Here is a 113898-nt window from a genome sequence, read left to right on the forward strand (position 1 = left end):
CCCCACCCCGAACGAAGAGACGGAGACTCCGTGAACATCCACCGCGGCATCGTCAGCAGCACGGCCACCCTCACCCCGAACCTGGTGCGCATCACCCTCGGCGGCGACGGCGTCGCCGACTTCCTCAGCACCGGCATCGGCGACGAGTACGTGCGCGTGTTCTTCCCGCACGGCGAAGACCCCACCGACGTCTCGCTGCCCGTGCCTGCGGGCGACTGGTGGGAGACGCCGGAGGGAGCGCCGGAGGCTCCGATGCGCACGTACACGATCAGCGGCGTGCGCCCGGATGCCGGCGAGCTCGACATCGACTTCGTCATTCACGAGGCGGGGGTCGCCGGGCCGTGGGCGGCGCGCGCCGAACCCGGCCACGTGCTCGGGCTGAACGCGCCGACCGGTCTGTACGCGCCCCCGGCCGACATCACCTGGCAGGTGCTCGTGGCCGACCTCACCGGTCTACCCGCCGTCGCCCGCATCGCCGCTGCGGCGCCGGAGGGCGTGCGCACCCGGGTCGTGCTCGAGGTGCCCACCGCGCAGGATCAGGTCGCGTTCGAGGTCGGCAGCGACGTCGAGGTCACCTGGGTCGTCGGCGGCAACGGCCACGGGCCCAGCGCGCTCGGTCAGCTGGTGCGCGGCATCGTCGACGGCCGCCTCGCCCTCGACGAGGGATACGTCTGGGTGGCCGGCGAGACGGTCGCACTGCGCGATGTGCGCAAGTACCTGCGCAAGGAGCTCGGGCTGCCCGCGACGCGCTTCAAGGTCGTCGGCTACTGGACCCCGATCGCCGCGTGGGACGAGAAGTTCGCCGCGCTGCCCGAGTCGGTGCAGAAGGAGCTCGACGCGATCTGGGCCGAGATCGACGACGATGAGCCGGAGGACGTGCAGGTGCGGTTCGAGGAGAGGCTCGACCAGCTCGGGCTCTGACGTCCGCTCTCGATGAGCGGGACGTGCGACGTGGACGCGACGGCGGGAGTCGAACCCGCCACGCTGCCGGTTATGAGCCGGAGCCCGGGACCGCCCGGATCGCCGCGATGATGACCTCGACGCTACCCGGCGGATCCGCGGATGACCAGGCTCGTTGCCTGGGATAACGCTATGAGTCCGGCGATGACGGCGACGGGCGTCAGGCGATGCCAGGGACCGGAGCGTCGAGGGCGCGCAGCATCCGTTCCAGCGCCTCGCGCAGTTCTGCACGCTCCGGCTCGGGGAACGTGGTCGCGTACTCGACGCCCTCCGGGATCCACAGCAGCGCGTACATGGCATCGCGCCAGTCGCCGCCGCCGAACGGCCAGCGAGTGCGGTCGGCGCCCTCCGCCGTCGCCCCCTGAGACCAGACGCCGAAGCGCTCCTGCATCTCAGCGAGAGGGAGTTCCATGACGGCATCGGCCTCGACCCTCTGCGGAGACCACGACGATGCCACGAGGATGCGTTCCTCGATCTCCTCGCGGGTGATCAGCCTCCTGGCGAACAGCACGCGCGTGTGATCGACCGTCTCGATGCGGTCGACGCGGAAGGTGCGCCAGTCGTCTCGGTCGAGATCCCAGCACAGCAGGAACCACTTGCGGCCGGACGGCGCCAGCGCGTGCGGCTCGACCCGACGGATGCTCTCGGCGCCGGCCCCGTCGATGTACCGCAGCCGGAGCCGCTCTGTATCCCTGGTGGCGAGCGCGATCTCGCCGAGCACCTCTGGCGACACGACCGGCGCGTCTCCGATGCGCGGAGGCTGCACGGACTCGGCGAGCGCGTTCACCCTTCGGCGCAGCGCCGACGGCAGCACCTGCTCGAGCTTGGCCAGTGCGGTGAGAGTGACCTCGGCTCCTCCGACGAGCTGCTGCGTCGCGGCGACCCGCAGACCGATCGCCATCGTCACCGCCTCGTCATCCGTGAGCAGCAGCGGTGGCACGGCGCTCCCCGCCTCCAGCCGGTACCCGCCCGCAGCGCCGGGCGTCGACTCCACGCGGTAGCCGAGCTCCCTCAGCCTGTCGACGTCGCGCCGCACGGTGCGCTGGGTGACGCCGAGCCTGCTCGCAAGCTCGGTGCCCGGCCAGTGCCGGTGCGTCTGCAGCAGATTGAGCAGGGCGAGTGCGCGGGAGGTCGTATCGGACATGTCTCAAGATTCGCAGATATTGCGGACAGAATCTGTCCTGGTTGGTTTCTACCTTCGAGGTATGGCAACTGAACCCATCATCGAAACCGAGGGCCTGACCAAGGTCTTCACCGTCAAGAAGACGTCGGTCGACGCGGTCACCGACCTCTCCTTCACCGCGGCGCGCGGAGAACTCGTCGCGTTCCTCGGACCGAACGGAGCCGGGAAGTCGACGAGCCTGCGGATGCTCACGACGCTGATCCCGCCGACGTCCGGCACGGCACGGGTGGTCGGCCACGACATCCGTACGGATGCCGCCGGCGTCCGCGCCCGGATCGGCTACGTCGGCCAGCTCACGAGCGGGAGCTTCTCGCAGCGGGTGCGCGATGAGCTCCTCAGTCAGGGAGCGTTCTACGGGATGTCGAAGCGCGACAGCGCGCGCCGGGCCGACGAGCTCATCGACTCCCTCGATCTCGGCTCCTTCGCCGCCCGCACCGTGCAGCAGCTCAGCGGCGGGCAGAAGCGCCGCCTCGACATCGCCCTCGGACTCATGCACGCCCCGCCGCTGATCTTCCTCGACGAGCCGTCGACAGGCCTCGACCCGCAGAGCAGGGCCAACCTCTGGGAGCACATCCTCGACCTCCGCACCCAGCACGGCACGACGGTGTTCCTCACCACGCACTATCTCGAAGAGGCTGATCGCTACGCCGAGCGCGTCATGGTGATGGACAAGGGCCGCATCATCGCCGACGACGACGCCGCCGCGCTCAAGGCGACGCTGGCCGGGGATGTCCTCACCTTCGGCTTCGCCGATGACGCGGTCGCAGCGAGCGCTCGTGCCGTGATCTCCCGGCTCAGCCCCGCCGAGGTCACGGTCGACGCGGACTCCGTGTCTCTCGCCGTTCCGAACGGGGACCTCCTGCTCCCCGTGATCGTCCACGAGCTGGATGCCGCCGGCATCCAGGTGCGCAGGGCGACCGGCGTGCCGCCCACGCTCGACGACGTGTTCCTCGCCCTGACCGGCCGCACCCTGCGGGACGCAGGCGAGGGGGCCGCAGACGCGGCATCCGATTCCGAAGCCCCCAGCGAAACCACCCGGACGGGAATCCTCTCATGACCACCATCGAGACCCTCGTGCGCCCGAACCTCGCCAGGGACACGAAGAACGTCCTCGCTCGCGAGCTCAGGCCCGTCGTACGAGATCCGTTCACGCTGATCTTCAGCCTGCTCCAGCCGCTCGTGTTCCTCGGGCTGTTCGCGCCGCTGCTGATCGGCGGCTCCGGTCGACCTGCCGGCGAGACGCTGGCGTGGTTCGTGCCTGGCGTGCTCGTCATGATCGTCCTGTTCGGCACCGGCGCGACCGGCTCGAATCTGCAGTACGAGATGATGACCGGCTCGCACGAGCGCACTCTCGTCGCCCCTCTCGCCCGGTCGTCGCTGTTGATCGGCCGTGCGCTCAAGGAGGTCGCCCCGATCGTCGTGCAGTCGATCGTGATCGTCCTGATCGCCTGGCCCTTCGGATTCGCGATCGACCTGCCCGGCCTCCTCATCGGGCTGGCCCTGCTCGCGGTGTTCGGCGTGGGGCTCGGCTCGCTCTCCTACTCGCTGGCTCTGGCCACGAAGGATCGAGAGTGGCTGTTCTGGGGTGTGCAGCAGGCCCTGATCTTCCCGCTGCTGATCCTGTCGGGCATGCTCCTGCCGCTCGACGACGGACCCGCATGGATGCGCGCCGTGGCCTCGGTGAACCCCGTGAACTGGGTCGTGCAGGCCGAGCGCGCGCTGTTCGCCGGAGACCTCGGCGACATCACTGTGCTGTGGGGCTGGGTCGCGGCGGCCGCGGTCGCGGTGGTCGGACTCGCTGTCGGCATCCGGTCGATCCGCCGCAGCAGCTGATCGATCGGTCAGAGGCCTCCCTCTGATGAGGGAGGCCTCTGGTCCGCCGACCCGCCGGCGATCGCGCCGATCAGCCGCTGCAGGCGGAAAGCCCTTCGATGAGCACCGCATGCCGCCGGGCGCCGTCGTTCGGTCCGCGCAGGAGGCGCGAGATCCGTCCTCCGTCGCCCTGGCCCATCGGGCGGATGCCGATCGTCATGAGCAGCAGGACGATCCGGTCGCGTCTCCCGTGGAGCAGACCCCGGTCGCCGGCAGCGTGAGAACGACCTGTGCGGCCGAGGGGAGGTCTCCGTCGAGCCATGCGGTGACGGAGCGGACCTGCTCGTAACCGGTGGCGAGGAGGAACGTCGGCGCCCGCCCGTAGGACTTCATCCCGACGACGAAGAACCCCGGCTCGGGATGCGTGAGCTCTCGGAACCCGTGCGGTTCGACCGTCCCGCAGGAGTGGACGTTCGGATCGATCAGCGGGGCCAGCCGCTTCGGCGCCTCGACGATGTCATCCAGCTCGAGGCGGATCTCGCGGAGCATGTCCAGGTCGGGACGGAACCCGGTCGCGTTGACGACCAGATCCGCCTCCACCATCCCCGGCTCTCCGCGGCGCGTGCCGACGATTCGGATCCCGTCACCGGAGGGTTCGAGACCGGAGATCTCGAACGAGTCGACCACCGCGACGGCTCCGGACGCGACAAGTCGGTCGGTACGGGTGCCGAGCTTCGCACGATCGGGCAGCTCGTCATCCGGCGAGGACGACACCCTGATCGCGGAAGGGTTCCGGATCACCCACGTCGCCTGCGTCCCCGGCTCATCGCGAACCAGCTTGCCGAGGGCGATGAGGGTGTTCGCCGCCGAATGCCCGGCCCCGACGACCACCGTATGCCGACCGGCGAACCGCTCCCGATCCGCCCCGAGGACATCCGGCAGGGCATGCAGCACCCGGTCGGCGACCCTGTCGAACCCGAGCGGGATGAGGCCGGAGGAGGCGAGGGGGTTCGGGGTCGAGTAGGTGCCGGACGCATCGATCACCGCCCGCGCCGTCTGCTCCTCGACCTGACCGTCTGCACGCTGGATGCGCAGCAGGAACGGGGCCTGCGCGCGCCCGGCCGTCCGGGTGCGGTCCATGCCCTCCCTCGACACCGCGATCACACGGGAGGCGAACCGGATCCGCGATCCGATCTCGGGAAGCCCCGCGAGAGGTACCAGGTAGTCGTCGACGAGCTCCTGCCCGGTCGGCGCGCGCCCCTCCGTGGGCATCGCCCATCCCGATGCCTCCAGCAGTCGCCGCGACGCGGGATCGACCAGGTGGCGCCACGGGGAGAACAGGCGGGTGTGCCCCCAGCGCTGAACGGACGCGGCCACCCGCTCCCCTGCCTCGAGGATCATGAAGTCGATGCCGCGCTCGGCGAGGTTCGCCGCGGCCGCGAGGCCGATCGGGCCGGCGCCGATGACCACGACCGGCAACGTCGAGAGCCGGTCGGAAGCGACCGTCCGGGGAGTGAGATCGAGCAGCGTCACCATCAGGATCCTCCATATATCGATGAATGTCGATGCAAGTATGGGCGTATCTATCGATGACTGTCAATATCGATTAGTATCGATACATGGTCCAGCTGCTCGAGGTCACCGATGTCTCCGCCGGCACCACCTGCTGCGCTCCGCTCGTGAAGGAACCGCTCGGACAGCATGACGCGGAGCATCTCGCCGCCCGCCTGAAGGCCCTCGCAGATCCGGCCCGACTGCGGCTGCTGTCGATCGTCGCCTCCAGCACCGACCAGGAGGCGTGCGTCTGCGACCTCATCGACCCGGTCGGCCTGTCCCAGCCGACGGTCTCCCATCACCTCAAGGTGCTCACCACCGCCGGGTTCCTGACCCGCTCCCAGCGGGGCACCTGGGCGTACTACCGTCTCGTGCCGGATGCTCTGACCTCGGTGTCCGCGGTGCTCGTCGACGCGTGACTCCCGCCGCGACGCCCCTGTTCCGCCCGCCCGTCCGGGTGTAGCGTCCCCTCCATACGCGGCCGTTCGACGATGCCGGCAGCGCCGCCGCATCCCGTGACGCCCTGAGGGGACGACGATGATGGAGAACCCGGTACGCCCGCCTTCCACGGTGCTGAAGACCCACCGCTACCTGCGGCTCTCCCTGGTCTTCGTCGTCTTCGCGATCCTGGCGAGCGTGCTGATCCAGACGGTCGTGATCTCCTGGCGGCCGCTGGAGTTCGGCTGGAACATGCTGCCGTCGATCAGCCACTACTTCTACACGCCCGTCCGCACCGTGTTCGTCGGAGCGCTGATCGCGGCATCCCTCGCTCTCCTCGCGCTCTCCGGCCGCTCGCGCGCCGTCACCCTCCTCGACATCTCGGCGCTCTTCGCTCCGCTGATCGCCCTCGTGCCCACCGGCATCGCTCCGTCTCAGCGCACGCCAGAGCAGATCTGCCCCGAGAGCGGCGACTGCGTGCCGGAGGAGTACCTGGACGGCGCGCGGGCGGGCATCGCCGTCTACGCGGTGGTCGTGTTCACCACGATCATCGTCATGGCACTGGTCCGCAGACACGACCGACTCCGACGTGAGCAGAGCACCCGCCCGGCGCTCAGCCCCGAGGAGCGCGCCGAGGAGACACTGCTGCGGGAGGATGCCGCGCGGAGCCGGAGGTCGGCGGCGATCGTGTCGTGGGTCGCCGCCGCCACCGCGGTCGTCATGCTCGTCCTCGCGTTCGCCCCCGGTCTCAGCGATGGGTTCCCGTTCAACTTCTGGCCGTTCCCCTCCAGCATCCACTTCGCGGCGACCCTGCTGTTCTTCGGCGCGTTCGCAGCTGTTCCCCTCCTGCATGCCCGGGAGGACGAGAGCGACGAGCAGACGGCGCCCGCACCCTGGCAGAGGATCCTCTACCGCTGGGTCAGCCGCTGCATGGCCGGAGACCTCGTCGTCCTCATCGTGGCCTTCGCGATCCGCGATCACTTGAACGGCTTCCCTCTCGTCCTGATCGGGGAGGCGGTCGCGCTGTCTCTCTTCGCCGCGTTCTGGTGGGTGCAGACCCTGCAGAGGTGGGACGACGAGTACGCGCCCTACCTCGTCGACCCCGATGCGCCGCCGCCCGGTCCCGCCGAGGGTGTGCTCCCGCGGTGAGCCGTCACCTCGACACCGTGATCACCACTTTGCCGCGGCTCACCCCTGCGGCGACATCGGCGAGAGCCTCCGGCACCTGAGCGAACGGATAGGTCCGCGCGACGATGGGGCGGATCACCCGCCGCTCCACGAGATCGGTGATCTCTCGGAGCTGCTCACCATCGGCGTGCATGAAGAGGAACTCGTACGCCACCCCGAGCCTTTTCGCCTGACGACGGATCCTGCGGCTGAGAGCGGTGATCGCGAGGACGAGGAGCGGGTTGAGCCCCGCAGCTCGGGCGAAGGCCGGATCCGGCGGCCCCGAGATGCCGATCGCCCGCCCGCCCGGCTTCAGCACACGCAGCGACTTCTCGAGGTTCTCGCCTCCGAGGCTGTCCAGCACCAGGTCGTACCCCGAGAGGACCTCCGCGAAGTCCTCTCGGCGGTAGTCGATCACGACGTCGGCGCCGAGGTCACGGACGAAATCGGCATTGGCGCCGCTCGCCGTGGTGGCCACATGCGCGCCGAGGTGCCTGGCGAGCTGGATCGCGATGGACCCCACTCCGCCGGCGCCGGCGTGGATGAGGACCTTCTGCCCCGGAGCGAGCCGCCCCCTCTCCACCAGCGCCTGCCAGGCGGTGAGAGCGACGAGGGGCAACGACCCCGCTTCGGCCATCGAGATGTTCGCCGGTTTCGCAGCGAGATCGGCTTCGTCGACCGCGATGCGCTCGGCGAACGTCCCGATCCGCGCCGCGTCCGGTCGCGCGTACACCTCATCGCCGGGACGGAATCCCCGCACCAGCCGTCCGACGCGGATCACCGTACCCGCGACGTCGTTGCCGAGCACGAGGGGGAGCGCGTAGGGGAGGATCTGCGCGAACTCTCCACTGCGGATCTTCTCGTCGAGCTGGTTGACGCCCGCCGCTTCGACCCGCACCAGCACGTCGGTGTCGCCGACCTCCGGCTCGGCGACCTCCTGAAGCTCCAGTGGTCGCCTGTACTTCTTGACGACGAATGCGCGCATGTCCTTCTCCTGTCTTCTCGTGACCGTCTGCGCCGGGTCAGACCGTCGTGGTGCGAAGCTGCGGGTACACCGCTTCGAGCGGCGCGCTGAGACCCGCCTTCAGCTGCACGGAGGTGTCATCGGCGAGAACCTCGTACTCGTTGCGCTCGGTGGCATCGAGAACCGCGGCCACGAGGGCGGCGGGGTCCGTCTTCGGGTCGGAGACATGAGCGGCCATCGCCGTGTCGACGTACCCGACGTGCACCCCCACGACGTGGACACCGGCCGGAGCGAGTTCCAGTCGAAGAGAGTTGGTCGCCGACCACAGTGCGGCCTTGGTGGCGCTGTAGATGCCTCCGACCGCGTACCACGCGAGTGCCGAGTGGATGTCGATGATCGCAGCACCGGGCCGTCCGGAGAGGAGGGGCGCATACGCACGTGCGAGGAAGAGCGGGCCGAGGAAGTTCGTCTCGACGTTGCGGCGGATGTCCTCATCGGAATGGGAGAGGATGCCGGCGGTGGGCACGGATGCACCGGCGTTGTTGACGAGCACGGTCACGTCGGGTGCCGCCTCGACGACCGCACGGATCGATGCGGGATCGGTCACATCGAGGACCAGAGGAACCACGCGGGGATCCGTCCACTCCCGCGGGGTGCGGGCGGTGGCGTACACCTTGGCGGCCCCACGCGCGAGCGCCTGTTCGACGAAACGGGTGCCGATCCCGCCGTTCGCTCCGGTGATGAGGACGACGGCGCCGTTGAGTGTGGGCATGAGCAGATCTCTCTTCTGTGGGGACAATGGGTGATGATGGTGAGTGCGCGTGAGCGACTCCACTCATAACTGAGTGCACTCAGTTTCTATTCCGAGAGGATCACATGTCGGCCCAGCTCGCATCCGCAGGGCGTCGTGAGCGCAACAAGCAGCAGAAGCTGGAGCGGATCACGGCGGCCGCCGCTGCGCTCTTCGCCGAGTACGGCGTCGAGGATGTGACCACCCAGCAGATCGCCGAGAAGGCGGACGTCGGCACCGGCACCGTGTTCCTCTACGCGAAGACGAAAGGCGAGCTGCTGCTGCTCGTGCAGAACGCGCACTACGCCGAGGCGCTCGAGAAGGGCAGGCACGCCGCCGAGGCGATGACAGATGCCCTCGATGCGGTGATGGCGCTCCTCCGGCCGATCATCGAATGCAACCGCGTCCAGATCGACAACGGACGAACCTACCTCCGCGAAATGGTCTTCGGAAGCGTGGACGACGAACGCCACGCCGAGGCCCTCTCGATCGTGGGATCCACGGAAGACGCGGTCGCCCGCATCCTCAGCCGGGGCATGGTCGAAGCGGAGGCGCGGGCGACGACCCAGGCGCGAGTCGTGTCGGCGATCATGTTCCTCACGATGGCCGCCACGGTGAACGCGACACGCAGCATCGACGACCTCGCCGACGACATCAGACGACAGATCGCCGCCGTCATCGGCCGTTGACCGGTCGCGGAGGTCGATCCGCTACCGACGGATCGAGTCGTGGAACGGGTTCGGCTCGAGCGTGAAGTCGGTGCCCGCCTCGCCCCACGTGCCCAGACCCGCGGGCTGACGGCGTCGGCGCACCGCGGCGAGCGCTCGTGTGGCGGGCACTCCGACCGCCAGCGCGACCCGTCCGGAGAGAGTGCGGTCGTCGCGGCCCAGCACGCTCGCCCGGTGCCAGGCCTCGTGCAGCGCACCACCGCGCGCCGCAGGGACACGTCGCGCGGGAAGCGAGCCCTCTCGACGCCGCACGACGAGCTCCTCTACCCGCTCCCACCACGTGGACTCGATCTCGGGATGGAAGTAGTTGTCGCGCAGCCAGTCGGGATGCGGATGCCGGAACCGCCCTGCGACGACCTCGCTGCGCCCGCCGAGCAGCCCGCTGCCGACGAACACGGTGTTCAGCAGCGACTTGCTCACCCCGAAGCTGTCGAGCGCGATGACCGGGACGCCCTGAGCCACAGCCTCGATCGCGGCGGTGGAGCTCACCGTGACGAGCCCCGCAGCGGTCGAGAGCGCGGCGGCCATGGAGTCGTACGAGAACACGAGGTTGTCGGGGCGGCGCTCGCCGAGCAGCTCGGTGTACGCGTCTCGCTCCAGGTGCGTCTCCACCTCGCCCGGCCGCGACCGCAGCTTCACGACCACGCGTCGACCGGGATCGGCCTTCGCCGCCCGCACCAGCGTCGCGGCGATCTCGGCGCGCTCCTCCCGATCCGCCGGCACGAGCGCCTGCGCCGCGAAGACGATGTCGGTCGCCGCGGCCTTCGCGAGAGCGGGCGCCGAAGACGTCGGCTTCTCGTCGACCAGGACCCCGCGCTCCGCCCTGGCGCGCGCGACGGCGGGCGACAGCATCCGCGCCCGCGTCCTCGCGAAGGGAAGCGTCGCGAGCGCGGTCGGCACGTCGACGCCGATGCGGCCGCCCAGCTCGGCGAACGCCCGCTCCTCCCGATGCGAGTGCACCACCAGGAGGTCGACGTGGCGGCGATAGTCCAGGGCTCCGCGCTGCGCGGGGATCGCCATCCCCGGAAGACCCGCCACCGTCACGGGGCGGTGCCGCAGGCCGTCGATCATCCGCCCCATCAGCCGCACGAACGGCCCCCGGCCGGCGAGCAGCACCACGTCGGGGCGCTGCGCCTCGAGCCACGGCGCCGTCTCGCGGAACATCACCCGCGACACGGCGCTCGGATCGAGCCCTGCGCCCGCGAGCGCCGTGCGCTCCTGGGCGGCGCTCGCGGTCAGCGGGGTCTTCACCAGCAGCAGATGCGGTCGGATGCCGGGGACGGCGCCGAGCAACGACGCCGACCACTTCACGAACGAGTCGGCGTCCGCGATCGCGACGACCCGCAGCCCGGTGCTCATGCCGGAACGCGACGCAGCTTCGCCATGGGCGCGCGCTCGCTGTCGAAGACGCGCTTGACGCCGTCGCCGAGGGCCTTCTCGATCACGCGGATGTCGCGCACCAGGTGCTCGAGACCCGTGGGTTCGAGGGATGCCGCGTGGTCGGAGCCCCACATGGTGCGGTCCAGCGTGATGTGGCGTTCGACAGCGACGGCGCCGAGAGCGACGGCGGCGAGGGAGATCTGCAGGCCGCGCTCGTGGCCCGAGTATCCGACCGGCACGCCGGCGTAGCGGTCGCGGAGGGTCGAGATCACCCGCAGGTTCGCCTCCTCCGGCTCGAGGGGATACGTCGAGGTCGCGTGCATGAGCACGACACGGTCAGTGCCGAGCGTGTCCAGGGCGCGGTCGATCTGCTCGATCGTCGACATGCCGGTGGAGAGGATGACGGGCTTGCCGGTCTCGCGCAGCGCGACCAGCAGCTCGGTGTCGGTGAGGCTGGCCGAGGCGACCTTGTGGGCGACGACGCCCAGGTCTTCGAGGAACGCGACGCTGGGCACATCCCACGGCGAGGCGAACCAGTCGAGACCCAGCATCGTGGCGTGGTCGCCGATCTCGATGTACTCGTCGCGGCCGAACTCGACCCGGCGGCGGTAGTCGAGGTAGCTCATGGTGCCCCATGGCGTCTCGCGCGGCACGTCGCGCATGTGCTCGGGGGTGGAGATCTCGGGCGTGCGCTTCTGGAACTTCACGGCATCCGCCCCCGCGCGCGCCGCCACGTCGATGAGCTTCTTCGCGATCTCGACGTCGCCGTTGTGGTTCAGGCCGATCTCCGCGATGACGTAGGCGGGACGACCGCCTCCGATGACGTGCGATCCGATGCTGACAGTCATGATTCCTCCGGTCTGCGAATGCCTTCTCTCCTGGGTACGCGCCGATGGTGAACTGCGCCCAACACCCGGGTTACCGGCGCACGTCAGCTGGACAACACGCGTTCGACCAGTTCGCGAACAGCTCCCCGTCCGCCCTCGCGTGACAGCACCACCCGCGCCGCCTCGATGACGAGCGGGTGGGCGTTCGCGACCGCGACGGGCCACCCGACGATGCGCAGTGCGGGGAGGTCGTTCACGTCGTTGCCGAGGTAGGCGATGTCCGCGAGATCGAGGCCCTGCTCAGCGGCCCAGCCGCGCAGCGCCGTCTCCTTGTCGTCGATGCCGTGCAGCACCGGCACACGCAGCTTCTCGGCGCGTGCCCGCACGACGGGGTTCACCTCGGTGGAGAGGATCAGCATCGGCACCCCTGCGGCCCGCAGCAGAGCGACGCCCATGCCGTCCTCGCGGCTCACCCGCACGCGCTCCCCGCCGTCGGCGTCGATGATCGCGGTGTCGTCGGTGTGCACGCCGTCGAAGTCGGTGACCACGGCCTTCACCGGGATCGGATGCCGCTGCTCGTGCAGCGCCGCCAGAGAGCGCGCGATGCGGAGCTGCTGCTCGTCGTCGATCTCGATCGCGGTCCACTCCGGAACCTCCGCGATCGCGGTGCGGCCGAAGAAGCGGTGCCGGCTCTCACGGAAACCCGCGGCCGAGAACACGTAGAACGCCCCGGTCTCCAGGTGGTGCGGCTCCCGATCCTGCCGGCGGGGTCGGTGCGCGGCGTCGTGGTTGATCGCGACAGCCGCGCCGTCGGCATCCCTCCTCCAGAGGAAGCCGTAGGTCTCGTAGGCCGAGAACACGCTGTCTGCGCGCCCTCCGGCGACCTGCGCGACGGCGTCGGAGAGGGCGTCGGCGGGGATGAACGGCGACGTCGCCTGCAGGAACGCGACGACCCCCGTGTCGATGCCGTCCGCCGCGAGCACGTCGAGCGCGTGCAGGATCGCGCTCTCGGAGGTCGCCGTGTCGCCGGAGAGCTCGGCGGGGCGGCGGACGATGCGCGCACCGGCCGCGGCGCCGATCGCCGCGATCTCCTCGTCGTCGGTCGACACCACGACGAGGTCGATGCCGTCGGCCGCGAGCGCGGCGTGCACCGCCCTGGCCACGAGCGGGACGCCGCCCACGCGTTGCACGTTCTTGCGCGGCACCTGCTTCGATCCGCCCCGCGCGGGGATGATCGCCACCGTCGATGTCATCGTCCTCGTATCGCCTTCCATGCCCTGCCGGCCCTCCGCCTCGCGCCGAGAGCCGTCAACCGCCATTCCTCCATGCGCCCGACCCCGCCGGCCGGACGCAGCACCCGCTGCAGCGCCCCCTCGTCGGGGGCTCCCGGCAGCCGGAGATCCGTGAGCCGCTGCGCGGAGAAGTACCTGTCGCGTTCGACGGCGTCCATGCCCCGCAGCAGCTCCTCCGCGCGCAGGCGGAGGTGACCGGCGATCTCCGGCTGCATCGCGTACCCGACGGCGTCGATGAGCAGCTGCAGCCGCTCGGGGTCGGCGTAGCCCGATGCGGGCCGGGTGAGGGCGTCGACGATGGTCGCCGGGATGCGGTTGCTGTTCTCGAACGGCGTCAGCCTCGCCAGCACGGTGTCGGTGCCGGCCGCGCCGATCTCCCGGTCGAACAGGGCGCGCACGGTCGGCAGGGCGGTGGAGAACCCGGCCACGACGGCGAGGACGTCGAGGCGTTCCGCGAGCATCTCGGCCGCGAGCGCCCCCCGGTACTCGGCGAACGCGATGCCGAGGGATGCCGCGCGGGCCCGCAGCGCGTCGGTGTGCAGGGGTGGCGCCGACGGATGCGGCTTGAACACGATCCGCTCGGGCGACCAGGCCGCTGCACGATCGATCAGCTCGGCCTGCAGCGCGACCTCCTCCTCGGCCGTCATGAGGCCGAGGGCGGAGAGGTACTGCCCGAGCACGAGCACGGTCGGCGTCCCGTCGTCGAGTCCCGCGGCGTCGCCCGCCGCGGTCTCCTCGAAGACCGTGCGGAACCGCGCCGCCGGCACGGGGACGGACTCCGCGTGCGGCGCCCCGACGAGCGGCCGCACCCCCGGCACGACATCGGCGTGCACCACGCGCTCGATGCGCGCCGACACCGTGTGCCCCAGCGCGACCCGCATCGGCGAGTAGGTCATGAGCCCGTCGCCGATGATCGTGATCCGTGCGCCGGGGAAGAGCGTCATCAGCGTGCGCGCAGGCGCGACCTGTGGGCTCTGCACGAACAGCTCGAGCCCGCGCGGATCGAGGTTCCAGGCGCGCCGCAGCAGCCGCTCCAGCATCGGGAGGTCGCCTTCCCTCGGCTTCCACGCGCTGGGGTGAGCGGCCCCGAGCAGCACGTCCAGGTCCTCCACGCGGTCGAACCGCTCCCGCAGCGAGCGCAGCGCGGGGTCAGCGGCGATGCCGACCGTCGTCTCGGGCACCCGCGACGACGTGAACGGCACGAGGACCCGTTCGGCCCGGCCATCCGCGTCGAGGAGTCCGGCGTCGATCGCGGCGACCGCGGTGGCGAGCCCGTAGGCGCTGTGCAGCGCGAAGATCTGCGTCATGCGTCGCTCCCCACCCGACGAAGCAGGGGCGCCAGCACCCGCCGCCGCGGCCCGTCGAGCCGCCCGATCACTCCCGCCACGTCGTCCGCGGGAAGACGTTCCAGCAGACCGAGGATGCCGCTGCGCATCTCCGCACGCAGCGACCTCGTCATCCGCCGTGACCGCACGAGATGCCGCGAGCTCAGCGCCAGCACGGTCCACGTCGCCTTGGGCAGGAAGCGCTCGGCATCCCGATCCGACGCCACCACGTCGAGCACCTCCGTCATCGCGCGCACGAAGTCGAGCTGGCGGCGATCGCGGATCTGCGTGAGGGAGGTCGCGACCCCGCGGCGGTACAGCAGCGCCGGCGCGTCGACCACCGCGAACGACTCCGCCTCGAGGTGCAGGCGCCAGATCCACGGCCGGTCCTCGGCCGTGAAGAGTCCGGGAGAGAAGGCGGCGAGGCCGGCGTCGAGCACGCGCCGGTGGAACATGCCCGCCCACGCGAAGGGGTAGTCGACCATGGTCGGCTCGTTCTCCGGGAGGATCGCGTCGCGCGGCGAGAGCACCCGCTCGCGCCAGGGCTGCGGGGCGCGGTGCAGTGCCCGCTTGGCGCCGGTGACGGTGACGTGGTCGGTGCGGACGAAGTCGCAGTCCAGCTCCCTCAGCCGCACCGCGAGCACGGAGAGGCGGTGGGGCTGCATCCAGTCGTCTCCGTCGACGAAGCAGAAGGCCTCGCCCTCGACGTGCGCGAGGCCCTGGTTCCGCGCGCTCGCGAGACCCTGCGGCCGCGGGTTCGTGAGCACCGCGGAGTGCGGGAAGCGCTCGGCGTAGCGGCGCATGAGCTGCCCGGTGTCGTCGCGGGAGCCGTCGTCGATCATGACCAGCTTGAGCGCGGCGGGGTCGTCGAACTGGCGCGTGAGGGTCTCCAGCGTGGTCGCGATGTACGGGCCGGCGTCCTTGGCGGGGAGGATGACGGTGACGAGTGGAGCGCGCATGGTGCCACGGATGCTGGCACGCGAGCGTTGCCTCCCGGCGACGTCGAGGTGAACACGGGGTGTCCTGCCCGCCCGCTCCCAGGTCGATCCCCCACGATAGGGGGATGCCGCGACCACTCGGATCCTCGGGGAGACCCCTGCGCCGGAGATCGCGCGAGACGTTGGATCTCCGCTGGCTCACCGCGCGGGCGTGGACGAACCGGTGGTATCCGCAGGGCGTCGATCTCGGCATCCTGGACGGTCGACGAACCCTCGCGGTCAGCTGGTTCCGTCAGGACCGAGACAGGCACCACCTCGCCTCGCGCGTCTCCTTCATCGACCTCGAACGCTCGCGGCACCGCGACGTCGCCCTCGTGATCGAGGGTCCGGATGGAGAGCTGGAACCCGCGCGCATCCACGTCGGCGGTCTCGCATGGTTCGGCGACCGCCTCTTCGCCGCGGCCACCATGCAGGGGATCTGGGAGTTCGATCTCGCCCGTCTCCGCACCGTGCGCGGCGCCGATGCCCGACGCCTGACCGGCTCTCTGCGGCGGAGCGCGCTCGTCGCAGTGCGCACGAGGATCCACCCCGTGGCGCTGCGGTGCTCGTTCCTCGGTCGCGTGTTCGACGCCGACGGCGAGCCGCTGCCGAGGGTGCTCATCGGCGAGTACCGCACCGGCGAAGACGGCCGGATCGGCGAGTTCCTCATGCCCGCGCGGGAGGGAGACGGCTTCGCCGCCGTCGAGAACGGGCTCATGGCCCCCGGCATCCCGCAGCTCCAGGGCGCCGTGCGCTGGGGCGCCACCTACTTCGCGTCGCAGTCCGACCAGCTGCGCCCCGGTGCCCTGTGGACGGGACCGGCCGGAGCACTCCGCCGCGCCGCCCAGCCCCTGCCCGCGGGATGCCAGGACCTCGCGCTCGACCCGGACGCGCGGATGCTGTGGTCGCTGGGCGAGCATCCCTGGCGACGCGTGGTGCGCGGCATCCCCTTCGCCCGCCTGGGGATCGAGCACCCCCGCGGCGAACGTAGACTGGACGGGTGAAGCCCGCACCGATCATCGTCTACACCGTGCTGCGGCTGCTGGCGTTCCTCGTCCCGCTCGCGATCCTCTGGTTCTTCTTCCCGATCTTCCGGGAGTTCTGGTGGCTCGCCGCGATCTTCTCCGCCCTCATCGGGGTGAGCATCTCGCTGCTGTTCCTGCGCACGCCGCTCTCCGACGCCTCGACGCGCCTCCACGAGCGTCGTCAGGCCCGCACCACCGGCGCCGAGTCGGATGCGAACGCCGAGGACGACGCACTCGACTCCGAGTCCTGAGCCCGCTTCCCGTGGTTCGTGCGGCGTCCGCACATGAGAGCCTGGTCTCGTGACCTCACGCCGCGGACCTCTCGGAGACGGACGACGCCGACGGGGCCGCGAGCTGCCACCCACCCCGAGCGTGCTGATCGGCGACGCTGTTGTGGGCCTCTCCGCTGCCGCCGCCGTCGGATGCGGCCTGCTCCTGTGCACCCTCCCGCTCCTGGCACTCCTCGGCAGGCTCGTCTTCCCCGACTCGCCGACCGACTTCATCGAGGTGTTCGGCGGCCCGCTCCTCGCCGCGGTTCTGGGCGGCGCTCTGTCTCTCATCACGTGGGGCTACGCGTCCACCACACGACAGCTCGCCCTCGTCCGGATGTACGCGCGGACAGCAGACCCGCGTGAGCTACGCAACGCCGTCGAGGTGCGCGGACCGATCGGGCGCTCTCCGCGGATCGCCGCCGTCGCCACGACCACGTCCATCGGCGTGATCGCCCTCGGCACGGGCGGCATCCTCCTCGCCGCCGGCGCACTCCCCCTCATCGCCGCCGTCTCGCTGGTGGTCGGCGCGCTCTGCATCCCTGTCGTGCTCGTCCTGCTCGCCGCCGACCGCCGCTGGGCCCGCGTCGCGGCCGACCGGCTCCCGACCGCAGCGCTCGGCGAGCAGGGACCAGCCAGGGTGCTCGTGGCCGACGATGACGTTCAGAAGCGGGTCGACGCCCGGGAGCGTCGAGAGCGCTCCGCGCTGGATCGCGCTGCGACGCCCCTCCTCATGGTGCTGACACCGGCAGCCCTCGCCTGCGCCGTCCTCTCGCTCCGTCCGCCGACGGGAGTCTCCGCGCAGGCGCAGGTCGTCGGAGCCGCTGTGGGTCCGCTCAGCGTGCTCGCGCTTCTCGTCCTCGGAGCCCTTCGCATCGACCAGCTGCGTCGTGTCCTCCAGCGGGTTCGCGCCGGCAGGGCCGCGACGGCCGCCGATCGGGGGCGAGCATCCGCAGCGACGACGGCACTCGCCGCGGACCTCCGCACGGCCACCGCGGTGTGGGTGCTGCTCGGCGCCGGGGTGCTGGGCCTCACCGCTCCGGACCTCACTCCTGCCGTCGTGACGGCCATCATCTTGCTGCTCGGGCTCGCCGCGCTCTTCGCTCTCGCGATGCGCCTCGGGGCCGCTGCGCCGTCGCTCCGCGAGAAGTTCGGCTACCGTCTCCCCTTCGAGCATCCGAGCGACGGAGGAGGCAACCTCGTCTCCTGAGCGAGACGCGCGGTCTCGTGGCTGAGACGCGAGGTCTCCCCGCTGAGACGCGCGATCTCCCGGCTGAAACGCGAGGTCTCCCGGTTGAGACGCGCGGTCTCCCCGCTGAGGCGCGAGGCCTCCCGGCTGAAACTCGAGGTCTCCCCGCTGAGACGCGCGTCAGCCGACGAAGGCCCAGAACAGCGCCCCCGCGTAGAGGAGCGCCGCGAGCGACGTCAGCGCGAGGGCGATGACGAGTTCGCCGGGCTTGCGATAGGTCCAGACGATCACGAGCGCCGGGAGCGCGGCGAGCAGGGCCAGCAGCGCGATCCACGCGATCGGGAAGAGCAGCGCGAGGAAGATCGAGATGCCGAACGGCGCGAGCACGAACAGGGTGTACAGCACCTGGGTCGCCCGCGCGCCGATCAGCACCGTGAGGGTGCGCTTGCCCACGAGGCGATCCTGGTCGATGTCGCGGAGGTTGTTGGCGAGCAGCACGGCGCACGCGAACAGTCCGGCGGCCACCGCGCCCAGCCACGCCTGCTGCGGCAGCGCGAAGATCTGCACCCAGGTCGTGCCGAGGGTGGCGACGAGCCCGAAGAACACGAAGACGAACACCTCGCCGAGGCCGAAGTACCCGTAGGGGCGCTTTCCGCCGGTGTAGAACCACGCCGCGACGATGCAGACCGCTCCGACGGCGAGCATCCACCACTGCTGCGTGCGGATGACGATCGCGAGACCCACGACCGCCGCGAGAGCGAAGAAGACGAGGCCGATGATCAGCACGGTGCGCGGTGACACCCGGCCCGAGGCGGTCAGGCGTGCGGGTCCGACACGGTGCGCGTCGGTGCCGCGGATGCCGTCGCTGTAGTCGTTCGTGAAGTTCACGCCGATCTGCAGGAAGACCGCGACCGCGAGGCACGCCAGCGCGATGACCCAGTGGAACTCCGGTCCTGTGCTGCGCGCAGCTCCGGTGCCGATGACGACCGGCGCGATCGCGAGCGGCAGCGTGCGCAGACGGGCGGCGCCGATCCAGTCGGATGCCGTCACCGGGCCGAGCTCGACGACGGGCTTCTTCGCCGGATTCCCGCTCGTGCGGACGGGAGCGCGACGGGACTTCTTCTTGCGATTCGAGGATGCTGCCACGGAGGGAATCCTACTGGTCACTCCTTTTCCCGCCGTCGAGCGAGACGAGACACGACGCGAACCCGCACCCCGGCGAGGAGCCGGCGCCACCACGGGAGGAGACACCCCGGGGGGAGAACCCTCACGGGAGGACAACGCACGTTCGATAGGAGAACTCCCCACGGGAGGAGAACTCACGTTCGGGAGGAGAATCCGGGCGGAATCCTCCTCCCGAACGTGATATCTCCTCCCGAACGCGAGCACACGCGACCCCGCCCCCGCATACGCCCGCGCAGACGCGACGCGAACTCACGTTCGGGACGAGAACTCCCCACGTGATGCGAACTCACATTCGAGGGGAGAACTCCCCGCGGGAGGAGAACTCACGTTCGGGAGGAGAATCCGGGCGGAATCCTCCTCCCGAACGTGATATCTCCTCCCGAACGAGAGCGCACGCGACCCCGCCCGCGCCCACGCGACCCCGCCCACGCCCGCACCCGCACCCGCACAGACGCGACGCGACGCCGCGACCTCGCCCGCGCGATCGCACGGAGGAGGATCGGATGCTCAGCGACGGGTGAAGGTGACGTGCGTGACGCCGCTCTCCGCGACCTCGCTGCGGACGGCGTAGTCGTTCTCGATGCCGCGCAGGCCGTCCCAGATGCGCTCTCCACTGCCGATCACGAGGGGCGCGACGGCCACGTGCAGCCGGTCGATGAGCCCCGCCCGCAGGAACTGCCGCACCACGTCGGCGCCGCCGCCGATGCGGACGTCGCCGCCACCCGCGGCCTCGGTCGCGCGCGCCAGCGCCTCCTCCGGGGTCGCCTCGAGGAAGTGGAAGACCGTGCCGTTCGCGAACTCGATCGAGGCGCGCGGGGTGTGGGTGAGCACGAACACGGGCACGTGGAACGGCGGTTCGTCTCCCCACCATCCGCGCCAGTCGGGGTCGTCGCCGTGCTGGTGCAGGCCGAACATTCCCGCGCCCATGATCTCGGCGGCGACCTCTTCGAAGTACGCGGCGGCGTAGTCCTCGTCGAGTCCCGTCGTGCCCTCCCCCGAGGTGTCGCCGAGCACGCGGGCGCGGAAGGTGCGGGTGGCGGTGTAGGCGGCGACGAGCCGACCCCAGTCCTCGCCGAAGGGGTTCTCCGGCGTCTGGTCTGTGGTGGTCGCGAAACCGTCGAGGGAGATGTTCAGATCGGCGCGAACGGCCATGTCGGTGCTCCTTGCAGAGGGATCAGAGTGCGGGCTTGCTGTCTTTGCCGTCGAGCCACAGCGTGTCCGACGCATCGCCGTGGGCCCCGCCCTTGCCGACGTGCTTGTCGCTGATCTGCGGCCCCTTGGTGATGACGTGCACGAGGGCCATCGCGTGCCCCTGGCCGAGCTGATACTCCTCCTTCAGCCAGGCGACGATCGGGGTGGCCTTGGTCTCGGGGCCGAATCCCTTCTCCGTGGCCAGTTCGATGAACTGCCGGGGGGTGAGGCCGGTCTTGGTCTCGATGTTGTCGAGGTATGCCTGGAACGACATGTGCTCTCCTGTGTGTCAGTCCTCGTCGAGGAACGTCTGGATGATGGTGGCCGAGGCGTGGATGCCGATGATGCGCAGCACTCCTTCGCCGACGTTGGTGAAGCGGTGCGGGACGAACGCGGGCCCGGTGGCCGTGTCTCCCGCCACCGCCAGCAGCGTCTCGTCGCCGACGGTGATCTGCGCGGTGCCCTCGAGCACCACCCAGGTCTCAGGGTAGGGGTGCCAGTGCAGCCCCGGCCCCTGCCCTGGCTGATTCTCCACGTAGAAGTACGAGACGGCCGCGCCGTGCTCGCCGCCCTCGAAGCGACGGCTGCGACCTGTGCCGATGCGGATGTCCGCCGCGGCGACGATTCCTGCGGACGTCGGTGCGCTGTTCATGGGTCCAGTCTCGACACCCCCACCGACACGGCCTAGAGTTTCGATGTGGATCGAAACTCTGCTCCGATCGAAGGCGTCGAGCATCCGGACCACCGGGTGGAGTTCCACCTGAGCCCCGGCGACATCCAGGCCGTGCGCTTCGGGATCTCCCCCGGGCACGAGCTGGCCCACGCCGTGCGCGTGCTGCTGCGTCCGGCGCAGCATCCGCTGCAGTGGGGATGGCTCCGAGCGGTGCGCGAGCGCCTCCCCCGCCGGAGCTTCGAGCTGCTCGCCGTCGTCATCGGCGAGGACGGCTACCTCCCCGACTTCCTCACGACGACCGCGGCGTGGGATCTGACGCCCGATGCCGAGCGGGACGCGCTGCGGCGGACGCCCCTCGACGGCATGCGCGTGGACTTCGGCAAGATGGTCGACCGGTCGACGGGGGCGCGTCAGCGAGCGCTCAGAGACATGCAGGAGCGTCCAGCGCGTGCGCGGGAGATGATCGCCGACGCCTGGCCGGAGGTGTGGGATGCCGTGCTCGCGCCGGTGTGGCCCCAGCTGGAGCGGCTGCTGCGCGCCGACATCGCGGTGCGCTCACGGACCATCGCATCGTCGGGAATCGCCGCCATGGCCGAGGATCTGCACCCGCGGGTGAGCTGGGGAGAAGGGGCCGTGCGCGTGCAGCTGCGACGGCACAGCGAACACGTCGACTGCCGCGGAGGCGGACTCGTGCTCGTGCCATCGGTGATGTCGTCGTGGGGCTGCATGGTGCTCACCGAACCGCCGGCCCAGCCGACCCTCTACTACCCCGCGCGCGGCGTCACCGCGGGCTGGGCGCGCGACGCGGCCGAGATGGCCGACGCGCTCGGCGCCCTGCTGGGTCCTGCGCGCGCCGACATCCTGCTCCACGCGGGAGTCGCGCGCACCACCTCGCAGGTGGCGAGGGATGCCGGCATCGCGGTGTCGACGGCATCCCATCACCTCACCGTCCTCCGCGGCGCCGGGCTCATCGGCAGCGAGCGCGAGGGCAACCGGATGCTGCATCTGCGGACGCCCCTCGGGGAGGCGATGATCGGCGCGGCGATCTGATCCGCGGCGACCAGGTCAGTCCGCGGAGCCGACGGGGATGATCGGCCGGTGCTCGTAGTAGGTCTGCAGCACGACCGTGGTGCGCGTGCTCACGTTCGCGGCGAGGCGGATGTCGCGGACCAGTCCTTCCAGGGCCCGGGGGGAGGCCACCCGGACGAACAGCATGTAGCTCGCGTCTCCGGCGATGGAGTGGCAGGCCTCGATCGCGTCGAGGTGCTCCAGCAGCTCGGGGGCGTTGTCGGGCTGCGCGGGGTCGAGCGGGGTGATCTCGATGAAGGCCGAGAGCGGCGTGCCCGCCTGCTCCGGGTCGAGGATCGCGCGGTAGCCGGTGATGACGCCACGCGTCTCGAGGCGCTTCAGGCGCGACTGCACGGCCGACACCGAGAGGCCCACGGCATCCGACAACTGGGAGAGCGTGGCGCGGCCGTCTCGAGAGACCTCGGCGAGGATCGCGCGGTCGACAGAGTCATCCATGGATGTAAGATTATCGTCAGGATTCCGTATACGCCGGAATCTTTCCGCCACATTCTCCGATCGGAGGTCCCGATGTCCATCATTTCCGCCACCAGCTCCGCTGCACAGGCCATCGTCGGCGAACCCGAGGTCGTCGAGGATGCCGCGATCGCCGAGCAGAGCGCCGCCTGGGCGCAGCTCAAGGACGCCGCGATCGCCATCCGCGAGCTCCAGATCAAGGACGGCTCCATTCCGGATGCCGCGCACCACGGCGTCGCACGCGAACTCGTCGCCGCGATCACCGCCGGCATCCGTGCCCTGGCTCCCGCCTTCCCGCACGACGCCGACTACTTCGCCGCCTCGATCGTCGACTTCGACCGCTGGGCTTCCGAGGACTTCGGCGTGCCGGACTTCCTCGACTCGCTCGTGGCCTTCCAGCCGCAGCAGCACCGCGTCGACGGCATCCGCCACCTCGTGATCTTCCCGATGTACACGCAGAACGGGTCGAGCGACCGCCTCGTCGAGGCGCTCATCGTCGAGACGATCTGGCCGGAGTTCATCGCGGCGCTCGAAGCGGGCGACTACGGCAACAAGCTGTTCGTCTCGCTGCGTCTCGTCGACTTCACGCCCGGCTACGACACGAACTCGGCCGTGCTGTTCCCCGAGACCGTCGCGATGCGCGAGATCCCCTCCTTCACGTGGGGTGCGATCTTCCAGGACCGCGAGGCCGCCCGCTACCGCCGGGTCACCCGCGCCGCCTCCGAGATCACCAACCTCGACCTGCCGGAGCGCGCTGCGGCGATGCTCGACGACCAGGCGCTGACCGAGCGCGCGTTCGTGATGTGGGACATCATCCACGACCGCACGCACATGCGCGGCGACCTTCCGTTCGATCCGTTCATGATCAAGCAGCGGATGCCGTTCTTCCTCTACTCGCTGGAGGAGATGCGGTGCGACATGACCGCGTTCCGCGAGTCGGTGAAGATCGAGCGCGCCCTCGCGGCCCGTATCGCCGCCGGCGAGGAGCTGACCGAGGCCGAGCGGGAGATGCACGATCACGCCGGGCTCGTGCAGTACGCCGTGATCTTCGACCGGATCTTCCGCTTCGCGATCACCGGCAACCGCACGCGCAACTACGACGCGGTCGGCGGCCAGCTGCTGTTCGCGTGGCTGCACCAGCGCGGCGTGCTGCACTGGACGGACACCGCTCTCGCGTTCGACTGGGACAACGTCCCCGACGCCGTGGTCGCGCTGGGCGATGCGATCGACGACCTGTACTGGCACTCGATCGACCGCCCGAAGGTCGCGCACTGGCTGGCCGCGTACGAGCTCGTCCGGGGCACGCTCACGCCGCACCCGGCGTCGCAGTGGGCCCGTGGGCTCTCCGACGAGATCCTCGCCGGCGCCCCCAAGGGCTACACGGATGCCGTGATGGACGACGAGTTCCCGCTGTCGATGTTCTTCGAGACCCTCGACAAGAAGATGAAGCCGGTCATCGAGTCGACCGTCGGCATCCGCAGCACCGACGACTGATCACACGCGCCTTTCTCGGACGCCCTCCCGTTTCTCGGATGATTCGGGGAGGATCGTCCGAGAAGGGCGCGTTCGTCCGAGAATCGGATGCCGTCGAAAGGGGAACCCGTCATGAGCGTCAGCGGTCGCACCATCGTCCTCGCCGGAGCCACCAGCGACGCGGGGCTCGTCGTCGCGCGCGCACTCCTGACGGCGGGAGTTCGGGTCGTCGCCACCGGGCGCTCGGCGTCGCGGTTGGCGCCGCTCGCCGATGCCGGCGCCGAGGTCGAGATCGCCGATGCGACCTCCCTGGAGGAGATGACCTCGCTGGCCGCACGCCTCGACGTCGTCGACGGGGTGCTCCCGCTGGTCGGCGGATGGCGCGGCGGCGGCGGGCTCGCAGGACAGTCCGATGAGGACTTCGACGCCCTTCTCCCCGCCCTGCTCGCGGTGCGGGCCACGAGCCGCGCCTTCGATGCCGCGCTGCGCACCTCGGATGCCGGACGCTTCGCCGTCGTCTCGTCGACGGCCGTCGCCAGGCCGCTCGCCGGAGGGGCGAACTACGCGGCCGTGAAGGCGGCGAGTGAAGCGTGGGCGCGGGCGGTCGCGCAGGGCTTCGCGAAGGCGGCTCGCGACGCCGAAGAGCCGCTGCGTGCGGCATCCGTCGTGTTCCGCGCCAAGGCGCTCGACCCTGCCGCTCTCGCAACCGCCGTCCTCGCACTGTGGGATGCGGATGCCGCAGAGCTCAACGACCGCGTGATCGACCTCGCCTGACGGCGGCTGCGGACGCGGGCGCTCGGCGGGTGGAATCCGGCCGCTCAGAGATCGAGCCGCATCACGACGCGTCGGGTCGTCGGGTGGCTGACCTCGGTGAATCCGGCCGCGGCGAATGGGCCGACCGCGCCGACGTTCATCTCGCCCCACGAGACCGTGGAGCCTCCTGTGAGCAGGGGGTATCCCTCGATCGCCGTGGCGCCCTGCGCGCGGGCGTGGTCGACCGCCGCGACCACCATGGGGTACGTGAGACCCCGGCGGCGGAAGCCCGGTCGCACGATGAGGCACGCGATCGCCCAGACGCCGTCGTCGTTCTTGTCCTCGTCGCGGCCCTTCCACGGCACCGACGATCCACGGAGTCGCCCGTAGACGCTGCGCCGATCGACCGCGCACCAGCCGACCGCCTCGTCGCCGAGGTAGGCGACGAGGCCGATCGTCTCCGCCGCACGCGGATCCCCGCAGTGCGTCTCGCTCCTCAGCAGATCGCGCCGCTCCTCCACGGGCATGTTCCACCAGTCGCCGTCACCGAGGCGTTGCCGTTCGCACTGGCACCGCGCCGCCGACCCCGTGAGGATCGACTGCAGGTCATCCCACCCGGCCTGATTCGCCGGGACGATCCTGATCTCCCCCGGCTCCGCGGCGTGCTGCGGGCTCACCGATCGCGCCCCTCGTCGGCCGCCTCCCTGCCGTCCGCCCCTGCTCGTCCACCGCGAGCTGATACCGGATCGATCAGCGCGGGCCCGGACGAACGGGGAACCCCGCCCGATTCGGCACGCTCCGTCACGTCCGCAGCTGCCGACGAAGCGTCGTCGTCGGCATCCGCCGCACTGTCGCCCTCTCCGCCGGGGATCTCCTGCGCCGGCGCGTTGGCGTACAGCTCGGTCAGCTGCCGGTAGGACTTCGTGAGGAAGGCCAGACCGCCCACGACGACCATGATGAGCCCAGCGAAGAGGCAGATCAGGGCGATGCCGCGGGCCTCGCCCTGCCCGAGCAGCCAGCCCCACTGCGCGTCGCCGGCCGGGGTCTTCATGTACGGGATGATCAGGAACTCGGCGATCGGCGCGATGAGGAAGGCCGTGATCGGGGCGGCGGCCGCCTCCATCGCCGCCGCGACGCCGAACACCCGCCCCTGCCGCTCGAACGGCACGACCTTCTGGATCACGGTCTGCTCCGCGGCCTCGGCCGGCGGCACCATCGCCATGTAGACCCACATGCCCACGACGTACAGCGGCCACCACTCCCGCAGCATGAACACGGCCCCGAGCAGACCCATCGCGATGACGATGAGCAGGAGGGTGCGCATCGGTTTCGGGCCGAGTCCGAACTTCGCGACGAGACCTCCGCCGACCAGGAAGCCCGTCGAGGCGAACGCCAGCGCGAAGCCCCACGTCTGCGCGTCGAACAGGGTGAGTCCGTAGGGATCCATGAGCGCCATGTAGACGCCGCCGATGAGGTTGTTGAACGTCGAGAAGATGATCAGCGCGAACAGGCCGGGGGCGAGCCTGATCGCCTGCACGCTGCCGCGGAAGTCGAGCGCGCTCGACGCGTTCGGGTCGGGCTCCGGTGTGCCCTCGGGGATGCGGATGAACATCAGGTGCACGAAGGTCAGCGCCATCGCGGCGATCGCGATCACCAGGGTCCAGCCCATGCCGAGGAAGCCGATAGAGAGCCCGGAGAAGACGCTGGTGACGAGGAAGGCCAGGCCCTGCACGGTGCCGACGAGGCCGTTCGCGTTGGCGCGCTTGTCTTCGTCGACCAGCAGGGTGACGGTCGTCGACAGGGCGATGTTGCGGAGCTGCTCGATGACCCCGCCGAAGAGGATCACCAGCGAGAACGCCCAGAACCACGGACCGCCGAGGTCGAGCAGCGCCGATTCGCCCTGCCAGACGTAGAGGATGCCGGCGACCAGGAAGGCCGCGGCCGAGACGACGCTCGACAACAGCATCACGGTGTGCTTGCGGTGACGATCGACGATCGTGCCGAAGATCATCGCGAAGAAGGCGATGAAGAGCATGTAGGCGCCGCCGATGATGCCGGTGGCGAGCACGGACTGCGTCTCGATGTACACCCAGAACGTCAGCGCGAACCAGAGGAAGCTCGTCGTCACGTTGGCGATCAGCGTGTTGACGAGGACGTTCGCGAAGGCCGTCTTCGCCGCGGTTCTCTGCATGCTAAGAGGGTAGGCGGGGGTACGGACATCCGGTAGGCCTGTCGCGCTCCCCCACGCAAATAGACTGGGTCGGTGAGCATTCAGCATGACCCCGCGATCCGGGGATTCGCCAGCGACAACTACTCCGGCATCCACCCCGATGTCCTCGCCGCCATCGCCGCGGCCAACGGCGGCCACCAGGTGGCCTACGGCGAAGACGCCTACACGGCGCGCCTGCAGGAGGTCTTCCGGTCGCACTTCGGCGAGGGCGTGCAGGCGTTCCCGGTGTTCAACGGCACCGGAGCCAACGTCACCGGCCTGCAGTCGATGCTGCCGCGCTGGGGCGCCGTGATCGCGGCATCCACCGCCCACATCAACGTCGACGAGGGCGGTGCCCCCGAGAAGATCGGCGGCTTCAAGCTGCTCACCATCCCGACCGACGACGGCAAGCTCACCCCCGAGCTCGTCGACCGCGAGGCCTGGGGCTGGGGCGACGAGCATCGCGCGCAGCCGCTCGTGGTCTCGATCACCCAGTCCACCGAGCTCGGCACGCTCTACACGGCCGAGGAGATCAAGGCCCTCGCCGATCACGCGCACGAGCGCGGCATGAAGCTGCACGTCGACGGCGCGCGCATCTCGAACGCGGCCGCGGCGCTCGACCTGCCGCTGCGGGCCTTCACGCGCGACGTCGGCGTCGACGTGCTCAGCTTCGGCGGCACGAAGAACGGCGCGATGCTGGGCGAGGCGATCGTGGTGCTGAACCCCGAGGCGTCCGACGGTCTGAGCTACTCGCGCAAGTTCAACATGCAGCTCTCCTCGAAGATGCGCTTCGTCTCGGCTCAGCTCATCGCGCTGCTCGAGGGCGACCTGTGGCTGCGCAACGCACAGCACGCGAACGCCATGGCCCAGCGCCTCCGCGGGGCGATCGACGCCGGCATCGCCGACGGCTCGATCACCGGTGTCTCGTTCACGCAGCCGACCCAGTCGAACGGCGTCTTCGCGACGCTGCCCGACGGCGTCGCCGACGCACTGCGCGAGTCGTTCCGCTTCTACGACTGGGATGCCGCACGCAACGAGGTCCGCTGGATGTGCGGTTTCGACACGCACGAAGACGACGTCGACGCCTTCGTCGCGGAGCTCGCGCGCCTGACGCAGGCCTGACGCACCGCCACCCGCTCACTCGCCGCGGCGCATCCTGCCGCCGAGCGCACACGAATTCGCCGACTGCACGGCTTGTTCACGCATTCTTCCCGTGCACTCGGCGACTTCCCGTGCACTCGACGGAGCGCGCGCGAACGCGAGCTACCGGAGCAGGCCGAGGTTCGCCAGAGCCTGCCGGATGAGCGTGCCACGGCCGCCCTCCATCTCGGCGGCGACGGCGTCTGAGCCCGCCTCCTCGGGAGTGAACCAGGTCACCTCCAGCGCGTCCTGACGGGGCTCGCAGGTGCCGGTCACCGGCACCACGAACGCGAGCGACACCGCGTGCTGACGGTCGTCGTGATAGGCGCTCACGCCCGGGATCGGGAAGTACTCGGCCACCGTGAACGGCAGCGGCTGCGGCGGCAGCAGCGGGAAGGCCATCGGCCCGAGGTCGTTCTCGACGTGCCGGAACAGCGCGTCGCGGATCGTCTCGCCGAAGCGCACCCGGCCCGACACGATCGTGCGGGTCATCTCACCCAGAGGCGTGGATCGCAGCAGGATGCCGATCTCGGTCACCACCCCCGAGCCGTCGGTGCGCACGGGGATCGCCTCCACGTAGAGCATCGGCATGCGACGACGAGCCTCTTCGAGCTCGACGTCTGTCAGCCAGCCGGGATTCGCCCCCGACGCCGGCGCGGCGCCGTCGAAGGAGCCGAGCCCCGAGTCTTCGGGTTCCGGATCGGGATCAGGTGTGCGAACCGCCATGTGTCCTTTCTACCAGGCAGGATAGGAGCGTGACCGAGAAACCTGACGATCGACGACGCCGCGACCCGGTGGTCCGCCGGCGACCGGGAGGGGATGCCGCTGCTGGTGCTGCTCCACGGCTACGGCGCCGACGAGCACGACCTGTTCGGTCTGGTGCCGTATCTGCCCGAGGGCATCGCCGTGGCATCCGTCGCCGCTCCCCTGACCCCGCCGTGGCCGATGCCCGGCCGGTCCTGGTACCCGATCGACGGCCTCGACGGACGCGATGCCTCCCACGTCACAGCTGCGGCGGAGGCCTTCCTCCGCTGGCTCGACGCCGCGGCATCCGATGCTCCGAAGGTCGCGCTGCTCGGGTTCTCGCAGGGCGCGGCGGTCTCTCTGCAGGCCATGCGGCTCGCGCCGGAGCGCTTCGGCGCTGTCGTGGCGTTGAGCGGATACGCGACCCCCGGGGACGTCGCAGGCGACGAGGAGCTCGCCGAGCTGCGCCCGCCGGTGTTCTGGGGGCGCGGGACGCATGACGACGTCATCCCGGCGCATCTCGTCGCGCACACCGCCGAGTGGCTGCCCGGCCACTCCGACCTCTCCGGCCGCGTCTACACGGGACTCACCCACAGCATCTCCGAGGAGGAGCTCGGCGACGTGCGCCACTTCATCGCGAAGTGGCTCGAGGGCTGACCGCCGACTAGGAGCGCGGGCCCGGTCGATCCGCGTCAGGCTCGCCGTCGGCCACGGCACCAGCGCCGGCTCCACTCTCGGCGCCGGCCCCACTCCCCGCTCCGGCCCCGCTCTCGGAGTCATCCTCGGCATCCGTGTCGGAGGACTCACGCGCCGCCTGCGCCGCCGCCCACTCCTGCTTCCGGAGTTTCGATCCGGCGCTGATGAAGCACATCATGACGAGGGTTCCGATCCCGACGCCGATCCCCATGCCGAGCGCCAGGTTCTGGAAACCCGTGCCGAGAGAGACGCCGACGCCGATTCCGATCGCGAGTCCGGCCCCCATGCCGACGCGCTGCATCATCTCGCCGGGACTCATGCTCTCGTCTGCCATTCCTCCACGCTACGAGTCCGGAGGCCCTGCGGCATCCCCCGCGCGGTGGACATCCCGGCGCGACACGCCCGGGTTGCGCGCACCGCGGAGGCGGGGGTATCGTCGTGGAGTCCTGTCCGCCGTGTCTGGAAGTCCTTTGATCTGATCCGTCGCCTCCGCGCTCTTCTTTCCGCGCGCTGACCCGACGACGGCTGATCCACGGCCCATCTCCCTCCTTGCGAGGTCGTCTTCCGACGACTCCCCGAGGGCTCGGTGTCAGTGCACCCTCGCACTCGACAGGAGACACCATGTCAACCCCCACCCTTCATGCATCGGTCACCCTCGACCGCCTCACCTTCACCTGGCCAGACGGGCAGACGGCGCTCGACGCCGTGTCCGGCGCCTTCGGATCGGCCCGCACCGGACTGGTCGGACGCAACGGCGCCGGCAAGTCCACGCTGCTGCGCCTGATGGCCGGAGAACTGGCGCCCACCTCGGGTGTCGTCTCGGCCACCGGAGAGGTCGCCTACCTCCCGCAGCAGCTGACCCTCGACGTCGACCGGCGCGTCGCCGAACTGCTCGGCGTGGCCGAGGCGCTCGACGCCGTCCGCGCGATCGGCGCCGGCGACGTCGACCCGGCGCACTTCGACGCGGTCGGCGACGACTGGGACATCGAGGCCAGGGCGGAGGCATCCCTCGCCGAGGCCGGCCTCTCGCCCGACTTCCTCGACCGCCGCGTCGGAGAGCTGTCGGGCGGCGAGGCCGTGCTGGTCGCGATCGCCGGCATCCGCCTGCGGCGAGCGCCGATCACGCTCCTCGACGAGCCCACGAACAACCTCGACCGCGACGCCCGCGCGAAGCTGGCGGCGATGGTGAGGTCGTGGAAGGGCACGCTCATCGTGGTCAGCCACGACATCTCACTGCTGGAGCTGATGGACGACACCGCCGAGCTGTACGCGCAGACGCTGAGCGTGTTCGGCGGACCGTACTCCGCGTGGCGCGCCTGGCTGGACGCCGAGCAGGATGCTGCGAAGCAGGCGGAGGTGACGGCCAAGCAGGTGCTCCGCAAGGAGAAGCGCCAGCGGATCGAGGCCGAGTCCAAGCTCGCGACGCGCGCGAAGATGGCGAACAAGGCCGAGGTCGAGAAGCGCGTGCCGAAGATCGTCGCGCACGGCAGGAAGATGGCCGCGGAGGTCTCGGCGGGAAAGCTGCGCACCGAGGTCGGAGCGAAGGAGGATGCCGCGCGCGCCTCCCTCGACGAGGCGGGGCGCCGCGTGCGTTCGGACTCGTCGATGAAGATCGAGCTGCCCGACCCCGAGGTCTCGCGGGCGCGCCGGATCGCCGAGATCGGCGACGGCGAGCGCTCGTGGATCCTGCAGGGTCCGGAGCGCGTCGCGCTGATCGGGCGCAACGGAGCGGGCAAGACCACGCTGCTGGAGCGGCTGGTCGAGAGCGGGCGCCAGAACTCCGGAGATTCCCCGGGATACGAGCCGACCGGAGCGGTTCCGGCGGATTCCACCCCGGATCTCCGGAGTTCCGGCGGCCTGGACCTCGAGGCCACGGCCCACACCGACCGGATCGGCTACCTGCCGCAGCGCGTGGACGGACTCGACGAGACCCGTTCGGTCTTCGAGAACATCGCGGATGCCGCACCCCAGGTGCCCGAAAAGGAGCTGCGCAACCGGCTCGCCCGGTTCCTCATCCGCGGAGCCACGGCGGAGCGCCCTGTCGCCGCGCTGTCGGGAGGCGAGCGCTTCCGCGTGGCGCTGGCCGCGCTGTTGCTCACCGACCCCGCACCTCAGCTCGTGGTGCTGGACGAGCCGACGAACAACCTCGACCTCGACACGGTCGACCAGCTCGTCGAGGCGCTGCGCGCGTACCGCGGCGCCGTGCTCATCGTCAGCCACGACGACGCGTTCCTCGCCCGGCTCGATCTCGATCTCACGCTCGAGATCGATGCGGAAGGGATGCTGCGCGAGGTCGGCTGACCCGCGCGACGCGGCCGGTCCGGGGGCATCGCCTCCCTGGCCGGCCGCACCGTCGCATCAACCGGACCCTCAGCCGCACCATCCCGCTCACGCCGCACCAGACCGGCCTCGTCGTCAGACCGGTCACGCCGCCACATCAGCCGCACCATCCCGCTCACGCCGCCACATCATCCGGCCCCTCAGCCGCACCATCCCGCTCACGCCGCCACACCAGCCCCGCCTCGTCGTCAGACCAGCCCCGCCGCGTCGTCAGACCAGCCCCGCCGCGTCGTCAGACCAGACCGGCCTCGTAGGCCATGATCACGGCCTGCACGCGGTCGCGGAGATCGAGCTTCTGCAGGACCCTGCCGACGTGCGTCTTGACCGTCGACTCCGTGACGAACAGCCGCTCGCCGATCTCCGCGTTGTTGAGCCCCTTCGCGATGGCGAGGAACACCTCCCGCTCGCGCTCCGTGAGAGCGCCGACGCGCTGATCGATGTCGCCGGCCTGCCGCGGCAGCCGTGTCGCGAACAGGTCCAGCATCGCCCTCGTCACGCGGGGGGAGACGAGGGCGTCGCCGGCGGCGATCGAGCGGATCGCCGCCGTCAGCGTCGCCGGGGGCGTGTTCTTCAGCAGGAATCCACTGGCCCCCGCGCGCAGACTGCCGAACGCGTACTCGTCGAGGTCGAAGGTCGTGAGCACGAGGACCCTGGTCGACGGCGCGCTCCTGACGATGCGCCTGGTCGCCTCGATGCCGTCCATCTCCGGCATCCTGATGTCCATGAGGACCACATCGGGGGCGAGCTGCTCCGCCTGATGCACGGCGTCCGTCCCCGACACCGCCTCGCCGATGACGTCCAGATCGTCCTCGGCGTCGAGGACCATCCTCATGCCGCGTCTGATCAGCTCGTGATCGTCGACGATCAGCACCCGTATCCGTTCGCCGCTCATCGCTGCGCCTCCTGTTCCGGCATCTCCACGTGCACGCGCCACCCTCCGCCCTCGATCGGACCGGCATCCGCTGTTCCCCCGTAGAGGCGGACCCGCTCTCGGATGCCGACGAGCCCGCGCCCGGAGCCGACCGACTCCGCCGGGGGTCCCGCCCGCCCGTCGTCCATGACGTCGACGACGACCGCACCCTCCCTGAAGTCGAGGGTCACAGTCACCGTACGGGGCTCGGCGGCGTAGCGGAGGACGTTCGTGAGCGCCTCCTGGACGATCCGGAACACCGCGTTCTGGAGCGCAGGGGATGCCGGCGGCTCGCCGTGCGTGCGCGTCACGACGGGCAGTCCGGCGGTGCGGAAGGTCTCGATCAGCGCGGCGAGGTCGCCGACGCCCGGGTTGGGCTGCAGCGGCGACCGCTCCTCGCCCTCGGGGCCCTCGTCGCCCAGCGCGCCGAGCAGCTGTCGCATCTCGAGGAGGGACTGCCGCCCCACCGCGCCGATCTCCTGCACGGCGCTCCGCGCGCGGGTCGGGTCCTTCTCCGCCAGCGCGGCGGCGCCGTCGGCGAGCGAGACCATGACCGACACGCTGTGGGCCACGACGTCGTGGATCTCCCTCGTGATCCTCGCGCGCTCGGCCAGGGTCGCCAGCCGCGCCTGCTGATCCCGCTCCCGCGCCAGCTGGTTGGCACGGTCGAGGATCGCCCCGATGTAGCGGCGCCGGTCGCCCACCGTCACCCCGAGCAGCGCGGAGACGAGCAGCACGACGAGGAGGAGCAGCCCGGTCGGCGCCGAGGAGAGAGGGCTCTCCTGACGCCCCCGGAGCGCGGCATCGATCGCGGGGAAGAGGATGCAGCCGGCGAGCGCCGCGATGCCGAAGCCGATCCATCCGCTGCGGTTGGACCGGTAGACGAACACCGCGTACAGGGCGATGGCGATGCCGAACGGCTCGGCGGGTGCATCCACGACGAGGCACAGGGCCGCGACCGCTCCGAAGACCGCGAACGTGACCCACGGGCGGCGTCTCCGCACGAAGAGGGATGCCGTCGCCACGATGCCGCCGACGAGCGGCACGAGGATCGGGCCGAACGGCGACCACACACCAGAGGAGAGCGGGGTGACGGTCGCCCAGAGCGTGGCGAAGAGGAGGTAGACGCCGGCGAGCACGGCATCGACGAGGAGCGGGTGTCCGCTCCAGAACCGGCGGACGGCGCCGGGCGGCCGTGGCAGCTCGTCCTCGCGGACCGGCGCCTGCGGGGAGACGGGAGACTCGGCCATGGGACGACTCTACGCACCGCGCCCCTCACGCGGATGCCGCGAACGCCTCTGCGCGCGCCGCCCCGAGACGTGCTCCGTCGTGGGCGCCTTTCCCGTCCCGACTCGCAGAGGCCGAGAGGAGGCTCCGCTGCGTGTGCGCCGTCGAGACCCCGAGGATCATGAGCCACCCCATCCCGACCGTGGTCGCGACGAGCTCCAGCATGCTGCCGATGTCGGTGCGGTACTGCAGGAGGGAGAGGATCCCACCCGCCGCGGCGATGAGAGCGGTGGCGATCCCCGACCCCAGCGAGAGCGCGCGCAGCACCGGCCGGCCCTGCACGAACGACGCCTGGAGCATCGCCACCGCGGCCAGGGCGAAGGCGAGCACCGCGACGCTGGTGTGGATCAGGTCCTGCCAGGTGAACGTGGGCCCGACGGGCAGCGGGCATCCCGAGGTGCAGGGCACCTGAGAGGCCACGAGGAACAGCGACGAGGACAGTGCGACGGAGAGCGACGGCGTGCCGATGCTCAGGATCGGAACAGCCGCGCGGAGGCCGCGGGCCGCCCACGCGACGGAGAATCCTCCCGCGACGAGCAGCAGCAGCGCCATCTCGAACCACCCCGCCGTCGGCTCGCCGTCGGCCCCCAGACCGCTCACGTACAGCGTGCGGTCGGTGCTCAGTCGCGCGATCCAGATGATCGTCAGGGCGATGCCGACCAGGACGCTTCCCGTGAGTGCGGCGACGACTCTGAGGGGGACTCCTGGTGCGGTGGGGCTGTGAGGATTCGTGGGCATGAATCGACCGTAGATTTCGGGGTCGACCCGCCGCGTCGCCCCGGAGTGCCCCTTCGTGGACGGTGTCGTACCTGGGTACGACACCGTCCACGAAGCCGCGTCATCCGAACGAGATCACCCACCACGGCACCGACCCGACCTCGATGCGGCGCAGGGATCCGTCGGCGTCGAGCACGCGGAGGGTGTCGGGCTGCCAGGCGTCCGGATCAGCCGCGATGACCGCCGTCGTCCCCGACGGACCGGCGATCGCCCTCATCGCGTCGGCCCCCATCTCGACCGTGTCGACGAGCTCCCCCGTGGCGACGGACACGCTGCTCAGCAGCATCCGCTCGGCGTTGACCGACTCGCGGTGCTGCACGAGCACGTATCCCGAGGCGAACCCCGCGGGCGACGAGAGCGCACCGCCCGCTGATGCCTGCGCGCTCGCGGCCTCGAGCAGAGCCTCGATGTCGTCCTGGTCGATGTCGCTGAAGTCGCCCTCAAGGAACTGCCCGGTCGGGAGCATAACCCCGAGTCGGGTCTGCGCGCCTGTGAGCGGGATGATCTCGGCGTCGACGAGTTCCGTGCGGCGGATGAGTGCACCGTCCGGCGACGTGATCACCAGGGCGTCCCGACTCACGGCCTCGGCCACCGTCTCGATCTCCACGGTCGTGCCGTCCGTCGCCGTCGCCGTGTCGACGAGCCTGGTGAGGGCGGCGGTGTCCAGGAAGGCCGAGGCGCTGAGCGTGCCCTGCCAGCGCCTCGCGACGGATGCCTCCGCCGGGGATGCCGCGAGGGCGCCGACGGGGATCTGCACGACCGCGCCGGTTCCGGTGAGCGCCACGACCGCGTTCGTCTCGACGTCGTAGCCGTACGCGGATGCCGAGAACACCGCATCCGCCCCGATGCCGTCGATGCCGTGCCCCTCGGCGCGGATCGCACCGGTCGCGGCATCCAGGATCACGAGTCCCTCATCGGTGGCGACGTAGACGAGCGACGAGTCGCCGGCGAGCGCCGCGGCCTCGCTGCCGAGTTCCTCGTTCAGGCGCTGGTCCCAGAGCGTCACGCCGTCGGACAGCCGGATCGCCGCCGCGCGGGTCTGGAACATCGGCTCGCCGATACCGGGACGCGAGTCGTCGGCGTAGACGACGAGCGCCACGTCCTGCTCGTCGATGCTGATCGCCGCGGCGCCGGGGAGGATCTCCACCTCGCGCGACGACGGGCTGAACAGCGCCGTCGCGATGAAGATCAGCCCGCCGATGAGCACGGGCGCGAGGAGGAAGCCGAGGAAGCGGAGCCGGAGGCGGCGGCGCACCCGCTTCGGATCGTGGGACCTCGGCGGCGGCACCGCCGAGGAACCCAGCGGGACGACCGTGCTGCCGTTGAGCACATACCCTCGCGACTCGTTCGTGTTCATGCCGTCAGGATGCCCGTCGCCCTCGGTCTCCCGATCACGGGTTTCGACGCGCCGTCGTGTCGGCTCTATAGGCTGGCGGTCATGAGCGCGCCCCTGAAGCTCTCCCCCTCGGCCCCCGCTGCGGAGTCCGCAGAGGGACGGCGCCCGCGCGCGCTCGTGATCGCCGAGGCGTGGCGGGAGCTCGGTCCGGGTGTGGCTGCGCTGAGCAACGGCTCGGGGCGTCCGCTCGCCCGCACGTTGAAGCTGATCCTCGATCCGCTGGTGATCCGCCCGGTGCAGAATCCCGGACTCGCCGGGGGGACTCTGACGTCGGATGCCGCGGCCGAGCTGCACGACCGCATCCGGGCCGCCGGCGGCGATCTGACCGCTGCGGCAGCCTGGTTCCTGGAGCTGAAGGCCGCTCGGCGACGACTGCGGATCACCGACGGCAACCCGCAGGAGAAGTACTTCCAGCGCTGCTTCGAGCTGGCCCGCACCTCGGGGCCGCCGTCGGCCGATGCGGATGCCGTCGCCGCAGAGGTCGTGACGGAGATCGCCGAGGCCTCGGGCGACTCGCTGCTCGCTCAGGTGCGGGAGCTGCTCAGAGACGAGACGGCTGCGACGCGTCTCGGCGAGGAGCTCGGCGACGCATGGGCACGCCGCCCCGGCCCCGGACCCGCAGCGGCGTCGGCGTCGGAATCGGCGGAGACGGTGGCCGCCGCCCTCGACGCCTGCCCGACCGGGGACGGGTCGGCGCCCCTCTCCCTTCTCGTGGACGGCTCCGCGGGCTCCACGGCGGGCGCTCGGCTCGCCGACGACGGAGCCGCGCAGCAGCTCGGGCTGACCCGGCATCCGCTCCCTCCCGCACCCCGGCTCGGTGAGACGGCGTCCAAGCGCGACCTGCCGCTGCCCTTCGACCGCTCGATCTTCGAGCGCCTCTTCGCCGCGCTCTCGGGCGGCGCGCGCGTGGATCTCGGCATCGACGCGGAGGAGCTGATCGTCGCGGAGATCGTCCGCTCGACGAGCGCCTGGCAGCTCGGGGAGGAGGACAGCAGGGTCGCCATGCTTCTCGGCGCCGAGGCGAGCACCGCCCTCGACGCGGGACGCGGCGCGCAGCCGACCGCGGCCCACCGTCTGCTCGCGGCGCGCTGGCACCGCGAGGCCTACGTGCGCCGGGCACTGCGGCTCCCCGAGGGGACGAGCGGAGTGCCGGCATCCGTCGTCGACGACATCCGCACCGTGCGGCGCGGATACCTGCGGCGGCTGTGGGTGCGTCTGCACGGCAGGGAGCTGCGCGAGCAGCCCCTCGATCCGCGGGACGTGTGGGATCTCCTCGACGGCGTGCTGCGCTCGGTCGTGATGGATCAGCGCCAGCGGTTGAAGACGATGATGGTCCGCGGCGCGGACGAGCGGGAAGCGACGGAGGCGGCATGACCCTGCGGATAAGGGTGCAGGGCGATCTCGCGCACCTCTCCTCGGCCGACGGAGCGTTCGATCGGGTGCCCTGTCTCACCGCGGTGGTCGAGGTCAGGGGCGGGCTGCTGCACGGGGACCCGACCGGGCCTGCCTCCCTTCCGGATGCCGACATCGACGACGTCGACGCGGCGAGCGCCTGGCTCGCAGACGTGTACGGGCCGGAGACAGCGGATGCCGTCATCCGCGGCGTCCACGGTGCGACCCGCGTCGAACCGGGCGATCAGACGGTCATCGACGCCGTGCTCCGTCTCGTTCGCCTCTCCTGGACGAAGGCGTGGTGGCCGGCCGGATCTCGGGTGCCCGCCGTCGACCCGGTGCTGCTCGCCGCCGAGATCGCGCTCGTCTCGCACGCCGTGGAGCACCTCCTCGACGACGACCTGGCGACCGAGAGGGCCCTCGCCGACGCCGCCGGCATCGCATCCGCCCTGACCGCGCTCCCTCCGGCGCTCACCGCGGAGGGGGAACGGCTCCTCTCCGCGCTGACGGCGCTGTCCGAGGACTACGGCGTGGCCCTCGATCCGGCAGAGACCGCTGCGGCGGACGCCACGCAGGTCCGTCAGGAGTGGGCGCTCGCCGCGGGTGGAGCGCGGGATGCGTCCGACGGCATCGAGGTCGCCTCCCGTTCGGCCTCCGTGCGGTGGGGCGACGTGCCCGCGCAGACGGTCGACGCGGAGGCCGAGGCGCGGTGGACGCTGCGGCAGAGCGCCGGTGTCGTGACGCTGCGGGTGGAGGTGCCCGCCGTCGACGCCCCGTCCTCCGGCCGCACGCTCGCCGCGCGCTTCGGACCGGCGGAGCTCGGCGTCGACGTCGCCCTCCGCCGCGACGGGGCGCTCTTCCGCGGCCAGGCGGAGGTTCCGGCATCCGCTCTCTTCCTCCCCGCAGGCGAACGGCTGCTCTGGGTGCGGGACCCCGTACTGAGTCCCGCTGACGCCGATGCTCCTGACTCGGCGGCGGACCGCGAACGGGTGCTCTCCTTCGCGGCCACGCGGATGCTCTCCCCCGACGCCTCCCTCGCCGAACGGGCCGCGGGGTCGAGCCGATGACCTCCCCCGAGGAGCGCCCGCCGAGCGCCGTGCTCGGCCGCATCCCGGCGACTCCTCGGTGGAAGCCGGGACGCGACAGGAACAACGAGGCGGCGATGATGCTGCACGAGGGGCGCGTGGACGAGGCCGCGGTCGCGCTGCGCGAGGTGGTGGCCCTCACCCGCGTGGCCGATGTCGACGGTGAGGGCCTGGACATGCGCGCCAGGGCGCTGCTGAACCTCGCGGCGGCGCACGAGTTCCGCGGCGATCTGGCCGAGGCGCTGCGCACGGCCGACGAGGGCCTGGCCGCGGCATCCGATGCGCTCGGCCTGATCGGAGACGAACGCGCGACGCGCACCGTGCTGATCAACGGCATGCTGTCGAGGGCGCAGACCCTCACGCAGCTGGACCGTCTCGACGACGCCCTCTCCGGCATCGCGGAGGCCGAGGCCCAGCTGGACGCGGACGACCTCGATCAGCGCGAGCTCCTCGCGTTCTCCGTGCACAACGCGCGCACTGTGGTGCTGATCACCGCCGGCCGTCTGCAGGAGGCGCAGGACGAGGCCCAGCGCGCCCTGTCCGTCGCTCTGGGCGTCGGCCCCGAGCTCTCCGGACACGCGTACGCGAACCTCGGCGTGATCGCTCAGCGCACCGGCGACGACACCGCCGCACGGGAGTATCTGCAGCTCGCGCATCAGGCCCAGGAACTCTCCGGCGACGCGACGAGCCGCCAGCACGCCGTCGAGAACCTCGCTCGCGTGGCGATGCAGGAGGGACGACTCCGTGAGGCGGAGGAGGGCTTCCGTCAGGCCACCGAGCTCGCCGGACGGATCGGCCTCACGACACGGCTGGCCGCCAGCAGGACGGGACTCGCCGCTGTGCTGCTGCAGTCGGGGCGGACGGGGGCGGCCGCCAAGGCGCTGCGCGTGCTGCTCGATGAGCTCGACCGGGATGCCGCCGTGCACGAGCGGCTGGAGGCCTACTCGTTCCTCGGCGACGCGGAGTCGGCACGCAATCGGTATCCGGCGGCCGACGACGCCTACCGCGCCGCACGGGAGCTCGCGCGATCACCCCACGATCGCGGCAGGATCGACCTGCGACGCGCCGAGATGCACGCCGAGTGGGCGGCGATGTCGATCACCCCGCGCTCTCGTCTCGCCCGGCTGGAGAAGGCGCGCGACCTCGCGATCCCCGTCCTTCTGCTCACGGAGGCGCTGCGCGACGGGTTCGCACCCGGTGGCACCAGGGAGCGCTGGAGCCTGCAGGTCGCCGCGCCCGCACGCGAGCTGGCGTTCCGCCTGGCCCGCACGCTCGGCGACTCCGCGCTGCTGTTCGAGCTCGTCGAGAACGCGGCTGCGTCCGTGACGCTGCAGGCGGATGCCGCGGTCGAGATCACCGCGCCCGTCCCCTTCGAGCGACCGCGGGCCTCCGCCGTCGAGTGGGAGCGCGACGAGCGGGAGCGCGACGAGCTCCCTGCGGCCGCTGCGGGCCTGCTCGGCGGAGAGGGCACGGCATCCTTCCGCTTCGCGCCGCCGCCGCGGGTCATCGCCGTACCCGGCGCCGCGCCGGTGCTCGACACGTGGATCCGGAAGGCGGAGGCCGAGTACGGCGTCCCGCTGCGCTCGGAGGCTGTGGTGCCGGCGTGGTGAGCAACTGGAGACAGCTCCCCGACCTCGGCGCCCCACTGCCCCTCGCCCGCACCGAGGGCGCCGCCGTGCTCCTCGATCTGCCAGACGGCGAGCGGCCGACGGCCCGTCTGCGCTTCGTCGACGGCGACGATCTGTTCGTGAGCTGGGTGTGGGAGCACCAGCGCAGCTCGCCCCGGATGACCCTCATCGCCCGGGATCTCGTCGCGCCGGTGCTCGACCGCCTCGCGCGGGCCCTGCCCTCCCCCCTGCCGGGAGAGAGCGGGGTCGATGCGCTGACCAGAGCACTCACCCACGGCGACCTCCTGGACCCGGAGCGCGAGCAGGAGCTCGCCGGGATGCTCACCGCCGCGCTGATCCCGCAGTGGCTGGGCGCCGAGCTCGACGCCCTCGAAGAGGCCGGACTGCGCCCTCACCTGCGGATCCAGCTGTCTCCCTCCACCGCGCAGCTGCCGTGGGAGCTGCTGAGCACCTCCGGTCGTGAACGCGGCGTCGACATGGCCGATGCGTCCGTCCTGCTGCCCGCCACGCTGCGCAACGATCCGTCCAGATCGGTGTCGCCCTGGTCGCCCTCCTCCCCCGTCGCGGCGGTGCTGGATCCGGTGGTCCCCGGCTTCTCCGACACGAGCGAGCTGGGGAGCGTGCTCGGCCCCGTCTCGCCCGACTCCCCGCTGGCGCTGGCCATCGACGCGCTCGGACGGCGACGGATGCCGCAGGGAGACGCGTTCCGCCGCGCGGACATCGACCGAATCGCGTTGGCGAATGCCCTCGACGGGGCAGGACGGCTTCTCTACGTCGGGCACGTCACCGCGTCGACGCACGCGCTCGACGCCCGCCTCCACCTGTCCGACGGCGCAGACGCCCCCGGTGACACCCCGCCGATCGGGGCGCATCGGCCCTACTCCGCCGCCGAGATCGCCCTGGGCGGCGCAGGGCTCCCGCCGTTGACCGCGCCGAACCGCGTGGCACTCATCGCGTGCGACTCCGGCACCGACCTGCGCTTCGCCGAGCCGACCGGTCTCGTGGCCGCGTTCCTGCACCGCGGCGCGGAGTACGTGACCGCGACCCGGTGGACCCTGCCCACCGAGGCGGGTCTGCGCCGTCTCGTCCCCGCTCTCGGCGACCGTGCGGAGGGGATGCTGACCGACGCGGTCATCGCCGTGAACGCCGCGCACGAGTCGCACGACCCGGTCGGCTCCCTGGCTGCCTGGCAGCGGGAGCAGCGCATGCGGTGGACCTCCACCGGAGACCCGCGTCACTCCCCGATCATGTGGGGCGCCTTCGCGACCGCCTGGGCCCCGGCGCCGGTACAGGCGCCGTCGCGAGTCTGACGGATCGGCGCAGAGGGCGTCCCGCCGACATCAGCACGAGCATCCGTCATGAACGACGACGCAAGGGCAGTATGGGACCCATGAACCCTCTCGTGCGCCCCCGGGACGACCGCATGCTCGCCGGCGTCTGCGCCGCCCTCGCCATGCGCTTCGGGGTGAAGGCGTCCACCGTCCGCGTGCTCAGTGTGCTGCTGGTGCTGTTCGCAGGTCTGTCGCTGTGGGCGTACGTGCTGCTCTGGATCGTCATCCCGAACGAGTGACCGGAGCCCATGTCCGTCCCCTCGGCGATGATGGAGGGATGAGCGACGCTTCGACAGGCTCAGAGCATCGCGTGCTCGACCGGTTCACCCCCGCGACGCAGGACTGGTTCCGTGGGGCATTCACCGCGCCCACTCCGGCGCAGGCGGGTGCGTGGGACGCGATCTCGGCGGGCAAGCACGCCCTGGTCGTCGCACCGACGGGCTCGGGCAAGACGCTCTCGGCGTTCCTCTGGGCGATCGACAGCGTGTTCCGCGAGCGCATGGCGGCGGGCGGAGCGGAGCCGAAGAAGGATGCCGCCCGCACCCGCATCCTCTACATCTCGCCGCTGAAGGCGCTGGGCGTCGATGTGGAGCGCAACCTGCGCTCCCCCCTCATCGGCATCGGACAGTCGGCCCGGCGCCTCGGAACGACCTCGCCGTCGGTCACGGTCGGGGTTCGGTCGGGCGACACGACGTCGAGCGACCGGCGCAAGCTCGTCTCCGATCCTCCGGACATCCTCATCACCACCCCGGAGTCGCTGTATCTGATGCTGACCAGTCGCGCCGGGGAGACCCTGCGCGACGTGCACACCGTGATCATCGACGAGGTGCACGCGGTGGCGGCGACCAAGCGCGGCGCGCATCTCGCGGTGAGCCTCGAGCGGCTCGACGCCCTGCGCACGGCCCACGGCGCCGAGCGCCCGGCGCAGCGCATCGGCCTGTCGGCCACGGTGCGGCCGATCGACGAGGTGGCGCGCTTCCTCGGCGGAGCAGCGCCGGTGGAGATCGTCGCGCCTCCCGCGTCCAAGACCTTCGAACTCGCCGTCGTCGTTCCGATGGACGACATGACGAACCCGCCGCCACCCCCGGGGGTCGCCGCCCCCGTCGACGGAGAGCCCGCCGAGTACACGGAGGTCACCGGCTCGATCTGGCCCCATGTCGAGGAGGCGATCGTCGATCGCATCCTCGAGAACAACTCCACGATCGTGTTCGCGAACTCGCGGAGGCTCGCCGAACGGCTCACTGGTCGCCTCAACGAGATCTACTCGGAGCGCAACGGCATCCCGCTCCCAGAGGCGACGATCCCCGCCGCGATGATGGCGCAGGCGGGGGCGACAGCGGGCGCCGACCCCGTGCTCGCGAAGGCCCACCACGGCTCGGTGTCGAAGGAGCAGCGGGCGCAGGTCGAGGAGGAGCTGAAGTCCGGCATCCTCCGCTGCGTCGTGGCGACCAGCAGCCTCGAGCTCGGCATCGACATGGGCGCGGTCGACCTCGTGATCCAGGTCGAGGCGCCGCCCTCCGCCGCCTCCGGCCTTCAGCGCGTCGGACGCGCGGGGCACCAGGTCGGCGAGATCAGCCGCGCCGCCCTCTTCCCCAAGCACCGAGGCGACGTCCTGCACACCGCCATCGTCACCGAGCGGATGCTGGCGGGGCAGATCGAGGCCATCCAGGTGCCGCGCAATCCGCTCGACATCCTGGCCCAGCAGACGGTCGCCGCCAGCGCGCTCGGCGAGATCAGCGTCGAGGAGTGGTTCGAGACGGTCCGCCGCTCGGCCCCCTTCCAATCGCTCCCCCGCTCGGCGTACGAGGCGACGCTCGACCTGCTGGCGGGGCGCTTCCCGTCCGACGAGTTCGCCGAGCTGCGGCCGCGTCTGGTGTGGGACAGGGATGCCGGCACGCTGACCGGCCGTCCCGGTGCGCAGCGCATCGCCGTGACGAGCGGCGGCACGATCCCCGATCGCGGTCTGTTCGGGGTGTTCGTGGCCGGCGAGACCACGGGCGCGAGGGTCGGCGAGCTCGACGAGGAGATGGTCTACGAGTCGCGCGTCGGCGACGTGTTCACGCTCGGCACCACCAGCTGGCGCATCGCCGAGATCACGCACGACCGCGTCAACGTGATCCCCGCGTACGGCCAGCCGGGCAAGGTCCCGTTCTGGCACGGCGACGGCATCGGCCGTCCGTTCGAGCTGGGCGAGGCGCTCGGCAAGTTCTCTCGAGAGGTGTCGGCGGCGACGCCCGAGAAGGCGGCGCAACGCCTGATCGAGGCGGGTCTCGACGAGCAGGCGAGGGCGAACCTCATGGCTCACCTCACCGAGCAGCGAGAGGCCACCGGCACTCTTCCCACCGACAGGACTCTCACCGTCGAGCGCGGACGCGACGAGGTCGGCGACTGGCGCGTCATCCTGCATTCCCCGTACGGCATGAAGGTGCACGCCCCGTGGGCGCTCGCGATCAACGCGCGGGTCCGCGAGCGACTCGGCGTCGAGGGATCGGCGGTAGCGAGCGACGACGGCATCATCGTGCGCATCCCCGATGCCGAGGCCGAGCCTCCGGGGGCCGACCTCTTCGTGTTCGACCCCGACGAGCTGGAGCATCTGGTCACGGAGGAGGTCGGCGGCTCTGCCCTGTTCGCCTCTCGGTTCCGCGAGTGCGCGGCGCGCGCGCTGCTCATGCCGCGCATGAACCCGAACAAGCGGACGCCGCTGTGGCAGCAGCGTCAGCGCTCGGCGCAGCTGCTCGAGGTGGCGAGGCGGCATCCGACCTTCCCGGTGATCCTGGAGACCCTGCGCGAGGTGCTGCAGGACGTCTACGACCTTCCGTCGCTGCGAAAGCTCGCGACCGCGATCGCCGACCGACGCGTCCGGCTCGTCGAGACGCAACCCGCGCAGCCGTCGCCCTACGCGCGCGATCTGCTGTTCGGGTACGTCGGCGCCTTCATGTACGAGGGCGACTCGCCGCTGGCCGAGCGCAGGGCCGCCGCGCTCTCGGTCGACCCCGCCCTGCTCGGCGAGCTGCTGGGGACGGTCGAGCTGCGTGAACTGCTCGATCCCGCGGTGATCGCGCAGTTCGAACGAGAGGCCCAGCGCCTCGACCCCGAGCGCCGAGCTCGAGGGCTCGAGGGCGTCGCCGACCTGCTCAGGATGCTGGGACCGCTGGATGCCGCGGAGGTCGCAGAGCGGCTCGAGGAACCCACGGATGCCGCCTCTCACCTCGACGCCCTCGTCGCCGCTCGCCGGGCGATCCCCGTGACCGTCGCCGGGATGTCGCGGGTGGCGGCGATCGAAGATGCGGGTCGACTGCGCGACGCCCTCGGGGTCGCGCTCCCGACCGGCATCCCCGTGGCCTTCCTCGAACCGGTGGCCGATCCTCTCGGCGACCTCGTCGCCCGGCACGCCCGCATGCACGGTCCGTTCACGACGGATACCGTCGCCTCTCGCTTCGGACTCGGCGCGGCCGTCGCACGCCACACCCTGCAGCGGCTGGAGACCGCCGGGCGCATCACCAGCGGCTACTTCCTGCCGGAGGCCGCAGGCAGCGCCTCCGATCTGGAGTGGTGCGACACCGAGGTGCTGCGGCGTCTGCGGATGCGCTCGCTCGCCGCCATCCGCGGCAGCGTCGAGCCCGTGTCCCCCGAGGCGTACGCGAGGTTCCTCCCCGACTGGCAGCATCTGAAGCGCCCTCTCGACGGCCTCGACGGGGTGCTCAGCGTGATCGAGCAGTTCGCCGGGGTGCCCATCCCCGCGAGCGCGTGGGAGTCGCTGGTGCTCCCCTCGCGCGTGCACGACTACGTTCCCGCGATGCTCGATGAGCTGACAGCCGCCGGCGAGGTCGTCTGGGCAGGCAACGGCACGCTCCCCGGTCGCGACGGCTGGGTGTCGCTGCACCCTGCCGACCTCGCTCCGTTCACGCTCCCCGAGCCCGAGACGGAGCTGGCGACCGGATCCCTGGAGGCGCAGGTGCTGTCGGCCCTGCACGCCGGGGGCGCCTACTTCGCCGCACAGCTGAAGGAGATGACCGGCGCCGAGAACGAGCAGTCCGTGCTCGACGCGCTGTGGTCGCTGACCTGGGCGGGGCGGGTCACCAACGACACCTTCTCGCCGTTGCGATCGCTGCTCGCCGGCGGCTCGCAGGCGCACAAGGTCACCCGCCGGGCGCCGCGAGCGCGCACCTACCGCGGGGTGTCCCTCACCCGCACCGCCCCGAGGCCGACGTCCATCGGAGGCCGCTGGTCGCTCCTGCCCGCAGTGGAGACGGATGCCGCGCGCCGCGCGACCGTCACGGCGGGGCTCCTCCTCGACAGGTACGGCGTCGTCACCCGCGGTGCCGTGCAGGCCGAGGGCGTGCCCGGCGGCTTCGCTCAGGCGTACCGGGTGCTGGCGGGCTTCGAAGAGGCCGGGCACTGCCGCCGCGGCTACGTCATCGAGAAGCTGGGGGCCGCGCAGTTCGCGGCATCCGCGACCGTCGACCGGCTCCGCACCTTCGCCGGTCTCGCCGACCCTCCGCCGCGTACGGCGGTCACGCTCGCGGCGACCGATCCGGCGAACCCGTACGGCGCCGCACTCGGCTGGCCGCGTCGGGAGGGCGTCTCCCACCGTCCCGGGCGCAAGGCGGGCGGGCTGGTCGTGCTGGTCGACGGAGCGCTCGTGCTGTACCTCGAACGGGGCGGTCGCACGGTGCTGTCGTTCAGCGACGACCTCGATGTGCTGCGGGCGGCCTCGTCCGACCTGGCGGCGACGGCGCGAGCCAGGCGCCTCGACACGCTCACGGTCGAGAAGGTGAACGGCGACGGCGTCTACGGCACCGACTTCGCGCTCGCCCTGCAGGAGGCCGGGTTCGTCGTCACCCCGCGCGGCTACACGCTCCGTAGAGCGATCTGAGCTCCTGCTCCTGACCGGCCGTTCCTGCACGATTTCGGAGCCGACCTGCCGGGGACGGTTTCGGCGATGAGAACTGCCGGGCACATCCGATCTGATCGGGCCGTCATCGCGATGTCGTCCTCGACGCATACCCTGGTCACATGATCCAGGAGTTCGGCATCGGTGTGCGGACACTGCTGCGCGGGTTCACGCTGTGGCGCACGCGTCCAGGGCTGATGAACCGCGGTCTCGTCCCCGCGCTCATCTCGCTCGCGATCCTCGCGGCGGTGCTGCTGCCGCTGGTCTTCGGGATGACGTCGATCTCGGCGTGGCTGACCCCGTTCGCGGAGGAGTGGCCCGCGCCGTGGAAGGGACTGGTCCGTGGCGCCGTCGGGTTCGTCGTCGTCGCGGCCGCCATCGCGCTGTCCACCGTGGTGTTCAGCGCACTGACGCTGACGATCGGCGACCCTTTCTACCAGCGCATCTGGCATGCCGTCGAGGTCGACCTCGGCGACCCTCCGCCTTCCGATGGAGGCGGGTTCTGGTCAGCCCTCGCCGAAGGCCTGCGCCTGGTCGTTCTCGGCATCCTGATCGCCCTCGTCGTGCTCCTGATCGGCTTCGTCCCGCTGATCGGCGGCTTCCTGGCGGCCGTGCTCGGAGTGATCCTCTCCGGTCGGCTTCTCGCTCGGGAGCTCACGGGCCGCGCGTTCGACGCTCGCGACTTCAGCCCGCTCGACAGGGCGGCGCTCTTCTCGGGCAGCAGGGCGCGGGTACTGGGTTTCGGTGTGGCGACGCAGCTGTGCTTCCTGATCCCCGGGGGCGCCGTCGTCGTCATGCCTGTCGCCGTCGCCGCGTCGACGATGCTCGCGCGCGACATGATGGCGCGCACCCCGCTGACACCGCTGACGCCCCCGGACGCTCGGCCCATCTGATGCCCGAAGGCGACACCGTCTTCCGCACTGCGAAGCGACTCGACGACGCTCTGGCCGGCGCCGAGGTCACCCGCTTCGACCTCCGGGTGCCGCGGGCCGCGACCGTGGATCTGACCGGTCAGCTGGTTCACGGCGCGGTGGCCAGGGGCAAGCACCTGCTGCTGCGGATCGGGGACAGCACGGTGCATTCGCATCTGCGCATGGACGGCGCCTGGTTCGTGTACGCCCCCGGGGAGAAGTGGCGGCATCCGGCGTTCAAGGTCCGCGCGATCGTCGGCACAGCGAAGCGCGAGGCGGTCGGCGTCGACCTGGCTGAGATCGAGGTGGTGCCGACTCGCGACGAGGCTCAGCTCATCGGCTACCTCGGCCCCGATCCCCTCGCGGAGGACTGGGATGCCGAGGAGGCGATCCGCAGACTCGAGGCGGATCCGAGGAGCGTTCACGTCGCCCTCCTGGATCAGCGAAATGTCGCCGGGTTCGGCAATGAGTACGCGGCGGAACTCCTGTTCCTGCGCGGAATCCTCCCCGAGAGGCCCGTGCAGGACGTGGACGTCGCCGCCCTCGTGGATCTCGGTGTCAGGACGATCCGAGCCAATCGCGACCGGGCCGACCGCACCTTCACCGGAGTCAATCGTCCGGGGCAGACGACGTGGGTCTACGGACGGGCCGGACGCCCTTGTCGACGCTGCGGGACCCCGATCCGGAAGGGATCTCAGGGCGCGGATCCGACCCGTGAACGGGTGACGTTCTGGTGTCCGAGCTGCCAACGATGAGCAGCATCCCGGTTCGGGAATGAAATCGGCTGTCCCGTCGTTGTTGCTATATCCGGAGAACTCCGGACACGGGAGGAATCGTGGGCAAGAACTACGTCGACATCGAGAACGACCAGGGCGGGACGCTGCGCTACCGTAAGCACGCCAACGGCCGAGGTCTCGTCGCGCATGGCGCGAAGGTGCATCCCAAGGCGCACATCGAGGCCGGCGCCTATATCGAACCCGGCGCGCGCGTCGGCGCCGGGGCGACGATCGCGCGCGGAGCGTGGGTCGACGCGGATGCCGTGATCGGCGACAACGCGCACATCGATGCGCACGCGCACATCGGTCAGGGCGCTGCGATCGGCGATGGGGCGCATGTGGGCGTCCGTACCGAGATCGGCGCTGGTGCACGCATCGTGCGCGGAGCGCGTATCGGCGACGACGAGACCGTCGCCGCCGGTCTCACCGTTGCGACGGACCCGAAGGGCCTCTGGCTCGCGGCCTGAGCGGGCTCAGCCACCGCCGCGGGGTGCGTGACGGTGTGCGTGCGTCAGAGCAATCTGCGTTCCGAGGTGCGTTACGGTGTGCGTGGGTAAGAGCAATCTCCGCTCCGAGGTGCGTGACGGCATGCGTCAGAGCAATCTCCGCTCCGATGCCCAGACCGTCAGCTCATGTCGTGATGACAGCTGGAGTTTGCGAAGCACCGCGGACACATGCGTCTCGACCGTCTTGATCGAGATGAACAGCTCGGACGCGACCTCCTTGTAGGCATAGCCTCGCGCGATCAGTCGCATGACCTCCTGCTCGCGTGACGACAGCCTGTCGAGTTCATCCTGCGCGGTGGCTGTCTCCCCTGCGACGGCACCGAACGCGTCGAGCACGAAACCCGCGAGCCGAGGCGAGAACACGGCGTCCCCGTCTGCCACTGCGCGCACGGCACTGCTCACCTCGACGCCGGACGAGCCTTTGGTGATGTACCCCCGAGCTCCGGCACGGATCACGCGAACCACGTCTTCCGCGGCATCCGACACGCTCAGCGCGAGGAAGCGGGCGGTCGTCGGCGTGGAGCCTCGGATCACCTCCTCGCCGCCGGTCGCATCCGTACCCCCACCCCCGGGGAGATGAACGTCGAGCAGCACGACGTCGGGGCCGGTCTCGCGGATGACGGCGATCGCCGACGGGACGTCGGCTGCTTCTCCGACCACGTCGACCGTCGCATCGAGATCTGCGCGGAGACCGGATCGGAAGATCGAGTGGTCGTCGACGATCACGACGCGGATGGCCTCAGCCACGGTTCTCTCCTGGGGTCGGGAGGTGCAGATGGATCTCGGTGCCCTTGTCGTCGCTGCGTACGGTTCCGGTGCCGCCGTACCGGCGCATGCGTCCGACGATCGACTCGCGCACCCCGAGGCGATCGCTCGGCACCTCGTCGAGAGCGAACCCTGCGCCACGATCTCTGATGAACACATCCACCCCCGCCGCGCTGCCCTCGATGTAGACGGAGATCTCCCCGCCGGCGTGCCTGGCAGCGTTCAGCATCGCCTCCCGCGCCGCGGCGGCGAGCCCTCCGCTCGCGCGTTCGGCGGAGAGGCCCGCCGACACGACGTCGATCCGCACCGGGAAGTCGAGTTCGAGGGCCCCCGCGTAGTCCCTCAGATCGGTGGGCAGATCGCTGTCCGCCGGGGCATCGCCGTCGTACAACCACGCTCGAAGCTCCCGCTCCTGCGCTCGGGCGAGCCGCGCCGCCTCACTCGACGCTCCTGCCCTGTTCTGGATCAACGCGAGCGTCTGCAGCACCGAGTCGTGCAGGTGCGCAGCCATCTCGCTGCGCTGCTCCTCGCGGATGCGGCGCACGCGTTCGCCGGTCAGCTCCTTCCACCGATGGATGAGCGTCGACGACAGCACGGCGAGCAGACCGGCGAGCGGCAGCAGCACGAGGGCGACGCTGGCCTCACCTGCGGGCCGCATGAGCAGAAGGGCGAAGAGGAGCGCGAGGAGCAGGACCGCCAGTGCTCTGACGATCAGAGTATGCCGCGGTCCGCGGTCCGCGTCGGTGCGGTCGAACAGCGTCGCCCACAGCCCTGCGCCCGCAGCGAGCGAGGTCGTCGCGGTGACCACCACCGCGGCCTCACCGGCGGACACCCCGCCGAGCCAGATACCACCGACGCTCCACGAGAGCACGACGATCACGCCGACGGCCGCCGGGGCGAGGAGCATCCAGGCCACAGGCGCTCGCCTGGTCGGAGTCTGCTCACCCTCGGCCCACGGCATGAACGCCCAGAACCAGAGGTAGAGGAGCAGGCCGGCCCCACCGGACAGCAGCAGGACGACGAACAACGCGCGCACCGTCCACAACGGCGCACTGAGATGCCTGGCCACTCCGGTGCTCACACCGGCGACGACGCACTCGCGATCGCGCACCAGCGGAGGGCGCGCGGGCGCGGAGACCTGGGGAGGTCGTGCAGACGCGGCCGAAGAGGACATGACGACATCCAATCATCCGCGACGAGGATCCGAGCCTTCAGCCGACGACAATCAGGGTCCGCTCAGGGGTTCACCCCATGGAACCCGGCATCCGATGTCGAGAAGATCGATGCATGACGATTCCCACAGAGCCGCCACCTGCGGCAGCGGAGACCGACGACGAGGCTGCAGAGGCTCTTCCCTCTGACGCCGCCCCTGATCCCTCTCCCGCCGCGACTCCCCCGGCCTCGGACTCCTGGACGGGAACGGCCGCCGGTTCGCGCACCGCCCCTCCTCACAGCACCGATCGATTCTTCCTCTGGGTATCCGGCCTCGGCATCGCCCGGACCGATGGGTGGCTCGGCGGCGTCGCCGCGGGCATCGCCGTCCGCCTGCGCATCGATCCGCTGATCGTGCGCGGCGTGCTCGTCGTCGCCGCCCTCTTCGGATTGCCGGTGATCTTCCTCTACGCACTGGCGTGGGCGCTCCTGCCTGACTCGGACGGACGCATCCACACCCGCGATCTGCTGCGGGGCGACTACCAGCCCGTCCAGATCGGCATCCTCGCGATGGCCGTCATCGGGCTCATCCCCACCGCCCCCATCACCGGAACCGTCTTCGGTCTCGGCTATGCCGGATGGTCTGCGCTCTCGCTGATCAGCTGGCTCGTCGGACTCGTGATCGTCGCCGGACTGCTCTTCCTCATCGTGCGTGCCGCAAGCCGCACCCCGGGTGCCGCGGCGCCGGATCTGCCGATGGCTTCCGCAGATCCCGCCGCCCCGGGCGCGCCCGTCACCCTCAGCGACTCGGGTACCGCTGAGGGGACGGGCGCCACTCCCACAAACCTCGCGCCGCCCACCGCCGCCCCGGATCGTCCGGAGCCTCCGGGCGCACCGGTGGCGAACGACCCCGAATCCCTCGCGGCGTGGCGAGCTCAGCATGCTGCGTGGAAGGAACAGGACCAGGCCTGGAGACGCCAGCAGCAGGATGCCGAGCGTGCCGTGCGCGACCAGCTGCGCAGAGAACGTCAGGCTGAGGCGGCGGTCTTCGCCACAGAGGCCGCTGAGCGCCGACGCGTACGCAGGGCATCGAATCCTCGAGCGAGCTTCGCCTACGTCGCCGCTGTCATCGGGCTGGCGATCGTCGCCGGTTCCGGCGTCACGCTGTTCACCCTGCAGAGCGGGCTCGGCGAAGCGGCAGGAGCGATCGGTCTCCTCTCGGCGGCGCTGATGCTCGCCATCGGGATGATCGTCGCCGGCGCCTGGCGCCGACGCAGCGGCTTCCTCGCCTTCGTGACAGCGCTCACACTCGTCGCGGGTCTGATCACCGGGAGCGTCGCGTCGTTCTCAGACCTCGCTTTCGGATCGCGGGGAATCTCGAATGTCGCCGCTCAGACGATCAATCAGCCCTTCGGCGACCTCTACATGACGCTCATGCCCCATGACGACGGCCCCCGACCGCTCGTGGTGAACAAGGGCTCGGGCTCGACGCAGATCGACCTCGAAGCCGGGGTCCGGCTTGATCTGAAGGCCACGGTCGGCGCGCTCCCCGTCGAGTGGGTGCGCATCGACGACGAGACCGGCACGGTGGTCGACAGCGGCATCTGGACGTCCGCCGATCGGCACGGTTCACAGACGCTGAACACCAGCGTCGTCGCGGACCGAGGCTCGGTCACCACCATCCAGCCTGTGACCATCACCCAGCGATCGGGCAGCATCACCGTCACGATCCATGAACCCGCAGAGGAAGAACGATGAGCACCGACGACTACACGGCACCGCCCGCGCCGACCGTGGCGCTGGAGCCTCCCGCGGCCGCGACCGCCACGGTGGATCCCTCCCCCGCCGCTGCGATGGCAGCGGCATCCGCCCCGGCCCCTGCGCGTACACGCTGGGCGGCCATCATCTGGGGAACGCTGTTCGCCGTGATCGCGGGCAACGCGATCTTCCTCCTCGCCGACGATGCACGGCGTGAAGGGATCGCGGGATGGATGCTCGATCTCACACCGATGACCGTGACATCCTTCGCTCTGCTGGTCGCGGGCGGGCTGGTCCTCCTCCTCGGCGCGATCGGTTTGATCCGCCGCGTTCAACGACGTGCGGCATCCCGAACCCCCTAGTCCGGGGATACCCTGGTCTGATGGCGAAACAACCGCGGCGCCCCTCGCGTCCCCGCGGCCCGGCCGGGCCCGTACGCAAGAACAAGGCGGCTCCGGCTGAACGCTATCCTCCGCGCAAGCCCCCGAAGAAGACCTCTCCGGTGGTGTTCGACGCGCAGGACCCCACGATCGAGGAGGCACGCACGTTCCGCCTCGGCGCCGTCGCCGGCGCGACCCCGGGCAAATGGATCGATGCATGGAAAGACCGGATGCCCAAGGTTCCGCTCGAGCTCGTGCCGATCACGGTGTCCACCCAGAAGTCCGCGATCGACGAGGTCGACGCGGCGCTGGTGCGACTGCCGCTCACCGATGATGCTCTTCACGTCATCACGCTGTACGACGAGCTGCCCGTCGTGGTCGCCGCAATCGACTCGCATCTCCTCGCCGCTGACGAGCTGACCTCGTCCGACCTCGATGGCGAGGTCGTGATCCCCCTGCTCGACGACGCCCTCAGCCAGCTCGACCTACCCGGTACGACTCTCGCCTCGTTCGCGCCGCTCTCCGCCGAGAACGCGATCGAGACCGCGGCCTCCGGAGTCGGCATCGTGGTGGTGCCGATGTCCATCGCCCGACTGCACCACCGCAAGGACGTCGACTACCGCATCCTCACCGACGGCCCGATCTCGACGGTCGCTCTCGCCTGGCCCCGCGATCGCACAACCGCCGACGTCGATACCTTCGTCGGCATCGTTCGAGGCCGCACCGCCAACTCGTCGCGCTGAGCCCGCGCTCAGTAGAATCTCCGAATGGCCTCGCTTCTCTACGTCTGCGTGCGCCCGGAGACCGGGGCGGCGGATGCCGAACACGCATCCTTCCGGCGCGCCCTCGGGGTCGACGTGGTCGACCGCCTCAACCTCCTCGACGAGCCGCTCGACCTCACGCGCCTCGCCCGCTACCGCGGCGTCGTCATCGGAGGCTCCCCGTTCAACGTGAGCGACGCCGCGAAGTCGCTGCTGCAACGTCGGGTCGAAGCCGATCTCGAACGCCTCGCCCAGCACTCCATCGACGGCGGGATCGCGGCGTTCTTCACCTGCTTCAGCATCGGCGTGGTCACACGGATGCTCGGCGGAGAAGTCGCGAACGACACCCCGGAGTCGGCGAGCGCCACCGTCATCGAGACCACGCCCGAGGGCGACGTCGACCCGATCTTCGGTCCGAGCGCGCCGGCTCTCACGGTGTTCACCGCGCACAAGGAGAGCGCCGTCGCCGTCCCCGAGGGCGCCGTGCTGCTCGCCACGAACGCAACCTGCCCCGTGCAGGCGTACCGGGTCGGCGCCCACCTGTATACGGCGCAGTTCCACCCGGAACCCACCCCGCGCGACTTCGCCGACCGGATGACGTTCTACCGCACCACCGGCTACTTCGACCCGGACGAGTTCGATCTCGTGCAGGGCCAGGTGCTCGCGGCATCCGTCACCGAGGGCGCGGCACTGCTCCGCCGATTCGCCGAGCACTTCGCCTGAGCAACCGGCGCTGGGCCCTGCTCCGGTGCCACGATCGCCTCAGACAGAACCGCGGACTCCGCTCAGCGACCCGCCTCACGCAGCAGCTCCACGCGCTCGCGAAGGTACGCCTCCAGAGGCATGAACCCGCCCGCCGCGCTCCACCGCACGGACGGCACGCCGTCGATCGACGCCAGCGGACCCGACGCACCGCCGGCATCCACGGCATCCACGTCGATCACGGTCCAGCCGACGTGCGCGACGTCGCCCTCGCCGAATCCGCCGCGCAGGGCCAGCGCCCGCCGCTCCGCCCGATCGCGCGCCGACTCGGCGGTGAACCCCCGACGCCCGAGCTCCGCAGCCCGCAGCACCTCGGCCGTCGCGAGCGCGTGCGACTCGGTGAGCAGCAGCACGCCGAGGTGCCAGGCCTCGCCGACCCTCACGATGCGGTGCCCTCGCCAGCGCGACTCGCGCTCCTCGCCGAGCCCCTCCTTCGGCGCGCCGGAGAGGGCGCTTCGAGCGTCATCGAGCAGCTGTGCGGCAGTGTCCACGCCTCCAGGTTAGGAGCCGATTCGCCCGGTCGTCGCATCCACGGCAGAATCGTTGCACACCCTCGAGGAGCCCCCATGTCTCAGCCAGATACCGCCCGCCTGCTCATCGCCTGCGACGACCAGCCCGGCATCGTCGCCGCCGTCGCCGGCGTGCTCGCGGAGCACGGGGCCAACATCATCTCCCTCGACCAGCACTCCACGGACTCCGAAGGCGGACGATTCTTCCAGCGCACCGTCATCCACCTGCCCGGGCTCTCCGCCGCCAGGACCGCCCTCGAAGCGGACCTCGAGAAGGTCGCCGAACGGTTCGGCATGGAGTGGTCGCTGCACGACACCGCTCGCCGCAAGCGCGTTGCGATCTTCGTCTCGAAGTACGACCACTGCCTCATGGAGCTGCTGTGGCGCACGCAGCGCGGCCAGCTCGACATCGACATCACGATGGTCGTGTCGAACCACCCCGACCTCGCGGAGTCGGTCCGCTCTTTCGGCGTGCCGTTCGTGCACATCCCCTCGGGTGACAAGCAGCTCATGGAAGAGCGGCAGCTGGAGCTGCTGCGCGGCAACGTCGACCTCGTCGTCCTGGCCCGGTACATGCAGATCCTCACCGACGACTTCATCGAGCGCCTCGGCGCCCCGGTGATCAACATCCACCACTCGTTCCTGCCGGCGTTCATCGGCGCGAACCCCTATGCCAGGGCCAAGGACCGCGGCGTCAAGCTCATCGGCGCGACCGCGCACTATGCGACCGCCGACCTCGACGAGGGCCCGATCATCGAGCAGGACGTGACCCGGGTGACGCACTCCGAGTCGGCCTCCGAGCTGCAGAGCCGCGGCGCCGACGTCGAGCGCCTCGTCCTCGCCCGTGCTGTGCAGTGGCACGCCGAGGACCGCGTCATCGTGCACGGCCGCTCGACCGTCATCCTCTAGCCCGCCCGCCTCCGCGCGCGCGTCGTCAAGGCGCGAGGGGTCAGAAACCGCCGCCTTCGATGGCGCGCACCTGACCGTTCTCGGCCCCTCACCCCCTGCCAAATGTGAGAGGTCGGAAAACGTGCCCTCACGGCACCCACACCCGACCGTTCCTGACTCCTCGCTCGCACGCGCCTGACGCGCCCACGCCCCGCTCGCTCGCACGCGCCTCACGCGCCTCACGCGCCTCACGCGCCTCAGCGCGCCGGGACTCCCGCCACGAGTTCGGCGAACGCCTCGGATGCCGTGGCGTAGCGCGCGAGCGGGGCGGACTGCCCCATCCAGAGCGACTGGAGCTCCCCGAGGTTCTGCTCCCCCGCGGCGGCGCGGAACCGCCCGGTGAGCCAGTTCTGCATCGGGAACGGCGCGATCGTGCCGCTCGCCTCGATCGCCCTCACCGCCCTGTTGCGCGCCCCGCGAGCGAGGCGACCGCTCATCGCCCTGGTCAGCACGGTCTCGTCGGCCGCCGTCGCGCGGATCGCATCGCGATGGGCATCGGTCACCGCCGATTCCTCCGTCGCCAGGAACGCCGTGCCGACCTGCACCCCGGAGGCGCCCAGCGCGAAGGCGGCGGCGACGCCGCGACGGTCGGCGATGCCGCCTGCCGCGATCACGGGCACGTGGACGGCATCCACGACCTGCGGGAGCAGGGAGAAGAGTCCGACGAGCGATTCCTCGGCAGGCCGCAGAAACGACACTCGGTGCCCCGCGGCCTCCGCCCCGGTCGCGACGATCGCGTCCACCCCGGACCCGGCGAGCGCCACCGCCTCACCGACGGTGGTCGCCGTGCCCACCACGCGGATGCCACGGCGATGCGCGTCGTCGACCAGCTCGGCTGAAGGTACCCCGAAGACGACGCTGAGCACCGCGGGAGCGGCCGCGAGGATCGCATCCGTCTGCTCCTCCAGCGACGGCAGGTACTGCGCGGGGCGCGGAGGCACGTCGACGCCGACGGCCTCGTAGAAGGGCGCGAGGGCCTGTGCGAAGATCGCGTGCTGCGCGTTCGGCTCGACCTCGTCGCCCGTCGGCAGCCATATGTTCACGGCGAACGGCTGGGCCGTCGCGTTCCGTATCGCCGCGATCGTGGCACGGATCCTGTCGGCGTCGTAGCCGTACAGCCCGTACGATCCGAGTCCTCCCGCCTCGCTGACGGCGGCCGTGAGCGGTACGGACGACAGCCCGCCGAACGGGCCGAGGACGATCGGATGCGCGACGTCGAAGAGGCTCATGCTTCGACGTTACGCCCGCAGCGCACAGCCGTGGCGGAGTGTGACCGTTCCCCGCGCGCGGTGATACTCTCGGCTCGGAGAGGGGCGCGCATGAGCGAGTGGATCAGCCAGATGCTGGGCTTCGTCGCGACCGCCCTCGGCCTCGTGTCCATGCCCGATGCCGCAGCGCTCGGTCTCGCGATCGCCCTGGTCGCGCTGGCCGCCCTCACCATCGCCCTCGCCCTGACCGTCGGGCCCGCTCCGGATGCCGATGCCCCGCACCCGCTGCGCGCCATCGACATCGGCGCGCTGCTGAGTCAGAGCGATCCGGATGCCGCAGGCCACCCGCGCCCTCGTGCGCCGGGAGTCGCCGTCGCCGCGTAGTCCGTCTCTCGTACGGGACTGCGCGGTCTTCGCCGACCCTTCCCGCACACGAACGGACCCCTCTTGGACATCTTCGCCTTCCCTCCCCTGACCTGGCTGCTCGACGTGGCCTACGGCGGCCTCGCCGGACTCTCGACCATCCTCACCCCTCTCGCCGGAGCATCCGCGGCCGCCCTCGCGGTCGTGCTCGTCACCCTGCTGGTGCGCGCCCTGCTGATCCCTGTCGGGATCTCCCAGGCGAAGGCCGAGCAGACCAGAGCACGCCTCGCACCGCGGCTGCGCGCCCTGCAGCAGAAGCACAAGAAGAACCCGGAGCGGCTGCAGAAGGAGATGCTGGAGCTGTACCGCTCCGAGAACACCTCCCCCTTCGCGGGCATGCTCCCCGTGCTCGCTCAGGCGCCCGTCGTCGGCATCCTCTACACGCTGTTCCTGCGGCCGGAGATCGCCGGGCACCCCAACGCCCTGCTCGAGCACGACCTGTTCGGCGCACCGCTGGGCACGAGCCTGCTGCACATGCTCGCCACGGGGCCGTTCCAGCTCCCCACCCTGCTGGTGTATGGCGTGCTCATCGCCATCATGATCGTGATCGCCGACATCACCCGGAGGGTGTTCCGCCCCACGCCGGTCGACGACTCTCCGCTGTCCTCCCCCGGGATGCTGCGAATCATGAGTGCGATGCACTACCTCACCGCGGTGTTCGCGGTGTTCGTCCCGCTCGCGGCGGCGCTCTACCTGACGGTCACGGTGGCGTGGACCCTCGTGCAGCGCGTCGTGCTGCGCCGGCGGTACCCGCTTCCGGAGGCGGCTCCCGCGCGGGTCTGACTCAGTCGGGAAGAGGGATCGGCGCCGTGAACGGCCCGTCGGGGCGCCGATCCCTGCGCACGCCGAGGGTGGTGCCGACGCTGGCCGCGATCACGAGGCCCACCGCGAGCATCCGCAGCACGGTCGCGTCCTGTCCGAGCACCAGCCAGCCGGCGAGGGTCGCGAACGCGGGCTCGAGGCTGAGCAGGATGCCGAACACGCGCTGAGGCAGCCGCCGCAGCGCCGCCAGCTCGAACGTGTACGGGATCACCGACGAAAGCACGGCGGTGATCGCGGCGAGCACGAGCAGATCCGGCTCCCCCGCCACCACGAGGGACGTCGGGACTCCGACCGGGAGCAACAGCACGGCCGCGACGACGAGACCGATCGACAGTCCGCTGGTCCCGGGGATCAACGCGCCGACACGGGCGCTCATGCGGATGTACATGGCCCAGAAACCGGCGGCGATGAGGATGAACACGACCCCGAGCGGGTCGAGGGGCTCGGCGCCGACCATGCCGTCGACCCCGAGCAGCGCCATGCCGACGAGGGCGATGCCGACCCACACGGCGTCGGCGAGCCTCCGGGTGAGCACCGCCGCCAGCACGAGCGGTCCGAGGAACTCGATCGCGACGGCGGGCCCCAGGGGGATGCGGTCGATCGCGGCGTAGAAGAAGCCGTTCATCGCCGCCAGCGACACACCGAACAGGACGGCGGCGATCCACTGCTGTCGGCTCCAGCTGCGCGGGCGCGGACGCACGATGACGAGCAGCAGGAGCGCGGCGATCGCGACCCGGAGCGACGTGACGCCCCAGGGCCCGAGCTTCGGGAACAGCTGCGCCGCGACGGCCGCCCCGAACGGCAGTGAGGCGCAGGAGCCGACGACGAGGGCGACGCCGACGAGAGGGCGGGACGACGCTGGCTGCTGCACCCCTCCAGCCTAGGGGCGGGGCCCTGAGCCGCGCGCCCCGGGAACCGTTTCGACTCGCTCCGCTCGCTCAACGACCGGGTGAGGCGCGCCCCGCGGCCGCGCGCCCCGGGAACCCGTCCGGGCTCGCTCCGCTCGCTCGACGACCGGGTGCCGGCGTCAGCCCGGCACGAGTCCGATCCGCAGCGGGGCGCCGGGAGCGGATGCCGCGGCCAGCGCCTCGTCGAGCTCGCCCAGCGGACGGATCTCGCCCACCGCATCCGCGAACGGATAGGCACGGCCCCGCCCGGAGAGGAAGGCGACCGTCTCGGCGAGCTCCGCGCCCGTGTAGTTGTGCACCCCGGCGATCGTGACGAGCCTGCGGACGATGCTCTCGGCGTCGAGGGGAACAGGTTCTGCGGGGAACACGCTGCCCACGAGCACGACGACGCCGCCGACGGCGACCCCGTCGATCGCCTCGGCGACCCCATGCCCTGAGGCCTCGATCACGACCTCCGGGTCACGGTCGATGGTCGTCGCACCGAAGGCCGTGGCCAGCTCCTGGCGCTGCGGATTCGGGTCGCGCACCTCGACGAGCGCTCCCTGCTCCGCGGCGATGGCCGCGGCGGAGAGTCCGACGAGTCCCGCGCCGTGGATCCGCACGGTCGCCCCATCGAGGCTGCGGCGAGCGCGGGCGACGGCGGCCCAGGCGGTGGCGGTCGCGCACGCTGCCGGCGCCAGCACCGACGCCGGCAGCGTCTCCGGCACGCGCGCGATGGCCGTGCCCTCTCGGAGCTGCACGTGGCTGCCGAATGCGCCCGTGAGGTCTCCGTGCGCCCCGATCCGGTCGTGGCCGTACTTGCCCAGCGACCGGCACTTCTGCGTGAGGCCGGCGAGGCAGCGGTCGCACGTTCCGCACGACACCGTGACCGACCAGACGACCCGGTCGCCGATGCGCAGCGGTGTGCCGTCGACGGCGAGCGCCCCGGCATCCCCGAGCGCGATCACACGGCCGACGCTCTCGTGCCCGAGCACGAGAGGGGTGGGCGCCGAGCGGCGCCCCTGCACGGTGTGCACGTCGGACCCGCAGATCGTCGACATCTCGACCGCGATCAGCGCGTCGCGGTCGCCGAGGGCCACGCCCGGCACCGCGATCATCTCGTGCGGGTGGCCCTCGCCGATCCAGACCATGGCCGTGGCCGCCGGGCGAAGCGCGACGTCTCTGCGGTGGCCGGGCGGGCGAATCAGCAGCGTGCCCATGTCCGGCTCAGACGCGGGAGACGAGAGGGAGCAGCCCGCGCTCGGCGAGCACGCCGCGCAGACCCGTGACGTCGGCGAGAACCGCGTCGGCGCCCGCGGCGGACAGCGCCCGGTGATCGTGCGCTCCGCTGAGCACGCCGGCGACGAAGCCCGCGCCCGCGCGGCGACCCGACTCGACGTCGCTCGTGGTGTCACCCGCGACGGCGACGGCCGACACCCGGGTGGCGCCTGTGCGCAGCAGCGCCGTGAGCACGAGGTCGGGGGCGGGGCGTCCGCGCCCGGCGTCCACGGGAGACAGCGCGAGGTCGACGAGGTCGCCCCAGCCCAGTCCGTTCAGCAGCACATCGCGCGTGACGGGAGCGAAGCCGGTGGTGAGCACGACCGCGAGACCGGCGTCCTTCAGGTCCTGGATCGCGTCGGCGGCGCCGGGGATCTCGGAGACCCCCTGCTCCGCGACGATCTCGGCGTAGGCCCCCTCGAACTCGGCGGTGGCGCGGGCTGCAGCGAGCGCGTCGCCGCCCGACAGGTGGGTGAAGACGTCGATCTTCGACTGCCCCATGGTGACGCGCACGTAGTCGAGGGCCTCGGCCCACGGCATCCGGTCGGCGACGCCCGTGCGCTCGGCTGCGCGCTGGAACGCCTGCTCGACGACGCCGTCGTCGAGCACCGTGGTGCCTGCCATGTCGAGGACGGCGAGTTCGAGAGGAGTGGTCATGATGTTCCTTCCATTGCGGGTGCCCACCCGAAGGCGGCGGTGAGATTCTCTTCAGCGAGCCCCAGACCCGTTGTCATTCCGATGCCGGTGGTCGCGGCGAGCACCAGCACCCCCTCCTCAGGACGTTCGACGAGGAACTCCTGCGGCCCCTTGGCGTAGACGCCCTGCCATCTCTCGATCACGCGGGGCTCCGGCATGTCGAACAGCGCCTGCGCCTCCGTCAAGAACGCGTCGAACGCGGACTCCGGCTGGAAGGGCGGAGGCGCTGCCGACGTGGCGTGCGAGTCGCCGATGATGAGCGTGCCGTCCGGCAGCTGCGTGTACATCTGGTTGAGGTCGATCGCCGCGAGATCAGGCCGCTCGGCGTGCAGGCGCTCGCGCAGTGCCGCGGCTTCGGCGGACCCGGCGAAGCGCCCGTAGCGCACGAGCGACCACCCGGTCAGCAGCGGGGCGGCGAGCGGATGCCGCAGCGTCACCGCCGCGCGCATCATGTCCAGCGCGCAGCGCTCGACGCCGATGCGCTCGGCGATCTCGGGCAGCAGCTGATCGAGATCGTGGTTCACCGCGACGACGATCTGCCCGGCCTCGATCGCGCCACGGGTGGTGTCCACCCGCCCTGTTGCGATCGACGTCACCGACGTGCGGAAGAGGAACGAGACGCCGAGCTCGGCGAGATGGCGGACGATCGCGGATGCCGCGGTGCGGGGATCCGTCTGCAGATCCGTTGCGATGTGCGCTCCGCCGAGAAGACCCACGGACCGCAGCGGTGCGAGGCGCAGCAGCTCGTCGGCATCCAGCATCCGGATGTCGTCTCCGTCTGCAGCCTCCAGCACGGCCAGCTCGTCGCGGTGCCGGGCGGCGACGAGCGTCCCCGACTCGCGCAGCCAGAACCCCGCGTCGCGCGACAGCATCAGCCACAGCTCTCGCGAGAGGTCGGCGTAGCGGCGGGCTTCGCCGGTCTGCGCGCCGATGCAGAGGTGCCCGAAGTTGCGGATCGTCGCTCCGACCGGTGCATCCGCCCGGTCCACGACGGTGACGCGCAGCCCGCGGCGCACGGCGGCGTACGCGGCTCCGAGTCCGACGATGCCGGAGCCCACGACGACCACGTCGGCGCGGCTCACCGGAACACCTTCCGCATCCACATCGCGAGCCCCTCGACGACGAGCACCGTGGCGAGGATCATCAGCACGATCGCGGTGACCGTCTCGTACCGGGAGCCCTGGCTGGCGTTGAGCAGGTAGTAGCCGACGCCTCCACCGCCGACGATGCCGAGGATCGTCGCCGCGCGGATGTTCGTGTCGAGCATGTAGAAGCTGTGTCCGATCAGCGCACGGGTGCCCTGCGGCACGGTCGCCGAGGTGTAGGTCTGCAGGCGGGTCGCCCCGACGGCGCGCAGCGCACGCTCCGGGCCACGGTCGACCTCTTCGAAGGAGTCCGCGATGAGCTTGCCGAGCAGCCCGATGCCGCCGATGGCGAGGGCGATCACTCCCGCCTGCGGTCCGAGACCGGTGATCACGACGAGCACGATCGCGAGGATCAGCTCGGGGATGCCGCGGATGCCGACGAGCAGAAAGCGCGCGACGCCTCGCGCACCCCTGCTCGGCGCCACATTGCTGGCGGCGAGCGAGCCGAGCACCAGGGACGGGAGCAGGGTGAGCACGGTGGCCGCGAGGGCGATCGCGACCGTGTCGCGCATGGCGACGATCATGACGGTGGCGTCGTAGTTGCCGAAGGACGGCGGCCAGAACTTCGCGGCGACCTCGGGGACGCGCCCCCAGAACGTGACGAAGTCGAGCCAGTTGATGTCGCTGACGACGACCCCGCCGATCACGACGAGCACGGCGACGGCTCCGGCGATCGTGTGCCGCACGCGCTGGCCGGTCCACGGTCGGCGCACGGCCGTCTGCGGGCTCGCGGCCCACGCCGCACGCACCTCCGGCGCCGCGGGGGTGCGGCCGCCCAGGCGGGGGTGCACGATGCGGTCGATCCACGAGCGCGTCTGCTGCTGCTGTCCGAGCATCGCGCCGCGCACCAGACTGGAGACGATCTCCATCACGATGCAGAGCACGAAGATGACCAGGGCGATGCCGAGGCCCTTGCCGTAGTTGAGGGCCTTGAACGCGTAGGACATCTCGAGGCCGAGTCCGGCGACGCCGACGTAGCCGAGCACCACGCTGCCGCGCAGGTTGATGTCGTTGCGGTGCAGCACGGTCGCGACCCAGCTGGGCAGCACCTGCGGCAGGACGCCGGAGGTGAACTCCTGCATCTTCGACCCGCCGGCGGCTCGGATCGCGAGACGGGGTCCCTCGTCGATCTGCTCGATCGCGTCGGCGAACATCTTCGAGATCATGCCGATCGAGTGGATGCCGATGGCGAGGATGCCGGGGAGCGTTCCGAGCGAGAACATGAGCACGAACGCCATCGCGAGCACGACGTCGGGGATCGCACGGGTGAGGACGCCGATGAAGCGCGCGGCGAGACGCCAGCCGTTGCCGGGGGTGGTGTTCGATGCGGCGAGGTACGCGATGGGCACGGAGAGGACGGCCGCAAGCAGCGTCCCCGTGAGCACGAGGCCCACGGTCAGCGCGATCAGCCAGATCAGGTCTCCGGCCTCGGGGAAGGAGAGACCGCGCACACGGGCGAAGAAGTTCTCCGCGTTGCCCCAGCTCTCCACCATCGCCGGGATCGAGATGCCCACCTCGTTGACCGCGAGGATGCCGAGCACGACCAGTGCGACGAGCGTGAGGGATGCCGCGATGCGCTCCGGAGAGATGCGGGGCCGCGGGGCGCGTTCGGAGACGGAGCCGCGAGGCCCCTGGGTCGCGGCCCCGGTCGGGGCGCCGGTGAGGGTGGTCACTGCGCAGCCACCTCGGCGACGGCATCCGCGAGCTCGACCTGCACGGCCTGGATCTCGGCGGTGGTCGTCGCGACCCGCCCGTAGATCTCCATGACCGCGGCCTTGCTCAGTCCGTCGGTCACGGTGTCGAGCACGATCTCGCCGTGCCGCAGGCCGACGATGCGGTCGGCCCAGGAGATCGCGAGGTCGACCTGGTGCAGGCTGCACACGACGGTGAGGCCGGCATCCGCCGCGATCTCGCGGATCAGCGCCATGACCTGGTCGCTGGACTCGGGGTCGAGGGAGGCGACGGGCTCGTCCGCCAGCAGGATGTCGGGCTTCTGCATGAGAGCGCGGGCGATGGCGACGCGCTGCTGCTGTCCGCCCGAGAGGGTGTCGCTGCGCTGGTAGGCGCGGTCGAGGAGACCCACGCGGTCGAGGTGCTCGAGCGCCTGCAGCTTGGCGGCCCTCGAGTAGCCCCACAGGCCCAGCCGCGGGCCGCGCACCGTGGAGAGCGATCCGGTGAGCACGTTCTCGAGCACGGTCAACGACGGCACCAGCTCGAACTGCTGGAAGATGAACCCGACGCGGCTGCGCAGCCGGCGCAGCGCGCCGCCCTTCAGCGCCGGGACCTGCTGGCCGAGCACCTCGACCGAGCCGGAGGTGGGGACCTCGAGCCCGTCGAGGTGGCGGAGCAGTGTGGACTTGCCGGAGCCGGAGAGCCCCAGCAGCACGACGATCTCGCCCCGGGAGACCTGGAGCGACGCGTCCTTCAGCGCCGTGGTCGACCCGAAGGTCTTCGTGACGCCGTCGAGGCGGATGAGGGCATCGGATGCCGCGTTCATGTCAGATCTCCTGTATGAGTCGGTCCCGGCCGTCGAGCGAGTCGTGACCTCGCTCGACGGCCGGGTGCGTGGCTCAGGGCGTCAGCCCTGGCACTGCTCCGCTTCGGTCTTCTTGCAGATGTCGCGGATGAGGTCGTAGTACTTGTCGTCGACCGGCTTCGTGGCGTAGAACACGCTGCGGAACGAGTCCGTGTCGGCGCTCTTGATGCCCGCGGCGATGATGTCGTCGATCGTGACCTCGGCGAGGCCGTCGCTGAGCTTCTTCGTGACGTCGTCGGGGAGGGTCGAGGAGTAGACCAGCGGAGCTCCGGGCACCATGGTCTCGTCGATGACCTTCACGGCGTCGGACTTCTCGACCTCGGAGTCCTCGGCGAAGCCCGCCTCGCACTCGACGCCCTCGCCGACCTTCTGCACGCTCACGTCGTGCTTGCCCGCGAAGACGGGGGTGATGTCGGTCTTCGGGTCGATGCCGGCCTGGAGCAGGTTGTACGACGGGAAGAGGTAGCCGGAGGTCGAGGACGGGTCGACGAAGCAGACCTTCTTGCCCTTGAAGTCCGCGATGCTCGAGATGCTGCTGCCCTTGGGGACGATCGCCTGCGAGTAGTAGCCGGGCTCCTGACCCTCTTCGGTGACGATGGAGGAGATGGGGGTGAGCTTGGCGCCGTTGGCGGTGGCCGTGACGTAGGTGAAGCCCGAGAACGAGGCGACGTCGATCTTGCCCGCGACCGCGGCCTCGATGAGAGCGGCGTAGTCGGTGGACTCGTGGTACTCGACCGTCTTGCCGGTGATCTTCGCGATGTAGTCCATCAGCGGCTGGTAGTTGGTCTCGGTGTCGACCGAGTCGGGGACGACGCCGAAGACGAGGGTGTTCTCGTCGACCGCGTAGCTGGAGGTCGCGGCTGCCTCGTCGGTGCCGCCGTTGCTGGTGGCGTCGGCCGAACCGGAACAGGCGGCGAGGCCGAGGGCGAGGACCGCGGCGCCGGCGAGGGCGGGGAGAGCACGGAGCTTCATGAGGACCTTTCGGGTGTGTGGGGGTTGATCCACGGATGACTCTCTCAGGTCACGGGTCGAGAAAGGTACCTAACTTGCAAGAGTTCAGAGGTCGTTTACCGAGGGTTCTCCCGGATGAACACCGGAGAAACCTCTCGCTCCTCAACGACCTGACCAAGTAGTATGCCTATGTGGCAGAAGCTGTGTACACCCAGATCGCCGACGAGCTGCGCACCCAGATCGCCTCCGGCATCCTGCGTCCGGGCGATGACGTTCCCACCGAGGCCGAACTGGCCGAGCGCTGGAGCACATCGCGCGGCCCGATCCGCAATGCCCTGGCCGCCCTGCGGGGCGAGGGGCTGATCGAGACCAGCCGAGGTCGCCCCGCGCGCGTCGTCGCGCGGAAGGCAAGCCAGGCCGTCGACATGTCCGTGCCGTTCACCCGCTGGGCGCGCGACCTCGGCGTGACCCCCGGCGCGCAGACGCAGGAGCTGAGCCTGCGGCGCGCGGGCTCCAAGGCCGAGCTCCTCGGGGTCGCTCCGGACGACACCATCGTCAGCGTCGTACGGCTGCGGTCGCTGGACGGACGCCCGACCATGCTCGAGCGACTCTTCTACACGGAGGTCGCCGGGCGGAGGCTCTTCGAGGTCGACCTCGACAGCGTGTCGATCACCGAGTACCTCGCATCCGTCGGGCATCCGATCGTCGGATTGCAGCACGTGATCGACGCCGTGGCAGCGGACGAGCAGGATGCCGCGCTGCTGCGTGTTCCGCAGGGGACGCCGATCCTGCGCCTGAGTCGCATCTCGAGGGACGCAGAGGGGCGCATCTTCGAAGCGTCGGAGGACCGCTACCTCAGCGAGGTCGTGCGCTTCACGGTCGCCGCATCCGGGATCTCGACGGACGGGCACTACATGCGCGCGGTGGGCGGATAGCCGCCTGATCGGGACGTGTCCCGTACACAGAACGCGATCGCGAGCGCAGTGGTTTCAGAAGCCTTAGAAGATCGCGCTCGCGATCGCAGCGCTGGGGACGCTTATTCTGGGGAGATTCCAGGATAGGTCGCGTGAGGGTGCCCTTGATAGGGACGTTCGTTCAGACTTGCCTAGACTTTCGTCTAGGTCTTGATTGAGGCGCTGATCAGGCCATTGGCAGTCTAGCGGCAACCTGCCATGCGCCGTCGACCTCGCCCGCCGTGAACTCGCCGCTCGCTCCGAGCACGCGCTCGGCCATGCGGTTGAGACCGGTACCACTGGAGGGGAGATCCCTCCGCGGAGTCGTCGGCATCGGACTGCTGATCGTCAGCGCGGCCGAGTCGTCGTCGATGTCAAGGCTGATCGCGACCTCCCCCGGGCCGGCGTGCTTGAGGATGTTGGTCGCCGACTCTCGGACGATGCGCGCGAAGGCGATCTCCGCGACACGGGGGATGCGCTCATCCCGGGGGTCGCCGGTCGCGACGACGGGGTGGCCTGCGGCCTCGATCTCCGCTTTCGCTTCGTCGACCGCCGAATCGAGGTCGCCCGTCTGCATTCCGGCAGAGCGGGGTCCGTCGTCGGCGAGTTCGATCACGAAGCGCAGATCGGCCATGGCCTTGCGTGCGGCGACGCGGATGGCCTCCTGGGATTCGGAGGTCATCGTCGGGTCGTCGAGCATCTGCACGTGCAGGGCGACCACGGTGAGGTGGTGCGCGATGCTGTCGTGGAGTTCTCCTGCGATCCAGCGCCTCTCGGCGAGGACCGCTTCGTGCTCCTTCTCGACCTGCACGACGAGCTCGCGCTCGAGTCGGCTTCCTCTCTCGGCGCCGAGCCGCAGCGCATAGCCGATGGCGCCCGACACGGCGGCCAGGATCATCTGGACGCCGACGTTCACGGGCACCCTCGTATCCCCGAACGCGATGAGCGCCGAGGACAGGAGGAAGACTCCGATGTAGGAGAAGATCAGGGACCCTCTGCCCAGTCGCATCACCATTCCGGCCGCGACTGCGGCGGCGGTGAGGACCTGGGTCTCGGTTCCGCTGAAGAAAGAGAGGCCGAAGATGACGGCCATTGCCACGGTCGCCCAGACGGGCGACCACAGATAGAGAGCGAATACTGCGGTGGAGGCGATGCTGATCGCCGCCGCACCGAGTTCCACACCCGGCGGGAGGAAGAGACCGATGATGTCGATCGAGACGACGATGCCGATGGCCGCGAGGACGACGATCCTCTCGACGGCACCCAGTCTCTCGCCGCGCCCGATGCGAAGCACACCCGGTGATTCGCGGAGCGACTGGTCAAAGGCCATGGTTCACTGTCTCCCTTTAGCCAGGTATTCTTAGCGATATACGCCGAACATCTTGCCAACCTGCTGCCAGAAAGTCATAGTAGTTCACCTCCGTAGGTAGTTCTTTCGTCTAGGTACCTATTGATCTTCTCGGCTCCGCTCGCGGCGCACATCTGTCTTGAGTCCAGACCTCACTAGACAAAGGTCTAGATCTGCCCCTGACCTCCCGGCCAGCGCCGATAGGCTTCCCTCATGCCGGACATCCGCGTGCTCATCGTCGACGACGACCCTCTCGTGCGCTCCGCACTCTCCCATTTCGTCGCGAGGGATCCGGCGATCGACGTCATCGGGCAGGCCGAGAACGGGCTCGAGGCGATCGCGTTCATCGAGAAGGACCAGCCGGATGTCGTGATGATGGACGTCCAGATGCCCGAGATGAACGGCATCGAGGCCACCGCGGCGATCGCCGATCGGTGGCCGGGGGTGCGGGTGCTCGCCGTCACCACCCTCGACGGCAGCGACACCGTGCTGCCGATGCTGAGCGCCGGCGCCTCCGGCTACCTCCTCAAGGATTCGAGCGCGGAGAGCATCGTCACCGGCGTGCGTGAAGTGCACAGCGGCGCGAGCTCGCTGTCGCCGCGCATCGCGTCCCTCCTCGTCAAGCACGTGCGCAGCACGGAACCGCTCCCCGGCGACACGGAGCTCGAAGAGCTCACCGAGCGCGAGGCCGAGGTACTCGAACGCCTCGCCCAGGGCATGTCGAACTCCGAGATCGCGCAGTCGCTGATCGTGTCCGAGGGCACGGTCAAGGCTCACCTCGGCCGCATCATGGCGAAGTGGCAGGTGCGCGATCGCGTGCAGATCCTCGTCACCGCAGCGCACGCGGGGCTCGTCGACTTCCGCTGAGCCCTCGAGCGGCTCCCCCCTTCCGGTCGCGAACCTGGTCGAGACTCGCCGGCTTTCGCGACCAGGTTCGCGACCGGAGTCGCGGAATGCAGGACGGACCTACAGCGCGAGCAGCACGATGCCCGCGACCACGACGACCGATGCGCCGAGCCTCCAGCCAGGGCGGTCCTCCTTCAGCACGAGCACCCCGAACAGGCTCACGAGCACCACGCTCACCTCGCGCAGCGGAGCCACCAGCGCGACGGGAGCGATCTGGATCGCCGTCAGGACGAGGATGTACGACAGCGGAGACAGGATGCTGAACGCCACGATCCGCCTCCACTGCGTGCGCCACAGGGCTGCGACGGCATCCCACCGCCTGCGCACCCCGAGCGTGTAGAACGGGATCTCCAGCACCATCGTGCCGACCATGAACGCGACCGGCGACAGCGACCAGGTGCGCACGGCGTTCGCGTCCCAGATCGTGTACGCCGCGATCGCGACGCCGGTGAGCAGCCCGAACACGAGCCCGAGGTCGAAGACCCGATCCCCGCCACGGTCGACCAGCCCGATCGCGACGACCCCGACGATCACCGCCGCGACGCCGATCAGCGCGACGACAGACGGGCGCTCCCCGAGCAGCAGCACCGCGACGATCACCGACAGGAACGGCCCTGTGCCCCTCGCTGTGGCGTAGACGGTCGAGAGGTTGCCCTCCTGGTACCCGCGCTGCAGCACGGCCATGTAGACGACGTGCAGGGCCGCGGAGACGCCCACGCCGAGCAGGAACCCGCCGAGGTCGTCGGTGCCGAGCCCGCCCGTGAACGGGATGGCTCCGATCCAGAAGGCTGTTCCGCCGACGGCTCCCCACCACAGGAACGGCACCCCGGCACGACTCACCCCGTGTGCGATCACGTTCCAGGCGGCATGGGACACGGCCGCGGCGAAGACGAGGACGAAGGCGAGAGAGGACATGACAGACCCTTCCATCCGCCGCGGGCGCGACGAACAGGGTCCTCCGGGCTTTTGTCCTGTCAGATGACGGCTCTCCTGCGGAGAAGAGCCGTGGCGCCGCTCGGACCAGACGGGACGGACCCCGGAACCCTAGGCGCTATCGCGGTACACCCTAGCCCATCGACGTGAACGCGAAGGCGCCCGGTGCGACCTTCCGCACCGGGCGCCTCTCATCCGACGCGAGGGTCAGACCTCGATCTCGTCGCGACGGAGCCGCGCGATCAGGAGCACGAACGCGCCGATCGCGAGCAGGGCGAGCGCCCAGCCCACGCCGTTGATGACGCCACCGGTCGTCGCGAGCACGTTCAGGTCGACGGATGCCGTCGCCGCCGCCGTGACCGTGACGGCGCCAGCCGTGCCGGTCGCCGTCGCGACGTTGACGACCTTGCCCGCCGCGACGTCGGCCGCCGTGAGGACGTAGACGACCGGACCGCAGTCGGCCTTCGCCCCGGGCGCGAGGTCGGGGATCTCGCAGGCGATCGTACCGCCCAGCATCGGATCGCTGATCGCCACGGCCGTCAGCGTCCTCGCACCGGTGTTCGTCACGGTGAAGCGGAACCTCACCGTGTCGCCCGCGCTGATCTTGCCGTTGCCGTCAGCATCCGCGTACTCCCCGCCGGTCTTCGCGAGGGCGATGGCCGGCTGCGCCTCGATGGGCGTGACCACCGTGTCCTCCGCCGTCGGCGGGATCTCGCTCGTACCTGTGCCGGTGGTGGTGGCGGTGTTCACGATCTGGCCTGCGTCGACCTCGGCCTGCGTGATCACGGCGGGCTCGCCGTGGCAGAGCGTCGCCTCGCCGGGGGCCAGCTCCGTCGTGTCGCAGACGATGTCGCCGCTCAGACGCGGGTCGGAGACCGAGATGCCGGTGAGCGTCGTCGTTCCCGTGTTCGTGACGGTGAACGTGTACGCGATGGTGTCGCCGGCATCCGTGCGTCCGTTGCCGTTCGCGTCGACGATCGCCGCCGCCGACTTGAGCAGCGAGAGGGCGTCGGTCCCTGCCACGCGCACATCGGCCTCGTCCGTGGCGTCGGCCGTGCCGCTCCAGGACTGCCCCTCGACGGTCGCGGTGTTGTGGACCGTTCCGGCGTCGACGTCGGCTTGAGTCAGCACGTAGTCGACAGGGCCGCAGACGACCTCTTGTCCCGGCTCCAGCTGAAGGCCGTCGAGTGCCGGGCACTCGATCTCTCCGCCGAGCAGCGGATCATTGAGAACGATCTCGCGGAGCTGCGTCGTTCCGGTGTTCCTCACCGTGAAGAAGTAGGGCACGGTGTCACCGGCTCCGACCATGCCGTCCGCGCCCGGATCGACGGCACCGGGCGTCTTCGTCAGAGCGATCGCAGTGGTGCCGGAGAACAGGACCTCGGCGGAGCCGGTGTCGCTGACCTCGCCGATCGGGCTGTCGCCGGTAGCCGTGGCGAAGTTCGGGCGGCGCTCAGCTTCGATGTCCGTCTGCGTCAGCGCGTAGGTGAACGGTCCGCAGGCTGCGCTGGCCCCTGGCAGGAGATCGCCGACGGTGCACAGCGCTCCCGCGCCGAGAAGCGGGTCCGACACGGTGACACCCACCAGGGTGGTGTTGCCCGTGTTGCGCACCGTGAAGGAGTAGTCGATCGTGTCGCCGGCGCCGATGAACCCGTCGCCGTTCGCATCGGTGACCTGACCCGCCGTCTTCGTGAGGTCGATGCCGGCGGTCTGATCGATGTTGGCGGATGCGGACGCCGTGTCCTCGACGAAGGCGTTGTCGGGCGCCTGGGCGATGGTGGATGCGGTGTTCCTCACCACGCCGTTGTCGATGTCCTCCTGCGTGAGGGTGTAGTCGACAGGAGCGCAGGTGACCGAGTCGCCCGGTTCCAGGAGCACCCCGTCCAGCGCGACACAGGCGACGGGGCCACCGAGCATCGGGTCGTCGATCTGCCCGTTGTGCAGTGTGGTCGTCCCGGTGTTCGTGAGCGTGAACGTGTACCGGATCGTGTCCCCGGCATTGACCTGGTTGTCGCTGTTGATGTCGACGACCGTGCTGGGCGTCTTGGTGAGGCTGACGCTGTTCACGCTCGGGACGATCACGTTCGCCTCGGCGTCGTCGGTCGCGGTTCCCTGTGCGGACTGGCCGGTGACGGTGGCCTCGTTGTGCACGGTGCCGTTGTCGAGGTCGGCCTGCGTGAGCGTGTAGGTCACCGGCGCGCAGACGGCCTCCGCTCCCGGAGCGAGCGGGGTCGCGAGCGCGGCACAGGTCACGGCCCCACCCAGCAGCGGGTCGGTGATCTGCGTGCTCGTGAACGTCACGTTGCCCGTGTTGCGCACCGTGAAGCTGTAGGCCACCGTGTCACCGGCGTCGATCCGGCCGTTGCCGTTCGCGTCGACGGGGGCGGCCGCCTGCTTCACGAGCTCGATCCGCGGAGTGCCGGCGATCGGCACGATGCTCGTCGAGGTGTTGTCCGACGGGTCGGGGTCGGGCGTGGTCGAGGTGACGGTGGCCGTGTTCGACAGCTGCGTGTCGGCCGTTGCCGGGTCGACCGTTCCCGTCACGGTGGCCGTGAACGTGGCGCCGACCGCGAGCGTGCCGACGGCGCAGCTCAGCTGGCCCGCGGTGATCGAGCATCCGGCGGTAGGGGTGGTCGGCGTCAGCAGTGCCGCGGGCAGCGGGTCGGAGATCGCTACGGCGGATGCCGGGCTCGGACCGTTGTTCGTCACGACGATCGTGTAGGTGATCGGCGCGTTGAGATTCGCGGGGTTGGCGGACGCCGTCTTCACGACCGAGAGATCGGCGGAAGGCGTGCCGACGACCGTCGCCGTGTCGGTGTTGTTCGACGGGTCGGGGTCGGGCGTCTGCGAGGTGCCGGTGGCGGTGTTGGTCATCGAGCCGGTCGCGACGACCTGCGCCGTGACGGTGAGGGTCGCCGACTCGCCGGGCAGAAGTGTGCCGACGGTCCAGCGGGAGTCGGCCGCCGACCAGGTGCCGACCGACGGGGTGGCGCCGGTGGTCGCGAGACCCACCGGAACCGCGTCGTCGACGACGACGCCCGCAGCGGTGGACGGTCCGTCGTTGCGCACGGTGATGACGAAGCTCGCCTCGCCCTGGAGCGGGACGCTCGGCGTGCTCGTCGTCTTCTCGACGACCACGTCGGCGCTCGGGGTGAGCGGCTTGTCGACCGTGGACGTGTTGTCCGACGGATCGGGGTCGGGCGTCGGCGAGGTCACCGTCGCCGTGTTGGTCAGCGTTCCGGTCGCGCTCTCGGCGATCGTCCCGTCGAGGCGGACGGTCACGATCTGACCGACGGTGAGGTCGCCGAGCGGGCACGTGAGGGTGCTGCCGGTGAGCGTGCACCCGGCAGGGGTCGCTCCGAGGGTGAAGCCGGCCGGGAGCGTGTCGGTGAGCACCACGCCGCGGGCGACGGACGGACCGCCGTTGGTCACGGTCAGGGTGTAGCCGAAGGCGCCTCCGGGCACGGCCTGAGCGTCGGCGGTCTTGACGACGCTGATGTCGGCGCTCTGCACGACCTCGACATCGGCCGAGTCGGAGTTGTTCGACGGGTTCGAGTCCTCGGCGGGCGAGGCCACGGATGCCGTGTTCGTCAGGGTTCCCGTGGGGGCGTCGGCCGCGACGAGCGCCTGCAGGGTGACGGTGCTGGAGGCGCCGTCGGCGAGCAGCGGCCAGGTGCACTGGATGCGCGACGGCGACGGCGTCGCGCAGCTGCCGGAGGTCGTGGCGACGCTGGAGACGGTGAGACCCGCGGGCAGCGTGTCGTCGAGCACCGCGTTCACGGCATCCGAGGCGCCGTTGTTCGTGACGACGAGCGTGTACGTGACCGTGCCGCCCGCGGAGACCTGCGCCGCGGATGCCGTCTTGGTGACGGCGAGATCGGCGATGATCGTCGGGTCGAAGCTCGTCGAGTCGACGTTGTTCGACGGGTCGGGGTCGGGCGTGCTGCTCGTGACGCTCGCCGAGTTCTGCACGGCGGCGACGGCGTCGGGGTCGAGGTGCGCGACCACGGTCACCGTCACGGTGGCGTTCGGCGCGAGGGTGCCGAGGAGGCACCCGATCACGTCGCCGCTCAGCGAGCAGGTGCCCTGCTGCGGAGTCGCGCTGACGAAGGCGGTCGCGGGGTCGAGCGGATCGGTGATCCTGACGTCGCGCGCCTCGGAGGGGCCGGCGTTGTGGACCGTGAGCGTGTACGAGACGTCGTCGCCGGCGACCGGAGCGGTCGGCAGGAAGGTCTTGACGATCGAGAGGTCGGCCTCGGCGTTCAGCGTGCCCGACGCGGTGGCGGTGTTGTTCGCCTGGTTCGGATCGAACCGCGAGCCGGCGACGGATGCCGTGTTGGTCAGCGCCGCACCCGGGTTCAGCGTCGGGGACACGGTTCCGGTCAGCGTGATCGTCGCGCTGGCGCCGACGGCGAGGTCGGGGAGGGAGCAGGTGACCGTTCCGCCGACCGTGCAGGATCCGCCGCTCGGGGTGGCCTGGACGTTCGTGAGCCCTGCGGGGATCGCGTCCGTGACCGTCACCCCGGTTCCCGTCTGCGGCCCGTTGTTCGTCACGGTGATCGTGAAGGTCGCGGGGCGTCCAGCCACCAGCGCGGCCGTGTCGAGGGTCTTCGTGATGGCGAGATCGGCCGCCGGGTTCACCGGGGTCTGGGTCTCGTTGGTGATCGATGTGCGGTCGATGTTGGTGACCGGCTCGCGGAAGGCGACGCTGGCCTCGTTGACGATGGTGGTGGTCGCGGCATCCGCTCGCACCTTCGCGTCGAAGGTGTACGAGGTCACGGCGCCGACGCCGATGGAACCGCCGGCCGATGCCGTCCCGTTCTCGCCGAGGCGCACCCTGACGGTGCGCGAACCGGCGACGTACTCGCCGCGATCGTCGCCGGTGGCATCGGTCAGCGCCCCGGTTCCTGGCCCGCTCACGAGCTTCAGGGAACCGGGGACGTAGTCCACGCCCGCGGGGACGATGTCGGTGGAGACCGACTGGAGCGCCGGGTTGCCGCCGCCGTTGGTGGTGGTCACGGTGTAGCGGAGCGTGTCGCCGATGTTGGCGGTCGTGCCGCCGCCCGTGAGGTTCTGCACCGACTTGGTGGAGACCAGACAGGGGCCGGTGCCGAAGGAGATGTCGTCGAGGAGGTTGCCGACCGAGTTGTTGCCGGTCGACGTGCTGACGGCCTGGAATCCGAAGCGGGTGAGGGTCTGACCCGCGGGCACCGTGTACGAGCCGGTGTGCGTGGCCCACGCCGCGGTGCCATCGGAGAGCGAGCCGCTGACGTTGGTGAGCGTGCCGCCGGGGACGCCGATCATCACGCGCATGGTGTCGACGCCGACGCGCCCGCGGTGCTTGAGCGACCAGTACAGCGTCTGCCCGGGGGTGGTCGCGACGTCCTGGTAGAGCATGCTGGTCTGGTTCGCGTTGAGCTCGGCGAACTGCGTGCCCTGCGCGGCCTGCCAGCCGTTCGGGTTGCCGGGGTAGCGCCAGAGTTCGATCTGGTTGTCCGTGGCGGTCGTCAGCCAGCCGGGCACGTTGGACTCGTTGGTGATGAGCACCCCGCCGCTGAAGACCGGCTGCTCGAAGCTGCCGTTGGTGAGCGACAGCGATCCGGCGCACTGCGTCGGATTCTGTGCCGCGGATGCCGTGGTCGGCGCGACCGTCTCGGTGACCACCGTGAGTCCGGCTGCCAACAGCAGGGCCGACGTGACGGCGGCGACGGCGCGGCGGACGCGCGAATGAGCGATTGAAGACACTGAAGTCCCCCTGTTTCTCCCCGGAGGCTCCCCGCGCATCGCTCGAACGATGCACCTCTCCGGTGTCGAGACTAGCCGAGAGGTCGTCTCGACTTAAGCCCTCCCCCGTGCTCCGTTGCCTGATCGAGACCCGATTACGATCGGAGGTGCACGCACGCAGGAAGGCCACTCATGCCCGTCGCTTCATCCGCCCTCGCCCACGCCGACGACCTCGCGGACTTCGTCTCCGCCTCACCGTCGAGCTACCACGCGGCCGAGGAGGTGGCGCGCCGGCTCGAATCGGCCGGGTTCTCCCGGCTGCGCGAGGAGGACCCCTGGCCCGCTCAGCAGGGCGGCCGGTTCGTCGTGGTCCGCGACGGTGCGGCCATCGCCTGGACCGTCCCGTCGGATGCCGTCGCCACCACGCCCTCGCATGTCCTCGGCGCCCACACCGACTCTCCCGGCTTCAAGCTCAAGCCGCAGCCCACGACCGGATCCGCGGGGTGGCTGCAGGCCGCCGTCGAGGTGTACGGCGGCCCGCTGCTGAACTCCTGGCTCGACCGGGAGCTGCGCCTCGCCGGCCGTCTCGCCCTCGCCGACGGCAGCGTCGTGCTCGCCGACACCGGAGCGCTGCTGCGTCTGCCGCAGCTGGCGGTGCACCTCGACCGTGAGGCCAACAGCGGCCTCGCGCTCGACAAGCAGTTCCAGACCCAGCCCGTGTGGGGCCTCGGCGACCCGACGCAGGCCGACATCCTCGCCGAGCTCGCGGCGTCCGCCGGTGTCGCGGCATCCGCCATCCGCGGCTACGACGTCGTGATCGCCGACACCGCGCGCGGCGCCGTGTTCGGCAAGGACAGCGCGTTCTTCGCATCCGGCCGCCTCGACGACCTCGCCTCCGTGCACGCGGGGGTCGTGGCGCTCGCGACGCACGACGCGGAGTCGGGCCCCATCGCCGTCCTCGCCGCGTTCGACCACGAGGAGCTCGGCTCCGGGTCGCGCTCCGGCGCTGCCGGCCCCTTCCTGGAGGACGTGCTCGAGCGGGTGTACTCCGGTCTCGGCGCCGACGGGTCCGAACGTCGCCGCGCCTACGCCTCGTCGTGGTGCCTGTCGAGCGACGTGGGGCACTCGGTGCACCCCAACTACGCCGCCAAGCACGACCCCGTCGTGCACCCGGTGCTGGGGTCCGGCCCCATCCTCAAGCTCAACGCGAACCAGCGCTACGCGACGGATGCCGTGGGCTCCGCCGCCTGGCGCTCGTGGTGCGAGAGCGCCGGGGTGCGCCCGCAGGAGTTCGTGTCGAACAACAACGTGCCGTGCGGCTCGACGATCGGCCCGATCACGGCGACCCGCCTCGGCATCCGCACCGTCGACGTCGGCATCCCGATCCTGTCGATGCACTCGGCCCGCGAACTCGCCGGGGTCTCCGATCTGCACGACCTGAGCCTGGTGGCCGGAGCCTTCTTCCGCGGCTGACGCTGCGCCGGAGACGGCACGCGGCGGAAGGTCGGCGCGCGCATCCGCCCCACGCGGGGTGCGACGGTGCCAGGATGTCGTCATGACGCAGAACACGGGCGCGCTGATCGAGCGTGCGGGCATCGAGATCATCCCGGAGTCGGATCGCACCGCGAAGCCGCGGGACCTCTTCTGGCCCTGGTTCGCCGCGAACGTGTCGGTGTTCGGGATGTCGTACGGATCCTTCATCCTGGGCTTCGGCGTCTCGCTGTGGCAGGCGACGGTCGTGTCGATCGTCGGGATCGTGGTGTCGTTCCTGCTGTGCGGGCTCATCGCGATCGCCGGCAAGCGCGGCTCGGCGCCGACCATGGTGCTCTCGCGCGCCGCCTTCGGTGTGCAGGGGCAGAAGCTCCCCGGCATCGTGTCGTGGCTGACGTCGATCGGCTGGGAGACGTCGCTCGCCATCACCGCAGTGCTCGCGACCGGAACGATCCTGCGCACGCTCGGCTGGGTGAGCGGCGAGGACGACACCGCGGTGAGCATCATCGCGACGGTCGCCGTGGCCGCCCTGATCGTCGGGGCCTCCGTGCTCGGCTACCACACCATCATGCGGCTGCAGTCGGTGCTGACCTGGCTGACCGGAGCCATGACGGTGCTGTTCCTGATCTTCACCTTCGGGCACATCCAGTGGGATACCGCGTTCTCCCGCCCCGACGGCACGTTCGCACAGACGATCGGCGCGCTCGTGATGGTCATGACCGGGTTCGGACTCGGCTGGATCAACATCGCCGCCGACTGGTCGCGCTACCAGAAGCGCACGGCATCCGACGGGCAGATCGTCGCCTGGAACACGATCGGCGGCTCGGTGGCCCCGATCATCCTGGTGTTCTTCGGGCTCCTGCTCGCGGGCTCCGACGACGACCTCGCGGCCGCCGTCGGCGGCGACCCGATCGGCGCCCTCGCAGGGCTCCTGCCGACGTGGCTGCTGTTCCCCTTCCTGATCGTCGCGATCCTCACGCTCGTGTCCGGCGCCGTGCTCGGCATCTACTCGTCCGGCCTGACGCTGCTCAGCCTCGGCATCCGCATCCCCCGCCCGGCCGCGGCGGCGGTCGACGGCGTGATCCTCACCGCCGGCACGATCTACGTCGTGTTCTTCGCCAAGAGCTTCATCGGCCCGTTCCAGTCCTTCCTCATCACTCTCGGCGTGCCGATGGCGTCGTGGGCCGGAATCCTGATCGCCGACATCCTGCGCCGCCGGAAGGACTACGACGACGCTGCGCTCTTCGACAGCCGCGGACGCTACGGAGCCTTCGACTGGCTCTCCATCGGCACGATGCTCGTCGCGACCGTGATCGGCTGGGGGTTCGTCATGAACCAGATCCCCGACACCGGATGGAACGACTGGCAGGGCTACTTCCTCGACCTGTTCGGCTGGCGCGATGACTGGGGCTACGCGAACCTCGGCGTGCTGTTCGCGCTGGTGCTGTCGTTCCTCGTGACCTGGTTCGGGCGGGCCGCGAAGATCCGCCAGCAGGAAGATTCCGGTCGTTGAGCGAGCGCAGCGAGCCGACACGCGCCTGGCTGGTCGTGATCGACCCGCAGGCGATCTTCGCGGCGCCCGACTCGGCGTGGGGCTCGCCGTTCTTCGCCGACGCCATGCCGCGCATCCGCGCCCTGGCGGAGTCCTTCGGCGAGCGCGTGCTCGTCACGAGGTGGATGCCGACAGCCGATCGCTCCACGTCGTGGGGCGAGTACTTCGCGGCCTGGCCGTTCGCCGATCAACCGCCGACGGACCCGCTGTTCGACCTGGTGCCGGATGCCGCGGACCTGTCCCCGCATCCGACCCTCGACCTGCCGACCTTCGGGAAGTGGGGTCCGGAGATCGAGGCGATCATCGGCCGCGGAGCGCACGTCGTCCTCGCCGGGGTCTCGACCGACTGCTGCGTGCTGTCGACCGCGCTGGCGGCTGCGGATGCCGGGGCGCGCGTGACAGTCGCCGCCGACGCGTGCGCGGGTTCCACGGCCGAGAACCACGCCGCCGCACTCCACGTGATGGGGCTGTACCCGCCGCAGATCACGATCAGCGACGCGGCATCGGTGCTCGCCGGGGACTGAGCGCATCCGTAGGAACCCACTCGGAATACTGGCACACTGGTGCGGAGGAGGGGTCCCATGAGCACAGCAGCGCCCGTCGAGGAGTCCACACGACCGGAGCGTCGCCGCCGACGGTGGCGCCGCACGAAGATCACTCTCGGCATCCTCCTCGCCGTCGCCGCGATCATCGCGATCATCGGATCGATCACACCGTGGCCCTCCGCGATGGTGATCCGGGCGGTGTTCACGAAGGGCGGAGACGACACAGCCGCGGAGATGGACCGGCACGTCCCCGACACGAAGCTCACCGAGACCCTCGACGTGGCGTACGCAGACGGCGGCGCGGACACCACGATGGACGTGTTCTCACCGGCATCCGCCTCGGGCCCGCTGCCGACCGTGGTCTGGATCCACGGCGGCGCCTGGGTGTCGGGCGCGAAGGAGAACGTCGACCCCTATCTCCGGATCCTCGCCGGCGAGGGGTACACGACGATCGCGGTGAACTACACGCTCGGCCCGGAGGGCGTCTACCCGCTCGCCGTCACGCAGCTGAACGAGGCGCTGGCGTACATCGACGCGCACGCCGAGGAGCTCGGCGTCGATCCGACGCAGATCGTGCTCGCCGGGGATTCGGCGGGAGGTCAGCTCGCGAGCCAGCTCGCGACTCTCATCACGAACTCCGACTACGCCGAGATCATGGGCCTCGCGCCCGCCCTGCGGCCGGATCAGCTCGTCGCGACCGTCCTGAACTGCGGGGTCTACGACCTCTCCGCCCTCGCCGAGCTCAACGGCCCCGTCGGCTGGGGGTTCAAGTCGTCGATGTGGGCGTACTCGGGCGCCAAGGACTGGGCTGAGGGCTCGACCGGCGCCACGATGTCGACCATCGACTGGGTGACCGCAGACTTCCCGGCGACCTACATCTCCGGCGGCAACGGCGACGGTCTCACCTGGCTGCAGTCGATCCCGATGGCGAAGCGCCTCGACGAGCTGGGCGTCGACGTGACCACGCTGTTCTGGCCCGCTCCCCACGCGCCGCAGCTGCCGCACGAGTACCAGTTCCACCTCGATCAGCCCGACGCGCGGACCGCGCTGGAGAAGACGATCGCGTTCCTGGACGCGCACACCACCCGCTGACCCCTCGCCCGCGCCCGAGAGGAGGGCGGGAGGATGCCACGGAGCCGCCGTTCTGTTAGCGTTTCCCTGCCTCGGCGGGTGTGCCGCGGGGCGAAAGAGGAGTGTCCGATGAACCCGACGCGGATGCACGCGGCGACCGATGAGCAGGCGTCGATCGTCGACGCGGTGCTCGACTACTCCCGCCGGCGGATGCTGGCACGGGACGTGCCGCTCGACAAGCCCTTCCCCCCTGGGGAGCTGCGCCGCCTCGCCGGCCGCACCATCACCGACGAGGGTATCGGCGGCACCCGCGCGCTCGCGCTCTTCGAGCACATCCTCGCGCCGGCGTGCCTCACCGCGAGCCACCCGCGCTACCTCTCCTTCATCCCGACCGCCCCGACGACGGCGGCGATCGCTTTCGACCTCGTCGTGTCGGCATCCGGCCTGTACGGCGGCAGCTGGCTCGAGGGCGCAGGCGCCGTGTACGCCGAGAACGAGGTGCTGTCCTTCCTCGCGGCCGAGATCGGCTTCCCCGAGGGCGCCGGAGGCGTGTTCGTGCAGGGCGGCACGATCGGCAACCTCTCGGCCCTCGTCGCCGCGCGTGACGCCGCCAAGCGCCGCCTCGAGGAGGCCGGCACTCCGCTCCCGCCGCGGTGGAAGCTCGTCTGCAGCGCCGAGGCGCACTCCTCGAACAAGTCGGCGGCGAAGGTCATGGACGTCGACACCATCGCCGTGCCCGCGGGCGCCGACGGCAAGCTGCACGCGGAGTCCGTGCGCGAGGCCCTCGTCGAGCACGGCGACGCCGTTTTCGCGGTCGTCGCGACCTCCGGCTCCACCAACTTCGGCATCATCGACGACATCGAGGGCATCGCCGCGCTGAAGGACGAGTTCGAGTTCTGGCTGCACATCGACGGCGCCTACGGCCTCACCGGCATCCTGGCCCCTGAGGCGCGGCACCACTTCCGCGGCGTCGAGCGGGCCGACTCGGCCATCGTCGATCCGCACAAGTGGCTCTTCGCCCCGTACGACTGCTGCGCGCTGCTCTACCGCGATCCCGAGACCGGCCGTCGGGCGCACACGCAGCACGCCGAGTACCTCGACACCCTCACCGACAGCGACGACTTCAGCCCCTCGGACTACGCGATCCAGCTCACCCGGCGCCCCCGGGGGCTTCCGCTCTGGTACTCGCTGACCACCTACGGGGTGCAGGCGTACCGTGACGCGGTGTCGAGCACGCTCGCGCTCACGCAGCGGATCGCCGAGGAGATCCGTCGTCGCCCCGGGTTCACGCTCGTCCGCGACCCGCAGCTCACGGTCGTCGTGTTCGAGCGCGACGGCTGGGACCGCGACGACTACGCCCGCTGGTCCGACGGGCTGCTCGACTCCCAGTACGCGTTCGTCGTCCCGAGCTCGCACGCCGGACGACCCAACACGCGCTTCGCGATCGTGAATCCGCTGACCACCTTCGAGGACCTCGTCGCCATCCTCGACACCATGGAGTGACCTGATCCACCGGGACCGCCGGTGGCTCGCCCACGCGGGCCGCCGGTATTCTTGAGCCATGTCACGCCTTCTCGTCCGCCGTCCCTCTCCGCGTCTCGCCGAAGGCGAGCTCACCCACTTCGAGCGCGTCCCCGTCGACGCCGAACTGGCTCAGCGACAGTGGGAGCAGTACGTCGACGTCTACCGCGGACTCGGCTGGGACGTCATCGAGATCGACGCCGCCGACGAGCACGCCGACGGCGTCTTCGTCGAGGACACCGTGATCATGTTCGGCGACCTCGCCGTGCTCAGCCGCCCCGGCGCCGACTCCCGCCGCGGCGAGATCGACTCCACGCGCGAGGCTCTGGAGCGCGCCGGCATCCCCTTCGTCGCGATCGAGGCCCCGGGCACGCTCGACGGCGGAGACGTGCTCAAAGTCGGCACGACCGTCTACGTCGGACAGACCCTGCGCTCGAACGCCGACGGCTTCGCGCAGCTGCGCGACCTTCTCACCCCTCGTGGCTGGACGGTCGTCGCCGTGCCCGTCACCAAGGTGCTCCACCTCAAGAGCGGTGTCACCGCACTGCCCGACGGCACCATCATCGGCTACCCGCCGCTCGTCGACGACGCCTCCGTGTACCCCGAGTTCCTCCCGGTGCTGGAGGAACAGGGCACCGCGGTCGTCGTCCTCAATGACACGACCGTGCTCATGTCGTCCGAGGCGCCGCAGAGCGCCCAGCTGTTCCGCGACCGCGGACTGACCGTGATCGAGACGCCGATCAGCGAGTTCGAGAAGCTCGAGGGCTGCGTCACCTGCCTCTCGGTGCGCGTGCGCGACTGAACAACGGATGCCGGGACCGCGGTCCCGGCATCCGCCCGTCGCATCCGTCCCGGCGTCCGTCCGCCGCCAGAACTCCGGAGAAGCGCCGCGATCCGGGTGGAAGCGGCGTGATCCGCGCCGATGCAGGCAGGATCTCCGGAGTTCTGGCGCAGGTCGGCAGCACCGCCAAACGCAGGCGCGCAGCGCCGCCAGGCACAGGCCGGCAGCCCCGCGTGACGCAGGCGCTCAGGCGCCCGGGTCCTCCGCCGCTTCCAGAAGCTCCCCCGCCGCGCCGCGGGGCACGACGATCACCGGGACCGGCGAGTGCCTGACCACCTTCGTCGCGTGCGAGCCGAGGAACACCCTCGCGATCGGTCCGAGCGAGCTGGACCCCACGACGAGCACGTCGTCGGCCGCCCACTCGACGTCCTCCATCGCGCGCGCCCAGGAATCGCCGACTCCGACGACCGCGCCGTCGAGAGCGGGCGTGCGCGGCAGTGCGGAGACGTCGCGCAGGATCTCCGCGGTGTGCTCATCGATCATCCGCACCCACTCATCGGCGATGCCCTGTTCGGCGGAGAGGCCGACGCCCGCCGTCACGCTCCCCTCGGGGACGACGGCGAACGAGGCGATCCGCAAAGAGGCCCCGATGCTCTGCGCGACGCCGGCGGCCCCGAGCACCAGATCTTTCGCGGCCTCCGTGCCCCCGTATGCCGCCGTGACCCGGCGCACGGTGGCCGTGGGCTTCGCCCTGAACCCGCGCGGCGCGATCGCCACAGGCACCGGCGACGCGTGCAGCAGCGCGTCGTTCACCGAGCCGAGTGTGATGTGCCCGAAGGCCCCGCCCGACGACGACCCGACCACGACGAGGCTCGGGTCGTGCTCCTCGATCAGCTCCAGGATGCCGCGGTGGGCGGAGCGCGCCGAGTGCTGGAGGAACGTGGCCTTCACGCCGCCGAGCTCGGAGGCCGCGTGATCGAGCACGACCTCCGCTGAGCCGCGCAGATAGTCGCGCCACTCCACGTCGGCGTTCCTCGCGAGCGGCGGCCACGTGAGCGGGAGGACCGCCGCGACGATCAGCTCGGTGTCGGCCGAGCGCGCCAGCATCGCCGCCAGCTGCGGCACCGCGACCGAGCGGTGCCCCGGGCTCACCGCCACCAGGATGCTCATCGCTCGTCCTCCTCCACCTGACGCACGGTCGAGGTGAAGGGGATGTCGGCGCCGGCCGCGGCCTGTCGCCCGAGCGTCGAATGCGTGCGTCCGTAGAACCAGTAGTAGACGAGGAACGCGGCCGTCCAGATCAGGAACACGATGATCGTGATCGGACGCAGCTGCGTGATGATCCAGATGCAGCCGAGGATCGACAGCACGGGGATCAGCGGATGCAGCGGCAGGGTGAAGCCCCGCTCGATGTTCGGCTCGCGGCGGCGCAGGATGATGACGGCGACCGAGACCACGAGGAACGCGACGAGGGTGCCGATGCTGGTCATCTCGAGCAGGAAGTTGATGGGGACGAACGCCGCGAGGACGCCCACCACCGCGGCGACGATCATGGTGTTGCGCGCGGGGGCCAGCGTGCGCGGGTTCAGCTTCGAGAACACCGGCGGCACCATGCCGTCCCGCGACATGGCGAAGAGGATGCGGGTCTGACCGTAGAGCACGACGAACGTGACGCTGAAGATCGAGACCACGGCTCCCGCCGCGACAACGGTGCCCGGCCACGACGAGCCGATGATCGACTCCAGGATCACGGAGAGCCCGGCCGTCTGCCCCTCGAACTTGTCGGGCGCCTGTGCGCCGATCGCGGCGACGGCCACGACGACGTACGCGACGACGACGATGATCAGCGCCATGATGATCGCGAGCGGCAGGTTGCGCTTGGGGTTCTTGGCCTCGCCGCCGGCTGTGGACACGGCATCCAACCCGATGAACGAGAAGAAGATGAGCCCTGACCCGGCGATGATGCCCTGCAGCCCGGCCGGAGCGAAGTTCGCGAAGTGGTCGGCGTTCCAGCCGGTCAGCGCCACGGCGACGAAGAACACCAGCACGCCGATCTTGACCATGACCATGATCGCGTTGATGGTGGCGGACTCCCCGGTGCCGCGCAGCAGCAGCAGGGCGCACAGGGCGATGACGATCACCGCCGGCAGGTTCATGATGCCGCCCTGCTCGGGGGCGTTGGAGAGCTCCGGCGGGATCTGGAAGCCGAACAGGTTGTCGAGCAGCTGGTTGACGTACTGCGACCAGCCGACGGCGACGCCGGCCGTCGAGACGCCGTACTCCAGCAGCAGACAGGCCGCCACTCCCATCGCCGGAGCCTCGCCGAGCGTCGCGTAGGCGTAGGAGTATGTCGATCCGGAGACGGGCACCGACCCCGCCAGCTCCGCGTAGCAGAGCGCGGTGACACCGGCGACGGCGCCGCCGATGACGAACGACCAGATGACCGCCGGCCCCGCGATCGGGACGGCGCTGGAGAGCACATAGAAGATGCCGGTGCCGATCGTGCCCCCGACCCCGATCATCGTCAGCGCGAAGAGCCCGATACTGCGTTTCAGGCCCTCCTCGCTCGCGATCTCCTGCGTGGTGGGCTTACGGCGCAGCAGCTGCTGACTCAACGACGACATGGATGTTCTCCCCACTGTTTCGGGACGATCGTCATCGACCGTCTCCACAGAATCCTCCTGTCAGAGGAATTCCACCAGTACCGCGATCAGAGATCCCTCACAAAGAGGTCGTCCCAGGTCTCGCGGCGCACCACGGCGCGTGCGCTGCCGTGGTCGGCGAACACCACAGGCGGGCGTCGGTACCCGTTGTAGTTGTTCGCCATGGTGTGCGTATAGGCGCCGGTCGCCGGCACGGCGAGCAGGTCTCCCACTCGGGCCGACGGCAGGGCGATGCCGTCGATCAGCACGTCGCCGCTCTCGCAGTGACGGCCGACGACGACGGCGTCTTCGGTGGCTTCCTCGCCCATCCGCTCGGCGAGGACCGCCTCGTAGCGCTGCCCGAACAGCGCGACCTCGAGGTTGTCTCCCATGCCGCCGTCGATCGCGACGAAATTGCGCGCATCGCGCTTGACGGTCGTGACCGTGTACAGCGTCGTCGCGGCGGCGTTGACCATACTCCGGCCCGGTTCGGTGATGAGCTCGGCGGAGGCTGGGAGGTGCGCGCGGGCGGCGCCGATCAGCGCGTCGAGGTAGTCGGAGACAGATGCCGGATGCTCGGAGTACGTGTAGCGGGCGCCGAGCCCTCCGCCGAGGTCGTACACCTCGAACTCGCCCATCGCGGCCAGCGGCTCGACGGCGGCCGCGAGCTCGGCGGGGTCGAGGATCTGCGAGCCGACGTGCGCGTGCACGCCCCGCAGGTCGATGCGGTCGCTGCGCCGCAGTCGCTCGATCAGGGGCTGTGCGGCCTCGGGGGTGAGGCCGAACTTGGAGCCGACCTGTCCCGTCGCGACGTGCGGATGCGTCGACGACTCGACGCCGGGAACGATGCGCACGAGGACTCCCTGGCGAGAGCCCGCCGGAACGGCCGCCTCGATGCGATCGACGTCGTCTTCGTTGTCGACCACGATGAGGCCGACGCCGTGCGCCACGGCGTACTCGATCTCCTCGGTCGTCTTCGCGTTGCCGTGCAGCACGACGAGCGCAGGGTCCACCCCGGCCTTCATCGCGCTGCGCAGCTCTCCTCCGCCCGCGACGTCGAGCCCCAGGCCCTCCTCGACCATGACGCGCTGCACGGCCGTCGCGGGGAAGGACTTCGACGCGAACACGACGCGCGCCCGCGGCCAGCGGCGCACGAGCTCCTCGCGGTACTCCCTCGCCCGTGCGCGCAGGGCGGGCTCGGCCACGACGATCGCCGGTGTGCCGAACTCGCGCGCGAGGTCGTCGACCCGGCATCCGGAGATCCGCAGCACGCCGTCGGCGACGTCGGACCCCGCGGGGAGGAGTGTGAGCGGATCGTTCATGGGTGTCTCCTGGTCATCTGGGCCGTCGCGTCGTCGCGTCGGCGGATCAGTCTGCGTGGTCGAGCACGGCCGACAGGGTGCGGCGGGCGAGCTCCGCCCTGTCGTGCGGGGCCCATTTGACGAGCGAGTGCGCGCTCATGCCGTCGACCATCGCGAGCAGCAGCCAGGCGGCCGACGCGGGGTCGACTCCGCCGGGGCCCGAGGCGCGGATCACGTCCTCCAGCCCGCTCTGCCACAGGTCCATCTCCTCGCGCACCCGCTGACCGAGGGCCTCGTTGCGGGCGCCGAGCGACCACGACTGCACCCACACCAGTGCGACGTCGTCTCTGGTGCGGTCGAGCAGCGTCTCGACCAGCGCCTGCAGGTTCTCCCTCAGGTCGCCGCTGGGGGCGAAGCCGCCGAGCACCTCTTCGCGCTCGGCGGAGACGATGTCTCCGAAGACCTCGGCGACGAACTCGTCCATGACCGGGCGGTAGTGCGCGATGAGCGCGGGCGTCACGCCGACGCGGCTCGCCACCGCGCGCACCGTGAGGGCCTCCAGGCCGCTCTCGTACGCGAGCGCGGTCGCGCCGTGCAGGATCGACCGCTCGCGCTCCTCCGGCGGCATCCTCCGCGGTGCCGCGGCTCTTGACGTGGTGCTCATCGGGAGATACCGTAGCACTCGTTGATCGGGTGTTCAATAGCGATGACGCGCTCACCCGCCACCAGCGAGGAGAACCCCATGAACTGGCGAATGCCCGCCGAGACAGCCCGCCACGACCGCATCTGGATGGCCTTCCCCGCCGAGGGTCCCACGCTCGGCGAGAGTGCAGCGGAGCGCGAGGAGGGGTACGCCACGTGGACGGCCGTCGCGCACGCCACGTCGGAGTTCACCCCCGTGTCGATGCTCGTCGACCCGAGCGAGCTCGACCGCGCCCGGCGCATGCTGAGCGGCGCGATCGAGATCGTCGAGGCGCCGGTCGACGAGTTCTGGATGCGCGACTCCGGACCGACGTTCGTGGTGTCGGACGACGGCCGCCTCGGCGCCGTCGACTGGATCTTCAACGGCTGGGGCGCCCCCGAGTGGGCGCAGTGGCAGAAGGCGTCGCAGCACGCCCGCATCATCGCGGGCGCCGTCGGCGCCGAGCTGGTCAGCTCCGTCCTCGTGAACGAGGGCGGCGGCATCCACGTCGACGGCGAGGGCACCGTGCTCCTCACCGAGACGGTGCAGCTCGACCCCCGTCGCAACCCCTTCGCCGACCGCGAGCGGGTCGAAGCCGAGATGCTCCGCACGATCGGCGCCACGAAGGCGGTGTGGCTGCCCCGTGGCCTCACCCGCGACTACGACGACTTCGGAACCAACGGCCACGTCGACATCGTCGCCACGCTCGCCTCCCCCGGCCGTCTGCTCCTGCACGAGCAGCAGAACCCCGAGCATCCCGACTTCCTCGTCTCGCAGGAGCTCCGCGCACACCTGGAGCAGCAGACGGATGCCGCTGGCCGCAGCTTCGAGATCATCGGCCTGCCCGCCCCCTCCACCCTGAGCGACGACGAGGGCGTCGTCGACTGGAGCTACGTCAACCACCTCGTCACGAACGACGGCGTGATCGCGTGCGGCTTCGGCGACGAGCAGGCTGACGCCGCCGCCCGCGCGATCCTCGCCGACGCGTACCCCGGCCGTTCCGTGGTGACGGTCGACGCCCGGCCGTTGTTCGCCCGCGGCGGCGGCATCCACTGCATCACACAGCAGCAGCCCACCCTCTGACGGCGCCCAGCAGCGAACGAGACGAAACGCCTCACCCCCCAAGGAGCACTCATGTTCGATGTCGTCGAAGCCTCGATCGCCGACCTGCGCCGCGCGCTCGAGACCGGAGCCGCCACCTCGGTGGAACTCGTCGAGGCGTACCGGGCGCGCATCGCCGCCTATGACGCCCCTGGCACGGCGACCGCGCTGAACGCCGTCGTCGTCGTGAACCCGGACGCATCGGCCGAGGCCGCCGCATCCGACGCTCGGCGGGCGGCGGGGGCCCTGCTCGGGCCGCTCGACGGCATCCCGTACACGGCGAAGGACAGCTACCTCGTGAAGGGGCTCACCGCGGCCTCGGGCAGCCCGGCGTTCGCGGATCTCGTGGCGCAACGCGACGCGTTCACGATCGAGCGGCTGCGAGCGGGCGGGGCTATCTGCCTCGGGCTCACGAACATGCCCCCGATGGCGAACGGCGGCATGCAACGGGGCGTCTACGGGCGCGCGGAGAGCCCGTACAACGGCGACTTCCTCACGGCGCCGTTCGCCTCGGGCTCCTCGAACGGCTCCGGCACGGCCACCGCTGCAAGCTTCGGCGCGTTCGGGCTCGGGGAGGAGACATGGTCGAGCGGGCGCGGACCCGCGACCAACAACGCCCTGTGCGCCTACACGCCCTCGCGCGGAGTGATCTCGACGCGCGGCAACTGGCCCCTTGTGCCCACGATGGACGTCGTCGTGCCGCATGCGCGCACCATGGCCGACCTGCTCGAGGTGCTCGATGTGATCGTCGCCGACGACGCGGAGACCCGGGGCGACTTCTGGCGTTCGCAGCCGTGGGTGCCGCTGCCTGCGGCATCCGCCGTCCGGCCGGAGTCGTACCCGGCACTCGCGGGCTCGGTCGCTCTCGACGGCGTGCGGATCGGCATCCCGCGCATGTACATCAACGCCGACCCGGATGCCGGGACGGCCGAGAACCCCGGCATCGGCGGCCCCACCGGGCAGCGCATCGAGACCAGAGCCTCCGTGATCGCCCGCTGGGAGGCGGCCAGGCGCGACCTCGAAGCCGCCGGCGCGACCGTGGTCGAGGTCGACTTCCCCGTGGTGTCGAACTACGAGGGCGACCGGCCCGGTGCTCCGACCATCGCGACCCGTGGCCTGGTGACCCCGGAGTACCTCGAGCGCGAGATCGTCGATCTGTCGGCGTGGGGCTGGGAGGACTTCCTGCAGGCCAACGGCGACCCGGCGCTGTCGACCCTCGCCGACGTCGACGGAGCCGCGATCTTCCCGCACCCCGATGGCGCCCTGCCCGACCGCTACACGGGGTTCGACGACGACATCGCCGAGTACCCCGGCTGGGTGCGCGACAATCCCGGCGTCGGATTCCTCGACATGCCCGAGCTCCCCGACGGCCTGCGCGGGCTGGAGGAGACCAGGCGACTCGACCTCGAGGAGTGGATGGACGGGCTCGGCCTCGACGCCGTCGTGTTCCCCGCGGTCGCCGACGTGGGCCCTGCCGACATGGACGTGAACGCGGCATCCGCCGACCTGGGCTGGCGCAACGGCACCTGGATCGCGAACGGCAACCTCATGGTGCGCCACCTCGGCGTGCCGACCGTGACGGTGCCGATGGGACTGATGGACGACATCGGAATGCCGATCGGGCTCACCTTCGCCGGGCGCTCCCACGACGACAACCGCCTGCTGGCGCTGGCCACCGCGTTCGAGGCGACGGGGGCTCCCGGCTCCCGCCGCACTCCCCCGCCCCGCACCCCGCGCCTCTAGTCGCGGCCGCACGGCGGCGGGCTCCTCATCATCTGCCAACATTTCATCATTGTGACGCCCGACACAGAAGTGATATCTTCAACGGCATGGGCACCGAGAATGAGCGCGCACTCGAAGAGGGCATCGTCACCGACCTGACCGGGCGGATGACCTACGGCTCGTACCTGTCGCTCGACCAGCTGCTCACGGCGCAGCATCCGGTCAGCGTGCCCGAGCACCATGACGAGATGCTGTTCATCATCCAGCACCAGACCACCGAGCTCTGGCTCAAGCAGCTGCTGCATGAGCTCTCCTCCGCTCGCGAGCTGCTCGCGAGCGACGACCTCCGCGAGGCACTGAAGCGGGTCGCGCGGGTGAAGAAGATCCAAGACGTGATGACGCAGCAGTGGTCCGTCCTGGCGACGCTCACGCCGACCGAGTACGCGCAGTTCCGCGGTGCGCTCGGCAGCTCCTCCGGCTTCCAGTCGGTGCAGTACCGGGCGGTCGAGTTCGCCCTGGGCAACAAGAACGAGAAGATGCTCAGCGTCTTCCGCGATCACCCCGCGAACCTCGCCCTCCTGACGGCCGAGTGGGAGAAGCCCACCCTGTACGACGAGTTTTTGCGCTACGCCTCACGCCGCGGTCTGCCGGTCCCGGCCGAGATCCTCGAGCGCGACGTGCGCCTGCCCTACCGCGAGACCCCCGCGCTCGTCCCGGCGATCCGCGAGATCTACCAGAACCACCAGGAGAACTGGGATCTCTACGAGGCCTGCGAAGACCTGGTGGACCTGGAAGACAACTTCCAGTTCTGGCGCTTCCGTCACCTGAAGACCGTGGCCCGCACGATCGGCATGAAGATCGGCACCGGCGGTTCCAGCGGCGTCGGCTTCCTGCAGCGGGCCCTCGACCTCACGTTCTTCCCCGAGCTGTACACCGTGCGCACCGAGATCGGCGGCTGATGAGGGCCGCGACGTTCTTCGACGGAGAAGGATGGCGCGGGGGCACGCTGTCCGTCCACGGCGACCGGATGCTGCTCGCCTCCGGCTCCCCGGCATCCGACCTGCCACGCCTCGACGGCGTGATCGTCGGCGGCTTCACCGACCACCACGTGCATCTTCAGCTCGTCGAGCACACCCGACTCGACGGCTCGCGACTGGGCCGCGTGGTCGACCTCGGCGCGAACCCGGACGTGGTCGCCCGGCTCGCCGCTCACAACTCCTCAAGAATCGCCGTCGGCCCCGGGGAATCGGGCCGATTCCCCTCGAAGTCCGCAGATCTTGAGGAGTTGCGAACACCGACCGCCGGACGCGCGACCGACGTCGAGTACGCCGGGGCCTTCCTCACCGCGGTCGGAGGGTATCCCTCCGACCGGAGCTGGGCGCCGACGGGATCCTTCCGCGAGATCGCGACCGCCGAGGATGCCGTCGCGGCCGTCGCCGAGATGGCGGATGCCGGAGCCACGCGCATCAAGGTCGCCTGCAACAGCAGCGCGGGGCCGGTCCTCGACGACGACCTCTTCCGCACGATCGTCGAGCTGTCCTCGCTGCGCGGACTCCCCGTCGTCGCCCATGCGGAGGGGCCAGGCCAGGCGCAGCGCGTCGCACGGCTCGGAGCCCGCTCCCTCGCGCACGCCCCGTTCACCGAGCCGCTCTCCGACGCGGAGATCGCCGCGCAGGCGGCATCCGTCTCGTGGATCTCCACCCTCGCCGTCCACGACGACGCCGGCCGGGCGATCGCCGTCGACAACGTCCGCCGGTTCCACACCGCGGGCGGCGCCGTGCAGTACGGCACCGACATGGGCAACGGCCCCACGCCGGTCGACCTGAACCCGCGCGAACTCGACGCGCTCCGCGAGGCGGGCGTCGACGGCCCCGCGCTGCTGCGGGCGCTCGCCCCGGTCGATCCGCTCGATCCGGCATCCGTGCTGCTCCTGCTCCCCCACCCGACCTCCGACCCGATCGACGCCCGACCCCTGAAGGTGTGACATGACCGACCTGCTCGCCACCGCCCGCTCTCTCGACGCCGCCGATCCGCTGCGCTCGCACCTCGCGGCGTTCGCCGACATGCCCGGCGTCGGCGCGTATCTCGACGGCAACTCCCTCGGCCGCCCGCTGCGCGACATCCCGGAGAAGCTCGCCGCCTTCGTGCGCGAGGACTGGGGCACCCGGCTCATCCGCTCGTGGGACGAGCAGTGGATGGCCCTGCCGATGCAGCTCGGCGACCGCATCGGCGCTCTTGCCCTCGGCGCGGCGGCCGGGCAGACCGTGGTCGCCGACTCCACCAGCGTGCTCATCTACAAGCTCATGCGCGCAGCCGCAGGGGCGGACCCGACGCGCACGGAGCTCGTGATCGAGGCCGGCAACTTCCCCACCGACCGCTTCATGGCGGAGGGCGTGGCCGCGGAGACCGGCATGACCGTCGTCTGGCTCGAACCAGACCCCGTGCACGGGGTGACCGTCGCCGACGTCGAGGGCGTTGTCTCCGCGCGCACGGCGCTCGTGTCGCTGAGCCACGTGGACTACCGCTCCGGAGCTCTGGCCGACATGCCGTCGATCACCGCGGCCGTGCACGAGGCGGGCGCCCTGATGATGTGGGACCTCTGCCACTCGGTCGGCGTGATCCCGATGCAGCTCGACGAGTGGGGCGTCGACCTCGCGGTCGGCTGCACCTACAAGTACCTCAACGGCGGTCCCGGTTCGCCGGCCTTCGCCTATCTGCGCCGGTCGCTGCAGGGGGTGCTGCGGCAGCCGATCCAGGGGTGGTGGAGCGCTGCCGACATCTTCGCGATGGGGCCGGAGTACGTGCCGGCTGGCGACATCCGCCAGCTGCTGAGCGGCACCCCTCCGGTGACGTCGATGCTGGCCATGCGGGGCATGCTCGACCTCATCGAGCAGGCGACGATCGAGGGCGTCCGCGCCAAGTCGCAGTCGTTGACCGATCTCGCGGTGACGGCCTACGACGAGGTGCTGGCCCCGCTCGGGGTGCGCCTGCTGAGCCCGCGCGATGCGGACCTCCGCGGCGGGCACGTGACGATCGGCCACCCGGACTTCCGTGAGGTCACGCAGCGGCTGTGGGCCGACGGCATCATCCCCGACTTCCGTTTCCCCGACGGCATCCGCCTCGGGCTCTCACCGCTGAGCACCTCGCACGTCGAGACGATCACGGGGGTCCTCGCGGTGCGCGACGCCCTGGAGTCGCATGGCCGCTGATCAGCTCCCGGTGCTCGATGACATCGACGCCCGCCCCGGCAGCACGGCCTCGCTGCTGCGGACGATCGTCGGCCTGTACCTGCGCCGCCTGGACGGCTGGATCTCCGCGGCCGATCTCGTCTCGCTCGCCGGGGACCTCGGCATCCCGTCCGCCCTGGCGCGCACCGGCATCACCCGGCTCAAGCAGAAGGGCCTGCTGCTCGCGGAGCGCGACGGCACAGCGGGGTATCGACTGAGCCCCGCCGCACTGCCGATGCTGGAGGCGGGTGATCGACGCATCTTCCGGATGCGCACGATGACGGATGCCGACACCTGGTGTCTCGTGTCGTTCTCGATCCCGGAGAGCGAGCGCAGCGTGCGCCACCAGCTGCGCAAGCGGCTGCAGTGGATCGGGGCCGGCGTGGTCTCCCCTGCGCTGTGGATCTGCCCCGGCCACCTGCAGGACGAGGTCGAGCGCATCCTCGACGACCTGGGCGCCCGGCAGTGGGTGACCCTGTTCCCCGCGGGTGCGCCCACCACGGCCGTGCCCGTCGTGGAGGCCGCGGCGAAGTGGTGGGATCTCGACGCGCTGCGCCGCGAGCACCTCGCGTTCCAGGAGTCGCTCTCCGCCCTCCCCGCCGCGCCCTTCGCCGCCTACGTGCAGCTCGTCGACACCTGGCGCGTGCTGCCGTACGTCGATCCGGGGCTGCCGCCCTCGATGCTCCCGGACGACTGGCCGGGGGCGCGCAGCTTCGACGAGTACGCCCGCCTCTCGTCCGCCCTCGCCGAACCTGCGTGGGCGCACGTCCGCGGCGCCACCGGCGGCATCGACTGACACCACCGAGGTCTCCGGAGACTGTCGGCCCACGCAGCGCGCCAGAACTCCGGAGATCCGGGCGGGATCAGCGCGCAGAGCGATGACTCGCCGTCGCCGATCCCGGATCTCCGGAGTTCTGGCGGGCAGGGCATGGGCCCCGCCCGCGCAGGACCTCAGGCGGAGTCCTCGACCCCCCGGAGGAATGCGAGCACGTGCTCCTCCAGCCGCAGGATCCGCAGGTCTCTGGCGAGCTCGCGATCGTAGCCCTGGTACGCGAGGGGCGGGAGCACGCGCACGTTGCGCGAGCATCCGAACTCGGCGCAGATGAGCGTGCCGATCGAGTCGCCCTTGCGCCCGGCAGGTCCTGCCTTGCGCGCGACGAACAGCTGCACGTCGTTGCGGAGGGTGACGTCGTCGCACCAGGAGCACTGGGCGCGTGAGGCGACCCGCTGCTCGGCGCGCTGCAGGAACACGCCGACCGCCTGCTCGTCGCGCCAGGCGATCACATAGGCGCGGCGGGGCTGCTTCGGATCGACCCAGCCGAGGTAGTCGAGCCGATCGAAGTCGATGTCGGCGAAGCCCGGAGGCAGCGTGAGGTCGGAGACCTCCTTGCGGGAGGCGTTGATGAAGGATGCGCGGATGGCGCGCTCGTCGATGGGACGCATGACAGAACAGTGCTTTCGTGGAAGGGGTGAGGTGGGTACGTCTCAGCACCGGGGACGGGGGTTCCGCCTCCGGCTGATCGTCAGCCTCTGCCCGCGGCGCTGAATGCGCCTGCGGCTCCGTTCCGCGCCTGACCGGCGCTCATCGACAACAGCACCCGGCGAGCTTACACCCGTTTGTTTCGTCTCGTGTCGGCGCCGGTTCCCTCGCCGTGATCCCGCGCCTACTCTTGCGGGAACGCCATCCGATCGACAGGAGAACCCCGTGTCCACGCCGCTGAACCGCCTTTCGCCCCTCCCGGTGCGTGAGCGTGCGGCGTGCATGTGCCAGCACGGAGACGTCTGCTCCTCGTTCGCGTCGGGGCACGGTCTGCACCTGATCCAGGCCCGACTCGCCTCGGCGACGCCGGCCGAGTGGGTCGACGCGATCGTCGAGCAGTCGGATGCCGACTCCGGCGAGCTCGTGGTGCGCACGCTCGACGGCGACGCGCACTCGCTGTGGAACGCCACCGGCGCCGCGCTCGAAGCCGCAGCGGGAACGCCGGTCGCCCTGCACGCGCGCTACGGCGTGCTGGCCGTCGGGCGGACGCAGTTCAACGTCGCCTCGGTCTGAGGCGGCGCGGATCCGTTCCGGATCAGGCGGCCGCCATCATCATGTCCTTCATGGCCATGCAGGCGTCCATGCAGGCCTTGCACGCCTGAGCGCACATCTTGCAGACCTCGCTGTCGTCGGCGTGCATCATGCACATGTCCATGCAGGTCTGGCACATCGCCATGCAGGCGTCGAGCATCGACATCATCGACGCGGGGGTCATGCCCTGCATCCGCATCATCGACCGCATCATCGTGTTGCACATGTCGGCGCAGTTCATGCACGACGGCGCGCAGTCCATCATCTGCGTGGAGCACACGGTGCAGGCCTGCTCACAGGCCGAACACGCGTCCATGCACGCCTGCATGACGGACATGTCCATCATCGCCATGTCGGGCATCGACATCATGTTCTTCGACATGGCGCCCATCATCATCGAGTCCATCGCACACCGCTCTCCTCTGGGGGTCAGCGGGCAGGACAGCCCGCCTGACGCCAGAGTAGTCCCCGCCGCATCGCACGTCGATGGGCGGTTTCCGCTGTCATGCGAGAAGCCGGATGTCAACCCCGTGGCCCTGCTCGCGCTCGGATGCGAACGTGGCCTCTTCGAGCGATCCGTCGACGAGAGGAAGAGCGCATGAGCGCAGCAGACGACATCAAGAACGCCGCCGAGAAGCTGGCCGGAAAGGTCAAGGAGGGCGTGGGCAAGGTCACCGACAACGAGAAGCTCGAGGCCGAGGGCCGCGCCGACCAGGTCAAGGCGTCGGCGAAGCAGGCTGCAGACGACGTCAAGGACGCCGCCAAGAAGGCCGGCGAGAACCTGCGGGGCGGCTTCAAGGAGTAGTCGCGCGGCCCCACGGGCCCACCACGTATCGGAAACGCCTTCCCGCACGCACGCGGGGAGGCGTTTCCGATCCACCCCTCCCTCTTCGGCAGTAGTGTCGGGCTGTGTCATCCTTCGCCCCTCTGCAGCGGCTCGTCATCACGATCGCGATCCTCGCGTCCTTCGTGACCTTCCTCGACGGCACCGTCGTCAACGTCGCGCTCCCCGCGATCAGCCGGGAGCTGGGCGGAGGCATCACCACCCAGCAATGGGTCGTCGACGCGTACCTCATCACACTCAGCGCACTGATCCTGCTGGCCGGGTCGCTGTCCGACGCCTACGGCCGCGTGCTCGTGATGCGGATCGGCCTCATCGCCTTCGGCGTGGCATCCGTCGCCGTCGCCGTCGCCCCCGACCCGCTGGTGCTGATCATCGCCCGCGCGGGGCAGGGCGCCGCAGGAGCACTGCTCGTGCCGAGCTCCCTGGCGCTCATCACCGCGACGATGCGCGCCGACGTGCAGTCGCGCGCGATCGGCGTGTGGACGGCCTTCACCACGGCGGCGCAGCTGGTCGGCCCGCTGCTCGGCGGCCTCTTCGTCGACTTCCTGTCCTGGCGCCTCGTCTTCCTCATCAACGTGCTCCCGATCGCGGTGACGCTCTTCCTCCTCTCGCGGCTGAAGCTCGACGAGCGCCGGAGCGGCGTCCGAGTGGACTGGTGGAGCGGGGCGCTGTGCGCGCTGGGACTGGGTTCCGTGGTGTTCGCGCTCATCGAGCAGCCGACCAGGGGCTGGGCCTCTCCGGTGATCTGGGGCCCGGGCATCGCCGGCATCCTGCTGTTCGCGCTGTTCCTCTGGCGGCAGGATCACTCGGCGTCGCCGCTGCTGCCGATGTCGCTGTTCCGCGTGCGGGACTTCGCCTGGGGCAACCTGGCGACGCTGTTCGTCTACGCCGCCCTGTCGCTCAACGGCTTCGTCGTCGGCGTGTACCTGCAGCAGGGCGCAGGTCTCACGGCCACCGCCGCCGGGCTCGCGAGCCTGCCGATGACGATCCTGATGATCCTGGTCAGCTCGCGCGCCGGCGCCTGGGCCGGACGCCTCGGCCCCCGCATCTTCATGACGGTCGGCCCGCTGGTGATGGCCGTCGGCGCAGTGATGCTGCTGCTCGTCTCGGAGCACTTCGACTACTGGTGGCAGGTGCTTCCGGCCATGATCGTGATGGGCCTCGGTCTCTCGCTGACGGTGGCTCCGCTGACCGCGGCGATCCTCGGCGCGATCGACGAGGCGCACTCCGGCATCGCGTCGGCCGTCAACAACGCCGTCGCCAGGGTCGCCGGCCTGCTCGTCGTCGCGATGCTCTCGACGATCGTGGGCGGCACGCTGGACCTCGCCGGATTCCACAGCGCGGCCTGGGTGACGGCGAGCCTGCTCGTGCTCGGCGGCGTCGTGTCGTGGATCGGGATCCGCCGCAACCCCGCCGAGGAGGCGCAGGCGGCGGACGCCGCCGACGCACCCCGTTGACCGTGTCGGTGGCCCGGCGCAGACTGGGGGCACCGCCACGAAACCGGAGGATCATCGTGAGCACCGCCCCTCTGCCCCCTGTCGTCGACGCCGCCACCTGGCGTCGTGAACTCGATGCGCTGCGCGTGCGGGAGAAGGCCGCGACCCGCGAGCTCGATGCGATCGCGGCGCAGCGTCGTCGCCTGCCGATGGTCGAGCTGCCCGAGTACACGCTCGGCGGCGCCGACGGCCCCGTGCGCCTCGCCGATGTGTTCGACGGGGCCTCTCAGCTGATCGTCTACAACCACATGTGGTCGGACGGCAACGAGTGGCAGTGCCCGGGCTGCACCGGATTCACCTCGCAGTTCACGCGGCTCGACGTGCTGGACCGGTACTACGACGCGCGCTTCGTGATCGTCAGCAACGGCCCGATCGAGGAGCTCCTCGCCTACCGCGAGCGTGTGGGCAACCGGATGCAGTGGTTCTCGAGCGCCGACAGCTCGTTCGGCGTCGACATGGACGCCCCGCCGAACGCCGGCTTCGGCGTGAACGTCTTCCTGCGCGACGGAGACACGGTCTACCGGACGTGGCACACGGAGGGTCGAGGCACCGAGCGCCTCAGTCATCTGCAGGGCCTGGTCGACCTTCTTCCGTATGGCCGCCAGGAGGAGTGGGAGGACTCCCCCGAGGGCTGGCCGCAGCATCCGACCTATAGCCAGGGCATGGGCTCGAAGGAGATCGGCGCGCTGTACGGGGCGGGGAGCTGACCCGCCGCCTGGCGGCGACGGCCGCCCTCGCTCTTCTCCTCGCCCTGACCGCATGCTCGACGGACGCATCCGGCGACATCGCCCTCCCGCCATCCGGTGCTGTGCCCGACTACCAGCTCGGCGGCGCGTATCCGCCCGCCGACGGAGTGGGCATCGTGGGCCGCGACCGCTCCGCCGACCCCGCAGACGGGGTGTACTCCATCTGCTACGTGAACGGCTTCCAGACCCAACCGGGAGAGCTCGAGTCCTGGGCGCAGGATCTGCTGCTGCAGCGCGACGGCGACGTCGTGTACGACCCGGACTGGCCCGACGAGGCGCTGCTCGACACCTCGACGGCCGACCGGCGCGAGCGCATCGCGGCGACGGTCGGACCGTGGATCGACGGATGCGCGGATGCCGGCTTCGACGCCGTCGAGTTCGACAACCTCGACTCGTACACGCGCTCCGACGGCGCACTCTCCCTCGACGACAACCTCGCACTCGCGGCGCTGCTCGTCGACCGCGCGCACGCCGCCGGCCTCGCCGCCGGGCAGAAGAACGCGGCAGAGGATGCCGCGGTCCTGCACGAGAAGGCGGGGTTCGACTTCGCGGTGACCGAGGAGTGCGCCGTGTACCGGGAGTGCCCGCGCTACACGGAGGTGTACGGCGAGCACGTCATCGACATCGAGTACGCCGACGAGCTGCCGCGACCGTTCGCCGAGATGTGCGCCGACGAGGAGTCCCCGGCGTCGATGGTGCTGCGCGACCGCGACCTCGTCACGCCGGATGACGAGGATTACGCGTTCGAGACCTGTTAGCCGGCGCTGTCGAGGAAGGCCCGCACCTCGGCGACGACGGGGTCGACCGTGGCCTCCGGCACCGCGTAGCCGCGCTCGGCGAGCCACTCGTCGTCGTAGAGCTTGTCGAGGTAGCCGCGCCCGTGATCGGGGAGCAGCACGACGACCACGTCGTCTTCGGTGAGGGCGGATGCCGTGCGGAGCGCGGCGACGACCGCCATGCCGCTGGAGCCGCCGACGAACAGCCCCTCCTCGGCGGCGAGGCGACGGGTCATCGCGAAGGACTCGGCGTCCGAGATCCGCTCGTACCCGTCGACGACGGAGGGGTCGAACGTCGAGGGCATGAAGTCCTCCCCCACGCCCTCCACGTGGTAGCCGTGGATCGGCCCGCCCGAGTAGATCGAGCCCTCAGGGTCGGCGCCGATGACCCTGACCCGCCCGTCGCTCGCCTGCTTGAGGTAGCGGCCGGTGCCGGTGATGGTGCCGCCGGTGCCGATGCCGGCGACGAAGTGGGTGACACGGCCGTCGGTGTCGCTCCAGATCTCCGGACCGGTGGTCTCGAAGTGCCCGCGCGGACCGTTCTGGTTCGCGAACTGGTTGGGGTTGAAGGCCCCGGGGATCTCCGCGGCCAGCCGGGCGGCCACGCTGTAGTACGAGCGCGGATCGGTGGGTTCGACGCTGGTCGGCGTCACCACGACCTCGGCTCCGTAGCCGCGCAGGGTGGCGACCTTGGCACCGGCGAACTTGTCGGGGACGACGAACACCATCCGGTATCCGCGCTGCAGGGCGACGAGCGCGAGGCCGACGCCGGTGTTGCCGCTCGTGGCCTCGACGATCGTGCCTCCGGGCTTCAGCATGCCCTCGCGCTCGGCGGCGTCGATGATCGACGCGGCGATGCGGTCCTTGGCGGAGCTGCCGGGGTTGAAGTACTCGACCTTCGCGAGCACGGTCGGACGGATGCCGGCCGCGACGGCGTTCAGGCGGACGAGGGGCGTGTGGCCGACGAGTTCGGCGATGTGCTGGGCGTAGCGCACGGGAGTTTCCTGACGTTCAGGGGCACGCGGCTGACGCGCGCTGTTGTGTGGGGTCGGTGGAGGCGAGCGGAGCGCTCAGCGACAACAACGACACGTCAGGGACACACCGGAACTGTAACCCGAGTCGGGGCCCGCCGCAAACCCGCGCATCCGCGCCGCCCCGCGCACCCGCACGCGCCGTACGGAGACGACGGGATCAGCGACGCGAACGATCCAGGCCGAGGATCGGACCGGTGAGCGGAGCCGCGGTCTCTCCCGCCGGCCCCGGAGGCAGAGCCGGCAGCGCCGTGTCGCTCAGCCACGACTCGAACAGGCCGGCCAGCGGCATCCCGCTCGCCGACTCGGCGAGCGCGACGAAGTCGGCCGTGACGGCGGTGGCGTAGGCGCGCGCCGAGGTCCACGCGCGCAGCACGCCGAAGAACGCCTCATCGCCGATCGTCAGCCGCAGCGCCTGCAGGGCGAGGGCGCCCCGCTTGTACACGCGGTCGTCGAACATCGCGTCGGCCCCGGGGTCGGCGAGCACGACGTCCTGCTCCAGCTCGGCGAGGCGAGCGTGATGGGCGAGCGCCTTGGACTGCGCGCTCGGACCGCCCGATGCCTCCGACCAGATCCATTCGGCGTAGCAGGCGAAGCCCTCGTTGAGCCAGATGTCGCGCCAGCGGCGCAGTCCGACGCTGTTGCCGAACCACTGGTGCGCGAGCTCGTGCGCGACGAGGCGCTCCAGTCCGTGCTCGCCGTCGATGTGGTTCGCGCCGAAGATCGCCATCGCCTGGGCTTCGAGGGGGATCTCCAGCTCATCGGGGGTGACCACCACCGTGTACTCGCCGAAGGGATACGGTCCGAACGACCGCTCGAAGGTCGACATCATCGCCGCGAGGCCGTCGAAGTCCGCGTGCACGCGGGCAGCCAGCGCCCGGGGATAGAACAACCGCCCCGGCACGTCGCCGAGCGGCATCCGCTCCTCGGTGTACTGGCCGATCTGCAGGGTCATCAGGTAGGTCGCGGTGGGCACGGGGATGTCGAACACCCACACGCCCCGCCCCCGCGACACCGAGCGCGACGGCGGCACGGAGCCCACCACGGTGTACCCGGGGTCCGTCGTCACCCGCACCGCATAGGTCGCCTTGTCGTACGGCACGTCGTTGCAGGGGAACCAGGTGGCGGCACCCGTCGGCTGCGAGGCGATCAGCAGCCCGTCTTCGAGCTCCTCCCACCCGAGGGCGCCCCATCGCGTGTGCCGCGGCTTGGGCGCACCGGCGTACTCGATCGTCGCCCGCACGACATCGCCGGCGGGCACCGTGCCGCCCAGCGCGACCTTGACCTTGCGATCGGTCTGGGTGAAGTTCGTCCGCGACTGCCCGTCGACGCGGACCTTCCTGACGCGCAGACCGACGAGGTCGAGCGCGAAGGCCGCGGTGTCCTGCTCGATGCGCACGTCGATCACCGCGGTGGCGGTGAGTCGATTCGTCGACAGCTTGTAGTCGAGATCGAGGTCGTAGTGCTCGACGCGGATGCGCGGGTCGCCGGAGTGCGGGGTGTACGGGTCGACGTTCATCCGTCCGCCGCCTGGTAGGCGCGCACCGTCACGGCCCGCCACGGGCCGATCGGGTTGCCGCTCCAGCGACTCCCGGCGGGTACCGTCTCGCCCCGCATGACGAGGGATGCCGGCCCCACGGTCGCGTCGGCGGCGATGGTCGCCGCGGGCAGCACGACCGAGTGCGGGCCGAGGGTGGCACCCGATTCGAGGGTGACCGTGTCGATGCTCATCACACGATCATGGAACAGATGGGTCTGAACCACACAACCGCGGTTCACCGTCGCCCCGTCGCCGAGGCTCACGAGGTCGGGCTCGGGGAGCCAGTAGCTGTCGGTCCAGACGCCGTGGCCGATCTTCGCGCCGAGGCTGCGCAGCCAGACGACGAGGGCTGGGGTTCCCGCTGCCGCGGTGGCGAACCAGGGCGCCGCGACCATCTCGGTGAAGGTGTCGGCGACCTCGGTGCGCCACACGAAGCTGGACCAGAGCGGATGCTCGCCCGCTCTGATCGGTCCGACGAAGATCCATTTCGCCGCGGTCGTGATGGCGGCCGCGAACGCTCCGGCCGCGAGCAGGACGGCGCCGGACAGCAGGATCGCGATCGGCAGTCCCCAGGTCTCGGTGATCCAGGCGAGGCCGAGCAGCACGGCGAGTCCGAGGCCGCACGTGACGAACACCGGGAGGACGCGGCCGAGCTCCCACAGGCCGCGCGCCCACCGCAGCGACTGCCGCGGGCGGTAGGTGCGCTCGAGGTCGGAGTCGTTCACGACGCGACGCAACCGCACGGCCGGCGATCCGAGCCAGGACGAGCCCGCCTTCGCCCGCTCCGGAGCGACGGAGAGCACGGCGATCAGGCCGTCCTTCGGCACGCGGTGGCCTGCGGCTGCCAGTCCGGAGTTGCCGAGGAAGGCGCGCTTGCCGATGCGCGCCTTCGCGATGCGCATCCATCCGCCGTTGAGCTCGTAGGTGCCGACCATGGTGTCGTCGGCGAGGAAGGCGCCGTCGTCGATCACGGTCATGCGGGGGATCAGCAGCACCGTCGACGCCTCGACCTCCCGGCCGACCTGCGCGCCGAGCATCCGCAGCCAGATCGGGGTGAACAGGCTGGAGTAGATCGGGAAGAGGAGGGTGCGGGCGGAGTCGAGCAGGCGCTCGGTGGTCCAGGCCTGCCAGGCCACCCGTCCGCGCACGGGGTGCACGCCCTCGGTCAGCCCGATCGAGAGCACCCGCACGATGAGCAGCACCGCCGCCGCGAAGACCAGACCGGTCACGAGCACGGCCGGCACGAGCCACAGCGCGAGCGGCCCGATCGCCGCGGCCAGCGATTCCGAGCCGCGGATGCCGGCCGCCAGCACGAGGCCGCCGACCGCGAAGGCGAGGAACGGCAGCAGCCCCAGCAGCGCGGAGGAGCCGCCGTATGCCCACAGCCACCGGCGGCGCTTCGGGGGAGCCTCCGGAGCGAACGGCATGCTCTTGCCGCCTACCCGTGCTGCGGGTGAACCGGCCCAGCGCTGCCTGGCGCGCACCCGCCCGAACACCGCGGAGCCAGGGGCGATCTCGGCCCCGCGCCCGATCTTCGTGCCGGGTGCGAGCGTGCTGCGTGCACCCACGGTGGCGTCGGCGCCGATCCGGATCTCGCCGATGCGCACGGTGTCGCCGTCGATCCAGTAGCCGGCGAGGTCGACCTCCGGCTCGATGGCCGCGCCCTCGCCGATGTGCAGCATCCCCGTCACCGGGGGGAGCGAATGGAGGTCGACGCCCTTGCCGATGCGGGCGCCGAGAGCACGGGCGTAGAAGATCACCCAGGGGGCGCCCGCGAGCCCGACCGCATCGACCTGATGCGACACCTGCTCGGCGAGCCACAGCCGCAGATGCACGCCGCCGCCGCGGGGGTAGTCGCCGCCGCGCACCCCGACCAGCAGGAGCCGGGCGACGAGGGCCGACAGGGCCATCCGTCCGAACGGGGTCACGAACACGAGGAGGCCGAGGAGGATCGCCCAGCCCGGTGCGGTGGGGAGGAAGTCGAACCCCGGCACGAGCTGCAGCAGCCAGCTCGCCGTCAGCAGCCAGGTGATCCAGCGAGCCCCGGAGAGCATGAACAGCGGGATGCCGAGCAGCGTCTGCACCCACTGCATGCGCCGCGGCGTGGGGGCCGCAGCGGTCGCCGTGCGGATCTCCTGGTCGGTGGCGACCTCGTCGACGGCATCCGCCATCTGCCGCAGCCGCGGCAGGTCGTACACGTCGGCCATCGTGAACTCGGGGGCGCGCGTGCGGATGCGCGAGACCAGCTGCGCCGCGGCGAGTGATCCGCCGCCGAGCTGGAAGAAGTCGGCGTTCTCCTCGGTCGGACGCATGCCGAGCACCGAGAACCACTGCTCGGCGAGCCACGCGGCCGTGCCGGACAGGGTCGAGTCCGCGGCAACCTGATCGATGAGAGGCCAGGGCAGAGCGGCCTTGTCCACCTTGCCCGAGGTGCGGACGGGCAGGTCGTCGACCACCGCGAGGAGCGGGATGAGCGGGGCGGGGAGGGCTTCGGCGAGCTGAGCGCGGGCGCGCTGCCGATCGAAGCCGTCGGCGGGGACGACGTAGCCCACGAGCAGGGCGATGCCGGCATCCGTCCTGCGCACGGCGACCGCTGCCGCGGTGACATCGTCGATGGCTTGGAGCGCCGCCTCGACCTCGCCGAGCTCGATGCGGCGTCCGCCGATCTTGACCTGATCGTCGACGCGCCCCTGGAAGATCAGACCCTCCGCGTCGGCGCGCACCATGTCGCCGGAGCGGTAGGCGCGGTCCCATCCGAGGGTGGGCATCGGAGCGTACTTCTCGGCATCCTTGGCCGGGTCGAGATAGCGGGCGAGGCCCACTCCCCCGATGATGAGCTCTCCGGCCTCGCCGTCGGCGACGAGCCGACCGTCGGCGTCGACGACCGCGAGCGCCCAGCCGTCGAGCGGCAGGCCGATGCGCACGGGGCCGTCGCCGTGCATGATCGTCGCACAGGCGACGACGGTCGCCTCCGTGGGGCCGTAGGTGTTCCACAGCTCGCGGCCGTCACCGACCAGTCGGGCGACGAGCTCGGGCGGGCACGATTCGCCGCCGAAGATGAGCAGCCTCACGTTCTCGACCGTGTCCTGCGGCCACAGCGCCGCCAGCGTCGGGACCGTGGAGACCACGGTGATGCCGTGACCGATCAGCCAGGGACCGAGGTCCTCACCGGAGCGCACCAGGGCTCGCGGCGCGGGCACCAGGCAGGCGCCGTGCCGCCACGCCAGCCACATCTCCTCGCACGAGGCGTCGAAGGCGACCGAGAGCCCCGCGAGCACGCGATCGCCGGGGCCGAGGGGCGCGTCCTGCAGGAACAGCCGGGCTTCGGCGTCGACGAAGGCCGCGGCCGATCGGTGCGAGACGGCCACGCCCTTCGGAGTGCCGGTCGAGCCCGAGGTGAAGATGATCCACGCGTCGTCATCAGGGGTGGGCGGGGCGACGATCGGAACGGCCGAGGTGCTGGGGTGTGGGTCGGCCCCCTCGAACAGGCCGCTCTCCTCCGCCGCATCCGCCGGCGTGAACACGCCCCCGGCGCCGATCACACCGCGCACCCGCGCCTCGCCGAACACGAGGTCGGCGCGCTCCTGCGGATCATCCGCGTCCACGGGCACGTAGGCCGCGCCCGCCGCGAGGATCGACAGGATCGAGATGTACAGCGCACGCTCGCCCGACGGCATCCGCACGCCCACGCGGTCGCCGCGGCGCACACCCTGGTCGTGCAGACGCGCGGCCGTCACGTTGATGCGTGCGATGAGCTCGGCGTAGCTGATGGCGCCGGCCGCGTCTTCGATGGCGGAGGCATCGGGATGCCGGGCGGCGGTGTCACGGAGGATGTCGATGAGCGTCCGGGGATCCGGCGCCTGGGCGGTGCGGTCGTAGCCCTGCTGCACGTCTGGCACTGTCGGTCTGTCGCTGTCTGCTGGCGCTGTCGGGTGGTCTCGCTCTCGCTCCGTCAGGAGGAGAGCAGCGCGATCAGCTGCGCCTTGGTCAGGCGCGAGTAGCCCGTGCGACCGGCCGCGCGGGCGCGGGCGCGCAGAGCAGTGACGGTGAGCGCATCGAGGTCGACGGATGCCGCGCCCTTCGGGGTCGCCCGCCGAGCGGGCGCGGGCGTGGCCGGAGCGTTCGCGGGGGCCTCGGCCGGGGCCTTCGCCGACGACGACGTGGTGGTCTTCGCGGCGAGCTTCTTCTCGACCGCGCTCTTCGCCGCGGGCGTCGCCTTCGCGGTCGGGGCCGGGCTTGCGGATGCCGATTCCACGGCCTTCTCGGTCGCGGGGGCCTCCGAGTGCGTGACTGCATCTGACTTCTTGTCGGCGGGCTTCTTGGTGGCAGCCGTCTTCTCTGCGGGCTTCTTCACCGTCGCCTCGACCGCAGCCTTCTTCGCTGAGATCAGCTTCTTGTCGACAACATCCTTCTTCGAGGACGCCGCCTTCTTCTCGACCGGCTTCTTCTCGACCGGCTTCTTCTCTGCCACCTTCTTCTCGGCCGACTTCTTCTCGACAGGCTTCGTCGCCGCTGTCTTCGTCTGGACCGCTGCCGTCGTCGACGACGTCTTCTTCTCGATCTTCGCGGTCGCCTTCTCCAGGCGCGCGGTGGCCTCGACCGCGGCCTTCTCGACCTTGCGGGGCTTCTTCACGAGCTTCTTCTTGGACGGCTGCGCGGCATCCTTCGCCTCATCGACCAGCGCGCGCAGCTTCTTGCCGTCCTTCTTCGGGAGGGCCTTGCTCAGCTTCTTCGCGTCCTTCGCGGCGGCGGCGGCCGCATCGAGCGCCGCTTCTGCCGACTTCTGCGCCTTGGTCTTCTTGGCCATGGGGTCCTCACCATCCGATCGGGCGGCGCGGGGAGCCCGGGCCGCAGCGCGACACATGGTACTCGTGGCCGGTGAACAGCCGGAGAACTGCGGCGCCGCATGACAGCGATCGCGCGGAAGGATGAGGCGGGAGGCGGCTCCTCCCCAGAAAGCCGCCACCCCGCTTCGTTTCTCGAGCGTCCCCAGTGTCGAGAAGCCTGACGAGCCGCGTGCGGGGGGCATCGCGAACTCGTGACCTGGGTGACGATACTCCTCCGTGCGCCTCAGGGAAAGAGGAAAAGCCTTCGAATTCGCTTGTTCCCCGAGTAGATCGATTCGAAGTCGTTCAGAAAGCGGTTGCCCGACCTTCGGAATCCGCCGTGGGATGAGAGATCAGTCTTTGCGCCCGCCGGGATGACGCAGCCAGAAGTAGAGAACTCCCAGCGGAATGAGCAGCCCGCCGATCCCGTAGACGAGGAACGGCACGAACCCGGCGGTGTGGTCGCCGAGCCAGCTGAAGTTCTGCCCGAAGAAGCCGGTGATGAACGTCAACGGCAGGAACACGGTGGCGAGCACGGTGAGGCGCTCCATTGTCGCGTTCTGCCGCACCCCGACGGCGGTCTGCTGGACCGTGATCACGGAGAGGTTGGCCTCGAGGACGGTACCGAGCAGATCCCGCTGCGCCGCGACCTCCTCATTGATGAGAGTCAGATGATCGTGGACGTCGCGCAGATACGGCTGAAGCGCGGCCTGACGGGACGAGCGCTCGACGGAGGCCACCACTCCGAGCAGCGGATGCACCGCACGGTAGAAGTCGGTCGCCTCGCGGCGCAGCGAGTAGATCCGCTCCGTCGGCGCCGCGCTGCCGGAGAAGACGGTCGCCTCGATCTGGTCGATGTCGTGCTCGAGCCCCGCCACGACGGGGGCGTATCCGTCGACGACCTGGTCGAAGATCGCCCAGAGCACGGCATCCGTGCCCGCGGCGAGCAGGTCGGGCTGGAGTTCGAGACGCTGACGCGCACCGTGCAGCTCGCTCGCCACGCCCTGCCGGACGGTGATGACGAAGGTCGGCGCGACGAACACGCTGATCTCGCCGAACTCGACCTCCTCGGCCGCATCGTCGTAGCGCGCCGTGCGGACGATCACCAGCCGCGTGTCGTTCTCCGTGTACGTCTCGATCTTCGGACGCATGTGGAAGGTCTGCGTGTCTTCGATCGCCAGCTCGTGCAGGCCGAACGCCTCCCTCACCTCGGCGAGCTCGTCGGGTTCCGGCTCGAACAGACCCAACCACACGAAACCGTCCTGGTCTCCCAGCGCGGCGGCCTCCCGCACGCCCAGCGGTCCCTCGCCCTGACGCCGCCCGTGCAGGTAGCGGGCGCAGTCGACGATCATCGGGCACCCGCGAAGACGGGATCCGTCACGCGCTCGCACGTGTCCGTCATGAGCCGCTCCCTTTCAGCGGTCGCGGAGGTCGCGGCAGCGCGTTCGTCTCGGTCGTTGCTGACATTGTGCGCTTCCGCGGGGGTCTGCGCGAGCGCAGTCGCGTGAATCGCGCGGGAACAGTCGGTGTTCGACCTCAGTCGCGTCCGCGAAGCCGCGACGTGTGGCGCTCCTGCAGCGCCGTCGCGCGGGTGAGGAACCTCTCCACGGCATCGAGCTCGGCATCGGTGAAGTCGCGGGTGACGGCATCCGTGCTCTCCTCGACCAGCGGACCGATCATCTCCCAGGTGCGCCGGCGCGCGGCATCCGTGGCCTCGACGACGACCTTGCGCCGGTCATCCGGGTGCGGGGTGCGCTGAACGTATCCGGCTCGCTCCAGGCGGTCGAGCATGGTCGTCACGCTCCCCGTCGTGAGCCCCAATCGGTCGGCGATGATCCGCGGGGTGATCTCCTCCTGCGCGCCGATGAGCACTTCGAGGCAGCGCAGGTCCGTGCCGTTGACACCGAGCAGCCGCGCCATCTGGCGGTCGAAGTCGTCGACGGCGGCCTGATACTTCTGCATGGCGGCGCCGACCTGTTGTTCCTTGACACTCAAACTACTTGACATTCAAGGCTTCCTTCGCTCATGATTGCTTGACGATCAAGATACCAAGGAGGAAGAGTCATGACCAAGGCGCTCATCATCGGTGGCGGCATCGCCGGCCCCACGCTCGCCGTCGCACTGCGGAGGATCGGCATGGAGGCGGAGGTGTTCGAGCAGCTCCCGCCGGACGCCGACCAGCGCGGGTCGTGGATCAACTTCCAGGCGAACGGCCTCGATGCGCTGCGCGCCGTCGGGCTCGAGAGCTGGGTCGCCGAGATCGGCTACCCCGTCGACACGATCAGCTTCGTGAACGGACGAGGGCGCTCGCTCGGGCAGATGCCGATGGCCTTCCGCCGCCCCGACGGACTCACCTCGCTCATGATGCCCCGGGCGCGGCTGTTCGTCGCACTGGCCGAGGCTGCGCGTCACCACGGCATCCCCGTCCACCACGACAAGCGCCTGATCGACGCGCGCGACGCGGGCGACGGCGTCATCGCGCGCTTCGCGGACGGCACCGAAGCCACCGGCGACATCCTCATCGGAGCCGACGGCATCCACTCCACCGTGCGGCGCCTCATCGATCCCACGGCTCCCGCGCCTCGCTACGTGCCGGTGCTCAACACCGGCGGGTACATCCCGGACTTCACGGTGGATGCGCCACCGCAGGACTTCCGGATGCAGTTCGGCACGAGGTGCTTCTTCGCCTGGATGAACACCCCCGACGGAGGAACGCTCTGGTTCGCGAACCCGCCGATGAAGGACGAGCCCGCCCGCGGACAGCTGTCCGGGATGAGCGACGGGCAGTGGCGGACCTGGCTGCACGAGCTGATGGACGGGGATGCCGGCCCGTCCTCCTCGATCATCGACGCGGCACCGGGGCCGATCCAGGGCTGGGCGACCTACGACATGCCCGTGGTGAAGAGGTGGCACGACGGATCCCGCATGGCCCTCATCGGCGACGCCGCTCACGCCACCTCACCCGCAGCCGGTCAGGGCGCGTCCATGTCGCTGGAGGATGCCGTGGTCCTCGCCCAGTGCCTGCGCGACTGCCCGACCACCGCATCGGCGCTCGCGACGTTCCAGTCGCTGCGTCAGACCCGCGTCGAGAAGATCGTCGAGATCGGGCACCGTTCATCGTCCGACAAGGCCGCGGGGCCGGTCATGCGCGTGCTCCGCGACCTGATCCTCCCCGGCAAGTTCCGCGCCGCGGCGAAGGACGGCGGCGAGGCGATGATGTGGTTGCAGGGCCACCACATCGACTTCGACGAGCGGGTGGTGCCGGCCGTGTGAATGCGTGAATTGCGAGCGTATCCTGCAATAATTCACGATAAGTATGACGCAACCGAGGGGATGACGGTGTGATCAATCGAGCGACGTGGGAACGACTCGACGCCACGGCCGAGGAGTACCGGCTCCTCGCCGCCCGGCACCCCCAGGCTCTCGTCGAGATCACGCTCGCCGAACTGGCCGAGTCGGTGCAGCAGTCGAACGCGATCGAGAACTCCACGCTCACGCTCGACGACACCGAGCGGATCCTCGCCGGGCTCACGCCCGTCGCACGCCGAGACCTCCGCGAGGTCTACGAGACGAGGAACCTCGCCGCGGTGACCGAGGATCTCCTCCGTGGTGGTGAGCCGTTCACCCGTGCGCTGATGCTTCGATGGCATGGCATGCTGCTCGCAGGCATCCGAGACGACGTCGCCGGCCGCTTCCGACGAGACGATGAATGGGTGCGGGTCGGTGGCCACCTGGGAGCGAACCCCGCCTTCGTACCCCAGTTGGTCGACGACGCCGTGACCCGGTACGAGACCGACGAATCGATGTCTCCTCTCGAGAGGATCGCCTGGTTCCACTGCGAGTTCGAGATCATCCATCCCTTCGTTGACGGCAACGGACGAATCGGACGCGTGCTGATCAACAAGCAGCTCCAGGACATCGGCCTGCCTCCGGTCATCGTTCGTGCACGCAACCGTCATCTCGACTACTACCCCCAACTCGAGGAGTACTCGAGGAAGGACTCCTCCGAGGGCATGACCCGACTGCTCGTCCTGCTCGTCCTCGAATCACTGCACAAGCGCATCGCGCTGATCTCGAGCCCCCGGTTCATCCCGCTCGCCGACTGGGCGAGGGCAGCGGGGATCACCGGAGCTTCGGCGACTAACAAGGCGCGGCGGCAGACGATCCCCGCCTTCCGTGTGCGAGATCGCTGGATGATCGCCGAGGACTTCGCGTGAGAGGCCTCGGATCGAACGCCCTTGCTGACGTCAGAGGATTCGGACGTTCTTCGCGAGAGTCTTGAATCGCAGGCCGTCGGGCCGCACCACCGTGATGGTGACGGCACCCGTCCTGCTGGTGTTGACGTCCTCCACGACACCCGCCTTGCCTCGATGCGTGCCGGACACGACCTCGCACCGGTCGCCGCTCCCGACCTGTCCCTCGTCTGTCATGACTCAAGTGTGCCAGGCGGTTTCCACGGCGTGGTACCGGCATAGCGCGCTCAACTGACAAGCAGAGTTCGGGCGGGGAGCACATCACCGAGAGCCTGCGTCAGCGTCACTCCGTGATCGGAGGGTGCGGCAGCGAGCGGGCGAACGCCGCGATGTCATCGGCGAGGAGGGCTGGCTCCTCGTGCGGTGCGAAGTGGCCGCCCCGCGGCATCCGCGTGTATCGCACGAGGTCGTAGGTGCGCTCGATCCACCGTCGAGGCGGCGAGGCGATGTCGTGCGGGAAGAGAGCGACGGCGGTCGGCACCCGCACCCGCTCGACGCGCGACGTCAACCCCGACGCATGCTCGTAGTAGGCCCGGAACGACGTGCCGATCGAGTTGGTCAACCAGTACACCGACGCGAGCGTCAGCAGGTAGTCGTTGCTGAACCGGGAGGAGACATCCCCATCGCAGTCGCTCCACGCACGATGCTTCTCCAGGATCCACGACAGCAGTCCGACCGGGGAGTCCGACACCGCGGGCGCCAACGTCAGCGGGCGGGTCTGCTGCTGATGCTGATATCCGCCCTCAGTCCTCAGCCACTCCTGCACCCGTTCGAGATGGGCTTCCTCTTCGGGCGTGATCGTCTCCTCATCGATGTGCGCCGGAGGGGCCACCGCCAGCAGATGGATGCCGACCACCTCGTCGGGATGCGCCTGCGCGAGTCGAGAGGTGATCCCCGCCCCGAGATCGCCGCCGTGGGCGAGGTAGCGGGGAAAGCCGAGATGCCGCGTCATCAGCGCGTGCCAGAGTTCGTGCGTCTGCTCGCCGAGCCTGGGACGCTGCGGCGAGAACGGGAGACCGGGAAGCGCCGGCACGATCACGGGGGCGGCGTCTGCAGGGTCTCCCCCGAAGAGAGACGGCGTCGCCAGGCGTCGCGCGACGTCGACGAGCTCGAGCGCCGTGCTCGGCCAGCCGTTCGTGAGCAGCACGGGGACGCCGGAACCTCCGGGCTCGGGATCGAAGCGAAGATACGCGACGGACGCGCCGTCGATGTCTGCACGTCGCCAGGGCAGCGCGTCGATGCGCTCTTGCTGAACGCGCCAGTCGAAGTCGTTCAGCCATACTCCGACGAGCCGGCGGAGCTCATCCTGATCAGTGCCCGCATCCCAGCCCTGCACAGGCCACGGCTCCGGCCAGCGCGTCCCGCGAAGTCGCCGGCGCAGGTCATCGAGATCATTCTCACTGACCTCTAGGGGTGACATTCCGGGCATGGGAGACCTCTTCCGAGACGGCGGCGGTGCAGTCCCGACGCTACCTCGATGCACCGACACCGGGGGCGCCCTCGGGTGGCGCCCTCCCAATCCCGCAGCGTTCGGAAAATGAAGAAAGACCCCCACTTCGTGGAGGTCTTTCTTCATTGGCGGTGACGGTGGGATTTGAACCCACGGTAGGGGGTTACCCTACACAACTTTTCGAGAGTTGCACCTTCGGCCGCTCGGACACGTCACCGCGGACTAGCTTACGCGAGACGCCGCCCCGGCGCGAATCGAGCGATCCACCGCCCGTCGACTTCTCGTGCTCTCGCCGAGTGCATGGGACGTTCGCGCCAACGAGCCGTGCACTCGGCGACTTCACGTGAAGTCGACACGGCACGACGCGACGCGACGCGACGCGACCCGGCTCACCAGGTGGCGGCGAGCTCCGCGTGGGTGCGCAGGATGTCCTCGGTCGTTCCTGCGGGGGCGCGGCCGATGCCGCACTCCGTCGCCACGCCGAACTCGGGGGTGAAGGGGCGTGCGGCGGCTATGCGGCGCTCGGCACCCTGGACGCCGTCCTCGCGGTGCACGAGCCCGAGGTACAGCTCGCCGTCGTACGACAGGCCGGCGAGCGGTGCGAAGTACGCCTCGTCGTCACGCTCGATCGGCACGGGCAGGTGCAGCCAGGTCAGATCCCGCGCGGATGCCGCGGTCACGGCGTTCGCGTAGCGCACGAGGTTCGCGGCATCCGTCGGCTCCACGAAGTGCTTCTCCCCCGCGTCGCCGTAGCAGAGGTGCACGCCGACCTCGACGTCGGCGGGCACGGCATCCACCAGCGCAGCCAGTCGCGACACGAGACCGTCGAAGGCGTCGCCCGGCCACCACGCCTCTATGACCTTGCCGTAGCCGGCCGCGCGCTCGATGATGCCCATCTCGCTCGCGACGTCCCACTGGATCGCCAGGTCGTCGTGCGGGATCGCCGCGAGGATCTCGTCGACCTCGCCCAGGATCGCCGCCGTGTACACGGGCTCGATCGCCGCCCGGTCGTCGCCGGAGAAGAACGAGGAGATCACCGCGAGCGGGGTCGGCAGCGACACCTGGAACCGGGCCCCCTCGGCGAGCTCCCCCGCCGCGCGGAGACGAGAGAACACCACGTAGGAGTCGATCGCCGCAGACGCGTAGCCGAGGGCGGGCAGGCGGATGCCGGCGGCATCCGTTCCCTGGGCGATCCGCAGCGGCCTGGCGTCGATCCCTGCACGGAACGGGATCGGCTCGTCGCCTACCCGCTCGATGCCCTCAGCCTGGCCGAGCACGTCGGGCTGGAACATGATCCAGTGGAACCTCGTGCCGACCTCCCCGTCGGGCAGACGGCGCAGCCGCCGTCCGAGGATCGCGGATGCCGTGCGCATCGTGGTCTCGGCATCGTCGTAGTTCACGCTGCCCACGAGGTGGGCGCCCTGCGGCTGAGTCATTTTTCCAGGCTATCGGCGCCTGCGAGCGACGGATGCCCCGAGTTAGGATTGCCTAAGCGAGAACCGAGGAGGACGCGGCATGGGGTACATCACGTCTGAGGCACTGGCCGAGACCGGCTACGTCGTGCTCGACGACCACGACCAGTCGTCCGACCCCGCCGAGTGGCTCGATCTCGAGTACGTGCCGTGGCGCTCGTCGGGGATCACGCGCTTCGCCCCGCTCGCGAGC

General features: G+C 70.5%; 105 protein-coding genes and 2 tRNA genes (1 of these 107 only partly in view). 53 read left to right on the top strand and 54 right to left on the bottom strand.

The window, feature by feature from the left end; genetic code table 11:
* Positions 1–921, top strand: a 921-nt coding sequence (locus CQ047_RS02930; protein WP_258132451.1) for a siderophore-interacting protein, incomplete at its 5' end; no start/stop codon positions are given.
* 31 nt (positions 922–952) lie between these two features.
* Here the strand turns inward: CQ047_RS02930 and CQ047_RS18795 are convergent.
* Together CQ047_RS18795 and CQ047_RS02935 are read right to left on the bottom strand one after the other, a co-directional pair.
* A tRNA-Met gene (locus CQ047_RS18795) sits at positions 953–1028 on the bottom strand.
* A 92-nt stretch (positions 1029–1120) separates the two neighbouring features.
* A complete protein-coding gene (locus CQ047_RS02935) occupies positions 1121–2104 on the bottom strand; it encodes a YafY family protein (protein ID WP_105672794.1) in 984 nt (327 codons plus the stop codon).
* Between the two features lie 61 nt (positions 2105–2165).
* On the opposite strand from CQ047_RS02935, the gene CQ047_RS02940 reads away from it, so the two are divergent.
* Positions 2166–3200: an ATP-binding cassette domain-containing protein gene (locus CQ047_RS02940; protein WP_105672795.1), complete on the top strand. Its 1035-nt coding sequence runs from the start codon at positions 2166–2168 to the stop codon at positions 3198–3200.
* The gene (locus CQ047_RS02945; RefSeq protein ID WP_105672796.1) at positions 3197–3976 is read left to right on the top strand and encodes an ABC transporter permease; all 780 of its coding nucleotides are present in this window, start codon (positions 3197–3199) and stop codon (positions 3974–3976) included. Before CQ047_RS02940 ends, CQ047_RS02945 begins: the two co-directional genes overlap by 4 nt.
* 70 nt (positions 3977–4046) lie before the next feature.
* Here CQ047_RS02945 and CQ047_RS19035 read toward each other — a convergent pair whose 3' ends face one another.
* Together CQ047_RS19035 and CQ047_RS02950 are read right to left on the bottom strand one after the other, a co-directional pair.
* A complete protein-coding gene (locus CQ047_RS19035) occupies positions 4047–4175 on the bottom strand; it encodes a hypothetical protein (protein WP_258132452.1) in 129 nt (42 codons plus the stop codon).
* Entirely contained in the window at positions 4172–5491 is a 1320-nt protein-coding gene (locus CQ047_RS02950) for an FAD-dependent oxidoreductase (protein WP_258132453.1), read from the bottom strand. The genes CQ047_RS19035 and CQ047_RS02950 overlap by 4 nt, the downstream gene beginning before the upstream one ends.
* Before the next feature lie 83 nt (positions 5492–5574).
* Here CQ047_RS02950 and CQ047_RS02955 point away from each other — a divergent pair, with 83 nt between their 5' ends.
* Together CQ047_RS02955 and CQ047_RS02960 are read left to right on the top strand one after the other, a co-directional pair.
* Positions 5575–5928 (top strand): metalloregulator ArsR/SmtB family transcription factor, encoded by a 354-nt coding sequence (locus CQ047_RS02955; protein ID WP_105672797.1) that lies wholly within the window; start codon positions 5575–5577, stop codon positions 5926–5928.
* Positions 5929–6046: 118 nt separating this feature from the next.
* Positions 6047–7096, top strand: coding sequence for a hypothetical protein (locus CQ047_RS02960; protein ID WP_146114258.1), 1050 nt, complete (start codon positions 6047–6049; stop codon positions 7094–7096).
* 4 nt (positions 7097–7100) lie between these two features.
* On the opposite strand, the gene CQ047_RS02965 is transcribed toward CQ047_RS02960, so the two are convergent.
* Together CQ047_RS02965 and CQ047_RS02970 are read right to left on the bottom strand one after the other, a co-directional pair.
* On the bottom strand, positions 7101–8099 hold the full coding sequence (locus CQ047_RS02965) for an NADP-dependent oxidoreductase (protein WP_105672799.1): 999 nt from the start codon (positions 8097–8099) through the stop codon (positions 7101–7103).
* A 37-nt stretch (positions 8100–8136) separates the two neighbouring features.
* A complete protein-coding gene (locus tag CQ047_RS02970; RefSeq protein WP_105672800.1) occupies positions 8137–8850 on the bottom strand; it encodes an SDR family oxidoreductase in 714 nt (237 codons plus the stop codon).
* A 104-nt stretch (positions 8851–8954) separates the two neighbouring features.
* Here CQ047_RS02970 and CQ047_RS02975 point away from each other — a divergent pair, with 104 nt between their 5' ends.
* Positions 8955–9557: a TetR/AcrR family transcriptional regulator gene (locus CQ047_RS02975; RefSeq protein WP_105672801.1), complete on the top strand. Its 603-nt coding sequence runs from the start codon at positions 8955–8957 to the stop codon at positions 9555–9557.
* A gap of 21 nt (positions 9558–9578) precedes the next feature.
* Here CQ047_RS02975 and CQ047_RS02980 read toward each other — a convergent pair whose 3' ends face one another.
* The 5 genes from CQ047_RS02980 to CQ047_RS03000 all read right to left on the bottom strand — a co-directional run bounded on the left by CQ047_RS02980 (position 9579) and on the right by CQ047_RS03000 (position 15379).
* Positions 9579–10955 (bottom strand): DUF6716 putative glycosyltransferase, encoded by a 1377-nt coding sequence (locus CQ047_RS02980; RefSeq protein WP_105672802.1) that lies wholly within the window; start codon positions 10953–10955, stop codon positions 9579–9581.
* Complete coding sequence (locus tag CQ047_RS02985) at positions 10952–11824, bottom strand: N-acetylneuraminate synthase family protein (protein ID WP_105672803.1); 873 nt, start codon at positions 11822–11824, stop codon at positions 10952–10954. Before CQ047_RS02985 ends, CQ047_RS02980 begins: the two co-directional genes overlap by 4 nt.
* 83 nt (positions 11825–11907) lie before the next feature.
* Entirely contained in the window at positions 11908–13056 is a 1149-nt protein-coding gene (locus CQ047_RS02990) for an acylneuraminate cytidylyltransferase (RefSeq protein ID WP_258132454.1), read from the bottom strand.
* Positions 13053–14402: a polysialyltransferase family glycosyltransferase gene (locus tag CQ047_RS02995; protein WP_105672805.1), complete on the bottom strand. Its 1350-nt coding sequence runs from the start codon at positions 14400–14402 to the stop codon at positions 13053–13055. Before CQ047_RS02995 ends, CQ047_RS02990 begins: the two co-directional genes overlap by 4 nt.
* A complete protein-coding gene (locus tag CQ047_RS03000; RefSeq protein ID WP_181155818.1) occupies positions 14399–15379 on the bottom strand; it encodes a glycosyltransferase family 2 protein in 981 nt (326 codons plus the stop codon). The genes CQ047_RS02995 and CQ047_RS03000 overlap by 4 nt, the downstream gene beginning before the upstream one ends.
* Before the next feature lie 104 nt (positions 15380–15483).
* Here CQ047_RS03000 and CQ047_RS03005 point away from each other — a divergent pair, with 104 nt between their 5' ends.
* From CQ047_RS03005 to CQ047_RS03015, 3 genes are read left to right on the top strand one after another with little or no spacing between them, the layout of a single operon-like run.
* The gene (locus tag CQ047_RS03005; RefSeq protein ID WP_146114259.1) at positions 15484–16401 is read left to right on the top strand and encodes a hypothetical protein; all 918 of its coding nucleotides are present in this window, start codon (positions 15484–15486) and stop codon (positions 16399–16401) included.
* On the top strand, positions 16398–16673 hold the full coding sequence (locus CQ047_RS03010) for a DUF4229 domain-containing protein (RefSeq protein WP_105672807.1): 276 nt from the start codon (positions 16398–16400) through the stop codon (positions 16671–16673). The genes CQ047_RS03005 and CQ047_RS03010 overlap by 4 nt, the downstream gene beginning before the upstream one ends.
* 49 nt (positions 16674–16722) lie before the next feature.
* Positions 16723–17901: a hypothetical protein gene (locus CQ047_RS03015; RefSeq protein ID WP_105672808.1), complete on the top strand. Its 1179-nt coding sequence runs from the start codon at positions 16723–16725 to the stop codon at positions 17899–17901.
* A gap of 159 nt (positions 17902–18060) precedes the next feature.
* Here the strand turns inward: CQ047_RS03015 and CQ047_RS03020 are convergent, their stop codons facing one another.
* The 4 genes from CQ047_RS03020 to CQ047_RS03035 all read right to left on the bottom strand — a co-directional run bounded on the left by CQ047_RS03020 (position 18061) and on the right by CQ047_RS03035 (position 20908).
* Entirely contained in the window at positions 18061–19026 is a 966-nt protein-coding gene (locus CQ047_RS03020; RefSeq protein ID WP_105672809.1) for a 1,4-dihydroxy-2-naphthoate polyprenyltransferase, read from the bottom strand.
* Between the two features lie 546 nt (positions 19027–19572).
* A complete protein-coding gene (locus CQ047_RS03025) occupies positions 19573–20217 on the bottom strand; it encodes a dihydrofolate reductase family protein (protein ID WP_105672810.1) in 645 nt (214 codons plus the stop codon).
* Positions 20218–20239: 22 nt separating this feature from the next.
* On the bottom strand, positions 20240–20530 hold the full coding sequence (locus tag CQ047_RS03030) for a DUF4287 domain-containing protein (RefSeq protein ID WP_105672811.1): 291 nt from the start codon (positions 20528–20530) through the stop codon (positions 20240–20242).
* 15 nt (positions 20531–20545) lie between these two features.
* Positions 20546–20908, bottom strand: a complete 363-nt coding sequence (locus CQ047_RS03035) for a cupin domain-containing protein (protein WP_105672812.1) — start codon at positions 20906–20908, stop codon at positions 20546–20548.
* A gap of 45 nt (positions 20909–20953) precedes the next feature.
* Here CQ047_RS03035 and CQ047_RS03040 point away from each other — a divergent pair, with 45 nt between their 5' ends.
* A complete protein-coding gene (locus CQ047_RS03040; RefSeq protein WP_105672813.1) occupies positions 20954–21979 on the top strand; it encodes a DUF5937 family protein in 1026 nt (341 codons plus the stop codon).
* A 15-nt stretch (positions 21980–21994) separates the two neighbouring features.
* On the opposite strand, the gene CQ047_RS03045 is transcribed toward CQ047_RS03040, so the two are convergent.
* Positions 21995–22453, bottom strand: coding sequence for an Lrp/AsnC family transcriptional regulator (locus CQ047_RS03045; protein WP_105672814.1), 459 nt, complete (start codon positions 22451–22453; stop codon positions 21995–21997).
* A 72-nt stretch (positions 22454–22525) separates the two neighbouring features.
* On the opposite strand from CQ047_RS03045, the gene CQ047_RS03050 reads away from it, so the two are divergent.
* Positions 22526–23965 carry a DUF6421 family protein gene (locus CQ047_RS03050; RefSeq protein ID WP_105672815.1) on the top strand — a complete coding sequence of 480 codons (1440 nt, stop codon included), beginning with the start codon at positions 22526–22528 and terminating at the stop codon, positions 23963–23965.
* Positions 23966–24076: 111 nt separating this feature from the next.
* Positions 24077–24718, top strand: coding sequence for an SDR family oxidoreductase (locus tag CQ047_RS03055; RefSeq protein ID WP_105672816.1), 642 nt, complete (start codon positions 24077–24079; stop codon positions 24716–24718).
* Between the two features lie 44 nt (positions 24719–24762).
* Here CQ047_RS03055 and CQ047_RS03060 read toward each other — a convergent pair whose 3' ends face one another.
* Both CQ047_RS03060 and CQ047_RS03065 read right to left on the bottom strand, forming a co-directional pair.
* Entirely contained in the window at positions 24763–25374 is a 612-nt protein-coding gene (locus tag CQ047_RS03060) for a GNAT family N-acetyltransferase (RefSeq protein WP_223585927.1), read from the bottom strand.
* Positions 25371–26888, bottom strand: a complete 1518-nt coding sequence (locus CQ047_RS03065) for an MFS transporter (RefSeq protein WP_105672817.1) — start codon at positions 26886–26888, stop codon at positions 25371–25373. Before CQ047_RS03065 ends, CQ047_RS03060 begins: the two co-directional genes overlap by 4 nt.
* A gap of 72 nt (positions 26889–26960) precedes the next feature.
* Here CQ047_RS03065 and CQ047_RS03070 point away from each other — a divergent pair, with 72 nt between their 5' ends.
* Complete coding sequence (locus CQ047_RS03070) at positions 26961–28028, top strand: low specificity L-threonine aldolase (protein ID WP_105672818.1); 1068 nt, start codon at positions 26961–26963, stop codon at positions 28026–28028.
* Between the two features lie 141 nt (positions 28029–28169).
* On the opposite strand, the gene CQ047_RS03075 is transcribed toward CQ047_RS03070, so the two are convergent.
* Positions 28170–28772: an NUDIX hydrolase family protein gene (locus CQ047_RS03075; protein ID WP_105672819.1), complete on the bottom strand. Its 603-nt coding sequence runs from the start codon at positions 28770–28772 to the stop codon at positions 28170–28172.
* 93 nt (positions 28773–28865) lie between these two features.
* Here CQ047_RS03075 and CQ047_RS03080 point away from each other — a divergent pair, with 93 nt between their 5' ends.
* Entirely contained in the window at positions 28866–29447 is a 582-nt protein-coding gene (locus CQ047_RS03080) for an alpha/beta hydrolase (protein ID WP_105672820.1), read from the top strand.
* A 7-nt stretch (positions 29448–29454) separates the two neighbouring features.
* On the opposite strand, the gene CQ047_RS03085 is transcribed toward CQ047_RS03080, so the two are convergent.
* Complete coding sequence (locus CQ047_RS03085) at positions 29455–29820, bottom strand: hypothetical protein (RefSeq protein ID WP_105672821.1); 366 nt, start codon at positions 29818–29820, stop codon at positions 29455–29457.
* A 287-nt stretch (positions 29821–30107) separates the two neighbouring features.
* Here CQ047_RS03085 and CQ047_RS03090 point away from each other — a divergent pair, with 287 nt between their 5' ends.
* Positions 30108–31787: an ABC-F family ATP-binding cassette domain-containing protein gene (locus CQ047_RS03090; RefSeq protein ID WP_105672822.1), complete on the top strand. Its 1680-nt coding sequence runs from the start codon at positions 30108–30110 to the stop codon at positions 31785–31787.
* Between the two features lie 271 nt (positions 31788–32058).
* On the opposite strand, the gene CQ047_RS03095 is transcribed toward CQ047_RS03090, so the two are convergent.
* From CQ047_RS03095 to CQ047_RS03110, 4 genes are all read right to left on the bottom strand, one after another.
* Positions 32059–32718, bottom strand: a complete 660-nt coding sequence (locus tag CQ047_RS03095) for a response regulator transcription factor (protein WP_105672823.1) — start codon at positions 32716–32718, stop codon at positions 32059–32061.
* Complete coding sequence (locus tag CQ047_RS03100) at positions 32715–33986, bottom strand: sensor histidine kinase (protein WP_105672824.1); 1272 nt, start codon at positions 33984–33986, stop codon at positions 32715–32717. The genes CQ047_RS03095 and CQ047_RS03100 overlap by 4 nt, the downstream gene beginning before the upstream one ends.
* A 25-nt stretch (positions 33987–34011) precedes the next feature.
* A complete protein-coding gene (locus CQ047_RS03105) occupies positions 34012–34761 on the bottom strand; it encodes a DUF998 domain-containing protein (RefSeq protein ID WP_146114260.1) in 750 nt (249 codons plus the stop codon).
* A 100-nt stretch (positions 34762–34861) separates the two neighbouring features.
* Positions 34862–36157, bottom strand: a complete 1296-nt coding sequence (locus tag CQ047_RS03110) for a PA2928 family protein (protein ID WP_105672825.1) — start codon at positions 36155–36157, stop codon at positions 34862–34864.
* A gap of 81 nt (positions 36158–36238) precedes the next feature.
* Here CQ047_RS03110 and CQ047_RS03115 point away from each other — a divergent pair, with 81 nt between their 5' ends.
* The 9 genes from CQ047_RS03115 (at position 36239) to CQ047_RS03155 (ending at position 48680) form a co-directional block, all read left to right on the top strand.
* Positions 36239–37570, top strand: coding sequence for a hypothetical protein (locus CQ047_RS03115; RefSeq protein WP_105672826.1), 1332 nt, complete (start codon positions 36239–36241; stop codon positions 37568–37570).
* Positions 37567–38655 (top strand): hypothetical protein, encoded by a 1089-nt coding sequence (locus CQ047_RS03120; RefSeq protein WP_146114261.1) that lies wholly within the window; start codon positions 37567–37569, stop codon positions 38653–38655. Before CQ047_RS03115 ends, CQ047_RS03120 begins: the two co-directional genes overlap by 4 nt.
* Positions 38652–40283 carry a tetratricopeptide repeat protein gene (locus CQ047_RS03125; protein WP_105672828.1) on the top strand — a complete coding sequence of 544 codons (1632 nt, stop codon included), beginning with the start codon at positions 38652–38654 and terminating at the stop codon, positions 40281–40283. The genes CQ047_RS03120 and CQ047_RS03125 overlap by 4 nt, the downstream gene beginning before the upstream one ends.
* Positions 40280–41611, top strand: coding sequence for a CHAT domain-containing protein (locus CQ047_RS03130; RefSeq protein WP_219844581.1), 1332 nt, complete (start codon positions 40280–40282; stop codon positions 41609–41611). The genes CQ047_RS03125 and CQ047_RS03130 overlap by 4 nt, the downstream gene beginning before the upstream one ends.
* An 80-nt stretch (positions 41612–41691) precedes the next feature.
* A complete protein-coding gene (locus tag CQ047_RS03135) occupies positions 41692–41871 on the top strand; it encodes a PspC domain-containing protein (RefSeq protein WP_105672829.1) in 180 nt (59 codons plus the stop codon).
* A gap of 38 nt (positions 41872–41909) precedes the next feature.
* Positions 41910–46508: an ATP-dependent helicase gene (locus CQ047_RS03140; RefSeq protein ID WP_105672830.1), complete on the top strand. Its 4599-nt coding sequence runs from the start codon at positions 41910–41912 to the stop codon at positions 46506–46508.
* Between the two features lie 140 nt (positions 46509–46648).
* Entirely contained in the window at positions 46649–47419 is a 771-nt protein-coding gene (locus CQ047_RS03145) for an EI24 domain-containing protein (protein ID WP_105672831.1), read from the top strand.
* Positions 47419–48192 carry a DNA-formamidopyrimidine glycosylase family protein gene (locus tag CQ047_RS03150; protein WP_105672832.1) on the top strand — a complete coding sequence of 258 codons (774 nt, stop codon included), beginning with the start codon at positions 47419–47421 and terminating at the stop codon, positions 48190–48192. The genes CQ047_RS03145 and CQ047_RS03150 overlap by 1 nt, the downstream gene beginning before the upstream one ends.
* Before the next feature lie 80 nt (positions 48193–48272).
* On the top strand, positions 48273–48680 hold the full coding sequence (locus CQ047_RS03155) for a DapH/DapD/GlmU-related protein (protein WP_105672833.1): 408 nt from the start codon (positions 48273–48275) through the stop codon (positions 48678–48680).
* A gap of 126 nt (positions 48681–48806) precedes the next feature.
* Here CQ047_RS03155 and CQ047_RS03160 read toward each other — a convergent pair whose 3' ends face one another.
* Positions 48807–49466, bottom strand: coding sequence for a response regulator transcription factor (locus CQ047_RS03160; protein ID WP_105672834.1), 660 nt, complete (start codon positions 49464–49466; stop codon positions 48807–48809).
* Positions 49459–50658, bottom strand: a complete 1200-nt coding sequence (locus CQ047_RS03165) for an ATP-binding protein (protein ID WP_105672835.1) — start codon at positions 50656–50658, stop codon at positions 49459–49461. The genes CQ047_RS03160 and CQ047_RS03165 overlap by 8 nt, the downstream gene beginning before the upstream one ends.
* A gap of 113 nt (positions 50659–50771) precedes the next feature.
* Here CQ047_RS03165 and CQ047_RS03170 point away from each other — a divergent pair, with 113 nt between their 5' ends.
* The 4 genes from CQ047_RS03170 to CQ047_RS03185 are packed head-to-tail and all read left to right on the top strand — an operon-like array spanning position 50772 to position 54258.
* The gene (locus tag CQ047_RS03170; RefSeq protein WP_181155819.1) at positions 50772–52394 is read left to right on the top strand and encodes a PspC domain-containing protein; all 1623 of its coding nucleotides are present in this window, start codon (positions 50772–50774) and stop codon (positions 52392–52394) included.
* Positions 52391–52756 (top strand): hypothetical protein, encoded by a 366-nt coding sequence (locus CQ047_RS03175; RefSeq protein ID WP_258132458.1) that lies wholly within the window; start codon positions 52391–52393, stop codon positions 52754–52756. The genes CQ047_RS03170 and CQ047_RS03175 overlap by 4 nt, the downstream gene beginning before the upstream one ends.
* A gap of 20 nt (positions 52757–52776) precedes the next feature.
* Positions 52777–53517 (top strand): LysR substrate-binding domain-containing protein, encoded by a 741-nt coding sequence (locus CQ047_RS03180; protein ID WP_105672837.1) that lies wholly within the window; start codon positions 52777–52779, stop codon positions 53515–53517.
* Between the two features lie 24 nt (positions 53518–53541).
* On the top strand, positions 53542–54258 hold the full coding sequence (locus tag CQ047_RS03185; protein WP_105672838.1) for a GMP synthase: 717 nt from the start codon (positions 53542–53544) through the stop codon (positions 54256–54258).
* 62 nt (positions 54259–54320) lie between these two features.
* On the opposite strand, the gene CQ047_RS03190 is transcribed toward CQ047_RS03185, so the two are convergent.
* Positions 54321–54788 carry a glutaminase gene (locus CQ047_RS03190; RefSeq protein WP_105672839.1) on the bottom strand — a complete coding sequence of 156 codons (468 nt, stop codon included), beginning with the start codon at positions 54786–54788 and terminating at the stop codon, positions 54321–54323.
* 75 nt (positions 54789–54863) lie between these two features.
* On the opposite strand from CQ047_RS03190, the gene purU reads away from it, so the two are divergent.
* Positions 54864–55715: a formyltetrahydrofolate deformylase gene (gene purU / locus CQ047_RS03195; RefSeq protein WP_105672840.1), complete on the top strand. Its 852-nt coding sequence runs from the start codon at positions 54864–54866 to the stop codon at positions 55713–55715.
* A gap of 236 nt (positions 55716–55951) precedes the next feature.
* Here the strand turns inward: purU and CQ047_RS03200 are convergent, their stop codons facing one another.
* The gene (locus CQ047_RS03200) at positions 55952–56983 is read right to left on the bottom strand and encodes a nitronate monooxygenase family protein (protein ID WP_105672841.1); all 1032 of its coding nucleotides are present in this window, start codon (positions 56981–56983) and stop codon (positions 55952–55954) included.
* Between the two features lie 90 nt (positions 56984–57073).
* Here CQ047_RS03200 and CQ047_RS03205 point away from each other — a divergent pair, with 90 nt between their 5' ends.
* Together CQ047_RS03205 and CQ047_RS03210 are read left to right on the top strand one after the other, a co-directional pair.
* Positions 57074–57346: a DUF6412 domain-containing protein gene (locus CQ047_RS03205; protein WP_105672842.1), complete on the top strand. Its 273-nt coding sequence runs from the start codon at positions 57074–57076 to the stop codon at positions 57344–57346.
* A gap of 63 nt (positions 57347–57409) precedes the next feature.
* The gene (locus tag CQ047_RS03210) at positions 57410–58168 is read left to right on the top strand and encodes a membrane protein insertase YidC (RefSeq protein WP_105672843.1); all 759 of its coding nucleotides are present in this window, start codon (positions 57410–57412) and stop codon (positions 58166–58168) included.
* Between the two features lies 1 nt (position 58169).
* On the opposite strand, the gene CQ047_RS03215 is transcribed toward CQ047_RS03210, so the two are convergent.
* The 7 genes from CQ047_RS03215 to CQ047_RS03245 all read right to left on the bottom strand — a co-directional run bounded on the left by CQ047_RS03215 (position 58170) and on the right by CQ047_RS03245 (position 65721).
* Entirely contained in the window at positions 58170–59078 is a 909-nt protein-coding gene (locus CQ047_RS03215) for a DMT family transporter (protein WP_105672844.1), read from the bottom strand.
* Positions 59079–59234: 156 nt separating this feature from the next.
* Positions 59235–60314 (bottom strand): alcohol dehydrogenase catalytic domain-containing protein, encoded by a 1080-nt coding sequence (locus tag CQ047_RS03220; protein WP_105672845.1) that lies wholly within the window; start codon positions 60312–60314, stop codon positions 59235–59237.
* 7 nt (positions 60315–60321) lie between these two features.
* Positions 60322–61029 carry an HAD family hydrolase gene (locus tag CQ047_RS03225; RefSeq protein WP_105672846.1) on the bottom strand — a complete coding sequence of 236 codons (708 nt, stop codon included), beginning with the start codon at positions 61027–61029 and terminating at the stop codon, positions 60322–60324.
* Positions 61026–62150: a TIGR03364 family FAD-dependent oxidoreductase gene (locus tag CQ047_RS03230; protein ID WP_105672847.1), complete on the bottom strand. Its 1125-nt coding sequence runs from the start codon at positions 62148–62150 to the stop codon at positions 61026–61028. Before CQ047_RS03230 ends, CQ047_RS03225 begins: the two co-directional genes overlap by 4 nt.
* Positions 62147–63886, bottom strand: a complete 1740-nt coding sequence (locus CQ047_RS03235) for an ABC transporter permease (protein WP_223585904.1) — start codon at positions 63884–63886, stop codon at positions 62147–62149. Before CQ047_RS03235 ends, CQ047_RS03230 begins: the two co-directional genes overlap by 4 nt.
* The gene (phnC, locus tag CQ047_RS03240) at positions 63883–64710 is read right to left on the bottom strand and encodes a phosphonate ABC transporter ATP-binding protein (RefSeq protein WP_105672848.1); all 828 of its coding nucleotides are present in this window, start codon (positions 64708–64710) and stop codon (positions 63883–63885) included. Before phnC ends, CQ047_RS03235 begins: the two co-directional genes overlap by 4 nt.
* An 81-nt stretch (positions 64711–64791) precedes the next feature.
* Positions 64792–65721, bottom strand: coding sequence for a phosphate/phosphite/phosphonate ABC transporter substrate-binding protein (locus CQ047_RS03245; protein ID WP_105672849.1), 930 nt, complete (start codon positions 65719–65721; stop codon positions 64792–64794).
* A 170-nt stretch (positions 65722–65891) separates the two neighbouring features.
* On the opposite strand from CQ047_RS03245, the gene CQ047_RS03250 reads away from it, so the two are divergent.
* Complete coding sequence (locus CQ047_RS03250) at positions 65892–66635, top strand: GntR family transcriptional regulator (protein WP_258132460.1); 744 nt, start codon at positions 65892–65894, stop codon at positions 66633–66635.
* A gap of 205 nt (positions 66636–66840) precedes the next feature.
* Here the strand turns inward: CQ047_RS03250 and CQ047_RS03255 are convergent, their stop codons facing one another.
* Entirely contained in the window at positions 66841–67983 is a 1143-nt protein-coding gene (locus CQ047_RS03255; RefSeq protein ID WP_105672851.1) for a sensor histidine kinase, read from the bottom strand.
* 231 nt (positions 67984–68214) lie between these two features.
* Between CQ047_RS03255 and CQ047_RS03260 the strand changes: the two genes are divergently transcribed.
* The gene (locus CQ047_RS03260; protein ID WP_105672852.1) at positions 68215–68868 is read left to right on the top strand and encodes a response regulator transcription factor; all 654 of its coding nucleotides are present in this window, start codon (positions 68215–68217) and stop codon (positions 68866–68868) included.
* Between the two features lie 99 nt (positions 68869–68967).
* Here the strand turns inward: CQ047_RS03260 and CQ047_RS03265 are convergent, their stop codons facing one another.
* Entirely contained in the window at positions 68968–69822 is an 855-nt protein-coding gene (locus CQ047_RS03265) for an EamA family transporter (protein WP_105672853.1), read from the bottom strand.
* A gap of 225 nt (positions 69823–70047) precedes the next feature.
* Positions 70048–75585, bottom strand: coding sequence for a DUF11 domain-containing protein (locus CQ047_RS03270; protein WP_181155820.1), 5538 nt, complete (start codon positions 75583–75585; stop codon positions 70048–70050).
* 171 nt (positions 75586–75756) lie between these two features.
* On the opposite strand from CQ047_RS03270, the gene CQ047_RS03275 reads away from it, so the two are divergent.
* The 6 genes from CQ047_RS03275 (at position 75757) to ddaH (ending at position 82546) form a co-directional block, all read left to right on the top strand.
* A complete protein-coding gene (locus tag CQ047_RS03275) occupies positions 75757–77037 on the top strand; it encodes a M18 family aminopeptidase (protein ID WP_105672855.1) in 1281 nt (426 codons plus the stop codon).
* An 82-nt stretch (positions 77038–77119) separates the two neighbouring features.
* Positions 77120–78568, top strand: coding sequence for a cytosine permease (locus CQ047_RS03280; RefSeq protein ID WP_105672856.1), 1449 nt, complete (start codon positions 77120–77122; stop codon positions 78566–78568).
* Complete coding sequence (locus tag CQ047_RS03285; RefSeq protein ID WP_105672857.1) at positions 78565–79131, top strand: cysteine hydrolase family protein; 567 nt, start codon at positions 78565–78567, stop codon at positions 79129–79131. The genes CQ047_RS03280 and CQ047_RS03285 overlap by 4 nt, the downstream gene beginning before the upstream one ends.
* Positions 79132–79188: 57 nt before the next feature.
* Positions 79189–80244 (top strand): alpha/beta hydrolase, encoded by a 1056-nt coding sequence (locus CQ047_RS03290; protein ID WP_105672858.1) that lies wholly within the window; start codon positions 79189–79191, stop codon positions 80242–80244.
* Positions 80245–80352: 108 nt separating this feature from the next.
* Positions 80353–81726: a pyridoxal-dependent decarboxylase gene (locus CQ047_RS03295; protein ID WP_105672859.1), complete on the top strand. Its 1374-nt coding sequence runs from the start codon at positions 80353–80355 to the stop codon at positions 81724–81726.
* 58 nt (positions 81727–81784) lie between these two features.
* A complete protein-coding gene (gene ddaH, locus CQ047_RS03300; RefSeq protein WP_105672860.1) occupies positions 81785–82546 on the top strand; it encodes a dimethylargininase in 762 nt (253 codons plus the stop codon).
* A 225-nt stretch (positions 82547–82771) separates the two neighbouring features.
* Here ddaH and CQ047_RS03305 read toward each other — a convergent pair whose 3' ends face one another.
* The 4 genes from CQ047_RS03305 to CQ047_RS03320 form a co-directional block, all read right to left on the bottom strand.
* Positions 82772–83695, bottom strand: coding sequence for a universal stress protein (locus CQ047_RS03305; RefSeq protein ID WP_105672861.1), 924 nt, complete (start codon positions 83693–83695; stop codon positions 82772–82774).
* Entirely contained in the window at positions 83692–85149 is a 1458-nt protein-coding gene (locus tag CQ047_RS03310; protein ID WP_105672862.1) for an amino acid permease, read from the bottom strand. The genes CQ047_RS03305 and CQ047_RS03310 overlap by 4 nt, the downstream gene beginning before the upstream one ends.
* Before the next feature lie 86 nt (positions 85150–85235).
* Entirely contained in the window at positions 85236–86489 is a 1254-nt protein-coding gene (gene lysA, locus CQ047_RS03315; protein WP_105672863.1) for a diaminopimelate decarboxylase, read from the bottom strand.
* A 46-nt stretch (positions 86490–86535) separates the two neighbouring features.
* Positions 86536–87132, bottom strand: a complete 597-nt coding sequence (locus CQ047_RS03320) for a TetR/AcrR family transcriptional regulator (protein WP_105672864.1) — start codon at positions 87130–87132, stop codon at positions 86536–86538.
* 78 nt (positions 87133–87210) lie between these two features.
* Here CQ047_RS03320 and CQ047_RS03325 point away from each other — a divergent pair, with 78 nt between their 5' ends.
* The 6 genes from CQ047_RS03325 (at position 87211) to CQ047_RS03350 (ending at position 93996) form a co-directional block, all read left to right on the top strand.
* Entirely contained in the window at positions 87211–88233 is a 1023-nt protein-coding gene (locus CQ047_RS03325; protein WP_105672865.1) for an agmatine/peptidylarginine deiminase, read from the top strand.
* A gap of 51 nt (positions 88234–88284) precedes the next feature.
* Positions 88285–89994: an amidase gene (locus CQ047_RS03330; protein WP_105672866.1), complete on the top strand. Its 1710-nt coding sequence runs from the start codon at positions 88285–88287 to the stop codon at positions 89992–89994.
* A gap of 86 nt (positions 89995–90080) precedes the next feature.
* The gene (locus CQ047_RS03335) at positions 90081–90932 is read left to right on the top strand and encodes a tryptophan 2,3-dioxygenase (RefSeq protein WP_105672867.1); all 852 of its coding nucleotides are present in this window, start codon (positions 90081–90083) and stop codon (positions 90930–90932) included.
* On the top strand, positions 90932–91957 hold the full coding sequence (locus CQ047_RS03340; RefSeq protein WP_105672868.1) for a hydrolase: 1026 nt from the start codon (positions 90932–90934) through the stop codon (positions 91955–91957). The genes CQ047_RS03335 and CQ047_RS03340 overlap by 1 nt, the downstream gene beginning before the upstream one ends.
* A gap of 1 nt (position 91958) precedes the next feature.
* Positions 91959–93182 carry a kynureninase gene (locus CQ047_RS03345; protein WP_105672869.1) on the top strand — a complete coding sequence of 408 codons (1224 nt, stop codon included), beginning with the start codon at positions 91959–91961 and terminating at the stop codon, positions 93180–93182.
* Complete coding sequence (locus CQ047_RS03350; RefSeq protein WP_105672870.1) at positions 93172–93996, top strand: PaaX family transcriptional regulator C-terminal domain-containing protein; 825 nt, start codon at positions 93172–93174, stop codon at positions 93994–93996. Before CQ047_RS03345 ends, CQ047_RS03350 begins: the two co-directional genes overlap by 11 nt.
* A 155-nt stretch (positions 93997–94151) precedes the next feature.
* On the opposite strand, the gene CQ047_RS03355 is transcribed toward CQ047_RS03350, so the two are convergent.
* Positions 94152–94643: an FBP domain-containing protein gene (locus CQ047_RS03355; protein ID WP_105672871.1), complete on the bottom strand. Its 492-nt coding sequence runs from the start codon at positions 94641–94643 to the stop codon at positions 94152–94154.
* 262 nt (positions 94644–94905) lie between these two features.
* On the opposite strand from CQ047_RS03355, the gene CQ047_RS03360 reads away from it, so the two are divergent.
* A complete protein-coding gene (locus tag CQ047_RS03360) occupies positions 94906–95253 on the top strand; it encodes a hypothetical protein (RefSeq protein ID WP_105672872.1) in 348 nt (115 codons plus the stop codon).
* Positions 95254–95275: 22 nt separating this feature from the next.
* Here CQ047_RS03360 and CQ047_RS03365 read toward each other — a convergent pair whose 3' ends face one another.
* Positions 95276–95677, bottom strand: a complete 402-nt coding sequence (locus CQ047_RS03365; protein WP_105672873.1) for a hypothetical protein — start codon at positions 95675–95677, stop codon at positions 95276–95278.
* Positions 95678–95869: 192 nt separating this feature from the next.
* Between CQ047_RS03365 and CQ047_RS03370 the strand changes: the two genes are divergently transcribed.
* The 4 genes from CQ047_RS03370 to CQ047_RS03385 all read left to right on the top strand — a co-directional run bounded on the left by CQ047_RS03370 (position 95870) and on the right by CQ047_RS03385 (position 99115).
* On the top strand, positions 95870–96076 hold the full coding sequence (locus tag CQ047_RS03370; protein WP_105672874.1) for a CsbD family protein: 207 nt from the start codon (positions 95870–95872) through the stop codon (positions 96074–96076).
* A 104-nt stretch (positions 96077–96180) separates the two neighbouring features.
* Positions 96181–97572 carry an MFS transporter gene (locus CQ047_RS03375; protein WP_105672875.1) on the top strand — a complete coding sequence of 464 codons (1392 nt, stop codon included), beginning with the start codon at positions 96181–96183 and terminating at the stop codon, positions 97570–97572.
* A 56-nt stretch (positions 97573–97628) separates the two neighbouring features.
* Complete coding sequence (locus CQ047_RS03380; RefSeq protein WP_181155821.1) at positions 97629–98318, top strand: DUF899 family protein; 690 nt, start codon at positions 97629–97631, stop codon at positions 98316–98318.
* Positions 98315–99115, top strand: a complete 801-nt coding sequence (locus CQ047_RS03385; protein ID WP_105672876.1) for an endo alpha-1,4 polygalactosaminidase — start codon at positions 98315–98317, stop codon at positions 99113–99115. Before CQ047_RS03380 ends, CQ047_RS03385 begins: the two co-directional genes overlap by 4 nt.
* On the opposite strand, the gene CQ047_RS03390 is transcribed toward CQ047_RS03385, so the two are convergent.
* From CQ047_RS03390 to CQ047_RS03415, 6 genes are all read right to left on the bottom strand, one after another.
* Entirely contained in the window at positions 99112–100128 is a 1017-nt protein-coding gene (locus tag CQ047_RS03390; RefSeq protein ID WP_105672877.1) for a PLP-dependent cysteine synthase family protein, read from the bottom strand. The genes CQ047_RS03385 and CQ047_RS03390 overlap by 4 nt on opposite strands.
* Positions 100129–100324: 196 nt before the next feature.
* Positions 100325–101683 (bottom strand): M1 family metallopeptidase, encoded by a 1359-nt coding sequence (locus CQ047_RS03395; protein WP_105672878.1) that lies wholly within the window; start codon positions 101681–101683, stop codon positions 100325–100327.
* A complete protein-coding gene (locus CQ047_RS03400; protein ID WP_105672879.1) occupies positions 101680–105603 on the bottom strand; it encodes a Pls/PosA family non-ribosomal peptide synthetase in 3924 nt (1307 codons plus the stop codon). Before CQ047_RS03400 ends, CQ047_RS03395 begins: the two co-directional genes overlap by 4 nt.
* A gap of 53 nt (positions 105604–105656) precedes the next feature.
* Entirely contained in the window at positions 105657–106511 is an 855-nt protein-coding gene (locus tag CQ047_RS03405; RefSeq protein WP_105672880.1) for a histone, read from the bottom strand.
* Positions 106512–106883: 372 nt separating this feature from the next.
* Positions 106884–107882 (bottom strand): magnesium and cobalt transport protein CorA, encoded by a 999-nt coding sequence (locus CQ047_RS03410; RefSeq protein WP_105672881.1) that lies wholly within the window; start codon positions 107880–107882, stop codon positions 106884–106886.
* A gap of 184 nt (positions 107883–108066) precedes the next feature.
* Positions 108067–108492, bottom strand: a complete 426-nt coding sequence (locus CQ047_RS03415; RefSeq protein WP_219844582.1) for a MarR family winged helix-turn-helix transcriptional regulator — start codon at positions 108490–108492, stop codon at positions 108067–108069.
* A gap of 102 nt (positions 108493–108594) precedes the next feature.
* On the opposite strand from CQ047_RS03415, the gene CQ047_RS03420 reads away from it, so the two are divergent.
* The gene (locus CQ047_RS03420; protein ID WP_105672883.1) at positions 108595–109803 is read left to right on the top strand and encodes an NAD(P)/FAD-dependent oxidoreductase; all 1209 of its coding nucleotides are present in this window, start codon (positions 108595–108597) and stop codon (positions 109801–109803) included.
* Between the two features lie 68 nt (positions 109804–109871).
* Entirely contained in the window at positions 109872–110747 is an 876-nt protein-coding gene (locus tag CQ047_RS03425) for a Fic family protein (RefSeq protein WP_105672884.1), read from the top strand.
* A gap of 30 nt (positions 110748–110777) precedes the next feature.
* Here the strand turns inward: CQ047_RS03425 and CQ047_RS03430 are convergent, their stop codons facing one another.
* From CQ047_RS03430 to CQ047_RS03445, 4 genes are all read right to left on the bottom strand, one after another.
* Positions 110778–110960: a KOW motif-containing protein gene (locus CQ047_RS03430; RefSeq protein WP_105672885.1), complete on the bottom strand. Its 183-nt coding sequence runs from the start codon at positions 110958–110960 to the stop codon at positions 110778–110780.
* Positions 110961–111066: 106 nt separating this feature from the next.
* On the bottom strand, positions 111067–112212 hold the full coding sequence (locus tag CQ047_RS03435; protein ID WP_105672886.1) for an epoxide hydrolase family protein: 1146 nt from the start codon (positions 112210–112212) through the stop codon (positions 111067–111069).
* Between the two features lie 147 nt (positions 112213–112359).
* A tRNA-Ser gene (locus CQ047_RS03440) sits at positions 112360–112450 on the bottom strand.
* A 172-nt stretch (positions 112451–112622) separates the two neighbouring features.
* The gene (locus CQ047_RS03445; RefSeq protein ID WP_105672887.1) at positions 112623–113669 is read right to left on the bottom strand and encodes a hypothetical protein; all 1047 of its coding nucleotides are present in this window, start codon (positions 113667–113669) and stop codon (positions 112623–112625) included.
* Positions 113670–113748: 79 nt separating this feature from the next.
* Here CQ047_RS03445 and CQ047_RS03450 point away from each other — a divergent pair, with 79 nt between their 5' ends.
* Positions 113749–113898: the start of a hypothetical protein gene (locus tag CQ047_RS03450; RefSeq protein ID WP_105672888.1), read on the top strand. The gene runs 627 nt beyond the window's last position; 150 of the gene's 777 nt are visible here — the first part of the coding sequence; the start codon lies at positions 113749–113751; the stop codon falls past the right edge of the window.

Source organism: Microbacterium sp. MYb72, assembly GCF_002979415.1.
Taxonomy (GTDB): domain Bacteria; phylum Actinomycetota; class Actinomycetes; order Actinomycetales; family Microbacteriaceae; genus Microbacterium; species Microbacterium natoriense.

Bases quoted from the DNA above. Each gene is read 5' to 3' on its own strand.
- CQ047_RS02985 (WP_105672803.1), bottom strand. From the start codon at position 11,824: ATGACTGTCAGCATCGGATCGCACGTCATCGGAGGCGGTCGTCCCGCC.
- CQ047_RS03220 (WP_105672845.1), bottom strand. From the start codon at position 60,314: ATGGGCACGCTGCTGATTCGCCCGCCCGGCCACCGCAGAGACGTCGCG.
- CQ047_RS03245 (WP_105672849.1), bottom strand. From the start codon at position 65,721: ATGAAGCTCCGTGCTCTCCCCGCCCTCGCCGGCGCCGCGGTCCTCGCC.
- CQ047_RS02970 (WP_105672800.1), bottom strand. From the start codon at position 8,850: ATGCCCACACTCAACGGCGCCGTCGTCCTCATCACCGGAGCGAACGGC.
- CQ047_RS03000 (WP_181155818.1), bottom strand. From the start codon at position 15,379: ATGCGCGCTCCACTCGTCACCGTCATCCTCCCCGCCAAGGACGCCGGC.
- CQ047_RS03125 (WP_105672828.1), top strand. From the start codon at position 38,652: ATGACCTCCCCCGAGGAGCGCCCGCCGAGCGCCGTGCTCGGCCGCATC.
- CQ047_RS03260 (WP_105672852.1), top strand. From the start codon at position 68,215: ATGCCGGACATCCGCGTGCTCATCGTCGACGACGACCCTCTCGTGCGC.
- CQ047_RS03305 (WP_105672861.1), bottom strand. From the start codon at position 83,695: ATGAGCATCCTGGTGGCGGTGAGCCCGGGGCACCGCTCGGTCGCGGTG.
- CQ047_RS03280 (WP_105672856.1), top strand. From the start codon at position 77,120: ATGACGCAGAACACGGGCGCGCTGATCGAGCGTGCGGGCATCGAGATC.
- CQ047_RS02965 (WP_105672799.1), bottom strand. From the start codon at position 8,099: ATGCGCGCATTCGTCGTCAAGAAGTACAGGCGACCACTGGAGCTTCAG.
- CQ047_RS03030 (WP_105672811.1), bottom strand. From the start codon at position 20,530: ATGTCGTTCCAGGCATACCTCGACAACATCGAGACCAAGACCGGCCTC.
- CQ047_RS03370 (WP_105672874.1), top strand. From the start codon at position 95,870: ATGAGCGCAGCAGACGACATCAAGAACGCCGCCGAGAAGCTGGCCGGA.
- CQ047_RS03065 (WP_105672817.1), bottom strand. From the start codon at position 26,888: ATGCAGAGAACCGCGGCGAAGACGGCCTTCGCGAACGTCCTCGTCAAC.
- CQ047_RS03105 (WP_146114260.1), bottom strand. From the start codon at position 34,761: ATGCCCACGAATCCTCACAGCCCCACCGCACCAGGAGTCCCCCTCAGA.
- CQ047_RS02935 (WP_105672794.1), bottom strand. From the start codon at position 2,104: ATGTCCGATACGACCTCCCGCGCACTCGCCCTGCTCAATCTGCTGCAG.
- CQ047_RS03445 (WP_105672887.1), bottom strand. From the start codon at position 113,669: ATGACTCAGCCGCAGGGCGCCCACCTCGTGGGCAGCGTGAACTACGAC.
- CQ047_RS03265 (WP_105672853.1), bottom strand. From the start codon at position 69,822: ATGTCCTCTCTCGCCTTCGTCCTCGTCTTCGCCGCGGCCGTGTCCCAT.
- CQ047_RS03225 (WP_105672846.1), bottom strand. From the start codon at position 61,029: ATGACCACTCCTCTCGAACTCGCCGTCCTCGACATGGCAGGCACCACG.
- CQ047_RS03035 (WP_105672812.1), bottom strand. From the start codon at position 20,908: ATGAACAGCGCACCGACGTCCGCAGGAATCGTCGCCGCGGCGGACATC.
- CQ047_RS02940 (WP_105672795.1), top strand. From the start codon at position 2,166: ATGGCAACTGAACCCATCATCGAAACCGAGGGCCTGACCAAGGTCTTC.
- CQ047_RS03165 (WP_105672835.1), bottom strand. From the start codon at position 50,658: ATGTCCTCTTCGGCCGCGTCTGCACGACCTCCCCAGGTCTCCGCGCCC.
- ddaH (WP_105672860.1), top strand. From the start codon at position 81,785: ATGTCACGCCTTCTCGTCCGCCGTCCCTCTCCGCGTCTCGCCGAAGGC.
- CQ047_RS03100 (WP_105672824.1), bottom strand. From the start codon at position 33,986: ATGGCCGAGTCTCCCGTCTCCCCGCAGGCGCCGGTCCGCGAGGACGAG.
- CQ047_RS03045 (WP_105672814.1), bottom strand. From the start codon at position 22,453: ATGGATGACTCTGTCGACCGCGCGATCCTCGCCGAGGTCTCTCGAGAC.
- CQ047_RS03180 (WP_105672837.1), top strand. From the start codon at position 52,777: ATGGCGAAACAACCGCGGCGCCCCTCGCGTCCCCGCGGCCCGGCCGGG.
- CQ047_RS03295 (WP_105672859.1), top strand. From the start codon at position 80,353: ATGAACCCGACGCGGATGCACGCGGCGACCGATGAGCAGGCGTCGATC.
- CQ047_RS02975 (WP_105672801.1), top strand. From the start codon at position 8,955: ATGTCGGCCCAGCTCGCATCCGCAGGGCGTCGTGAGCGCAACAAGCAG.
- CQ047_RS03090 (WP_105672822.1), top strand. From the start codon at position 30,108: ATGTCAACCCCCACCCTTCATGCATCGGTCACCCTCGACCGCCTCACC.
- CQ047_RS03435 (WP_105672886.1), bottom strand. From the start codon at position 112,212: ATGCCCGGAATGTCACCCCTAGAGGTCAGTGAGAATGATCTCGATGAC.
- CQ047_RS03415 (WP_219844582.1), bottom strand. From the start codon at position 108,492: ATGCAGAAGTATCAGGCCGCCGTCGACGACTTCGACCGCCAGATGGCG.
- CQ047_RS03310 (WP_105672862.1), bottom strand. From the start codon at position 85,149: ATGTCGTCGTTGAGTCAGCAGCTGCTGCGCCGTAAGCCCACCACGCAG.
- CQ047_RS03185 (WP_105672838.1), top strand. From the start codon at position 53,542: ATGGCCTCGCTTCTCTACGTCTGCGTGCGCCCGGAGACCGGGGCGGCG.
- CQ047_RS03140 (WP_105672830.1), top strand. From the start codon at position 41,910: ATGAGCGACGCTTCGACAGGCTCAGAGCATCGCGTGCTCGACCGGTTC.
- CQ047_RS02945 (WP_105672796.1), top strand. From the start codon at position 3,197: ATGACCACCATCGAGACCCTCGTGCGCCCGAACCTCGCCAGGGACACG.
- CQ047_RS03200 (WP_105672841.1), bottom strand. From the start codon at position 56,983: ATGAGCCTCTTCGACGTCGCGCATCCGATCGTCCTCGGCCCGTTCGGC.
- CQ047_RS03145 (WP_105672831.1), top strand. From the start codon at position 46,649: ATGATCCAGGAGTTCGGCATCGGTGTGCGGACACTGCTGCGCGGGTTC.
- CQ047_RS03320 (WP_105672864.1), bottom strand. From the start codon at position 87,132: ATGAGCACCACGTCAAGAGCCGCGGCACCGCGGAGGATGCCGCCGGAG.
- CQ047_RS03085 (WP_105672821.1), bottom strand. From the start codon at position 29,820: ATGGCAGACGAGAGCATGAGTCCCGGCGAGATGATGCAGCGCGTCGGC.
- CQ047_RS03420 (WP_105672883.1), top strand. From the start codon at position 108,595: ATGACCAAGGCGCTCATCATCGGTGGCGGCATCGCCGGCCCCACGCTC.
- CQ047_RS02990 (WP_258132454.1), bottom strand. From the start codon at position 13,056: ATGACATCGACGGTGGCGATCATCCCCGCGCGGGGCGGATCGAAGCAG.
- CQ047_RS03340 (WP_105672868.1), top strand. From the start codon at position 90,932: ATGAGGGCCGCGACGTTCTTCGACGGAGAAGGATGGCGCGGGGGCACG.
- lysA (WP_105672863.1), bottom strand. From the start codon at position 86,489: ATGAACGATCCGCTCACACTCCTCCCCGCGGGGTCCGACGTCGCCGAC.
- CQ047_RS03110 (WP_105672825.1), bottom strand. From the start codon at position 36,157: ATGAACACGAACGAGTCGCGAGGGTATGTGCTCAACGGCAGCACGGTC.
- CQ047_RS02995 (WP_105672805.1), bottom strand. From the start codon at position 14,402: ATGACGCAGATCTTCGCGCTGCACAGCGCCTACGGGCTCGCCACCGCG.
- CQ047_RS03410 (WP_105672881.1), bottom strand. From the start codon at position 107,882: ATGATCGTCGACTGCGCCCGCTACCTGCACGGGCGGCGTCAGGGCGAG.
- CQ047_RS02980 (WP_105672802.1), bottom strand. From the start codon at position 10,955: ATGAGCACCGGGCTGCGGGTCGTCGCGATCGCGGACGCCGACTCGTTC.
- CQ047_RS03050 (WP_105672815.1), top strand. From the start codon at position 22,526: ATGTCCATCATTTCCGCCACCAGCTCCGCTGCACAGGCCATCGTCGGC.
- CQ047_RS03345 (WP_105672869.1), top strand. From the start codon at position 91,959: ATGACCGACCTGCTCGCCACCGCCCGCTCTCTCGACGCCGCCGATCCG.
- CQ047_RS03005 (WP_146114259.1), top strand. From the start codon at position 15,484: ATGCCGCGACCACTCGGATCCTCGGGGAGACCCCTGCGCCGGAGATCG.
- CQ047_RS03115 (WP_105672826.1), top strand. From the start codon at position 36,239: ATGAGCGCGCCCCTGAAGCTCTCCCCCTCGGCCCCCGCTGCGGAGTCC.
- CQ047_RS03330 (WP_105672866.1), top strand. From the start codon at position 88,285: ATGTTCGATGTCGTCGAAGCCTCGATCGCCGACCTGCGCCGCGCGCTC.
- CQ047_RS02950 (WP_258132453.1), bottom strand. From the start codon at position 5,491: ATGGTGACGCTGCTCGATCTCACTCCCCGGACGGTCGCTTCCGACCGG.
- phnC (WP_105672848.1), bottom strand. From the start codon at position 64,710: ATGAACGCGGCATCCGATGCCCTCATCCGCCTCGACGGCGTCACGAAG.
- CQ047_RS03135 (WP_105672829.1), top strand. From the start codon at position 41,692: ATGAACCCTCTCGTGCGCCCCCGGGACGACCGCATGCTCGCCGGCGTC.
- CQ047_RS03205 (WP_105672842.1), top strand. From the start codon at position 57,074: ATGAGCGAGTGGATCAGCCAGATGCTGGGCTTCGTCGCGACCGCCCTC.
- CQ047_RS03120 (WP_146114261.1), top strand. From the start codon at position 37,567: ATGACCCTGCGGATAAGGGTGCAGGGCGATCTCGCGCACCTCTCCTCG.
- CQ047_RS03405 (WP_105672880.1), bottom strand. From the start codon at position 106,511: ATGGCCAAGAAGACCAAGGCGCAGAAGTCGGCAGAAGCGGCGCTCGAT.
- CQ047_RS03170 (WP_181155819.1), top strand. From the start codon at position 50,772: ATGACGATTCCCACAGAGCCGCCACCTGCGGCAGCGGAGACCGACGAC.
- purU (WP_105672840.1), top strand. From the start codon at position 54,864: ATGTCTCAGCCAGATACCGCCCGCCTGCTCATCGCCTGCGACGACCAG.
- CQ047_RS03365 (WP_105672873.1), bottom strand. From the start codon at position 95,677: ATGGACTCGATGATGATGGGCGCCATGTCGAAGAACATGATGTCGATG.
- CQ047_RS03055 (WP_105672816.1), top strand. From the start codon at position 24,077: ATGAGCGTCAGCGGTCGCACCATCGTCCTCGCCGGAGCCACCAGCGAC.
- CQ047_RS03275 (WP_105672855.1), top strand. From the start codon at position 75,757: ATGCCCGTCGCTTCATCCGCCCTCGCCCACGCCGACGACCTCGCGGAC.
- CQ047_RS19035 (WP_258132452.1), bottom strand. From the start codon at position 4,175: ATGACGATCGGCATCCGCCCGATGGGCCAGGGCGACGGAGGACGGATC.
- CQ047_RS03255 (WP_105672851.1), bottom strand. From the start codon at position 67,983: ATGGCCTTTGACCAGTCGCTCCGCGAATCACCGGGTGTGCTTCGCATC.
- CQ047_RS03095 (WP_105672823.1), bottom strand. From the start codon at position 32,718: ATGAGCGGCGAACGGATACGGGTGCTGATCGTCGACGATCACGAGCTG.
- CQ047_RS02960 (WP_146114258.1), top strand. From the start codon at position 6,047: ATGATGGAGAACCCGGTACGCCCGCCTTCCACGGTGCTGAAGACCCAC.
- CQ047_RS03080 (WP_105672820.1), top strand. From the start codon at position 28,866: ATGCCGCTGCTGGTGCTGCTCCACGGCTACGGCGCCGACGAGCACGAC.
- CQ047_RS03325 (WP_105672865.1), top strand. From the start codon at position 87,211: ATGAACTGGCGAATGCCCGCCGAGACAGCCCGCCACGACCGCATCTGG.
- CQ047_RS03175 (WP_258132458.1), top strand. From the start codon at position 52,391: ATGAGCACCGACGACTACACGGCACCGCCCGCGCCGACCGTGGCGCTG.
- CQ047_RS03355 (WP_105672871.1), bottom strand. From the start codon at position 94,643: ATGCGTCCCATCGACGAGCGCGCCATCCGCGCATCCTTCATCAACGCC.
- CQ047_RS03025 (WP_105672810.1), bottom strand. From the start codon at position 20,217: ATGGCCGTTCGCGCCGATCTGAACATCTCCCTCGACGGTTTCGCGACC.
- CQ047_RS02955 (WP_105672797.1), top strand. From the start codon at position 5,575: ATGGTCCAGCTGCTCGAGGTCACCGATGTCTCCGCCGGCACCACCTGC.
- CQ047_RS03395 (WP_105672878.1), bottom strand. From the start codon at position 101,683: ATGAACGTCGACCCGTACACCCCGCACTCCGGCGACCCGCGCATCCGC.
- CQ047_RS03335 (WP_105672867.1), top strand. From the start codon at position 90,081: ATGGGCACCGAGAATGAGCGCGCACTCGAAGAGGGCATCGTCACCGAC.
- CQ047_RS03150 (WP_105672832.1), top strand. From the start codon at position 47,419: ATGCCCGAAGGCGACACCGTCTTCCGCACTGCGAAGCGACTCGACGAC.
- CQ047_RS03075 (WP_105672819.1), bottom strand. From the start codon at position 28,772: ATGGCGGTTCGCACACCTGATCCCGATCCGGAACCCGAAGACTCGGGG.
- CQ047_RS03430 (WP_105672885.1), bottom strand. From the start codon at position 110,960: ATGACAGACGAGGGACAGGTCGGGAGCGGCGACCGGTGCGAGGTCGTG.
- CQ047_RS03290 (WP_105672858.1), top strand. From the start codon at position 79,189: ATGAGCACAGCAGCGCCCGTCGAGGAGTCCACACGACCGGAGCGTCGC.
- CQ047_RS03350 (WP_105672870.1), top strand. From the start codon at position 93,172: ATGGCCGCTGATCAGCTCCCGGTGCTCGATGACATCGACGCCCGCCCC.